Genomic DNA, 83,514 nt, shown 5'->3' with positions numbered 1-83,514 from the left:
GCGGTTCAGTTCCTCGGCGATGGTGGTCGCCAGCACGTCGTCACCGCTGACGATGATGTGGCGGCGCGGACTCATCCGGGGTGAGTCGTCACGCATAACCCCACCTCTTGATGACATTGGCGCTCACGGTGTTGCTACGACTATCGGGCACCATGCCGATTGACGCCAGTGCGACGCGGTAAGGCGGTGCTAGAGGACCTGGACGTCGGTCGGGGACCAGAACGCGCGCATCGCCGTGATCTTGGCGTCCTCGTCGAACGACATCGTCGAGATGGGCGAGATGCGGGTGCGGGTGTCGCCGGCGTCGAGCGTGAGGTGCCACAGGAAGGCGGCTTCGCTGCCGGAGACCCGCAATTCGGCGAGTTCGGTGTCCTTCTTGGCGTCCTGGAATCCCGCATAGAAGGCCCGGATCGCGTCATGCCCGCGGCGAATGTCGGCTCCGATCGGATCCTCGATGGTGGCGTCGGCCGCGTACAGGGTCACGATGTCGTCGGCGGTACCGGTGGCGACGAGCGCCAGGTAGCGATTCACGGTGTCGGTGATGGCTTCTGCGGACGGCATGAATCGGGACGCTACTCCTGGCCGTGTCGGGTGTGGTGTTCGTCGCGATACTGGGCGGCGTGACTTTCATCGAACGCCTCGCCAGCCGGGAGATCTACCGCAACCCGTGGATGGTGTTGCGCGAGGACGACATCCGCCGCCCGGACGGCAGCGCGGGCATCTACAGCGTGGTCGACAAGCCTTCGTACGCGCTGGTGATGCCCTACGACGGGCGGCGTTTCGGGTTGGTGGAGCAGTTTCGCTACCCGATCGGGGAGCGGCGCTGGGAGTTCCCCCAGGGCACCGCTCCGGAGTTGGCCGACGCCGATCCCGTCGAGCTGGCCCGGCGTGAGCTGCGCGAGGAAACCGGATTGCGCGCAACGACGTTCGAGCCGCTGGGCCGGCTCGACGTGGCCCCGGGGATGAGCAGTCAGCGCGGCTGGGTGTTCCTGGCCACCGGGATCGTCGAGGGTGAAGCCGACCGCGAGCACGAGGAGCAGGACATGCGCAGCGCCTGGTTCTCCCGCGACGACGTCGAGCAGATGATCCGGACGGACGTCATCGCCGACGCGCAGTCGATCGCCGCGTACGGCCTGTTCCTGTTGCGCCCGGAATCAACCGGCGCGCCCGTGACGGATCAGGGGCAGTAGTTGGATTCCGCGGCGCTGACGATGGCCGTGGCGTCGGCGTAGTTGAAGGAACTGTTCAGGCCGGAATGCACATCGGCGGCCAGCTCGTCCGGGGTATTGCCCGCGGCGCGGTCCGAGCAGATCGCGTGGCCCAGCTGAATCAGCGTGGTGTCGCCGCCCGGCTGCCAGGCGACGCCGATCTTCTTCAGTTGGGCGAGGTACCCGTCGTCGTCGGCGACGGCGATCCCGCTACCTACGGTCAACGCCGCAGCAACGACGGCCGGAATGCATAACATGCGTAGCCCGCAAACAGACATGATGCGTGGCTCTTCTTTCGGTGGGGTGCAACCGGCTCAGTATGCGGGCTATGACGCCGGGTTGCGCGCGGAACGGCGCAAACCGCGCAAACGCATTCATGCCCGTCGAGCGGCGCCGTCAGCAAGGCGGGCGTTCGGTGGTGGCAATCCCGTTGCCGCGCAACGGCTCGGACGTTCAGTCCGGCGGCGTCGGGGTCATCGACGCGATGTAATAGGTCTCGTGCCCGCTCGGGTAACCGCCGCCGTCGGTGGCGATGTGGACATGGTCGTAGTGGTCGGCGGTTTCGGAGCCCAGGTCCGCCATCCAGTTGCCCCCGCCGACGCCCGGATAGATCTTCTGCCGCCAGATCACGTGATTGATTCCCCAGCGTTTGGCGTTCGCCAGGGCGTAGCCGGCAATCTGGTTGCCGAGCTCGATGCCTTCGGGGGTGTGGTAGTTCGGGATCATCACGTCGATCGCCAGCCCGTTGGGGTGCCACGGCAACGGGTCTTCCCGATACCCGTAGATGGTCGTGATCTGGGGGAACAGCACGCTGATGGCGCGGGCCGCCCAGATGGTCTTGACCTGCAGCCGGTCCTCGGAGCCCACGCTGTGCGGCAGTGCGAGCTGGAATTGCTGCCCCGCGGACGGGGCGGGTGGTGCCAGGGCCGTCAGCGATTCCACCTCGGCGGGACTGGCGGTGCGCGGAGCGCCGGCCGGCGGTGGGTTCGCGGCGGCGCTGGAGGCGGTGGCGCTGGGGTGGGCGCCGCCGCCGGTGGCGCGGGGCAGCAGCGCGGCTTGGTGCCCTGGGCGTGGATCATGGCGGCGGAGATGACGAGGGAGGCCGCGACCGCCAGCCATCGGCCGGCGCCCTTGGTGACCACCCGTGACCGCGCTCGCTGAAATTCCCCACTGATGCTCATCGAAATTCCCCATCCGTGTGGCTCCGCCGAGAAGGGCGGGCCTCCTTCGATGCTGCTGGTGTCTGATGCCAGTTGCTTCGTTGAAGGAGGCCCGCTTTCTCATGCTCACATGGGAGGACGATGTGGAAGTACATGCTCTACGCAAACGTGGTTGGACGATCTCGGCGATCGCCCGCCATACCGGGTTCGACCGCAAGACGGTCCGCAGATACCTCACCGGTGAGGGCAAGCCTGGGGAACGGGCCCGGCCGGGCCCGGATCCGTTTGACCGGTTCGTCGACTACGTCACCGCGCGTCTGCTGGAGGACCCGCATCTGTGGGCCCGCACCCTGTTCGATGAACTCGAAGACCTCGGGTTCGGCCTGTCGTATCAGAGCCTGACCCGCAACATCCGCACCCGGAATCTGCGGCCGGTCTGCCAAGCCTGCCGCACTGCCACCGAACGTCCCAACGCGGTCATCACGCATCCGCCCGGGGATGAAACCCAATGGGACTGGCTGGAATTGCCGAATCCACCCGCGTCCTGGGGATGGGGCAAGACCGCCAATCTGTTGGTCGGTTCCCTGGCGCACTCGGGCAAGTGGCGCGCCGCCTTGTCTGCCTCGACCGACCAACCGCATCTGGTTGCGGCTCTGGACCGCGTCGTGCGCGGCCTGGGCGGGGTGAGCCGAGTGTGGCGGTTCGACCGGATGGCCACCGTCTGCGATCCCGGCAGTGGGCGGGTGACGGCGTCGTTTTCCGGAGTGGCCAAACACTACGGCGTGGCGGTGGCTATCTGCCCCGCCCGGCGCGGCAACCGCAAGGGCGTGGTGGAAAAGATCAACCACACCGCCGCCCAACGCTGGTGGCGCACCTTGGCCGACGAGGCCACCGTTGAACAAGCCCAGGCCAGCGTGGACCGCTTCGCCCGGGTGCGTGGTGACACCCGTATCCGGGCTACCGCCGATGGTCGCTCGTCGGTGGCCACCGTCGCCAAAACCGAACCACTGCAACCGGTGCCGACCGTGCCGTATCCGGTGATCGTCACCGAACAACGGACCGCATCGCGGCAAGCGTTGGTGTCCTACCGCGGCAACCGCTACTCGGTGCCCCGGAGCTGGCCGCCGCCGCGGTGGTGGTCAGCCATCCGATCGGCGGTGAGTTCTGCGATATCGCCACCACAGGCGGGATCGTGATCGCGCGGCACCGCATGGCCACCGACGGGCTCGGGGTGATGGTCCGCGACAGCGGGCATGTCATCGCCCTGGACGCCGCCGCGCTGGCCACCGCGGCCACCGGGCGACCGCACCGCCGCAAGGAACGCATCCCACCCGGGCCGGTAGCCAAAGCCGCGGCCGCACAACTCATTCAACTCCAAGACGGTGGTTCCGTTGCTGCCGAACCCTGCACGCCGCCAACCGATTCCACTGTCATCGACCTCTCCGCTTATGAGCGGGCCGCCCAGAAAAGGACCCTGCAATGACCCCCACAGCACGCAGCCCCAAAACCACCCAGGCTGTCGTTGAGTCACCGTCGGCGGCGGCCAGCCGTTATCAGCAGCTGCGCTCGCATCTGGCCGAACTCAAACTGCACGCCGCCGCCGAAGCCCTCCCAGCAGTCCTCGACCAGGCCAGCGCCGACGGCCTCTCGCTCACGGTGGCCTTGGAACGACTGCTCGCTGTTGAGGTCGACGCCACCGCGGCCCGCAAACTGGCGGGGCGATTGCGGTTCGCCTGCCTACCGACCCCGGCCACCCTGGCCGACTTCGATATCGATGCCGCCGCCGGGATCGACCGGGCGTTGATCGATGAGCTGGGCACCTGCCGCTACCTGCAATCGGCGACCAACATTTTGTTGATCGGCCCGCCGGGCACCGGCAAAACACACCTGTCGGTCGGGTTGGCGCGGGCGGCCGCCCATGCCGGCTACCGCACCTACTTCACCACCGCCGCGGATCTGGCCGCTCGCTGCCACCGCGCCGCCATCGAAGGACGTTGGGCCACCACCATGCGGTTCTTTAACGGACCCACACTCTTGGTGATCGATGAACTGGGCTACTTACCGCTGCCGGCCGAAGCGGCCTCGGCGTTGTTTCAGGTTGTCTCCCAACGATATTTGAAGACCTCCATCGTGATCACCACCAACCGCGGCGTCGGCGCCTGGGGTGAAATCCTCGGCGACACTACCGTCGCGGCAGCCATGCTCGACCGCCTCCTGCACCGCTCGGTGGTCATCAACCTCGACGGCGAGTCCTACCGACTACGCGACCACCACGCCGCCGCCGAAACCCTGCGCCGCGCCACCACGGCAACCCGCCAACCGATACACTGACCCCCGCTCACAGGTGAGGAATTTCAGCGAGCACACCTGGGGACTTTCGACGAGCGCGATCAGCCGAGGGGATCAGCGGCGACATGCTGGAAATCGGCACCTACCAAGGCAAGTCGGCCATCCTGATGGGCTACGGTCTCCGCGACGACGAAGAACTGGTGATCTGCGATTTGTTCGAAGCGGTGGTGGACCACACCCACGGGTCGCCGAGCTCACGCGACCAATACTCGGGCTTGGACCAACAGCAGTTCCTGGCCAACTGGGACCGCTTCCACACTCGCCGGCCGGTCATCGAGGTCTGCGAATCATCGCAGCTCGACCTGGGAGAGCGCGCCGTGCGCCTGGCCCACATCGACGGCTGCCACGCCTACCCGTGCGTCGCCCATGACATCGAGCTGGCGGTGAGACACACGGCTAGCCGGGGCGTGGTCGTGCTGGACGATTACCGGGGCGTCGAAACCCCCGGCGTCGCCGCGGCCGTCTGGCAGGCTGTCGGCAACGGTGTCTTGTTCCCGTTCGCGGCGACGTACATGAAGCTCTACGCCTGCGCGTCGCCCGCCGACCAGCATTACTGGTTGGAACAGGTCCGTGGTCGCGGTGACATCTGCGCCTTCCCCGACTTCGAGTTCCCCTCCTATCGGAGCGTCTCCGAGGCGCAGCTTCGCCCCCTCGATCGCTGAGCGGTCAGCCGCAAGAACCTTGGCGCGCTGCGTCTTCCAAGACATCGGCCGCTGCCGACGCGCTTTCGGCGGGTGTTCTCATCCGCGCGGCCACCGCACGGGTACGGGCGACGTAACCGGGATCGAGGACCGACCGCAGATCCGCCACCAGCGAATCCGGGGTCGTCTCCGAGAAATGCCGTCCGATGCCGACTTCCAGCTGGTTGATCACCGCGGCCCACAGCGGTTGGTCGACCGAGACGGCGAGCACCAGGCTGGGCACTCCCGCCCGGATCCCCGCGAACGTGGTGCCGGGACCGCCGTGGTGGACGACCGCGCGGCACGCGGGAAACACGGTCGAGTGGTTCACCGCGCTCACCGCCTTGACGTGGTCGCCGGTCGGGATCTGGGTGAGATCGCTGACGCCGCTGCAAATCAGCGCCCGCTGGCCCAGCTCGGCGCACGCCGCGCTGATCATTGCGATCACATCACCCGGCGATGCGACCCGCGCGCTGCTGCCGAAGCCGAAGTAGATCGGCGGCGTCCCCGCAGCGATCCAGGACAGCACCTCGTCGTCGGCCTCGGTCGGCAACGCCAGCGTCAGCGCACCGACGAAAGGGCGTCGGACCTCGCATTGGGCCCATTCGGCCGCCAGCCCGGGAAAGAGGAATTCGTCGTAGGCCTGCAGCTCCATCGGCCGTCGCGCCGCCGGTGCGGTCGGCGCCGACAGGCCCAGCGCCCGGCGCTGGGCGGATTCGGCTTCCTGGGTCAACTGCGCGGCCCCACCGCTGGGGTAATAGTGCAGTGTGGCCGCCGGAATGTCGTAGTACTCAGCGACATTGGCGGCCAGGCCGTGCTCGCTCGTGTCAGTCAACAGCAAGTCGGCCCCGTCGGCCAGCGACGTCAGCGCGGTGCCCAACGAGGGCCAGAGCCGCTTGAGATCCTCCGAAATCACCCACGCCAGAAACATCGGGTTCGGCGCAGTGCCGTATTTGCGGACGATGTCCTCGTTCTGCTTGACCTGGTCCGGGCCGTGGGGAACCGCGGAAAGCCCCGCCGACTCGACGAAGCGAATGTAGTTGGGCGGCACCGCCATCCGTACCTCGTGACCCCGACGCTGCAGCTCCCGGCCGATCGTGGCGAACGGCTCGACATCCCCGCGGGTTCCCATGGTCGCGAGCGCAAATCTCATTGCCGGGGCGTCACGCGTTCTCGTCGATCCAGGTGGTGGTGAAGCGCAGCATCTCGGGAATGCCCTTGGCCAGATCGGCGCCGATGGTCTTCTCGAGTTTGCGGCCCACCAAAGGGATTTTGACCTCGACGCGCACGGCGGAACGCAATCGCGAGCCCCCGTCTTCGGCCGGCTCCAGCCAGCTTTCCGCGCGACCCGACCCCAATCCGCCCGACGCCGAGACGTCGACCTGGCCGCGCACCTGGCCGTCACCGTCCCGTCGCCACGTCTCGGTCTGCACGATCTTGACGTCACCGCGAACGAATTTGGCCACCGCGCCCGGCAACAACTGACGACCGAGGTGCTGGGTGACGCGGACCGTCACCGTGCCGTCGCCGTCGACCACCAGCGAGTCCAACGTGGTGGTGGCGGCGGCGGGAGCGATCCGTGCCAGCCAATAGTCCTCGCGACCGAACGCCGCGTGGATCTGCTCGACGCTGGCGGGCGACTCGGTCGAGACGTCAATGGAGCGCGACATATCGAACCCAGGCTACCGAGGCTGCTTCAGGGCCGCTCGAAATGCTGGTAGTCGACGGGCGCCGTCCACTGTCCACCCCAGCGCCACCCGCTGTCGGCGAAGGCGCGCACGGCCGGGTCGCCGTCGTGCAGCAGGCCCGGGTCGGTGCGGTCGCGGTCCAGAAAGTCCCCCGCGTTCTGCGGTTGGAAGGCGCCGGTGCGGTACAGGCACGGGTTGAGACGCGGGTTGAGGTCGATCGCCCGGCCGTAAGCATGCTCCGACCAGCGGTCGCTGCCGGGAATACCCCGGCAGTTGAACGCCGAGGTGTTGTCGTCCTCCATGGACAGCTCGTCGTCGGCGTCGCGGTAGTGATCGACCGTGCGGATCTTCTCGATGGGAAAGCCCAGCCGGTACAGCCGAGCGAAGATCGTGACCACCTGCGGCGCCAGGTCTTGGTTCACGATCAGCTCGCCCCGGTGGGTTTGGCCGTCGAAACCGATGTGGTCGACGTCGACCCGTCGCAGTTGCCCGGGTTCCACCGGGCAGCCCGGGTGCCAGCTCGCGCCCAGTTCGGCGGCGGTCACCGGCCGGACCGTCTGGTCCGCGGCGGCCGACGAAGCGGTGCACTGCGCCAGCATGACCGCGCCCGCCAGCACCGCCGCCCAGCGTCCGCCGGGCAGCAGCGACGGTGCACCCGCGCGCTTGTTTCCGCCCTGTGCTGCCGCGCCCACCGCGACCTACGCTTGCCTCATGCCCGGTCACCCATCGGTGCGAAATGTCCTGGTCCTGGCAACCATCTTGCTCACCCTGGTGGCGGCTTCCTCGACCGGCCGTGTGGTGCATACCTCGCCGAGCGAGGCCCCGCCGGCGTCGATGACGCCACATGCGTCGCTGGTTCCCGAATCGACTTCTCCCGCAGAAGATTTCACAACCATCTCCAAGCTGGTGAACGACGCGATCGCCGCGCGGGGGCTGCCGGGCGCCGTGGTGATGGTCGGCCACGGTGGCAAGGTGGTCTTCCACCAGGCGTACGGTTCGCGCAAGCTCGCCGGCGAACCCGGGCTGGACGGGGCGCCCGCACCCGCGGAGCCGATGACCGAGGACACGATCTTCGACCTGGCGTCGCTGACCAAGTGCCTGGCCACCGCGGTGGCGGTGATGCAGCTTTACGAACAGGGCAAGGTCGCGTTCGACGATCCCGTGCAGAAGTATCTGCCCGACTTCAACACCACGAACGATCCCCAGCGCACGAAGGTGACGATTCGCATGCTGCTGACGAACACGTCGGGAGAGGGCATCGACGTCAGCCTGCGGGATCCGTGGGGGCTGGCCGGACCCGACAAGGCAGAGGGCATCCATCGCGCGCTCACCACGCCGCTGCAGTCGGCACCCGCCGGGGAGTTCCGCTACTCCGACATCAATTACCTGCTGCTCGGCGCGCTGCTCGAGAAGATCACCGGCGAGGACGAGGACGACTACGTGCAGCACCACGTGTTCGGGCCGCTCGGCATGCACGACACCCGGTATCTTCCGCCGGCCAAGGCGTGCGGCCCGCATATCATCCGGGGAGCCGCGATCGCCTGGGCGCCGAACGGCGAGCCGACGACGGAGTGCCCCGAATGGACTTGGCGCACAACACTTTTGCCGCGCATCGCGCCGACTGCACGTGACGAGGAAAGCAGGGACGACCCGAGCAAGAACCCGGATTACTATGCCCTGCTGCGGGGTACGGTGCACGACCCGACGGCCCGCCGGATGGGCGGCGTGGCCGGCAACGCCGGCGTGTTCTCCACGGCGCACGACGTCGGCGTCTATGCGCAGGCCCTGCTGGATCGGCTGGCCGGGCGCCCGAGTGACTTTCCACTGCAGCAGGGCACTGTCGAGCTGATGACGACACCGCAGCAACCGGACCATGACCCCCGACAACTGGAAGCGGCCAACCGTGCCGCCCGGTCAGGCACGCCGAACTATCCGGCGATCAAGGGGCAGAACCTGTTCGGGTTCGGCTGGGACATCGACACCGGCTACTCAAGGCCGCGGGGACGCGTCTTTCCCATCGGCAGCTTCGGCAACACCGGATTCACCGGAACCACGCTGTGGATGGACCCGGGCTCGGACACCTACGTGATCCTGCTGTCCAACTCGATCCACCTGCGGGGCAGCCCGCCGATCTCGAATCTGCGCGGTGACGTGGCCACCGCCGCCGCCCGGGCCCTACACCTTTACGGCGCCGCCCGCCGTAGCGCTGAAGACCCAAAAGCTATGCGTTCGGCTCGATTTCAAGCAGCCGCAACGGATGGAGGCCGTCGACCGCGCCGACGAACGGCGGGTGGATGCTGTAGCCCAGCATGCGGCGAATGTCGTCGGAGACCGTCCGCGCGATGTCGCGCGGCACCGACAGGGTGAAGGCCTCCATCGGCCGCAGCCACGGCTGGCAGTACTGGGCGGTGACGGCGAGGCGATCGCGGTCGGTGGTGTTGGCGCCGCCGCCGTGCCACAACGTGCCGACGAACAAGACGCACGAACCCGCGGGCATCACGACGGGTATCGCCTCGTCGTCGGGGGCCGGCCGGCGCTTGCCCCAGCGCTGGCTGCCCGGGTAGAGCACGGTGGCGCCGTTGTCGGCGGTGAAGTCGTCGATCGCCCAGATGGTGGCCGCCGCCAGCGGGGCCCGCGGCCGCGGAACCGGGTAGAAGCCGTCGTCGTGGTGCGCCAGCTGCGCGGCCTCGCCGGGCTGAATGTTGATGGCCTGCAACGCCGAAAGCAGATAGTTGGGCATCAGCAACCGGTCGAGCACCGCGAGCACCCGGGGATGGTCGACCAGCCGATCACACACTCGGGTGCGGCTCAGCACGCTGTAGATGCGCTGGGTGCGCCGGCCCTCGAACGAGTTGCGCCCGGTGTGCCCGAGCCAGGGCCGCACGGTCTCGCGAATCTGCGCGCACTGCTCGGTGCTGAGCAGGTTCTCCCAGATGACGTAGCCGTCGCGGTCGAGTGCGGCCATGTCGGCCTCGACGATCGCGCTGTCCACCGAACTCCCGCCGGTCGGCGTCCGCTTGTACCGTTGCGCCAGATCGCCCCTGAGGTCCTCCAGCGTGGTCACGGATTCGTCGTCGATGCTCATGTTGCTCGTCCTTAGTCCGCCGGCGCTGCTGTCCACAGTAGGCCGGGTTCGGCCCGACCCCCACCCGAATCGCCGCGGGTCAGCCCCGCCGGCCGGTGATGAGCCGCTGCACGCTGCGCGTCAGCGACCGGGGAACGTGGTCGGGGTCCATCAGCTCGTTTTCGGCCAGCGGGCCGGCCTCGTTGGCCACGGTGCGCTCGGTGAACGGCCGCAACGTCTTGCCGTCGCCGCGAAGTTCCTCGACCGCGGCCAGCAGCGACCCGCGATCGGCGATCGCCTCTTGCAGGGTGGCGACCGGTACACCGAGATGCTCGGCCACCAATTCGTCTCGCACCGAGGTGATTTCGCGCCGCACGTCGTCGTGCTGCGAGCCGCGCGCCTCGATGGCCACGTCGCATTCGCTGTCGAACCCCATCGACCGGTTGTTGAAATTCGACGAGCCGATGCGCAACAGCCGATCGTCGACCGCCAGCACCTTCGAGTGGATGTAGATCGGCGCACCGCCGTCGGTCACCGGCCAGTAGACACCGAGGCGATGGTGCTCGTCGGCGTCCCACAGCAGTCGGATCAGGCGGTGGCGCGCGGTGTCCATGGTTCCGCGTTCCAGCGGGTTGTTGCCTTTGCGCGCGAGCACGATGACGATCTGCGGGCCGTGTTCCTCGCGCAGCCGCTGCGCCAGTGCCTGGGCAATGGTTCGCGACGCCAGGTATTGGTTTTCCACATAGATGGTGTCGCGGGCTGCCGCGATGGCGGCCAGGTTGAGCGCCTCGACCTGGCGCACCTCGGGCCGATCGTCGAGATCCGGCAGCGTGAGCGCGATTCCGACGTCGACGTTGCGCAGGGTCGGCCGCAGCTTGCTGGGCCACGCGCTGTGTTTGGCGGTGACCGGTGACAGCGATTGCTTGGTGGCGGTCTGCCACCGGGTGCGGGCTTGCTCGCCGAGGGCCCGTGCCGCCGCGCCGTCGACCGCCACCCCGACGTCGTGCCGCGGCCCGTAGCCGCGCCCGGCTGTGCGGCGGCGCCGGCTGGTGTGCTCGTGCGCGCGGGTGTCCCACCGGTCGAGGGTCAGATCGATACCGCCGCAGAACGCCACCGCATCGTCGACGACGACGATCTTCTGATGATGCACCGAGCCGACCGGGTGGGCGCCGTCGATGGCGAAGTGCATTCGCCTGCTGCTGATCTGGTTCAGCAGCGACACCGGGGTGAGCCCGAACCACAGGCCGTCAAGCGCCGGAAGCAGGCGCAGGTTGGACTTCAGCAGGTGGATCTGCAGGGCCGGGCGTTTGCGCACCATCCAAAAAAGGAAGGCGCCCAACTGGTTTGGGCCGGGCAGTGTCTTGTCGCCGCGTTCGAAGGTCACGCGGGAGTCGAAGTCCCAGCCGACCAGCATGATTCGATGGCGGGCGCGCAGCATCGCCGCCTTGACGTGCCGGAAGTAGTCAGCCGCGTCGATGATGGCGGCGAACCGATCGGCGCGCGCCGTGCGCCAGCACGTCTGGCCGGGGGTCAGCAGCGCGGGCATACGACTGTGTACCACACCCCAGCCGGGGGCCGGGATGCGTCGGCGGCCCGTCTGTACGAGGATGAAGCGATGCGAATGCTTGCGCTGCTCGCCGGCTTCGCCGCGCTGGCCGGGATGGCCGCGCCGGCGCACGCCGATCCGGCCGGCACCACGGGATCCGACGCCAGCTTCCTGGCCGCGCTCAACCAGGCCGGCATCACCTACCAGAACCCGGCGACCGCCATTGAAGTGGGCAAACGGGCTTGCGAGCTGATGGACCAGGGCAGCCCTCAGGTCGAGGTCATCAAGAACGTGTCGTCGAGCAATCCGGGGTTCACGGTGGACGGCGCCGCTCAGTTCACCATGATCGCGGCCAGTGCCTACTGTCCCCAGCATCTGGGGCAGCGGGTCGGGCCGGGCTAGCTACCGGCGCTACACCGATTGGAAGCTGCGCTCGACCTCGGCGCGGCTGCGCACCTGGTCGGTGCCCAGCACGTAGCTCGGCACCGTGTGCGGGACGGTGGTGCCACCCCTGACCCGGGCCTGAGCCTGCCGGAACTCCGGGGCCGGGCCCGACGCGGCATGGATGCCGTTGATGATCGCCCACACCGCACTGCGACGGGCGGTGCGCTCGATGATGTTGCAGTCGCGGTGCTGCAACATCTGCTTGGCCCATTTCGGCATGGTGTCGCGGATGGCCCAGTCGACGGCGGCCTGCGGCATGGCCACGTTGGGCCCCGTGCCCATCGCTTTGCCATGCGTGACAGCCAGTTTCGGCAAGTAGGATTCCAGGCACTCGAGTGTCTCGGCCTTGGTGGCGGGCAGATCGGTGCCTCCCAGCGCGTGCCCGACGCGGACGAACTCGCCGTAATAGCGGTCGAGTGCCTTGCCGCGCAACGGCATTGGGTGATACAGCTCGTGCGCGGTGGCGATGCCCCAGACGACCGTCGCGTAGTTCCAGCGCAGCCATTCGGGATCGTCGGCGTCGTAGCGGGCCCCGTCCGGGCGAGTGCCCTTGATGGTGTGGTGCATCGCCCGCACGGATTTCGCCAGCCGTTCGGCGGTTTCGGTCGACCCGTAGGCGGTGCCGATGAAGAACGCCACCGAGTGGCCCAGCCGGGTCGCCGCACCCTCGGGATCGATGACCGGCACGTGGGACACCGGGTTGCCGTTGCTGTCCCGCTTGATCAGTCGCGAGTGATGCATGCCCATCCAGTAGATCGACGGGTCGAGGGTTTCCATGAAGGCCGCACACTGCAGGCCGAAGATCAAGGCCGGCAGGTGCGAATGCACCCGCCACACGGCGCTGTCCGGACCGAACCAGCCCGGATCGCCGACGGGCGCCGCGAACTCCATGCCGCGGAAGAAATACCGCCGCATGTTGTCGTCCAACTGCTTGTTGATCAGCTGCCCGATGATCTGGTGTGGCAGGAACACAGCGCACTCCTCAAACTTTGGTCACGGCCGTGACCAGAATATGTTTCTGGTTACAGGTGTGACAAGACCGGGGCGATGTCGACTTAGGCTGTAGGGATGTCCAGCCCCAGCCGGTGGGCCGGTGTACCGCTCAAGGACCGCCGCGCCGAGCGACGTGCGCTGCTGGTCGAGGCCGCGTATCGGCTGTTCGGCAGCGGGGGAGAGGCGGCCGTCTCGGTGCGCTCGGTGTGCCGGGAGTGCGGGTTGAACACCCGGTACTTCTACGAGAGCTTCCGCGATACCGACGACCTGCTCGGCGCGGTCTACGACCGGGTCAGCGAGCAACTCGAAGAAGTGATCGCGGCCGCCATCGAGCAGGCCGGCGATTCGCTGCGCGCCCGGACCCGGGCCGGCATCGCAGCGGTGCTGGGCTTCTCCTCGGCCGATCCGCGCCGCGGCCGGGTGCTGTTCACCGATGCCCGCACCAACCCGGTGCTGGCAGCCCGGCGCCGCGCCACCCAGGACATGTTGCGCCAGGGGGTGCTGAGCGAGGGCTGGCGTCTGAATCCGCGCTCCGATCCGGTGGCCGCGGAGGTGGCCGCGGCCATGTACACCGGCGCCATGGCCGAGCTTGCCCAGCAGTGGCTGGCCGGTCATTTGGGCGGTGATCTCGACGCCGTCGTCGATCACGCTTCGAAGCTGGTGCTGCGGTAGCGGGGAGTGCGGTCATGGCGCGGATCGACAATGCGATGGACCCGGTGCGGCGCGTGCTGCGACACCAGATCAGCGTCGGCGCGCTGATCGAGTTGGCGGTGTGGCTGGCGATCCCCTACCTGTGTATCGGCTTCGCGTGGACCGTTTTTCACGCCGATCAGACCCACCGAATCCAGGCGCGGATCGAGGCGGTGTGGCCCGCCGGCGCCGATGTCGCGGCCTTCGGGGTGGCCACGGCGTTGTGGCCGGCGTCGCTGCAAATCGCCGACGCGTGCCCTACGCCGTAGCCGACTTTCGCTCCGAACACGTGCGCGACGGCACCGTTTGCTCCTAGGCTGACACACCATGTCCATCGACCGATTCGGCCTCCTTGCGGGCACCATCCGGCTGGCCTCCGGCGTCTCCTTCCTCGTCGATCCGCTGCGCGCCAACAAGTTGTGGGGCGATCCCGAGGAGCCGACGCCCACCGCGCGACTGTTGTTGCGGTCCATGGGTTATCGCGACGCGTTGATCGGTGCGCTGCTCGCCGGGTCGGCGCTGCGCGGCAAGAACACCCGCGGCTGGTTCCTGGCCTCCGCCGGCGCGGACGTGTCCGACCTGGTCGGCGGGCTGAGCGTGCACGACCAGCTGCAGGCGTCGCAGAAGATCATCGGCCTGGGCGGGGCCGCCGTCGGGATCGCGACCGGGTTGTGGGGCGCGGTACGCCCGGCCAAGCGCCGGCCAGCCCGGGTCGTGGCCGAAGAAACCGGCTAACGTAACCTCAAGTGCCGCAGAAGGTTTGGTACTTCCCGAAGTCCTCGGGGGCGGGGCTGGCGTAGCGCTCGAAGCCCGGGCGTTCGGTGTAGGGCGCCGTCACCGCGGCGAGCAGCTGGTCGAGCGGGTCGAGGTCGCCGTCGGTCGCCGCGGCGAGCGCCTCCTCGACCAGATGGTTGCGCGGAATGTAGATCGGGTTGACGCGATCCATCGCGTCGGCGTCGGGACCCAGCGCCCGCCAGCGCGCCAACCACGCGTCGAAGCCGGGCAGGTCCATGAACATTTCGCGGGCCGGTTCGGCGGCCGACCTGTCGTCGCCGCGCGTCGCCCGGCCGAGCTGGCGGAAGAAGGACGTGTAGTCGACGTGGTTGGCCTTGAGCAGGGCCAGCAGTTCGTCGATCAACGCCGCCGCGAATTCCGCGTCGACCTGCGCGGGCAGGCCGAGTTTGGCCCGCATCCCGGCGGCCCACACCGCGTCATAACGGGTCTGGAAGACGCCGAACGACCGCTCGGCGAGTGCGATCGCCTCGTCGGTGTTCTCCGAGAACAGCGGCAGCAGGGTCTCGGCGAAGCGGGCGAGGTTCCATCCGGCGATGACCGGCTGGTTGCCGTAGGCGTAGCGGCCCCAGAAATCGATGGAGCTGAACACCGTGTCGGGGTCGTAGGCCTCCATGAACGCGCACGGCCCGTAGTCGATCGTTTCCCCGGAGATGGTCATGTTGTCGGTGTTCATCACGCCGTGCACGAACCCGATCAGCATCCACTGGGCGATCAGCGACGCCTGGGCCGCGACGACGGCCTCGAACAGGGCCAGGTAGGGCTGCTCGGCGTCCGCGGCGCCGGGATGGTGGCGGGCGATCGCGTGGTCGGCCAGCCGGCGCAGCAGGTCCCTGTTGCCGGTCGCGGCGGCGTATTGGAAGCTGCCCACCCGCAGGTGACTGCCGGCCACCCGGGCCAGAACCGCGCCCGGCAGCGTGGCCTCCCGGTACACCGGGCGCCCGGTGCCGACCACGGCCAGCGATCGGGTGGTCGGCACGCCCAGCGCGTGCATCGCCTCGCTGACGACGTATTCGCGCAGCATCGGGCCCACCGCGGCCAGCCCGTCGCCACCCCGGGCGAACGGCGTCGCACCGGATCCCTTGAGGTGGATGTCACGCAGCCGACCCTCGTCGTCGACCAGCTCACCGAGCAGCAGGGCGCGCCCGTCGCCGAGCCGGGGGACGAAGCCGCCGAACTGATGCCCGGCGTAGGCCTGGGCGACCGGGGCGGCGCCGGTGGGCACCAGGTTTCCGGTCAGGAACCGCAGCCCGTCGGCACCGCGCAACCAGCCGGTGTCGAGGCCAAGCTGGGTGGCCAGGGGTTCGTTGAGCACCAGCAGCCGCAGCTCGGGGAAGGTCTCGGCCTGCCAGCGGACCGCCAGTTCCGGTAATTCGCGGAAAAACCGGTCCTGCAGGGCGACGGTGGTCTCCGGTGCGACGCTCATCTCACCGAGGGTACGGAAACTCGGGCCGGCCCCGGCTAACCGATGGCCCGGCCGATCAGGTCGCGGGCGCGATCGAGCATCGAGGCGAACGGGCCGACCGCGAAATTCAGCGTCGCCGATTCCACACCGGGATGCGGGTGGGTCGGGGCGATGGCCTCGGCGGCGCGCACCGCGGTGCCCATCCGCTTGAGGTCGTCGCTGTCGAGGCGCTGCAGGGCCGGGAATTCCTCGTTTTCCTCCCGGGTGGCGTGCTCGAGCACGGCTTCTCGCAACTTCGTCACCTCGTCGAGGAACTGGTCCGTGGTGCTGTCCAGCTTTTCGATCGCCGACAGCAGTTCCTTGGCGCTGTGCTCTTCGTGCAAGCGGGCGTCGACGACCGCGTCGCCGGCATCGGCCTCCTTGCGTGCCCGCGGATGCACGAGCATTTCCTCGGCGGTTTCGTGCACCGCCAGCAATTGGCGCAGCGTCGCGAACGGCTCTTCGCGCGCTTTGGGATCGGTCGCGTGCAGCACCTGGTCGAACATGTCCTCGATGAGGTTGTGCTGTGCTTTCAGGAACGCGACGACTTCGTCGGGCGATTTGACAATCATGTCGGCCATCGCCGATACCTCCTGTGTCCGGCAGAGTGGGATACGCACGTTCGGGCTGCATGCGGCTGGCCCAGGCATACCCGCCGGCCGAATCGCTAAACGGTGGCGCGTATCGCGTTGGCGCACAGCCGGTTTCATCCTTGGCGGCGGTCTTGGCGGCTCGTGGTGCGCTGCCATAAGTGACCTCGAGTGGCGACTGGGCGGGGTAACTGAAACCACGGGTCCGGGATACTCGCTACGGTTAGGGACAACACGCCCGTCCGGAACACACAGAGACGACAGATCAGCCGAAATGTACGAACAGGTCAACAGCAGCGCCGCCGAGCCCGACGACATCGGCTCCCGCATCGACCCGGTCCTGGCCCGGAGTTGGCTCCTGGTCAACGGCACGCATCCCGACCGGTTCCAGTCCGCGGTGGACTCCCGCGCTGACATCGTGGTCTTCGACATCGAGGACGCCGTCGCGCCCAAGGACAAGAACGCCGCCCGCGACAACGTGGTGAGCTGGCTGCGCGCCGGCAACGTCGACTGGGTGCGCATCAACGGTTTCGGCACCCCCTGGTGGGCGGACGACCTGACCGCCCTGGCCGGCACACCGGTCGGCGGGGTCATGCTGGCGATGGTCGAATCGGTCGACCACGTCACCGAGACGGCGAAGCGGCTGCCCGACGTGCCGATCGTCGCCCTGGTCGAAACGGCCCGGGGCCTGGAGCGCATCACCGAGATCGCCGCCACCAAGGGCACCTTCCGGCTCGCCTTCGGCATCGGTGACTTCCGCCGCGACACCGGTTTCGGGGAGGACCCGGCCACGCTCGCCTACACTCGTTCCCGCTTCACCATCGCCTCCAAGGCCGCCGACCTGCCCAGTGCGATCGACGGGCCGACCATCGGCTCCAATCCGCTGAAGCTGATCGAGGCCACCGCGGTGTCCACCCAATTCGGGATGACCGGCAAGATCTGCCTGACCCCGGACCAATGTTCCGTCGTCAACGAGGGCCTGTCGCCGTCGCAGGACGAAATAGCTTGGGCGAAAGAGTTTTTCGCCGAGTTCGAGCGTGACGGGGGAGAGATCCGCAACGGCTCCGACCTGCCCCGCATCGCCCGGGCCACCAAGATCCTCGAGCTGGCTCGCGCGTACGGCATCGAGGCGCTGGACATCGACGAGGAAGAACGCGACCACTCACCCGCGCCGTCGGACACCTACCACTACTGAGGCGTCAGGCGGCATGTCGTGCGAACGCGACGGCGACGCGGACTTCGACCGTGCTCATCGTGATCGCGGGAGCCCGCGGCGGGGCCGTCGACCGGTAGGTCTGGCCGGTGGGCGTCGTGAAAAGCGCTGTGTGGGTGTGGGTTTCGTCAACGCCGGCGCTCACCGTCCAGCCGGAGGTTTCCTTGACGTAGTTGCAGTGCTCGCACAGCCCCAGGCCGTTGCCGGCGCTGGTCGCGCCACCGTCGGCCCACGGCTGTGCGTGGTCGCGGTGCCGGATCGGCGCGTCGCAGTACGGGGTGCGGCAGCGCTGATCGCGTAGCCCGATGAACCGCGCCAGCCCCTGCGGGAACAGGCGCGCCCGCGACTCCATGGCCACCAGCGCCCCGGCCCGCGGGTGCGCGTAGAGCCGGCGCAGGGTGGCCCGCGACCTCGGGTCGGCGGCCGCGTTGGCGACCATGCGGCGGGCGACCGCCGCGGGAATCGGGCCGTAGCCACTGATCTCGCCCGGCGCATCCGCACCGCCGAGCAGCGTTTCGTCGGACAGCACCAGGTTGACCGCGACCGGGGTGGGCACCGTCGAGCGGCGGCCGGTGACCCTTTCCACCAGGGTGTCGGCCATGACCTGTCCGCGCGGGCGCCCGTCGCCGCGGGTGTCGGCCTCGCGGCGCAGCGCGGCATACACCGAAACCCCTTGGGCCACGGGCAATAACGCGGTCAGGTACGTCATCGTGTCGGGCGCGGGCCGGATGGTGACCGTGCGGTCGTTCTCCGCCTTGGCCGCCCGCTCCACGACGGCATGCGGATCGAGCCGGTAGGCGATCGCCTTGGCGGCCGCGGCCACCCGCGCGTCGCCCATGCCGCTCAGGCCCGCCGGGTCGGCGCACAGCTCCGCATCCAGGGCGCGACGGTCCTCGGCGTCCAGGCAGGCGCTCTCGCGCACGATCAGTGTGGCCCGCCATTCGGAGAGCGCCCCGCACTCCAGCGCCGCCAGCGTGTGCGGCATTTCGTGCACCAGGGCCTTGGCGAAGCCCAGATGCCGACCGCCGCGCGCCGGCGAATCCCGCCGCGCCAGCGCGACCTCGCTGGCCACCCGCGTCCGCGGCGCGCGGCGGGCACCCCGGCGGCCGCTTCGGCCGCTCGGCGCGCCGCGTCCAGTGCGGCCGCCGCCCGGGCCTGGGCCGCGGCGGCGGCGCACTTGAGCGTCTCCAGCTCGGAGATGCGCTCTATCAGCGCCGATTCGCCGGCCGCCGGGTCGACCGCCATCCGTGATTCGAACACGTGTTCGACCTTAGCAGGTTCCGCTGACGCCCGCCCGTCGCTAGCCTGGATGGATGAGCGCCGGCAGGCGGATCCAGGTGGCGCGGGTCTATGACAAGGTCGGTCCCGACGAGGGACAGCGTGTGCTGGTCGATCGGATCTGGCCGCGTGGCGTGCGCAAGGACGATCCGCGGGTGGGCATCTGGTGCAAGGACGTCGCACCGTCCAAGCAGCTGCGCGAGTGGTACCACCACGAACCGGAGCGGTTCGACGAATTCACGTCGCGATACAAGAGCGAACTGCGGGGCAACCCGGCGCTCGACGAGCTGCGCGCGCTCGCCAAGCGCGGCTCGGTCACCCTGGTCACCGCGACCCGCGACCTGGACATCAGCCAGGCGGCCGTGCTGGCCGAGCTGCTGAAAAGCGGCTGAGCGCGGGCAACGGTCGGGCGGATGAGCGGCGTCGAGCCCATTCTGCCGCGGGAGTTGACCGATCTTCCCGAGGCGATTCGCGGTGTCCCGGCGCCGCCCGTTCCGGCATTGCCGCAGCCCTACGGGTTGCGGGTCGTCGACCCCGATGCCGACGCGGAGACGGTGTGCGAGTGGATGAGCCGCCCGCATCTGGTGCAGGCCTGGGAGTCCAACTGGCCGCTGGCCCGGTGGCGGCGTTATCTGCGGGCCCAGCTGGACGGGGAGTTCTCTCGCCCGCTGATCGCCACGCTGGACGGGGTGGACCGCGCGTATCTCGAATTGTACCGGGCGGCAAAGGATTCCATCGCCACTCGATATGAGCACCACCCGCATGATCTGGGGTTGCACGTCGCGGTGGCGGATCTGGACCACATCGAGCGCGGCCATGTCAGCTATCTGCTGCCGCATCTGGTGGTCAGCCTGTTTTCGCTCGATCCGCGCTGCCGGCGGATCATGTTCGATCCCGACCACCGTAATGTGTTGGCGCGCAAGTTCTGTGAACGCAGCGGGTGCACGTTTCTCGGCGAGCATGACATGGCCAACCGGCGCATGGCGCTCTACGTGCTGCCACGGACCCCCGACGACGTGCCCCGGCGCCGCGACGCCTGACGGCGCGCGCTCACACCAACTGGGCCAGCTGCTGTCCGATGAACGCCGCCGCCCCACCGAGCACGACGCTGACCACGACGTTGGCCAGCGCCGCGCGCAGCTGACGCTCCTCGCCCAGGCGCTGCGTCTCCAGCATCCAGGTCGAAAAGGTGGTGTAGGCGCCGACGAACGCGGTGCCGGCCAACAGCGCCGCCTCCCTGCTCAGCGCCAGGCCGCCCAGGAAGCCGAGAAGCGCTGCGCCGCTGAGGTTCACGACGAGGGTGCCGAGCGGAAACGGCCGCGACACCCGGCGCGCCACCGCACCGTCGACGACGAATCGCAGCACCGATCCGACGCCGCCGATGAGCGCGACGCCGACCCAGACCGCGGCCGTCGTCATCGGCGCACCCGGACCCGGCGCACCAGTTTGGTCGCCAGGTGCACGGCCAACAACCCGGCCGCGATGCTGGTCAGGGTGTAGCCGGCCGCCAGGCCCCAGTAATGGTGTTCGAGCATGGTCAGCGTCTCGACCTGCATCGTGGAGAACGTGGTGAGTCCGCCACAGAATCCGGTGCCCAGCAGCGGGCGCCGGTAGCTCGACGTCGGCAATCGCTCCAGCAACCGGGTGGTGAAGTAACCCACCAGGAAGGCGCCGACGATGTTGACCGTGAACGTCGGCCACGGCCAGCTCGCCGGGTCGCCCGCCGCCAGCGCGCTCAGCGCGGCGCGAGCCAGCGAACCCAGCGCCCCGCCGGCGAACACCGCGGCCAACTCGCGGTAGTCGTGTTGCGCCACTGGCGTGAATTCCCTTCGTTCGCCGCTGCGCTATGCAGCGTATGGGGGCTCGCAACACCGGCGCCGCCGGGGCGACACGGAGACGGGCAGAATTGGAAATCATGGTGGCCAACTCTCGCGCCGGTCAGCCGGCCCAACCCGAAGACCTTGTCGACCTGCCCCACCTGGTGACGGCCTATTACTCGATTCAGCCCGATCCCGGCGACGTCGCCCAGCAGGTGGCGTTCGGCACGTCGGGTCATCGAGGTTCGGCGCTGGCCGGGGCGTTCAACGAGGCGCACATCCTGGCGATCACCCAGGCCATCGTCGAGTACCGCGCCGCGCACGGCATTTCCGGCCCGTTGTTCATCGGCCGGGACACGCACGGCCTGTCGGAGCCGGCCTGGGTATCGGCGCTGGAGGTGCTGGCCGCGAACGACGTCGTCGTCATGATCGACTCCCGCGACCGCTATACGCCCACCCCGGCGGTCAGCCACGCCATCCTGAGCTACAACCGCGGCCGCACCGAGGCGCTGGCCGACGGCATCGTCGTCACGCCCTCGCACAATCCGCCCTCGGATGGCGGCTTCAAATACAACCCGCCCAACGGCGGGCCCGCCGACTCGGACGTCACCAACGCAATTGCCAAGCGCGCCAACGAGATTCTGCGCGACGGCGCCGGCGTCAAGCGGGTGCCGCTGGCCCGGGCCCGGCGGGCCGCGCAACGCCACGACTACCTCGGCAACTACGTGGACGACCTGCCCAACGTGGTCGACATCGACGCCATCCGGTCGGCCGGCGTGCGGATCGGCGCCGACCCGCTGGGCGGGGCGAGCGTGGACTACTGGGGCGAGATCGCCGAGCGGCACAACCTGGACCTGACCGTGGTCAATCCGCTGGTCGACGCGACGTGGCGGTTCATGACGCTCGACCACGACGGCAAGATCCGGATGGACTGCAGCTCGCCGGATGCGATGGCGGGCCTGATCCGGACGGTGACCGCCGACCCCGGCCGCTTCCAGATCGCCACCGGCAACGACGCCGACTCCGACCGGCACGGCATCGTCACCCCCGACGGGGGCCTGCTGAACCCGAACCACTACCTGGCCGTGGCCATCGAATACCTCTACACCCAGCGGCCGTCCTGGCCGGGCGGCATCGCCGTCGGCAAGACCGCGGTGAGCTCGTCGATGATCGACCGGGTGGTGGCCGGCCTCGGCCGCAAGCTGATCGAAGTGCCCGTCGGCTTCAAGTGGTTCGTCGACGGACTGATCGGCGGCACCCTCGGATTCGGCGGCGAGGAGTCGGCCGGGGCGTCGTTCCTGCGGCGCGACGGCTCGGTGTGGACCACCGACAAGGACGGCATCATCCTGGCGTTGCTGGCCTCGGAGATCCTGGCGGTCACCGGATCGACTCCGTCCCAGCGTTATCAGCGGCTCACCGCGCAGTACGGGACGCCGTGCTACGCGCGGGTCGACGCGCCCGCCGACCGCGACCAGAAGGCCCGGTTGTCGAAGCTCTCCGCCGAGCAGGTGACCGCGACCGAGTTGGCCGGGGAGCCGATCACCGCGAAGCTGACCGCGGCGCCGGGCAATGGCGCCCCGCTGGGTGGATTGAAGGTGACGACGGCCAATGCCTGGTTTGCCGCGCGGCCGTCCGGCACCGAGGACGTCTACAAGATTTATGCCGAATCCTTCAACGGGCCGCAGCATTTGGCCGAGGTGCAGGAAACCGCGCGCGAGGTGGTTAATAAAGTCATCGGGTGACTTTTTCCCTCCGTCCTGCGCGCTTGGGGGAGCGTGCGCCGCGTCCCGGTCCGCTGCCGCGCGAAGTCTGGATCCTGAGCTGGGCGAACGTCATGGTCGCCTTGGGCTACGGGGTCATCTCGCCGGCGCTGCCGACCTTTGCGCGCAGCTTCGGGGTGAGCATCAAGGCGGTGACTTTCCTGGTCACCGTCTTTTCGTTGAGCCGGTTGTGTTTTGCGCCGATCAGCGGGCTGCTCACCGAACGATTGGGGGAGCGGCGAATCTATATCGGGGGTTTGCTGATCGTGGCGGTGTCCACCGCCGCGTGCGCCTTTTCCCAGGCGTATTGGCAGTTGATGCTGTGCCGGGTGTTCAGCGGCGTCGGGTCGACGATGTTCTACGTCTCGGCGCTGGGGCTGATGATCCACATCAGCCCTGCCGACGCGCGTGGCCGGATCGCGGGACTGTTCACCACCTCGTTCATGGTGGGCGCGGTCGGCGGTCCGGCGGTCGGCGGCCTGGCGGCGGGGTGGGGGTTGACCGCCCCGTTCGTCGTGTACGGCGTCGCGATGTTGGGTGTGGCGCTGGTGCTGTTCCTCGGCCTGCGCAATTCCGCGCTGGCCGCACCGCCACCCCCGACGCGATCGACGGTCACGATGCGCGAAGCGCTGCGGGTGCGCGCGTACCAGTCAGCGCTGCTGTCCAATTTCGCGACCGGCTGGTCGGCCTTCGGGCTGCGCATGGCACTCGTCCCGCTGTTCGTCTCCGACGTCATGGGTCGGGGTATCGGCACCATCGGCGTGGTGCTCGCCGCGTTCGCCGGCGGCAACGCGCTGGCGGTGGTGCCCAGTGGCTACCTGTCGGATCGGATGGGGCGGCGGATGTTGTTGATCGTCGGGCTGGTGACGTCCGGGGCGGCGACGGTCTGGCTGGGTTTTGTCGCGTCGCTGCCGGTGTTCCTGGTGGCGGCCGGCGTGGTCGGCGTGGTCACCGGGATCTACATGTCGCCGCTGCAGGCCGCCGTCGCCGACATCCTCGGCAACGAGGCGCGCGCCGGCCTGCCGGTGGCCACCGTGCAGATGATGTCGGACCTGGGCGCCATCGTCGGGTCCATGGCGGTGGGCTGGGCGGCCGAGCAGATCGGCTACGGCGGGGGCTTTTTCATCAGCGGGGTGGTCCTGCTGATCGCCGCCGTCGGCTGGGTGATGGCGCCGGAAACGCGGACGGCGACGGAGCTGGAGGCCGATCTGATGGCGGCGGAGTCGGACGTCGAGCCGGTGTGAACAGCAACTTTGAAGGACGGTTACCGGTGGTGTAGCTTCGATGGGCACGACTTCTCGGGGCTATGGCGCAGCTGGTAGCGCACCACACTGGCAGTGTGGGGGTCAGGGGTTCGAGTCCCCTTAGCTCCACCCACTTTGATTCCGGCATTAGCTTTTTCGCATTCGTCTGTGCCGATTTTTGCGCGCTCCACGGTGGTATCACTCTGGTATCATCGCTCCTCATGGGAATGACCTTGCGCCCCAGCGAGCAGCAGGCAGAAGCGCTGCGCCGGCAGGCTACGGCCGAAGGGCGCTCGATGCAGGCTGTTGCGTTATCGGCCATCGACGAATACATCGCCCGACGAGCGCACAAGACTAAGGTTGCCGCGGCGCTGCAACGGGTCGTCCGCGAGGAGGCCGGGGTTTTGGAGCGTCTTAAGGACGCGTGACCGAGTTCCTGAACCTCGAAGACTTGCTAGACATTGCCCGCGCGGCCGTCGGGACCGATGTCGTGGTCGCCGACTACGGCTTGCTTGAATCGGCTCTGGCACGGCCTCGCGCCTCGGCGTTCGGCCGGGATGCCTACCCGGATCTGCATGTGAAGGCCGCCGCACTGCTGCACTCCCTGGCCCGGAATCACGCGCTGGTGGACGGCAACAAGCGACTCGCTTGGACGGCCTGCCGGACCTTCCTGGCCATCAATGCGCACTGGATTGAAGCGCCGGAGGATGAGCGCTTCGACTTCGTGATCGGAGTCGCTACCGGTGCATTGACCAGTCTGGACGAGATCGCGGAGCGACTGCGCAGCTGGAGCTACCAAGAGGACTGAGTCCGACGGCAATCTCGACGACGGCCGCGACGGAGTCAGACGACGGCTAGCAGAGCACTGCGGCCGAGAACCACCCGCCGGCCACCAGCGCGATGAGCAGCGCGGCGGTGGGTTGCCCCATGGCCGCGGCCGCGATGGCGCCCACGATTGCACTGATCAGGACCGTGACGGTCAGGAAGGCGACGAGCACGCGATGTGAATTGACAGCCGCACCGGCACGGGGGGCGATGACGGCCTTACGAGAGCGATCCACGCCAACCATGAAATCTCCTCCGGTGTGACGCCCGCAACAGAGCGCGCCGATGTGTGACTTACATCACTATACCGCGAGACCGCCGATTAGGTTTTCACCGCGAAGAGCATTACTCTTTCCGGCGGTTCGTCCGCGACTCAGGAAAGCAGCCATGCCTGTTCAGCCCACATTGCTGCGCCGACAAGCACTGCGCAGCGCCCGCCGACAGCGGGTCGCTCCCCGCCTGAAGTGCCCGATGGTCGGCCAGTGCTTCGACATCGAAGTCACTCGTGAGGGAGCGTCCCGGGGAGTGGTGTAAGTGATGGCGGCGTGTCGGTCCCTGACGTAAGAGGGCCATCGCGTGAGTCTCTGTGGTGAAACGACCAAGAATCACTACCGAGAGGAACATCGCGATGGCCCTGGACCAGTCTGCCTTGCTGGAGGTGCTCGACGCACTGCGCACCGCCGATGCCGGTGAGCGGATCACTCAAGCCGCCGAAACGATCTACCAAGCCTTGATCGACGCGGAGTTGACCGCGTTCATCGGGGCTTCTCCCCATGAGCGCACCGAGACCCGCTCCAATCAGCGCAACGGCTCGCGTCCGCGCACGCTGTCCACGGTCGCAGGGGACCTGGAACTGCGGATTCCCAAGCTGCGCACCGGGTCATTTTTCCCGGCGTTGTTGGAGCGGCGTCGCCGGGTCGATCAGTGCTTGTTCGCGGTGGTGATGGAGGCCTACCTGCACGGCACCTCCACCCGCAAGGTCGACGATCTGGTCAAGGCACTGGGTACCGATACCGGGATCTCCAAAAGCGAGGTCAGCCGGATCTGCAAAGACCTCGACACCGAGGTCGCGGCCTTCCGGGACCGGCCGTTGGGTGATCAGCGCTTTCCGTATGTCTTCCTCGACGCCACCTACTGCAAGGCCCGGGTGAATCATCGGGTGGTGTCGCAGGCGGTGGTCATCGCCACCGGGGTGGCCGCTGACGGGCGCCGCGAGGTACTGGGCTTTGAGGTCGGAGACTCCGAGGACGGGGCGTTCTGGACCGCGTTTTTGCGGTCGTTGAAATCCCGCGGTCTGGCCGGAGTCCAACTGGTCATCTCCGATGCCCATGCCGGACTGCGCAGTGCCATTGACGCCGTGCTGATCGGGGCCGCCTGGCAGCGGTGTCGAGTGCACTTCCTGCGCAACGTGCTCGCCCAAGTGCCCAAGGGCTCCGCAGAGATGGTCGCCGCCGCGATCCGCACCGTCTTCGCCCAGCCAGACGCCGAGCACGTGCGCGAACAACTCGACACCATCGCCGGCATGCTCGGCCGCCAGTTCCCCAAGGTCGAAACCATGTTGCGCGAGGCCGCCGCCGACATCACCGCCTTCGCCGACTTCCCGGTGGCCCACTGGAAAAAGATCTGGTCAACCAACCCACTGGAGCGATTGAACAAGGAAATCAAACGCCGCACCGACGTCGTCGGCGTGTTCCCCAACCCCGCCGCGCTGTTACGGCTGGCCGGCTCGGTACTCGTTGAGGCCCACGACGAATGGCAGGTCGCCGACAAGCGCTACCTCTCCGAGACCAGCCTCGCTCTGCTCGACGTCAGTGACCAAAGTGCCGAAACCATTGCCCCCACAGCCGCTCTCACGGCATAGTGGCTACCACAGAGCCACACGCGGACACGCGACCGCTCTTACACCACTCCACGGGACGTGACCCACTCGTGACGCCGACGGATGGATGATCCGGATCCCCGAGTTGGGCAGGGTCACCCGCGCCGCCAGCCGGGCCACGGTCGAGGTGGCCGCCCGCGAGTGCATCGCCACCTGGACCGGCATCCCGATCGGTTACGTCGCCGTCCACGTGGTGAGCGAGGTTCGCTAGCCGCTCGGCGCGACCGCGATCGATTTCGTGTCGAGGTAGCCGTCGAGCCCCTCGGGCCCCAGCTCGCGGCCGTAGCCGCTGGCCTTGACACCGCCGAACGGCGCGAACGGGTCCATGGTGTAGCCCTGGTTGACGCCGACGGTGCCGGTGCGAATCCGGGTGGCCAGCGCCAGCGCGCGGTCGGTGTCGTCGCTCCACACCGACCCGGCCAGGCCGTAATCGGAGTCGTTGGCGATCGCCACCGCCTCGTCGTCGTCGCGGTATGGGATGACGGTGATGACCGGACCGAAGATCTCCTCGCGTGCGATGCGCATGGCGTTGCCGGCGGCGGCGAACAGGGTGGGCCGGACATACCAGCCGCGGTCGAGCCCGTCTGGCATATCCGCACCGCCGACCACCAACCGCGCCCCCTCCTGCTGGCCGATCCGGATGTAGTCGCGGACCCGCTGCTGCTGGCGGCGCGACACCAGCGGACCGAGGTCGGTGTCCGGCTCGGCGGGGTCGCCGACCCGCAGGCCGCTCATGTGGGCGGCGAGCGCGTCGACGTAATCGTCATGGCGCGCTTGGGGAACCAGCACCCGGGTCAGCGCATTGCAGATCTGGCCGCTGTTGGACAGGCTGGCCGCGCGCACCCCGGCGGCCACCTTGTCCGGCGGCGCATCGTCGAGCACCAGGGCGGCGGACTTGCCGCCCAGTTCCAGACTGACCTTGGTGAGGTTGGCCGCGCAGGCCGCGGCGACGGCGCGCCCGGCGGCCGTCGAGCCGGTGAAGGACACCTTGTCCACCCCGCGGTGCCCGGCGAGGTAGGCACCCAGCGCGGCGTCGCCGGGCAGCACGCTGACCGCGCCGGGCGGCAGGTCGGCCTCGGAGATCATCTCGGCTAAAAGCAGTGCGTCCAAAGGACTTTCGGGTGCCGGCTTGAGCACGACGGTGCAGCCGGCCAGCAGGGCCGGGATGAGTTTGGTGACGATGAGGAACTGCGGCATGTTCCACGGCACGATCGCCGCGACGACCCCGACGGGTTCCCTGCGCACGTAGACGTCGCTCCCGAAGAAGCCCGGCCTGGTCTCCTGCCAGGGATGGCGCTCGGCCAGGTCGCAGAACGCGCGGATCATGAAGGCGGGCAGGCCCACCTGGGCACGCCGGGCGAAGCTGATCGGGGCGCCGATCTCGGCGGTGATGGTGTCGGCCATCTCGGCGCGGCGCCGGTCGTAGATGTCGGCCAGCCGGCGGATCGCGGCGATGCGGTGTGACGGCGCGCCGCGGCTCCACGGTCCGGCGTCGAAGGCCGCTCGCGCCGCGGCCACCGCCGCGTCGACGTCGGACGGTGTCGCCGCATCGACCTCGGCGACGGGCCGCTCGGTGTGCGGCGAGATGACGCGGATGACGTCGGCGCGCCGGCCGTGTCCGTCGGTTCGCACTGCGGCGTCGTGGTCCATCCGCGCCTCCCGGGCCAATATCAACTACTTGCTAATGATGGGTCGAGGATATACCGTCGCCCGTGACGGAGCTCCGCGGGACCGGTGAAACCGGTGCGCAGCTGGTTGTTTCGCGCGGGCGGCGCCCCGGGGTTCCGGTGAGGTCGGACTGCTGAAGGAGCGAGCATGGCGCGATTTCCCAAACCGCCGGAGGGCAGCTGGACACAGCATTACCCCGAGCTGGGCACCGCGCCGGTGTCCTACGAGGACTCGATCAGCCCCGAGGTGTACGAGCTGGAGCGTGAGGCCATCTTCAAACGGGCCTGGCTCAATGTGGCTCGGGTGGAACAACTTCCACGCAAGGGCAGCTACCTCACCCGGGAACTGAAGGTCGTCAACACCTCAATCATCTTGGTCCGCAACGGATCCGGAGAGATCAAGGCGTTCCACAACGTGTGCCGGCACCGGGGCAACAAGCTGGTGTGGAACGACATGCCGCTGGAGGAAACGCGGGGCGTGTGCCGGCAGTTCACCTGCAAATACCATGCCTGGCGCTACGACCTGGACGGCAACCTCACCTTCGTGCAGCAGGAGGAGGAGTTCTTCGACCTGGACAAGAGCCGCTACGGGCTGGTGCCGGTGCACTGCGACGTGTGGGAGGGTTTCGTCTTCGTCAACTTCGCCAAGACACCGGAACAGTCGCTGCGGGAGTTCCTGGGGCCGATGATCACCGCCCTCGAGGGCTACCCGTTCGACAAGATGACGTCGCGCTGGTGTTACCGGTCGGAGGTCAAGGCGAACTGGAAGCTCTACATGGACGCGTTCCAGGAGTTCTATCACGCGCCCGTGCTGCACGCGAACCAGTCGCCGACCGCCTACTCGAAAGCCGCCGCCGAGGCCGGTTTCGAGGCGCCGCACTACCGGCTGGACGGTCCGCACCGGCTGGTCAGCACCTCGGGGGTGCGGGCCTGGGAGATGTCGCCGGAGATGCGCAAGCCGATCGAGGACATCTGCCGCAGCGGACTGTTCGGGCCGTGGGACAAGCCCGATCTGGGGCCGATGCCCGACGGGCTCAACCCCGCGAAATGCGATCCGTGGGGCCTGGATTCGTTCCAGCTGTTCCCCAACTTCGTCATCCTGTTCTGGGGCCAGGGTTGGTACCTGACCTACCACTACTGGCCGACGTCGTATCACAGCCACGTCTTCGAGGGCACGCTGTACTTCCCGGCGCCGCGCACCCCGCGCGAGCGGGTGGCCCAGGAACTGGCGGCGGTGTCGTTCAAGGAATACGGGCTGCAGGACGCCAACACCCTGGAGGCCACCCAGACCATGCTCGAATCGCGGGTGGTCGACAAGTTCGTGCTCAACGACCAGGAGATCCTGCTGCGTCACCTGCACAAGGAGACCGCGGCGTGGATCGACGACTATCGCCGGATGTCCACCGCGGGAGTGTGAACACGATGTCGATGCTGCCCGCCGAGTTCGCCGACCTCGAACCGTTCGCCGACTGGTGCCTGCCCAGCGAGCCCGAACGCTACGCGAAGAGGCTGGCCAGCTCCATGACCGAGATGAAGGCCTTCTACGACGCGATCACCCCGCGGGCCGAGGAGGCGCTGGCCTTCTGCGACAAGTTCTCCCTCGACGACCTGCCCGACGACGTGCTGAACCTGATGCACCTGCTCTATTCGATGATCATGGTGTCCTTCCCGGTGGAGTGCTGGAAACAGCCCCGCGTCCCCGATTCGGGCGCCTCGACCCTGGACTGCGTATCCGAGCCCGTGCCATGACCACCGTGCTGCGGGCGGCCCGATGGGCGGACGTGGTGACCGGAAAGATCCACGCGCCGGCGGTGATCGTGGTCGACGACGAACGCATCTCGGCGATGAATCCCGAAGGGCCGCTGCCGGATTCGGCGACCACCGTCGACCTCGGGGACACCACGCTGCTGCCCGGCCTGATGGACATGGAACTCAACCTGCTCATCGGCGGGCCGGGTGGGCCGGAGGGCCTGCCGTCGCCGATGCACGGCGTGCAGGACGACCCCGCCTACCGCACCCTGCGCGGGGCGGTCAACGCGCGCACCACCTTGGAGGCCGGGTTCACCACCGTGCGCAACCTCGGGCTGATGGTCAAGACCGGGGGGTATCTGCTCGACGTCGCGCTGCAACGCGCCGTCGACGCGGGCTGGCACGCCGGGCCCCGGATCTATCCGGCCGGCCATGCCGTCACCCCGTACGGCGGGCATCTGGACCCGACGGTGTTTCAGCGGCTGGCCCCGGGGATCATGCCGCTGTCGGTGGCCGAGGGCATCGCCAACGGGGTGCCCGACGTAATCGCCTGCGTGCGTTACCAGATCCGGCACGGCGCCAAGCTGATCAAGGTGTCCGCCTCCGGCGGGGTGATGTCGCACAGCACCGCGCCCGGGGCGCAGCAGTACTCCGACGCCGAATTCGCCGCGATCGCCGACGAGGCCCACCGGGCCGGTGTCCGGGTGGCCGCACATGCGGTGGGGGACAGCGCAATCCAGGCCTGCATCCGTGCGGGCATCGACTGCATCGAACACGGCTTTTTGGCCAGCGACGAGACCATCCAGATGATGGTCGATCACGGCACGTTCCTGGTGTCGACCACCTACCTGACCGACGCCATGGCCATCGACCGCATCGCGCCGGAACTGCGCAAGAAGGCGCTCGAGGTTTTCCCGCGGGCAAAGGCCATGCTGCCCAAGGCGATCGAGGCCGGCGTCCGGATCGCCTGCGGCACCGATGCGCCGGCCATCCCGCACGGCCAGAACGCCAAGGAACTGGGCGCGCTGGTGCAGCGGGGCATGACCCCCGCCCAGGCGATCCGCGCGGCGACCGTGGTGGCCGCCGAGCTGATCGAGGCCGACGACGAGCTGGGCAGGCTGGCGCCCGGCTACCTCGCCGACATCATCGCGGTGCCCGGCAACCCGTTCGACGACATCGCCGCCACCCTCGACGTCCGCTTCGTCATGAAGAATGGACAGATCTACAAAACCCCTGCGGCCTAGCAGGAGGCAGGCATGGAACTCACCGACAACATCCTGTGGTTGCTCAAACAGGCTTTCTACTATTCGCTGACCACCATCAACGAGGCGATGCGGGAACACGGCGTGAGCACCGCCCAGATCGGTGTGCTGCGCCAGCTGGCCAACGAGCCCGGCCTGTCCGGCGCCGAGCTGGCGCGCCGCCTGCTGATCAGCCCGCAGGGTGTCCAGCTCGCGCTCACCGCACTGGAACGCCGCGGGCTGGTGGAAAGAAAACAGGACCCCCAGCACGCGCGCATCCTGCAGGCCTACCTGACCGGAGAGGGCCGCAAGGTCGCCGAAACCGTCGTCAACGACGCGATCGCCGCGCATCAGGAGGTGTTCGGCGTGCTGACCGAGCAGGAGCAGCAGACGCTGCGCGAACTGCTGGGCCGCGTGGTCGAAAAGGGCACCGGCCATGAGTTGTTCACCGATCACGTCGACGGCTGACCGGCCGCCACCAGGGCTGTATCTAGTACTTGAGATCAATCGCAAGTAGTTGATACCCTCACGGGGATGGCCGAGCAGCGCACCGCGACGCACGACGGTCCGGCGACGGTGACCGCCCCCGAACCGGGCAATACCGACACCGCCGGACCCGGCGGCCGGTTGTACGCCTTGCCGCCGCGGGGCCGGTTCGTGCTGACCGACACCGACCGGCAGCTGGTCGCGTTCGCCGGCGGAAGCGGCATCACACCGGTGTTCTCGCTGCTGCGCACAGCACTGACGGCCGGCACCCGCCGCGCGCGGTTGTTCTACGCCAACCGAAGCCGCGACGCGGTGATCTTCGACGAGGACCTGGCGGACCTGCAACGACGACATGCCGAGCGCTTCACGCCGCACCACCATTTCGACAACGAACCCGGGTTCGCCACGCAGGAGGACATTTCGGCGTTCATCGCGACCGCGGGCGACGCCGACTTCTATGTGTGCGGGCCGAATGAGTTCACGGACACGGTGTGCACCGCGCTGCGCGACGCGGGCATCGCGGCCGAGCGGGTGCACGTCGAGCACTTCGACGTCACCGACGTCGGCGCCGCGGCGCCGGCCGAGGGCCAGGTGCAGCCCGGCGAGGTCACCATCGTGTTGGACGGGGCCACCACGACAGCCCCGTACCACGCGGGCAACACGTTGCTGCAGACCGCCCGCATGGCGGGGCTGCGGGCGCCATCGTCGTGCGAAATCGGTTCGTGCGGAACGTGTATGGCACGCCTGACGCAGGGGAGTGCCCGGATGATCAACAACGACGCGCTCGATCCGGAGGAGGTCGACGACGGCTGGGTGCTGACCTGTCAGGCGCTGCCCACCAGCCCGACGGTGCGGGTGGTCTACGAATGAGGGTGGCGGTGGTGACCGGCGGCGCGTCGGGCATGGGCGAGGCGACCTGCCACGAGCTGGGTCGGCGCGGCATGAAAATCGCCGTGCTCGACGTCAACGAGCATGCGGCGCAACGCGTCACCGACGACCTGCGCACCGACGGCGCGACCGCGCTGGGGGTGGGCGCCGACGTCACCGACCGGGCCGCCGTCGAGCAGGCCTTCGCGAAGGTGCGCAGCGAGCTGGGGCCGGTGACCGTCCTGGTGACCAGCGCCGGGATGTTCGGGTTCTCGCCGTTCCTGGACATCACCGCCGAATCCTGGTCGCGGATCATCGATGTCAATCTCACCGGGACGTTTCACTGCTGTCAGGTCGCGCTGCCGGACATGGTGGCGGCGAACTGGGGGCGGATCGTGATGATCTCCTCGTCGAGTGCTCAGCGCGGGTCGCCGTTCGCCGCCCACTATGCGGCGTCCAAGGGGGCGGTGATCACGTTGACGAAATCGCTGGCCCGCGAATACGCGCCGCACGGCATCACGGTCAACAACATTCCGCCGTCGGGCATCGAGACGCCGATGCAGCATCAGGGCCAGGCGGCCGGTTACCTGCCCTCCAACGAGCAGATCGCGGCGAACATCCCGCTGGGCTACCTGGGCACCGGGGCGGATATCGCCGCGGCGGTGGGGTTTTTGACGTCTGACGAGGCGCGGTACATCACCGGCCAGGTCTTGGGTGTCAACGGCGGAGCAGTGATGTGACAGTGAGGATTCGATGACCAGATCAGGTAGGCCACCGGAAGGCTCGTGGACCGAGCACTACCCCGAATTGGGAACGGGGCCGGTCTCTTTCAAGGATTCGACGTCGCCGGAGTTTTACGAACTCGAGCGGGAGGCCATCTTCAAACGGGCCTGGCTCAACGTCGCCCGGGTGGAGGAGCTGCCCCGGGTGGGCAGCTACCTCACCAAGGAGATCGAGGCGGCCCGCACCTCGGTGATCGTGGTGAAGGGCAGGGACGAGCGCATCCGCGCCTTCTACAACGTGTGCCGCCACCGCGGAAACAAATTGGTGTGGAACGACTTTCCCGGTGAAGAGACCCGCGGCACCTGCCGCCAATTCACCTGCAAGTACCACGGTTGGCGGTACGACCTGACGGGTGCGCTGAAATTCGTCCAGCAGGAATCGGAATTCTTCGACCTCGATCCGGCCGAGTACGGGTTGCGGCCGGTGCACTGCGACGTGTGGAACGGCTTCGTCTTCATCAACTTCGACCCCCAACCTCGCCAGAGCCTGCGCGAGTTCCTCGGCCCGATGATCACCGGGCTGGACGGCTATCCGTTCGACAAGCTGACCGAGCGGTACGACTGGGTGGCACACAACAACAGCAACTGGAAGATCTTCGCCGACGCCTTCCAGGAGTACTACCACGTGCCCGCCCTGCACTCCCAACAGGTGCCTCCCGAGGTGCGCGACAGCAACGCCGTATTCACCTGCGGGCACTTCCAACTCGACGGGCCGCACCGGCTGGTTTCCACGGCCGGGCGGCGCCGCTGGCTGATGCCACCGGAATACATGTATCCGATCGAGCGGGCCACCCGCAGCGGCCTGGTGGGGCCGTGGCGGACGCCCGACATCGGCGAGCTGCCGGCCGGGCTCAACCCGGGCGGGATCGAGCAGTGGGGCATCAGCAATTTCCAGATCTTCCCCAACCTGGAGATCCTGATCTACGGCGGCTGGTATCTGCTGTACCGGTACTGGCCCACCTCGCACAACACCCACCGGTTCGAGGCATATACCTACTTCCACCCGGCGCGCAGCGTGCGGGAGCGCATCGAGCACGAGGTCGCCGCGGTGGTGCTCAAGGAGTTCGCGCTGCAGGACGCCGGGATGCTCGGCGGGACCCAGGCGGCGCTGGAATACGGTGTGGTCGAGGACTTTCCACTCAACGACCAGGAGATCCTGGTGCGCCATCTGCACAAGGTGGTCGTGGACTGGGTCGACGCGTATCGCCGCGAACGCGAAACGGTGGGGGTGTGACCATGGCGCCCATCTTGCCCAGCGCCTTCGCCGAGCTGGAGGGCTATGCCCAAACGTGGTGCCTGCCAACCGAAACCGAGCGGTGGAATGCCAGGGTCAACGCGTCGATGCCGCAGCTGCGCGACTTCTACGACGCGTTCTTCCCCCGCCTCGAGGAGGCGATCGACTACTGCGACAAGTTTCCCCTCGATAGCCTGCCCGGCGACGTCGTCAACCTGTTGCACATGATCTACTCGCTGATCATGGTGGCCATGGCGGTGGAGATCATGCATCAACCCGCCCCGGTCGACGCCGCCGACGCGGTCATGATCCGGACCGGCGGCCCGGTGCCCTGACCCGGCGGCCGAGACCGTCCAACCCTGCTGCGGAAAGGAGCGGCCATGAGTCTGCTCACCATCACCAAACTCACCGACTCGGTCGGCGCCGAAGTCACCGGCCTGGATACGGCCGCCCTGGCACACGACGACTCGGTGGGTGAGGCGGTGCTGGATGCCTTGGAAGACAACGGGGTTCTGGTCTTCCGCGGATTGTATCTCGACCCGGCGGCGCAGGTCGCCTTCTGCGGCCGCCTCGGCGAGGTCGACCACTCCTCCGACGGCCACCACCCGGTGCCCGGCATCTACCCGATCACGCTGGACAAGTCCAAGAACGCCTCCGCGGCCTACCTGAAGGCGACCTTCGACTGGCACATCGACGGCTGCACACCGCTGGGCGACGAGTGTCCGCAGAAGGCCACCGTGCTGTCGGCGGTCCGGGTCGCCGAGCGGGGCGGCGAAACCGAATTCGCCAATTCCTACGCTGCGTACGACGCACTGACCGACGACGAGAAACAGCGGTTCGGCGCATTGCGGGTGGTGCACTCGCTGGAGGCATCCCAGCGTCGGGTCTATCCCGATCCGTCACCGGAACTCGTGGCGCGCTGGCGATCTCGGCGCACGCATGAACACCCGCTGGTGTGGACGCATCGCAGCGGGCGCAAATCGCTGGTGCTGGGTGCCTCCGCGGATTACGTCGTGGGCATGGACGTCGACGAAGGACGCGCCCTGCTCGAGGAACTGCTGCAGCGCGCCACGGTGCCCGAACGGGTCTACCGCCACGGCTGGTCGATCGGCGACACCGTCATCTGGGACAACCGTGGGGTGCTGCACCGGGCGGCGCCCTACGACCCGGACTCGTCGCGAGAGATGCTGCGCACCACCGTGCTCGGTGACGAGCCGATCCAATAGCATGGCCGCGTCCGACCGGCATCCGCAGCGCCTGACACCGCTGCCCGCCGACGAGTGGGACGAGGACACCCGCGCGGCGCTGGCCTCGCTGATCCCCGCCGAGCGCGCCAATCCCGTTGGGGCGGGCAATGTTTTGTCGACCCTGGTCCGCCACCCCGACCTCACCGCGGCCTACCTGCCGTTCAACGCGTACTTGCTCACCCGGTCGACGCTGTCGCCCCGGATACGCGAAGTCGCGCTGCTTCGGGTGGTACACCGCAGCAAGTGCGGCTACCTGTGGTCACATCACCTCCCCATCGCGCGGCGCGCCGGCCTGAGCGAATCCGACATCGACGACATCCGGCGAGGCCGCTGCGCCGACCTGACCGATGCGGCCGTGGTCCGGGCCGTCGACGAGCTCACCGGTGCCAGCACCCTGAGCCGGCAGACCTGGGACCGGCTGTGCGAGCTGTTCACGCAGCGGCAGTGCATGGACCTGATCTTCACCATCGGCGGCTACCTGCTGCTGGCGCTGGCGGTCAACACCTTCGGTGTCCAGGAGGAGGAGACCCCCTAGGCGGGGAGTTCTCAGCGAGCTCTCAGCGGATTCGTCTTAGGCTGGCGCTCTCGATAGGCCTCGACAGGGTCCGGGAGGTCGATGGTGCGGATCGCTTCCGTCGTCGCCCGCCAACTGCTGGACTGCAAGGCCCGGCCGCTGGTCGAGGTCGAAATCACCACCGACACCGGCCATGTCGGCCGCGGCGCGGCGCCGACCGGCACCTCGGTCGGGGCACACGAGGCGTTCGTCCTGCGGGACGGGGAGCCCACCCGATACCGCGGGCGCAGCGTGCACCGCGCCGTCGCCGCAGTCAGAGACGAGATCGCCCCCGTGCTGACCGGCGCCGAACTCGACGACCCGCGGTCGCTGGACCGGGTCATGATCGAACTCGACGGCACGCCCGACAAACACCGGCTGGGCGGCAACGCGATCTACTCCACGTCGATCGCGCTGCTGCGGGCGGCCGCCGCGGCAGCGGGCACACCCACCTACACCTACGTCGGCGCCCTGCTCGGGCTGACACCACCGACCACCGTGCCGATGCCCAGCTTCAACATGATCAACGGCGGCCGCTACGGGGACGTCGAGCAGAGTTTCAGCGAGTTCCTCGTCGTGCCGTATCGGGCGGAGTCGATCCAGGCGGCGGTCGAGAAGGGGGTGAGCCTGTTCGAGGTGCTCGGCGAGGTGCTCGCCGAACATCTGGGCCGCACACCGCTGTTGGCGTCGTCCTACGGCTATATCGCGCCGTCCGGTGACCCGCACGCCGTCCTGGAACTGCTGGCCGAGGCGGTCGAACGCGCCGGCTGCGCCGACGTCATGGCGTTCGCACTCGACTGCGCGTCCAGCGAGGTGTACGACAACGATTCCGCCACTTACGCTTTCAACGGCGGTCGGGTGACCGCGGAGGCGTTGATCGACTACGCCCGCGCCCTGTCGCAGGAGTTCCCGATGCTGTTCATCGAGGATCTGCTGGACGGCGACGACTGGGCCGGGTTCACCAAAGCGGTGCAGACGGTCAACCGTTCGATCATCGTCGGGGACGATTTGATCGTGACCAACCGCGACCGGTTGCGGCGCGCCGTCGAGACATCGGCCGTCGACGGGTTCATCCTCAAGCCCAACCAGGTCGGCACCATCGCCGAGGCGCTGGACTGCTTCGAATATGCCTCGCAGAACGGCCTTCTGGCGATTCCGTCCGGCCGGTCGGGCGGCGTCATCGACGACGTGGTGATGGATCTGGCGGTGGGGCTGGGTGCGCCGTTGCAGAAGAACGGCGCACCGCGCTCGGGCGAACGCATCGAAAAGCTCAACTTCCTGCTGCGCGCGGCCGAAGGCATCCCGGACTGCGCGCTGGCGGATGTGCCGGCGCTGGCCCGGTTCTAAAAGCGGCGCTCTAGTGGCCGGCCAGCAACGCCAGCTCGGCCGCCACCGCGGCCGCGCACACCGCCGACGCGATCGAAAGCGCTATCCAGTCATTGCGTTTCGGACGCGACGGGGCCGCCGAGATCTGCCCGGTGCCGCCCCGCGCGGTGATCGCGTCGCCCATCTCGTCGGCGCGCCGCAGCGTCACAGTGATGACGGCGACGACCACGTCGATCAGGTCGGTCGCCGGCCGGCGCAGGCGGGCCCAGCGGGTCTGCGCCGGCCGGCGGGGCCGTAACCGCCGAGCGGCGTAGAGCACCCGGAACTCGTCGATGAGCATCGGGAAAGTGCGCAGCGCGAGCGCCAAGGCGACCGACCAGTCGTCGACCGGGATCCGCAGGACTCGCAGCGGCCTGCCCAAAGCCGCTACGGCCGGGGCGATCTGGGCGACGTTGGTGGTCCATGACACCAGTGCGCCCAGGCCGAGCAGCACCACGGTCAGCGCGGTCGCGCGCAGGAAGTCCAGCAGCCCGCCCAGCCCGAGCGACGCCGTGCCCAGGTGAATCGTCGGGGCCCCGCCGGCCAGCGCCGCGGTGACGCCGACGACGCCCAGGAAGATCCACAGCCAGCGCGGCACCGAGGGCAGCACACCGCGCGGGATGTGGGCCAGCCGCAGTCCCGCCGCCGCCAGCGCGGTCGCCAGCCCGATGGCCACCCATCCGGGAAACACCGTGAGCAGCAACGACATGGCGAACACCACCAGCAGTTTGGTTCCGGCCCACAGCTCGTGGATGGGCGAGCTGCCCGGGACGGGGCGCAGCAGCACCACGGGCCGGCGGCGCGCCGCCGGACGTTTAGTCGGAGGGGCAACGGGCACCGGAACAGGCTGGGCTGCAACAGGATTCGCATCCAAAGAGCCGTCGCGCAGGTGCAGGATGCGCGGGCACAGCTGCTCGAGCCCGGCGAAGTCATGCGAGATGACCACCACGGTCAGCCCGGTCTCGCGGCGCCGCTCGGCCAGCAGCTCGACCAGGCCGCGTTGACTGGCGGCGTCCAGCCCCGCCAGCGGTTCGTCGAGAATCAACACCCGGGGTGACCGCGCCAGCAGACCGGCCAGCACCACGCGCCGCATCTGGCCGCCGCTGAGCTGGTCGATGCGCCGCTCGGCCAGCCCGGCATCCAGGCCGACCGTGGCCAGCGCTGCGCTGACCCGGTCGTGGTCGTCGGGCGAAAAGCCCGCTGCCGAGGCCACTTCCAGGTCGACGCGGCTGCGCATCAACTGCAGCCGGGCGGCCTGGAACTGCAGCGCCACCGCTCCGACCTGTTCGGCGGCGGGACGGCCGTCGAGCAGACAGGTCCCGGTGGTCGGCACCGTCAGTCCGGCCATGATCCACGCCAGGGTGGACTTGCCCGAGCCGTTGCCGCCGTGGATCAGCAGCCCGTCGCCCTCGTGCACGGTGAAGCTGACGTCGTGCAGCGCGGTTCGGGACCACGGCGTGCCGCTGGCATATTCGTGCCCGACGCCGGCGAGTTCGAGCACCGGCGCCCGGCCCCCCCGGCCCGCCGGGAACGTCGGCGCGGGCGCGGTCGCCGTTCGGATCAGGGCGGTATCGCCTTGCGTATCACCGAGATTGATGGTGCGGTCGGCGTATTCGGCCTCGTCGTTGTAGTGGGTGATGTGCACCAGGGCGGTGCGGTGCCGCTCGGTCAGTCCGGACAACACGGTCAGCAGCTGCTCCCGGCCCTGCCGGTCCACCATGCTGGTGACCTCGTCGGCGATCAGCAGCGCCGGCTCCCGGGCCAGCGCCGCGGCCACCGCCAGGCGCTGCAGTTCGCCGCCGGACAGGCTGCCGGTGTCGCGGTCGGCCAGGCCCGCCAGCCCGACTTCGCCGAGCAGCCGGCCCACGTCGGTGGTGGTGCCGGGCGGCAGACCCCAGACCACGTCGTCGGCGACCCGGGTGCCCAGCACCTGGCTCTCCGGATGCTGCATGACGACGGCGGTCCCGCCGAGCTCACCCAGGCCCACCGACCCGGGGCGTTCGATCGTGCCCGACGTCGGTTCGCGGCCGGCCAGGACCAGCATCAGGGTGGTTTTCCCCGCGCCGTTGGCGCCGGTCACCGCGACGTGTTCACCCGCTTGCACGTCCAGGCTGACGGCGCGCAGCGCGTCGCGGTCGGCGTGCGGGTAACGCAGCCGCACCCGGTCCAGTCGCACCGGGACGGGCCGGGTCGGGCCGTTGCGTGCCGGCGCGTCCAGCTTGTGCACATCGGGAATCCCGCGCAGCCGCTCCAGCACCCGCGACAACGCCCACCAACCGACCAGCGAGGCGCCCACGATCGCGACGAGCGCGTACCCGAGCACCAGCCACTGCCAGTGCTGCAACGCCGCGGCGAAGAACTCGGCCAACCGCACGGCGGCCGCGTGCAGCGGCGGCACCCGCGCCACCACCGACGCGGCGCCGTCCACCGCCGCGCCGATGGCATGAAAGACCAACTGGCGCAACCGGGTCAACACGGTGAGCGCGATGACCATGCCCGCGCCGACGACGCCGGCCGCCACCAATGACACCGCCAGCACGGTGGGTGTGCCGCGGCGGTGCCGTTTGACGATTCCGGCCAGCCCGCCGGTGTAGGCGCACAACGCGATCGCCGCCAAGCCGCTCAACCCGACGACCAAAAAGCCGATCACGCCGGCGGCGACCGTCGCGGTGATCAGCACCCGGATCCGGTAGCGGTAGGCGAGCAGGCCGGTGGGCACGCTGCCGAGCAGCCCCAGCCCGCCGCCGTGCGGAAGAACGACCGCGATGATGGCGATCGCCGCGCACAGCGCGCCCATCACCGAGGCCTGCGCCAGTTCGCCGGGTCGTAGCGATCCGGCCGCTTCTGCGGCCTCGCCGCGCCCGGCGCCGTCACGCCACGATTATGCCCGCGGCCGCTGTGGGCCCGGCCGTCTCTCTCATCGGATCTTCAGGTAGCTATCGCTGGGGCAGCGGCCGGGAACGCACCAGGGTGGGCCACCAGAACCACGGCCCGAGGATCCGCAGGATGGACGGCACCACGAACGAGCGCACGATCAGCGTGTCGAGCAGCAGGCCGATACACACGGTGGAGCCGACCTGACCGATCGTTCTGAGCTCGCTGGTGAGCATGGCCAGCATGGTGAAGGCGAACACCAAGCCCGCCGACGTCACCACGCCGCCGGTGCTGCCCAGCGCGCGGATCAGGCCGGTGTGGATGCCGCCGTGCAGCTCCTCCTTGACCCTGTTGATCAGCAGCAGGTTGTAGTCCGAACCGACGGCCACCAGGATGATGAACGTCAACGGTAGCACCAGCCAGTGCAGATGCAGGCCGATGAGGTGCTGCCAGAACAGGATGGACAGGCCGAACGCCCCGGCGTAGGAGAAGGCCACGGTGCCGGGAATCACCAACGCGGCCACCAGACTTCGGGTGATGAACAACATGATCAAGAAGATCAGCACGAACGCCGCGATCGCCGCGATCAGCAGATCCGACATCGCGTACTGCTTGATGTCCTTGTCGTTGGAGCCCGAACCGCCGATGTAGATCCGGGCGCCCGCCAGCGACGTCTCTTTCAGGATCGTCTTGATCGCTTCGGGGAACTGTTCGACGTGTTCCACCCCTTCGGGACCCATCGCGTCGCCCTCGTGGGTGACGATGAAGCGGGCCGCCTTGCCGTCCGGCGACATCATCAGCTTCATGCCGGTCTTCACGTCGTCGTTGTCGAAACCCTCGTGCGGGATGTAGAAGTAGTCGTCGCTGCGGGACCGGTCGAAGTCGTTACCGACGTTGATCAGGTCGTCGTAGGTCTGATCGGTCTGGATGGACTGCAGATCCGCCGACCCGTAGCTGTTGACCAACTTCAACTGCAACGCCTCGGTGTCGTCGGCGGTGGCCTTGAGCTGGGCGATGATCTGCGGGAACGCCTTGTCCACCTCGGTGAGCGAGATCCTGGCCTGGTTGATGTCTTCGGCCAGGTGGTCGATGTGATCGATGGTGTCCCACAGCGATCGGAACGCCCAGCACAGGGGAATGTCGAAACAGTGCTTCTCCCAATAGAAGTAGCTCTTGATGGGACGGAAGAAGTCGTCGAGATTCGAAACTTCCTCGTTCATCTCGTCGCTGACCTGTTGCAGGTCCTCCACGGTGAGCACGGTCTGGTGCAGCTCGTCGGACACCTTCTGGAAAAAGCCGATCTCCTTGCGCAGCACCGCAACAGAGTGCGCCTGGATCTCGGCCTGCGCGTCGGTGTTGGAGTTCTGTTCCCGGTTGAACGGAAGCTGCTGTCCGTTGCCGCTGCCCTGCGTGGTGAACAGGTAGGGGATGCTGGCGTGCTCGAGCGCGCGGCCCAGCGGCCGGGTCATGCCCTGCACCATCGCCACCCCGTGCAGCCGAATGAGGGCCTTGGCGACCCGGTCCAGCGAGATGAAGTCGGCCGAGTTGCGCATGTCGTGATCGGTCTCGATCATCAGCATCTCGGAGAACAGCTTGCTTTTCGGGAAGTGCCGATCGGCGGCCTGAAAACCCAGATTCGCCGGGGCATTTCGCGGCTGGTACTGCCGGTCGTCGTAGTTCTGCCGGTAGGTGGGCACGAAGATCGCCCCGACCATGACGATCGCGGAACTGGCCACCAAGATCGGCACCGGCCAGCGCACCACGCTGGCCCCGATGCGCCGGTACAGACGCCCTTTGCTGTCGGTCCGCGGGTCGAACATCCCGAACAGGCTGCCGACGGTCAGCAGCGCCGGACCCAGCGTCATCGCCGCGGCGATGGTGAACAGCATGGTGATCGCCACCGCGGGCCCCATGGTGTGGAAATAGTTCAGCCGCGCGAACGTCAGGCAGTAACACGCCCCGGCGATCGTCAGCCCCGACCCGATGATGATGGGCGCCACACCCCGGTAGGCGATATAGAAGCTGTCTTCCCTGCTTTCACCGACTTGCCGCGCCTCGTGGTAACGGCCCATCAGGAAGATGCCGTAGTCGGTGCCGGCCCCCAGGGTCAACGCGATGACGATGTTCACCGCGAACGACGACAACTCGATGTAGCCCAGATGCCCGAGGGTGGAGGTAATCCCTTTGGCGACAAGCATTTCGATGAGGACACCGAGCAGGGGCACCAGCAGGGTGGACGGCGTGCGGTACACCAGCAGCAGCATCACCACGATGAGGATGATCGTGACGATGGTGACGTTGTTCAGGCTGGCGTTGGCGATGGACAGCGTGTCGGAGGCCAGCGGCGCCGCGCCGCTGACGTAAACCTTGAGACCCGGTGGGGGAGTGTCGTTTTTGATGATGTCGCGGACCGCGTCCACCGACTGGTTGGCCTGGATCTGGCCGATGTCGCCGGCCAGCCGCAGCAGCACGTAGGTGCACCTGCCGTCGACGCTTTGCGCCCCGGCCGCGGTGAACGGTTTGCCCCACAGGTCCATCACGTACTGCACGTGTTTGGTGTCGCGCTGCAGGCGGCGCATCAGGTCGTCGTAGTAGAGGTGGTCGGAGTCTCCCAGCGGCCGGTTGGCCTCGAACACCACCATGGTCAGGTTGGTCGAGTTGGATTCGTGGAACTTCTCGCCGATGTGCAGCAGCGAGCGCTGCGAGGGCGCATAGTGCGGGACCATCGGCCCGGCGAGCTCTTCGGCGACCCGTTCCACTTGCGGCATAAAGGTATTCGTGGTGACGGCGAGCAGTCCCCAGAAGAAGATGATCGGTATCGCGAAGGCGCGAACCATCCTGGGGATGAGGGGACGTTTGACCCGGGAGGCGCCGAGGCGATGCTCGGTCATGCCGACTTCACCCGGCACTGGACGTCGGCGTCCTGGTGGTTGCCCGACTGCTCGTCGCGGACAACGTCATTGACCAGCATCCGGCACCCCACCTGACCGCCGTGGACGTGCACCGAGATGCTGCCGGAGGCCACCGACAGCGTGGTGCTCTCGGTGTGGGTCCACGGCAGCGTGGTGATGTCGACCTGGTGCGGATGGCCGTCGATGTCGACGTAGACGAGTTTCCCGCCCTGCCCGACGGAGCCGAACACCTCGTAGGTGATCCGTTTGAGGTTGAACTGCTCGGGTGCCTGCGGACCGTTGACGGTGATGACCGGCTCCGGTTCGGAGAACTGGTGCACCTTGTACATGCAGAGCAGGCCCACGCCCACCGCGACGACGGCCACCAGCGGCATCCAGATCCGCGCCAGCACAGCACGCCCGGTGGAGCGAGGGCTCATGCGATCACCTGCGACCCGGTCCGGCCATCGTGCTGCTGCCCCCCGCTCTCGCCGTCGCGCCCGTCGAATAGTAGACGCTCATGTGCCCAATTGACACATCATCGTGCAAAGGGTCCGAACACCGCAACCCGAACCCGTCCTCGGTCAGGACAGGTGCCGCAGCCGCCGCCTCAGCCGTGCGCTGCGGCGAATCTGGATGGCCAGGTTCGTCGAGGTCAACATGGGGATCACGCCGAGGAAGGTGCGCTCCGAGGGAGTCGCCCCGTGCAGGTGGTAGAGGCTGCCGAAGACGAAGAAGCACCCCAGCATGAACAGGGCGCCGGGGATGCACAGGGTCATCAGCGAGCCCCGGTCGGCGACGACCTGCTTGGCGTAGTCCACCTCCGCCGGCGACATGGGTTCGCCCTTGCGGACCTTGTGCAAAACCGCCTTGGCGCTGCCGATTTCCTCGCTGATCGGTGCGGTCGCCCGGCCCTCCAGTCGGTGCACGTGCACCGCGGCGACGAGCGCCAACGTCGACGCCAGCGCCAGGGCGATGACGGTCGCCAGACCGTGGACGGCCTCACTCATCGTTCCCCGCCCGGTCCTTGATGACGTCGCGGACGACCAGCCCGAGCAGGACGATCAGCGCAACCGGCACCAGCAGCTTGAAGAGTGCCGACGCGTGGCCGTACAGCAAGCCGTAGGCGCCCGCCCCGATCGCCACCATGGCGAGCAGGATGCCGCGGTTGATCTTGTCCGTGCTCATCGAAGGAACCTAACGCCTGGGCCGGGAGAGCTCAAAAGCCGATATCGCCGCCGGAGTCGGAGCCACCCGAATCCCACCCGGCTCCCGAGTCCCAGCCGCCGTCGAAGCCGATGTCGCCGCCCGCGTCATAGCCGCCGTCATAGTTAGCGGCTTCGTAGTTGGCAGCAGCATTGTGACTGCCGGCGTCCGCGAAGGCCGCGTCGCGGCCGGCCTCGAAACCGCGCTCGAATCCGCCGCCCCAATGGTCGTCCAGCAGCGCGTCCATCAGCAGCACGTCGCCCAACGCCCAACCCCAGCCCGGGCCCCAGAACGGGTACGGGTAAAAGCCGGGCTGGAAGAAGATCCCGTTGTGGTAGCCGCCGCCGAAGTAGTGCGGGTAGCCGGGCTGCGCGGTGGTGCGGTAGTCGGCGTTGCTGATCGTCACCGTCTGACCGGTCTCGGGGTCGGTGGTGCGCACGCTGGCCTGCTTGCGCTCCGGCGCGGGCACAGACGAATCCGCCGCGGCCCCTTCGGGTTCGCGCTGCCCCGGGTGCAGTTTGCGGTTGGCCTTGGCCACCGTGGACTCCACCACCCGCAGGTGGGCGCGGGCCGCGCCGTAATCGCCCTTCTCGTAGGCTTTTCGGGCGTCGTGCAGGCTGGCATTGGCCTTCAGCGACTCGGCGCTCACATCGGTGTTGCCGTCGGTGAGCACTTCGTTGTCGAGGTCGCCGACGTTCGACGCGGCGGTGATCAGCTCCTGCTTGATCTGCTCGCGGTTCTCGATGTCCTTGCGGTGCTTGCGATTTCGACTCACCGCGAACCAGATCAGGCCGGCCGTCGCCAACGTGATCCCGGCAATGACGAACGCCGCCTTCAGCCAGGCCCAGTCGTCGCGCTGGTGTTGCACCAGCGGGGAGGTGGACACCGGTGCGCGGGTGGGCACGCTGACGCCCGACAGCTTGCCGACGAATTCACTGGCCGCGCCGTACGGATCGTTGCGATGATCTTGCGCCGACTGGTTCATGAATTCGTCGACGTTGTCCGCGACGACCTTGGGCACGTGGTAGGCCCGCACGTGGTAGCCGCGGGAGTCGATGACCAGGATGACCCCGCTGAACTGGGCGTCTCGTCGCAGCATGGCCTCGTGGATGGAATCGGCCGTGGTCACCCCGCTCTGGGCGGGCGCCACCGCCGCCACCCAGATCGGCGGGCCGGAACTCCACCGCCACGGGCCCGCCAGGATCTGCCGGTTCAGCCCGTCCGGGTTCTGCAGCGGTGGCCGTGCCCCCGGGTCGGCCACCACATGCGTCTGGCTGTCGAACCTCGCCACCAGCTGATCGGTGTAGTCGTCGGCCCCGGCGAACGGGGCGAACAGCATGGCCAGCGCGATGGCCACCGGCGCCAGCGCCAGGCCGGCGAATCGTGATGTCACTTCCCTCCCTGCCACGAGTTGTGCTGTCGATCCTTGCGGCGCACCGGCGAATCGTCCACTCGAGACATCACCTTCGGCCCGGCGCCGGACCCGGTCAGTGCGCCCCGGTCAGGTTCAGCGTCACCACGCCGGCGATGATCAGCCCGACACCGACGACCTTGGTCACCGATATCGGCGAGCCAAGGAACAGCACGGCGATCAGCACGATCAGCGCCGTGCCGATGGCCGACCACAACGCGTAGGCGACGTCGGTCTGCATGCCGCGCGAAATCGACACAGCCAGCAGCGCGAAGGACACGGCGTAGCCGAGCAGACAGATCACGGTGGGCCACAGCCGGGTGAAACCCTGGGTGCTCTTGAGCAGGCTGGTCGCGACCACCTCGGCCAAAATCGCGCAAATCAAGAACAGATAGGTCAAGACGCCTCCTCGCGCACGCATGTACAGGTATGTGTGTACAGGACAGGAAAGGAAGCGCAGGTTATGGCCGCTACCGGGCACCCGGTCCGCTTCGACGTCAGCAGCGCGGTCGGGGAGCGGGCGTCGCTGGCGGCGACCTACTATCCGGCGCGCGGCGGCACGGCGGCCGCGGTGCTGGTCTGCCTGCCGGGCGGCACCTACAGCCGCGAGTACTGGGACCTCGACATCGCCGGCCATGACGGCTACAGCTTCGCCGACTTTGCCACCGGCAACGGCTACGCCGTGCTGACGGTCGATCCGTTGGGCACCGGCGAAAGTTCGCAGCCGGCATCCGATTTCGGTTTCGCCGAGATCGGCGCCGCGCTGGACTGTGCGCTGCGCGCGCTGCCCGGAACCACCGGCGTGCAGGCGCCGGCGGTGGCGGTGGCGCATTCGCTGGGCGGCTACCTCGCCCTCACCCAGCAGGCGCTGTTCGGCGGTTACGCCGCCATGGCGATGCTCGGGTGCACCAACCAGCACGTCGCGCCGCTGAACCTGGACCCGGCATTCCGCGCCCGCGCGGCCACCCCGCAAGGCCGCGCCGAGCTGGCCGCCGAGATCCTCGCCGCGCTGGCGCAGCCGTATTTCGCGGGGCCGCGCGAGCACCTGCAAGGCTGGTTCCACCTTGCCGACGTGCCCGCCGACATCGTCGCGGCCGACGCCGTCACCGCGGTGTCGGTGGTGCCGCGGGTGTTCGGCACGGCGATGATCCCCGGCATCGTGGCCGAGCACGCCGCCCGCATCGACGTCCCGGTGCTGCTCGGGTACGGCGTCGTCGACGTCTCCCCGGATCCGCGCGCCGAGGCCGCCCTGTACCGCAGCAGCCCCGACATCACCACCGTGGTGCTGGCCGGCAGCGCGCACTGCCACAACATGGCCTCGAGCCGGCATCGACTGTGGCGGCGGCTGCTGGCCTGGGCGGCGACGGCGATCGACGACTAGCCGCTTTTCCCGCACCGGCGATAATGGCATTCTCTGATGCGGAGAAGCCATTTCCGACGGTCACCGAGGAGGACGACGATGAGCGGGCAGCGGTGCGACGGGATGGTGGCGCTGGTCACCGGGAGCAGCCGGGGGCTGGGCAGGGCGATCGCCGCGCGGCTGGCCGAACGCGGCGCCACCGTGGCGCTGACCGCCCGCACCCTGGACCCCGACCCGAAATATCAGGGGGCGCTGCGCCAGACCCGCGACGAGATCCTGGCCGCCGGCGGGAAAGCCGTTGCGGTGCAGGCGGACCTGTCGCAACCCGACGAACGCGAGCGGTTGTTCGCCGAGGTGGTCGGCACCGTCGGCGCGCCGGACATCCTGGTCAACAACGCCGCGGTCACCTTCCTGCGGCCGCTGGACGGGTTCCCGCAACGGCGCGCCCGGCTGATGATGGAGATGCACGTGCTCGGGCCGCTGCACCTGTGCCAGCTGGCGATCCCCGCGATGCGCGAGCGCGGCCGCGGCTGGATCGTGAACCTGACCTCGGTGGGCGGCGACCTGCCGCCCGGCCCGCCGTTCTCCGAATTCGACCGGACCGCCGGCTTCGGCATCTACGGCACGGCCAAGGCCGCCCTGAACCGGTTGACGAAAAGCCTTGCGGCCGAACTGTACGACGACGGGATCGCCGTCAACGCCGCCGCCCCGTCCAACCCCGTCGCCACGCCCGGCGCCGGCACCCTCGATCTGGCCAAGACCGACACCGAGGACATCGCGCTGATCACCGAGACGGTGTTCCGGTTGTGCACCGGTGATCCGAAGACGTTGACCGGTCGCATCGCGCACACCCAACCCTTCCTCGCCGAGGTCGGCTGGCCCGGCACCGGCCCGCCGGCCACATGAGCAGCGCCGAGCCGGACCTGGATGTCCTGCGCGGCCGGCTGGCCGGCGCGGGCATCACCGCCCTGACCCCGCTGTCCGGCGGCGCGTCCGGCCTCACCTTCGCCGGCATTCGCGACGGCCGGCCGGTGGTGATCAAGGTCGCTCCGCCGGGTGTCGCACCGGTTGGGCACCGCGATGTGCTGCGTCAGGCCCGCATCATCAAAGCGCTTGCGCCGACCGATGTTCCGGTTCCTCGGGTGTGCTGGGAGGACGCCGGGCGGCCACCGTACACGCCGCCGCTGTACGTGATGTCGCGCGTCGAAGGCGACTGTGGGGAACCGTTATTCGACGGCTGGCCGGCCGTGCCCGGCCTGGCCGACCGGTACCGCAACGCGTGCCGGACCATGGCCGCGCTGCACCGCATCCCGCCGACCGAACTGGGGTTGGGCGGCGAACCGGTCATCGATCCGGTGGCCGAAGTCCACCGCTGGTCCGACACGCTGGGGACCGTCGACCCGGCGCTGGCCCCGGGCTGGCCGAAAGTGCGTGACGCGCTGCTGGATTGCGCGCCGCGCGCGATGCCACCCGCCGTGGTACACGGCGACTTCCGGCTGGGCAACCTGCTCGCCGACGGCCCGCGGATCAACGCGGTCATCGACTGGGAAATCTGGTCGATCGGCGACCCGCGCATCGACGTGGGCTGGTTCCTGATCAACTGCGACCCGGACACCTACCGGCGGGTGACGCCGTCGGACGGTGCGGTTCCCTCGACCGCCGAACTCGCCGACCTCTACCTTCACGAATTGGGTTGCGATGCCGGCGATCTGGATTGGTTCAGCGCGCTGGCGTGTTTCAAGTCGGCGGCCACCTGGTCGCTGATCGTCAAGCACAATCGGCGCCGATCCTCGCCGCGAGCCGAATTAGAGTCTATGACAACGACTTTGCCGAGGCTGTTGGATCGCGCCGGGGCCCTACTGGCTCGGCGCCGATGAGTGTTACTGGCAGCGGACCAGCAGATTTTCGCAGATCATCCCGACGTCGCCCGAGTCGTTCACCGGCTGGCCCTCGTTGGACGGGTTGGTCCAGGTGGTCGGGAACGGGCTCCACACGTCGTCGATCCCCGGCGGCTGCGGGCGCGGATCGACGTTGGGGTCGGCATGCGCCGCCCCGGCGGCGCACCCCAGGGCAATCGCCGTCGCCGCCGCGGCGAGCAGTCCGCGACCGCAGCTGCGAAACGTCATCGCCGCCTCCTCGGTTTCCGCCCGGATCGTTGGCCTGGGAAGCTTATCGAAAATCCCAGTCTACATTTGCGTGCACGTCGCATAACAGTCACGGACCCACAACGACTTCGACCGGGCGCCCAGCAAATTTCGCTACCGGAATTGCCCGGTGCGTACGGTGTCGCCCGTGAGGCCGATTGCCGTGGTCGTTCGTCGCGCCCTGGTGGCCGCCGTCTGCCTGGCGCTGTCGCTGCCCACGGCGCCCACGACGGGCGCCGACCCCGACGCCGCGCCGCCGCCTCCGGAAGCCGCGCCGGCCGCCGAGGGGGCGCTGCCCTCCAATCCGCCCGCAATCCTCAAGACTCCCGACGGCTGGACGCTCGGACTCGGCGCCCGCGACGAGCAGCAGGTCCCGGTGGCGCCGCTGACCACCGCGCTGTCCTCCCGCGAATACCTGGCCAGCGGGATCTTCGTCGGCTCCCTGTCGGGACCGACCCAGCCGCAGGGCGTGCTCGAGGTGGGCTACGAGATCGGCTGCGGCATCGACATGAGCACGTCGGACGGCGTCACGATCGGCGGTACCGCCGGCATCACCCCGGGCGTGACCGGACCGGTGACCGGGGTGCCCGGGGACGTGCTGCCGCTGGTCGTGGCGCCGATCGCGGGCGTGCTCAACGTGGGCCTCAAACCCGGTCTGGTGATCGTGGTGCCGGTGGTCAAAAAGCAATTCCGCGGCCCCAACCCGTGGGTCATGGTCAGCAATTTCCACGTCAAGATCGACGGCTGCGTGGGCCAGTCCTTCATCCGGTCCTATGCGGTGCTCAACCGGGTGACCGACGAATCCGATGTGGTGCTGTCCTACGTCGGCGTCACCAAAGCCGTCTAGCCACGGGGAATTCCCGCCAGCTTGTCGGCGAATTTCGCCTCCGCCGCCGCGCGCAGCCGCAGCAAATGCTCGGAGGGAAACAGATCCGGCGCGGGCGCACGGTCTTTGAGCAGCAGCCGGGCCAGCGTCACCTTGTGCACCTCGGTCGGGCCGTCGGCCAGGCCGAGCACGAAGGACTCCACCAGGTACTGCACGAACGGCATCTCGTGCGTGGTCCCCAGCGAGCCGTGCAGCTGCAGCGCCCGCGCCGACACGTCGTGCAGCACCCTCTGCATCATGGCCTTCACCGCCGAGATGTCGGCCCGCACCGCCCGGTAGTCGTTGAATTGGTCGATCTTCCAAGCGGTTTGCAGTGTCAGCAGCCGAAACGCCTCGATCTCCATCCAGGAGTCGGCGACCATCTCCTGCACCAGCTGCTTGTTGGCCAGCACCTCGCCCTGGGTGTAGCGCGACACCGCCCGCTCGCAGATCATGTCGAAGATCCGGCGCACCAGGCCGACGGTGCGCATGGCGTGGTGAATCCGCCCGCCGCCCAGCCGGGTTTGCGCGACGACGAACGCGCCGCCGCGCGGGCCCAGCATGTGATCGGCCGGCACCCGGACGTTTTCGTAGCGGACGTATCCCTCCCGTCCGCCGCCGAGGGGCTGGTAGCCCAGCCCGACGTCGCGCAGCACGGTGATGCCGGGAGTGTCGCCGGGAACGACGAACATCGAATAGCGTTGATACGGCGGCGCTTCCGGGTCGGTCATCGCCATCACGATGATGAACGAGGCCATCGAGGCGAACGACGAGAACCACTTCTCGCCGTTGATCACCCAGTGGTCGCCGTCGGGCACCGCGGTGGTGCGAAACACCTTCGGGTCGGCCCCGCCCTGCGGTTCGGTCATCGAGAAGCACGACACGATGCGGTTGTCCAGCAGCGGCTCGAGGTAGCGGGCCTTGAGTTCCGGTGTGCCGTAGTGGGCCAGGATCTCGCTGTTGCCGGAATCGGGTGCCTGGGAGCCGAAGACGATCGGCGCGCATTCCGAGCGGCCCAGGATCTCGTTGAGCAGCGCGAGTTTCACCTGCCCGTAGCCCGGGCCGCCCAGGTGGGGACCCAGGTGGGTGGCCCACAATCCGCGCTCCTTGACGATCTTCTGCAGCGGCGGGATCAGCGCTTGGCGCACCGGGTCATCGAGGTCGTGAGATTCCTTGACGATCAGGTCGATCGGCTCGCACTCCTCGCGCACGAAGTCCTCGACCCATTCGAGTTGCCGCGCCCACTGGGGTTCGGTGGAAAAGTCCCACGACATCTGCCGTCCTCTCCGGGTTGCGGTTCACCGCGACCACTTCTGCCGGCGCGCCGCCGCCTCGTCGGTTGCGTGCGCGATCACCTGGTTGCGGTTCTCCAGCTCCATCGCCGACGCCAGGCTCGCGGCGTCGGTGTTGACCTGCAGGGCGCGCTTGGTCAGCTGCGCGCCGAGCGGCGCGTGCCCGGCGATGAGCCGCGCCAACTCCACCGCCCGCTCGACCAGCCGGTCCGGCTCGACAACCTCGCTCACCAGCCCGCGCCGGTCGGCTTCGGCGGCCGACACGGTACGGCCGGTGAGCATCCAGTCGGCGGCGACGCCGGTCCCGACGATGCGGGGCAGGTGATAGCTCATGCCCATCTCGGCGCCGGACAGCCCGAGCAGGATGGCCGCGTTGGCGAAAGTCGCTGCCGCCGAGCAGATTCGGATGTCGGCGGCCAGACACAGGGCCAGTCCCGCGCCGACGCAGGGCCCGTTGACCGCCGCTATGACGGGTTGCGGCAGTGCCCACACCGCCTCCGCGAGGGCGGCCATCCGCTCCTGAAACCGCATCCGCTCCAGCGCCGGCGCGTCGGCCCCGACCATCGACGGCCCGAAGTCACGCATGTCGATGCCCGCGCAGAAGCCCCGCCCGGCGCCGGTCAGCACCACGGCGCGTACCGCGTGGTCGGCGGCCAAATCGTCGAGCACCAACCGCAATTCGGTCTGCATCGCCTCGTCGATGGCATTGAGCCGGTGCGGGCGATTCAGCCGCAGTACCCGCACCCCGTCGCCCGGCGCGGCCAGCTCCAGCGTGCTCGGCATCGTCACAGCCGCTCGATGATGGCGGTGCCCATGCCGCCGCCGGCGATCACGTCGTCGACGGCGTCGAGAATCCAGGCGTCGATGGGGAACTCCGATCGTCAGGGACCGCTCAGGTCACCAGCGATCGTAAATCGTCTCTCGGTTATCGAGAACTGTCTTCTCCCGAATTGGCCGGCCTGTTCTCGCGGGTGCTGCCTAATGCTTAAGCGCCCGCCGAGCGGGTAGCCGGGGCGCCATGACCCAGATCGGATACTTTCTTTCCTGCGAGCAGTTCGGGCCGAAGGAACTCGTCGACCAGGCCAAGCGGGCGCAGGACGCCGGGTTCGAGGCGCTGTGGATCTCCGACCACTTCCATCCCTGGAACGACGAGCAGGGCCAGAGCCCGTTCGTGTGGTCGGTGATCGGCGCGCTCTCCGAGGCGACGTCGCTGCCGGTCAGCACCGCCGTCACCTGCCCGACCATCCGGATACACCCGGCGATCATCGCGCAGGCGGCGGCCACCGCGGCCGTGCAGCTGCAGGGCCGGTTCGTGCTGGGGGTGGGCAGCGGCGAGGCCCTCAACGAGCACATCCTGGGCGATCCCTGGCCGTCCGCCGGGGTCCGGCTTCAGATGCTCGAGAGGCCGTCGAGGTCATCCGCAAGCTGCACCAGGGCGGCGAGGTGAGCCACCACGGCAAGCACTACGAGGTGCAGGAAGCCCGGATCTACACCCGCCCCGAGCAGCCGGTGCCCATCTACGTCTCGGCGTTCGGGCCGCAGGCGGTGCGGCTGGCCGCCCGGATCGGCGACGGATACAGCATCTCCATGCCCGACGGCGAGCTGGTCAAACAGTTCCGGGAGGCCGGCGGCGGCGACAAGCCGGTGCAGGGCGGCACCAAGGTGTGCTGGGACGCCGACGCCGACGCCGCGCTGAAAACCGCGCACCGGCTGTGGGGCAACGAGGGGCTGCCCGGCCAGACGTCCCAAATCCTGCCCCGCCCCAAGGATTTCGCCGCGCTGATGCCGCTGGTGCCGCCGGACACCGTCGCCCAGAGCGTCGCCTGCGGGCCCGACCCCGATCGGCACATCGCCCAGTTGCGCCGCTACATCGACGCCGACATCGACGAGGTCTACGTGCAGCAGATCGGCCCGGACATGGACGGGTTCTTCGCGGCCTGGGAGCAGGCCGTGCTGCCCGCGGTCCGCAACTAGCGGCCGCGGCTCAGCTCGCCGATGCGCACCGCTCCAGCCGGAAGGTGCGTTCGAAGCCGGCCGGCTGCGTCGTCAACGTCACCTCCACCGCACCGCTGGGGGCGATCACGTAGCGCTCCTCGACGTCGGGTCCGTCCCGCCACCGGCCGACCGGCTGGCGGCCCAGGTCGTCGCGGTCGCGCAGCGCCGGGTCGAACGGAAACAGCACCGGGTCATACGGGGTGATGTCGCCGTCGGGTCGCCCGTCGACCAGCCGGCTGCACTCCACGAACCGGAAGTGCCCGATGTTGTGCGCGGCGCGGTATCGCCGCTTGACCACCAGCGGGGTCTGCCCGTCGGCCGGCAGCGACACGTCCTTGCACACGATCGGGTCGAACACCACCCCGGCGCCGGCCTCCGCCTCCCGGAACACCCCGAAATTCCGCGAAAAGCGTTCGGACAGCGCAAAACCCGATTCCTTGTCCAAGAACACCGCCAGCCCGATGGCGGTCGCGGCGAACGGGTGCGGTGAGCGCTTGACCCGCTTGTCCCCGAACCGGGCGCGCAGCATCCGGGACACCAGCGGGAAGCCGCCGGCCCCGCCGACCACGTAGATGCCGGCCACCTCCGACCAGTCCACGTCCGCGCGGCCGCGGCTCGGGTCGCGCAGCACCCGCTCCAGCAGCCGCATCGTCGGATCGACCAGCGGGGCGCACGCCGCGTACACGTCGTCGACCGGACAGGAGAACGGGGGCCGGTCGAACGGCGACAGGTCCACCAGGAAGCGGCGGGTCTGCGGCCCGACGGCCTCCTTGCGGGCGGCGCATTCCTCGGCCAGCAGCGCGCGGCCGGCGGCGTCGAGGCCGGGCAGGTCCGCACCGGCGCGCACCAGCTCGACGATCGCCCCGTCGAAGTCGTCGCCGCCGAGCCGCTGGATGCCCTCGCTGACCACCACCTCGTTGGAGTGCCCGGTCATCTTCAGCAGCGACGCGTCGAAGGTTCCGCCGCCGAGGTCGTAGACGAGCACGTATTCCCGTTTGGCGGTGATGGTGGAGCGGTACCGGTGCGCGTATTCCAGGCTCGCCGCGGACGGCTCGTTGAGCAGGGCGACGACGTGGAAACCGGCGGCCACGTAGGCGTCCAGGGTCAGCAGCCGCTGGGCGCTGGAGGCGTTGGCCGGCACGCTGATCGCGGCCTCGATGGGCTCCCCGGGGGCCACGGTGGCGTTGGAGTGCTGCTGCAGATCGGTTTTCAGCCGCGCCAGAAAGCCGGTCAGCAGTTCGGCCAGCCGGTAGTCACGGCCGGCCAGCTTGACCCGGGTCTGCGGCCCGGCGTCGTTGAGCAGACGTTTGAACGAGCGCAGCACCGACCACGACGGGTCGTGGCGCACGGCGGCCGCGTCCGCGCCGTAGCGCAGCTCCCCGGCGGCGTTGGCGGCGATGATCGACGGCCACGCGTCTGTGCCGTCGAAGGAGACGACCGGATAGTTGCCGCGGTCGACGGCGGCGACGACGGTGTGGGTTGTGCCGAAGTCGATTCCGACTCTCATCGCGCAAGTTTAGGACCGCGGCGCCGGCTTGGGCACGACCTTTCCGCCGGGCGCGTCCCATCGCCGTTGCACCTCCCGCTCGGCGGCGGTGGCGATCAGACCCGACGGCGCGAACAACGCCGACGGCACCGGCTCGTCCTCGGTCAGCGGCCGGCTCAGCCGGCTGGCCGGCCCGCGAATCGCGCCGAGCGCGGCCAGCACCCCGGCGATCACCACGACGACCACGGCCGCCGCGAACGCGATGGACAGGCTGCCCTGGATGAAGGTGTTGCGGATGACCTGGTCGAGTTGATGCGCGTTACGGGCCGACCCGAACGACGTCCGGCCGGCGCTCTTCGCGGCCAGGTATTGGAAGTGTTGGGTCCAGTAGCCGACGGCGGGGTCGGCGGAGAAGATCTTCTGCCACGACGCGCTCAGCGTCACCACCAGATCCCAGAGCAGCGGCGCCCCGGGAATCCACGCCCACTTCAGCAGCCCCTTCTTGACGACGATCACGGTGATGACGGTCAGCGCGATCGCCGCCAGCAGCTGGTTGGCGATGCCGAACAGCGGGAACAGCGTGTTGATGCCGCCCAGCGGGTCGGTCACCCCCATCAGCAGGATGCCGCCCCAGCCCGCCGCCACCGCGAGGCTGCACAGCCAGACACCGGGCCGCCAACTCGGGTTGCGCAGCCGGGCCAGCGGGCCGCCGATGTTGCCCAGGGTGTCGGAGAGCATGAACCGCGCGACCCGGGTGCCGGCGTCCACGGCGGTGAGGATGAACAGCGCCTCGAACATGATCGCGAAGTGGTACCAGAACGCCTTGAGCCCGGCGCCGCCGAACACCCGGTACAGCACCTCGGCCATGCCGACCGCCAGCGTGGGCGCCCCGCCGGTGCGCGACACGATGGACTTCTCGCCGACCGCGGCGGCGGCCCGGTTCAGCTGGTCGACAGTCGTTGGGGCGCCGGGCAATCCGAGCCCGTTGACGTAGTGCGCGGCGGTGGCCGCGGTGCCGCCGGTCTGCGCGGCCGGGGCGTTGAGGGTGAAGTAGAGATGCTGGTCGAGGACGGCCGCGCTGATCAGCGCCATGACGGCCACGAACGACTCGGTCAGCATGCCGCCGTAGCCGATCAGCCGCATCTGGCTTTCCTTCTCCAGCAGCTTGGGCGTCGTCCCCGACGAGATCAGCGCGTGGAATCCGGACAGCGCCCCGCAGGCGATGGTGATGAACAGGAACGGGAACAGCGCGCCGGAGAACACCGGCCCGTCGCCGCGGGAGGCGAAGTGCGACACCGCGGGCGCCTGCATGACCGGTCGCGCGATGCAGATGCCGACCGCCAGCAAGGCGATGGCGCCGACCTTCATGAAGGTCGACAGGTAATCGCGCGGCGCCAGCAGCAGCCACACCGGCAGCACCGACGCCACGAAGCCGTAGCCGATGATCAACCACGACACCGTCACCGGCGATAGGCTCAACCACGATGCGCCCCAAGGTGTTTCGGCGACCCAGCTGCCGGTGGCCACGGCGATCAGCAGCAGCGCGAAGCCGAGGACCGACACCTCGGCCACCCGGCCCGGCCGCAGGAAGCGCAGGTAGCAGCCCATGAACACCGCGATGGGGATGGTCATGGCGATGGAGAACACGCCCCACGGGCTTTGGGCCAGTCCCCGCACCACCACCAGCGCCAGCACCGCGATGATGATCACCATGATGACGAACGCCCCGAGCAGCGCGGCCAGCCCGCCGGTGGCGCCCAGCTCGTCGCGGGCCATCTGGCCCAGCGAACGCCCGCGCCGCCGGGTGGAGATCCACAAGACCAGGTAGTCCTGCACCGCCCCGGCGAACACCGCCCCGGCGACGATCCAGATGGTGCACGGCAGGTAGCCCATCTGCGCGGCCAGCACCGGGCCGACCAGCGGCCCGGCCCCGGCGATGGCGGCGAAGTGGTGGCCGAACAGCACCCGGCGGTCGGTCGGCACGTAATCGGCGCCGTCGTCCAGGATTTCGGCCGGCGTGGCGTGGTCGTCGCGCGGGTGCACGATCTTGCGTTCGATCAGCCGGGCATAGAACCGGAATCCGATCAGGTAGCTGCAGATCGCCGCGACGACGAACCACACCGCGTTGACCGGCTCACCCCGGGCGAACGCGATGACCGCCCAGGCGATCGCCCCGAGCACGGCGATGACCGCGAACACGATCCGGTGCCGGGCCGTGATCGGGGAGCGGTCGACGATGGCGACGGGTGGCAGGTTGTGGTCGGTGTGCACGTAGCTGACACCGTCGTCGCGCTCGGTGATTGCCACGGCGGAAACCCTACGCGCGCAAGAGCACCGGCGCGCGTCGAGCGGTGATTAGTACAGCGCGCGGACGGCGTCGATGGTGTCGGCCTCAGCGGGGCCCTTGTCGTTGCGGTAGCGCAGCACCCGGGCGAACCGCAGCGCCAGCCCGCCGGGGTAGCGCGAGGATTTCTGCACACCGTCCACCGCCACCTCGACCACCTGCTCGGGTCGCACCCGCACCACGTAGCCGTCCGTGCCGCCGACGGCCAGCTCGGTGAACCGGGCCGTCTGCCAGTCCAGCATTGCGTCGGTCATGCCCTTGAAAGTCTTTCCCACCATGACGAATTCGCCGGTGGCCGGGTCGCGGGCGCCCAGGTGGATGTTGGACAGCTTGCCGCGGCGCCGCCCCGAGCCCCACTCCACGGCGAGCACCACCAGATCCAGCGTGTGCACCGGCTTGACCTTGAGCCAGCCCGCCCCGCGCCGGCCCGCCTGATAGGGCGCGCCCGGCGCCTTGGCCATCACGCCCTCGTGCCCGGCGGCCAGCGTCGCCTCCAGGAACCGGCCCGCCGCGTCGGGGTCGGCGGTGAGCAGCCGGTCGACCCGCTGCGCGGGCGGCACCAGGGCGTCCAGCGCGGCCAGCCGGTCGGTGGTCGGCGCGTCCAGCAGGTCGACGCCGTCGCAGTGCAGGATGTCGAAGAAGAACACCGAAAGTGGTTGCGCCGCAACGGCCGCCGCGACATCTACCGAGCGGCCGAAGCGTGAGGCGGTGACCTGGAAGCGCTGCGGTGAGTTGTCCGGCCGCAGCGCGATCGCCTCACCGTCGGCGATCAGGGCCTCGACCGGCAGCGCCAGCGTCGCGGTCACCACCTCGGGCAGTCGGGCGGTGACGTCGTCGAGGCTTCGGGTGTAGACGGTGACCTGGTCGCCGGCGCGGTGGATCTGCACCCGCGCCCCGTCCAGCTTGGCCTCGAAAATCGCCTGCCCGCCGTGGCGTTCGATCGCATCGGCCACACCCGCCGCGGTCTGGGCCAGCATCGGCGCGACCGGCCGGCCCACCCGCAGCGTGAAGGCGTCCAGCGCGGACGCCTCCCCGGACAGCGCGGCCGCCGCCACCGCCGGCAGGTCACCGCCCAGCATCGCGGCGCGCTGCACCGCCGCGGCCGGTATCCCGGCGGCCCTGGCGACGGCGTCGGCCATGATCCCGGCCAGCGCGCCCTGGCGCAGTTCGCCGCCCAGCAGCCGCAGCAGAAACGTCTGCTCGGTCTCGGTGGCCACGGCGAACAACGTGTTCAGCAGGGCCGCGCGGCGCGCCTGGGCGCCCTTGCCCGCCACGGCGCCGATCTCGGCGAAGGCGGCATCCACCGCCACGACGGTCAGCGTGGGATGTGCGGCCGCGGGCGGGCGCGAGCGCAACGCCGCCCAGCCGACCCCGATCTGGCGCTGCCGCAACTCACCGGACAGCCACGACACGACGATCGCGACCAGGGCGGCGTCGGGTGCGGCCCGGCGCAGCAGGTCGGCGATGCGGGCGACTTTGGTCAGCCGCGACGGCGTGCCCCCGACGTCGGCCGACGCCGTCGCCACGTCGAAAAGCAGCACGGTCGCCAGCTTGGCATGGCTCGGTGACAAGCGCCTGGAGCGGACACGCTAGCGTGCCTACGTAACGTTACAAATCGCATGGATTCTGACAAGCCTGACAATGGGAGGTCCGGATGGAGATCAACGGGAAGAAAGCCGTCGTCGTCGGCGGTGCATCGGGAATGGGACGCGCCAGCGCCGAGCTGTTCGCGGCGCGCGGCGCCGACGTCGCCATCCTCGACCGCGAGAGTTCCGACGGCAAGGCGGTGGCCGAGGGCATCGGCGCCGGGTTCTACCCCGTCGACGTCACCGACTTCGCCGGCACCGAGGAGACCCTGCAGAGCGCGGTCGACAAGCTGGGCGGCCTGCACGTCATCGTCACCACCGCCGGGGGCGGCATCGCCAAACGCACCCTGACCAAGAACGGCCCGCACGACCTCGAATCCTTCCAGTCGGTGATCGACCTCAACCTCATCGCCACCTTCAACATCAGCCGGCTCGCCGCCGCGCACATGGCCAAGAACGAGCCCGAGGACGAGGAGCGCGGCGTCATCATCAACACCGCCTCCATCGCCGCCTTCGAGGGCCAGATCGGGCAGGTCGCCTACACCGCCGCCAAGGCCGCCATCGCCGGGATGTGCCTGACCATGGCGCGTGACCTCGGCTCGGTGGGGGTGCGGGTGCTGGCGATCGCCCCCAGCCTGTTCGCCACCGGGTTGACCCAGGGCATTCCCGACGAGTTCGCGACGCAGCTGACCAAGGACGCGGCCTTCCCCAAGCGCCTCGGCCGTCCCGAGGAGTACGCGAAGCTGGCCCTGGCCATCGTGGACAACCCGATGCTCAACGGCCAGTGCCTGCGGCTGGACGCCGGTCAGCGGTTCGCGCCCAAGTAGGCGCCCCCCGCCGGAACCCTCCTCGCATTAAGTACACTCTTTAGGCAGCCGCCCCGCTTCCCCTCGAAGCGGGGCAGGCACCCATCCCGGTACGGCGAGGAGGGCTCCCGCATGGGTATCGCACTGACCGACGACCATCGTGAACTCGCCGAGGTGGCCCGCGGGTTTCTGACGTCGCAGAAGGCGCGCTGGGCGGCGCGGTCGCTGCTGGATGCCACCGACGAGCCGCGGCCCGGGTTCTGGCCGAACCTGGTCGAGCTGGGCTGGCTCGGCCTGCACATCGACGAAGAGTACGGCGGCTCCGGCTTCGGGCTGCCCGAACTGGTCGTGGTCGTCGAGGAGCTCGGCCGCGCGGTGGCGCCCGGCCCGTTCGTGCCGACCGTCATCGCGTCGGCGGTGATCGCCAAAAACGGTACGGCAGAACAGAAGTCGCGGCTGTTGCCCGGCTTGATCGACGGAACCGTCACCGCGGGCATCGGCCTGGACAGCCGGGTGCGGCTGGGCGACGGGTGGCCGACGGCGAGGCCGGGATCGTGCTGGGCGCCGGGCTGGCCGGGCTGTTGCTGATCGCCGCGGGCGACGACGTGCTGGTGCTCGAGCGGGACCGCGACGGCGTCTCGGTCGACGTGCCGGACAACTTCGACCCGACCCGCCGGTCCGGGCGGGTGCGGCTGGACAACGTGCGGGTGTCCGACGCCGACCTGCTCGCCGGCGCGCGGCCCTCGGCGCTGGCCCGGGCCCGCACCCTGCTGGCCGCCGAGGCGGTGGGCGGGGCCTCGGATTGTGTCGACGCGGCCGTCGCCTACGCCAAGGTGCGCCAGCAGTTCGGCCGCACCATCGCCACCTTCCAGGCGGTCAAGCATCACTGCGCAAACATGTTGGTGGGCGCCGAGTCCGGGATCGCCGCGGTGTGGGACGCCGCCCGCGCGGCGGGCGAGGACGAAGACCAGTTCCGCCTGATCGCCGCGGTCGCCGCGGCGCTGGCCTTCCCGGCGTATGTGCGCAACGCCGAACTCAACATCCAGGTGCACGGCGGCATCGGCTTCACCTGGGAACACGACGCGCACCTGCACCTGCGCCGGGCGGTGGTGACCGCGGCCCTGTTCGGCGGGGATGCACCGGCCGCCGACGTCTTCGAACGCACCGCCGCCGGCACCGTCCGGGACAACAGCCTCGACCTGCCGCCGGAGGCCGAGGAGTTGCGCACCAAGATCCGCGCCGACGCCGCCGCGATCGCCGCCCTGGACAAAGACGCCCAGCTCGACAAGCTCATCGAGACCGGTTACGTGATGCCGCACTGGCCCAAACCGTGGGGCCGGGCGGCCGACGCCGTCGAGCAACTGGTCATCGAGGAGGAATTCCGCGCGGCCGGCATCAAGCGGCCCGACTACGGCATCACCGGCTGGGTGATCCTGACCCTCATCCAGCACGGAACCCCTTGGCAAATCGAAAGATTCGTGGAGAAGGCGCTGCGCAAAGACGAAATCTGGTGCCAGCTGTTCTCCGAGCCGGACGCCGGCTCGGACGCGGCGTCGATCAAGACGCGCGCCACCCGGGTGGAGGGCGGCTGGAAGATCAACGGGCAGAAGGTGTGGACCAGCGGGGCGCACTACTGCGCGCGCGGGCTGGCCACCGTGCGCACCGACCCCGACGCACCCAAGCACGCCGGCATCACCACGGTGATCGTCGACATGAAGGCGCCCGAGGTCGAGGTGCGGCCGCTGCGGCAGATCACCGGCGGATCGGACTTCAACGAGGTCTTCTTCAACGACCTGTTCGTGCCCGACGAGGACGTGGTGGGAACGCCCAACTCCGGGTGGACCGTGGCCCGTGCGACGCTGGGCAACGAGCGGGTCAGCATCGGCGGCAGCGGGTCGTTCTACGAAGGCCTGGCCGACCAACTGGTGCAGCTGGCCCAGCAGCGGCCGGATCGGTTGGCGGGCGGGAAGATTCGCGTCGGCTCCTACCTCGCCGAGGAGACCGCGCTGCGGCTGCTGAACCTGCGGCGCGCCGCGCGCAGCGTCGAGGGCACGGGGCCCGGCCCGGAGGGCAACGTCACCAAGCTGAAGCTGGCCGAACACATGGTGGAGGGCGCAGCGATCATGGCGGCGCTGCTGGGCCCCGAGGTCGCGCTGACCGACGGTCCCGGCGCCCTGTCCGGCCGGCTGATGATGGGGGCCCGCGGCATGGCGATCGCCGGCGGCACCTCGGAGGTGACGCGCAATCAGATCGCCGAGCGGATCCTGGGAATGCCGCGCGACCCGCTGATCAACTAGCGACCGGGCCGCGTCGGCTCGCGGCTCAGGCCGGGGCGAACCGCGGGGCGCCACCGCTGCCGCGCTCCGGCAGCAGCGTCACCGGCATCCCGCAGGTCACCGAATCCGGTTCGCAGTCAACGATATTGGCGGCCACCCGCAGATCACTCTGCTCGGCGAGCTCGACGATGGCGATCACATACGGGGTAGGGATCTCCGGGTTGTAGGGGTGATGGTTGACGGTGTAGGTGAACACCGTGCCGCGCCCGCAGACCTCGCGGGCCACCAGCGCGCCGCCGCAGTCGCGGCATCGGCCGCTGGCCGGATGCACCCAGCGCGCGCAGCCGTCGCAGTACTCGATGCGCAGCGGCCCGTCCGACACGACGAATACAGTACACTCAATTGGTTCGACGCGGCGACGGTGTGGTCTGACGGGCGGTGTGCATGGCGCATTTCGAGAAGGACGCGATCCTGTCCGGTATCGGGATTTCCCGGATCGGACGCCGCACCGGCATACCGGGCCTGGAGCTGACCATGGAGGCGGTCCGGGCCGCCGTCGCCGACGCCGGCCTGGCCCCGACCGACATCGACGGCATCGCCACCCTGGGCGACACGCCCGCCGCCGACGTCAACGCCCAGCTGGGCATCGACGCCGCCGACTGCGGCTCCGGGTTCGGCACCGGCGGGTTGCTCTCCCCGGTGATGTCGGCCTGCCGCGCCGTGGCCGAACGCCGCGCCCGCCACGTGGTCGTCTACCGGACCATCCAGATGCTCGGCGGCACCGTCCCGGTCAAGCAGGAACCCAACGCGGCGGCCCCGCCGCTGGCCCGGATGTTCGAGACCCCCGAGGGCGAGCCCAAGCCCGCCGTCGGCGCGATGGACGACGTCAACGATCTGGTCGCCGCGCACGCCTACTCCGCCGCCAACTGGCTGGCGCTGAACTGCCGCCGCCACATGCAGCTGTACGGCACCCGCAAGGAACAGCTGGGCTGGGTGGCCCTCAACGGCAGGCGCAACGCCGCACTGAATCCCCTTGCGGTGTACCGCGATCCGATGACCATGGCCGACTACCTGGGTGCTCGGCCGGTGTCCACACCGCTGGGGCTGCTGGACTGCGACGTCCCGATCGACGGCTCGATCGCCGTGGTGGTCTCGCATCTCGAGTACGCGCCCGACTGCCCGCACCGCGCGGTGCAGGTCGAGGCGATCGGCGGGTCCGACGGCGCCGGCGGCTGGTTCCACCGCGCCGACTACCCGAAGATGGCGATGTCGGACGCGGCGGCGCAGATGTGGTCGCGCACCGACCTGACGGCCGCCGACCTCGACGTCGCCCAGTTGTACGACGGGTTCACCTTTCTCACCCTGGCCTGGCTGGAAGCCCTCGGGGTCTGCGGCGACGGCGAAGCCGGACCGTTCGTGGAGGGCGGGGCGCGCATCGCCCGCGACGGCGAGCTGCCGTTGAACACCTACGGCGGTCAACTCTCCGCGGGGCGCATGCACGGCTATTGGGCACTGCACGAGGGGTGCCTGCAGTTGCGCGGCGACGCGGGGGAGCGGCAGGTGGCGCGCCGCCCGCAGGTGGGCGTGGTGTCCGTCGGCGGCGGGCCCGTCGCGGGATGCATGCTGCTCACCTGCCGGTAGGGCGATCGATGAACGCGGAGCCCAGAACCGGTCCGGCGAAAACGCTCGCGTCGGCCCTCGCCCGGGACATCGAAGCCGAGATCGTCCGGCGCGGGTGGGCAGTCGGCGAATCGCTGGGCTCCGAACCGGCGCTGCAACAGCGCTTCGGGGTGAGCCGCTCGGTGCTGCGGGAGGCCGTTCGCCTGATCGAACATCACCAGGTCGCCCGGATGCGCCGCGGCCCCAACGGGGGGCTGTACATCTGCGAGCCCGACGCCGGGCCGGCCACCCGCGCCGTCGTCATCTACCTCGAATACCTGGGCACCACACTGGCCGATCTGCTCAACGCGCGGCTGGTGCTCGAGCCGCTGGCGGCCTCGCTGGCCGCCGAGCGGATCGACGAGGCCGGCATCGCCCGGCTGCGCGCGGTGTTGCACGCCGAGCAGCAGTGGAGGCCCGGCCTGCCGATGCCGCGCGACGAGTTCCACATCGCGCTGGCCGAGCAATCCAAAAACCCGGTGCTGCAACTGTTCATCAAGGTCCTGATGCGGCTCACCACCCGCTACGCCCTGCAATCGCGAACGGACTCCGAGACCGAGGCCCTCGAGGCGGTCGACCACCTGCACACCCACCACTCCCGGGTCGTCGCTGCGGTCACGGCCGGCGACCCGGCGCGGGCCAAGACGCTGTCCGAGCGCCACGTCGAGGCGGTGACGGCCTGGCTGCAACGGCATCACGCCGGTGACCGCAACCGCGGGCGGACGCCGCGCCGACCGCTCAATTCCGAAGTGCCGCAAGGCAAATTGGCCGAAATGCTGGCCGCCACCATCGGCGACGACATCGCCGCCGACGGCTGGCGGGTGGGCTCGGTCTTTGGCACCGAGACGGCCCTGCTGCAGCGCTACCGGGTCAGCCGCGCGGTGTTCCGCGAAGCCGTGCGCCTCCTCGAGTACCACTCGATCGCCCACATGCGGCGCGGCCCGGGCGGCGGGCTGGTGATCGCCGAGCCGGCGGCGCAGGCCAGCATCGACACCATCGCCCTGTACCTGCAATACCGCGACCCGAGCCGGGAAGACCTGCGCTGCGTCCGGGACGCCATCGAGATCGACAACGTCGCCAAGGTCGTCAAACGGCTGGCCGAGCCGCAGGTGGCGGCATTTGTGGCCAGCCGCCGCTCCGGGCTGCCCGACGACTCCCGACAAACCCCCGACGACGTGCGGCGGGCGATCGCCGAGGAGTTCGACTTCCACGTCGGGTTGGCACAACTCGCCGGCAACGCCCCGCTGGATTTGTTCCTGCGGATCATCGTCGAGCTGTTCCGCCGGCACTGGTCGAGCACCGGACAGGCGCTACCGACCTGGTCGGACGTGCGCGCGGTGCACCATGCGCACCTGCGGATCGCCGACGCGGTCGCGGCCGGCGACCTGAGCGTCGCCAGCTACCGGCTGCGCCGTCATCTGGACGCGGCCGCCTCCTGGTGGCTGTAGCGCGCAAATGTGATCTGTTGCGCCGCATAGCGCGGGCCGGTCTGGGGTACTGGAACAGGGGGCGGCGTGGGCCGGCCCAGCAGGGGGTTGGCCCAAGTGATCGAAAGCGAGAGCGCGGAAGTGACGGCAGATGACGAAACCAGACAGTACGGTTTCGTTCACGCCGCGCTGATCTACCGCTCTCAGCAGGAGTTTTTGGACGTAGTCGCCGGTTTCGTCGGCGACGGGCTGGCGGGGAACGAGGCCGTGCTGCTGGCCGTGCCGCCCGCCCTGATGGCGTTGCTGCGCGACGAACTGTACGCCGGCGGGGAGCCGCCCGCCGGCGTCCGCATGGCCGACATCACCGAGTCCGCCCGTAATCCCAGCCGGTTCATGGCGATGCAGGGCGCGTTCGTCGACGAACACCCGGACCGGCGGGTGCGCATCGTCAGCCAGCTGGCGTGGCCGGGCCGGAGCCGGGAGGAGTTCGTCGCCTGCATCGAGCACGAGGCGCTGGTCAACGAGGCGATGGACGGCTACCCGGCCACGGCCCTGTGTCTGTATGACGCGAGCACGCTCGACGACGATGTGCTGGCCGACGCGCGCGCGACGCACCCGCTGCTGTGCAAATCCGGTGCGCTGCAACGCAGTCCGGACTACGCCCCGGGCGAGGTGCTGGAGCGCTGCAACCAGCCGTTGCCCGCCAATCCCGGGGCCGTGACCTACCTGGTCCGCAGGTCGGCGGACCTGCGGCCGGCCCGCTCGTTCGCCGTCGACTACGCGGGCTGGGTCGGGCTGTCCCAGGAGAGCATCGAGGATCTGCAATTGGTGGCCACCGAGCTGGCCACCAACAGCCTGATGTACACCGGGGGCGCCTGCCGGCTGGCGTTCTGGCAGGACGACAGGTATCTGGTGTGCGAGGCGCGCGACACCGGGCGGTTCGACGACCCGCTGGTGGGGCGGCTGGACCCGGGGCCCTGCGGTCCGGCCAGCCGCGGCCTGTACCTGGTGAACGCCATCTCCGATCTGGTGCGCACGCACACCACCTCCACCGGCACGACGATTCAGGCGTATCTGCGTTTCGAGCCGGCGGTCCGGCCGACGGGCTGACGGCAAGCGGCCCGCCGGCAAGGGGATCCGGCGGGCCGCGGGTCTTGGTTGGTCAGAGTCCGCCGAGGGCCCCGGTGATGCCGCCCACGATTCCACCGATGGCGCCGCCGACGGTGCCGCCCACCGTGCCGCCCGTGGTGCCGCCGAGCGTGCCGCCGGTGGTGGTCCCCGCGGTGGTTCCGGTCACCAGGCATCCGGTCGGCGCGAACAACACCAGGACAAATCCCGCAGCGGCTGCGGCGCCTTTAAGGACCTTTTTCGTCCCCGTTGAATTCATTTTCACATCCTTTCGCTCCGGCGGCATCGCCCGGCATGTGCAAAACGGCTGACGAAAACGGATGCTATAACCCCTATTAGACACATGTAAAGACTTATTCTCGATGTTTGGTTAGCGCTATCCGCCACGGCGGCGCGCACGCAGAAACCGTGGACAGCAACAACTTTCAGCACACAAGCGACACCGTCGAATGCCGAATTCGGCCGCTGAATGCGCGCGGAATTACAACGCCAAGAGGTATCGAATACGGCAAGTTAATACGCCGTAATTGCGATGCCCGGCCCCGCGCGGAAACGCGCGGCGTGCGATCCGTTATTAGCGGATATTGCGACCCCGCTGCCCCCTGCGAGCGCCCCCGACGCGGCGGGCAGCGGGTCGCTGGTCGTCCCGGATTAAAGGCCGATGCTGCCCAGAATGCCGCCGAGGCCGCCGACACCCGAACCGCCGGCCCCGCCGATGAGACCCGAGCCGCCGGCGCCGCCGGTGATCGTCGTCGCGCACCCGGGTACTGCCAACACCGCGGCCACCCCGACGGCCGCGACGGCAGCTTTGAGGGTTTTCTTGGTGCTCTTCGCCTTCATGTTCGTGCCTTTCCGGTGAGGGGTAGTTGAACAGCCGTCTAATTGACTGTCGACGGCGTCATACCCCCTGTTAGACACGGGTAAACCAAACTTTCAGATTCGTTTTCGATATTTTTTTGTACGGTCCGTCTGTAACGCGGTTGCGGGTGCGGCGCGCGGGCGACTAACCTCGTGTCTCGTGCGTCTTCTTGAGCGTGCCGTAGTAGCCAGCACCCGCAGCGGGGTCTGATCCGGACCGACCCCCCGCTGTGGGTCGGAAGCTACTGCCGTCGGTCGTTCCTGCTGACCGGAGAAGACCGTCATGACCATTCCCGAACGAAACCCGCTGCCGCATCCCGAGTCCGCCACCGCGTGGTTCGGTGATCGCTTCGGCGTCCCGTTGCCCCGCGGCCTGCGCGAACGGGCCGAGGCGATGAGCTGGGACGCCTTCGTCGCGACCTACGGCCGCAGCGGCGGCCCGCTGCGGTTGGGCCCCTGGGAGCGCACCGACTCCGATTGCGCCGCAACGGGACTGGGGTCGCGGGCCGGCAACTACCGGGCCGTGATCGCCGTCGGCGACCAGATCGGCACCGCGACGGCGGCCGCCGCCGGGCCGATCGCCGCCCTGACCGCGATGCTGCACGAGCGCGGGATCAACCTCGAGATCCTGAACTTCCATCAGATGCGATCGGCAACGGCCACAGCCACTTTCATCCGGGGCGGCAACGGCGCGCGCGCCGAGTGGGCGATGGGCTGGTCGCCCGATCCGACACGCTCGGCGCTGCGCGCCGTGATCGCCTGCGCCAACCGGCTTTTCGCGCCCGAGTGGCCGGACGGCTCTCGGTGATCGGTGGTCCCTACCTCGACGGCGAGCCTTCGAGGACGATCACAGCGGACGCAGCACAATCGGCATGCCGTCCATCGGGATCGGCATGCCGCCGTAGTCCCACCGCGGCTGATACCCCGGCCGGGCCAGCTCCAGGCGGTACCGGCGCAACAGCCGGTGCACCACCGTCTTGACCTCCAGCTGACCGAACACCATGCCGATGCACTTGTGCGCACCACCGCCGAACGGGGCGAAAGCATACCGGTGCTTCTTGTGCTCGGCGCGCGGCTCGGCGAACCGTTCGGGGTCGAATTTGTCTGGGTCCGTCCACAATTCGGGCAGCCGGTGATTCATGCCGGGCCAGATGGTGATGTTGGTCCCGGCCGGGATGTAGTGGCCCAGCAGCTCGGTGTCGCGCACCGCCTGGCGCATGTTGAACGGCAACGGCGTCACCATGCGCAGCGACTCGTTCATGATCAGTTCGAGCGTTTCCAGCTTCTCCAGCGCCTCGATGTCCAGCGGCCCGTCGCCGAGCCGGGCCGACTCCTCGCGCGCCCGTTCCTGCCATTCCGGATGCGCGGCCATGTTGTAGACCATCGTGGTGGTGGTCGAGGTCGAGGTGTCGTGGGCGGCCATCATCAAGAAGATCATGTGGTTGACGATGTCGTCGTCGGTGAAGCTGTTGCCGTCGTCGTCCTCGGTGTGGCACAGCACCGTGAGCATGTCGTTGCCGGTGGCGTTGCGGCGCTCCTTGACCCGCTCGCTGAAGTAGTCCTCGAGCAGCTGGCGGGCCCGCAGGCCGCGCCACCACTTGAACGGCGGGATGGGCTGGCGGATGATTGCCCCGCCGGCGCGGGTGGTCGTCGTGAACGCCTGATTGACCTTGGTGACCAGGTCGTGGTCGGTGCCCGGCTCGTGTCCCATGAACACCAGCGACGCGATGTCGAGGGTCAGCTCCTTCATCGCCGGGTGGAACAGGAACCGCGCGTCATTGGTCGGCCAGTCGGCGACGATGTCGGTCGCCACCCGGTCGATGTGCTCGACGTAGCCGGTCAGCCGGCTGCGGGTGAACGCCTCCTGCATGATGCGCCGGTGGTACATGTGCTCGTCGAAGTCGAGCATCATCAGGCCGCGGTTGAAGAACGGCCCGATCACTGGGTGCCAGCCCTTCTGCGAGTAGTCCTTGTTCCGGTTGGAGAACACCGCCTGGGTGGCGTCGGGTCCCAGCGCGGTGACCGCCGGCATGATCGGCGAATCCAGGTAGATCAGCGGGCCGTGGTTGCGGTAGAGGAACAACGCGTAGTCCGGGCCGCCGCGGAACAGCTCGATGATGTGCCCGAGGATCGGCAGCCCGGCATCGCCCAGCACCGGCTTGAGTCCGCTGCCGGCCGGCGGCTCGGCCAGCACCTTGGTCTGCCACTCGTGGGCCAGCAGGCGCTTCTCGATCGCCCCCATCCCCGGGATGGTGTTCAGCGTCGGGGTGAACCGGCGCCGCGCCTGGTCTAGCAGATACTGCGGAGTGCTGATGGTGGCGGTCATTGACGCTCCTTCGCGTGCCCTTCCGGGGTGACAGCGGTCACTGATTCCTAACCTTCTCCGAAAAACTTGACGGCTGTCAAGTTTGCTTTTTGCGTGGCGTGGTGCAAGGTCGGGGAGTGACCAGCCACCCCGCCAATCCGGAGCCGGGCGCGCGACGGCGAGGCGACAAACAACGCCAGGCAATCCTGGCCGCGGTGCGTGAACTGCTGCAGGAAAAGCCGTTCGCCGAGCTGTCGGTCAGCACCATCAGCCTGCGCGCCGGTGTGGCCCGATCCGGCTTCTACTTCTATTTCGACTCCAAGTACGCGGTGCTGGCGCAGCTGATGGCCGAGGCCACCGAGGAGCTCGAGCAGCTCACCCAGTACTTCGCCCCGCGCCAGCCGGGCGAGTCGCCCGAGCAGTTCGCCAAGCGGATGGTCGGCAGCGCCGCGGCCGTCTACGCGCACAACGACCCGGTGATGACCGCCTGCAACGAGGCCCGCCACACCGACGTCGAGATCCGCAACCTGATGGACCAGCAGTTCGAGGTGGTGCTGGCCCAGATCGTCGGCATCGTCGAGGCCGAGATGAAGGCCGGGACGGCCAGCCCGATCAGCGACGACCTGCCGACGCTGATCCGCACCCTGGCCGGCACCACCGCGCTGATGCTGACCGGCGACCCGGTGCTGACCGGGCCGGACAGCGATCGCGACCGGCGGGTGGCGGTGCTCGAGCAGTTGTGGCTGCACGCGCTGTGGGCCGGCCGTCCCTAGCGCGGGTGGTACCGCCGGTATCGTCACCGCCATGGCGCAGAAGGCATCCGGGCAGTATTACGCGGGAAAGCGGTGTTTGGTCACCGGCGCGGCCAGCGGCATCGGCCGCGCCACGGCACTGCGGCTCGCCGCCCACGGCGCCGAGCTCTATCTGACCGACCGGGACGGCGACGGCCTGCGGCTCACGGTCGAAGACGCCCGCGCCCTGGGCGCGTCGGTCCCCGAGCATCGCGCGCTGGACGTCGCCGACTACGACCAGGTGGCCTCCTTCGCCACCGACATTCATGCCGCCCACCCGCCGATGGACGTGGTGCTCAACATCGCCGGCGTGTCGGCCTGGGGCACCGTCGACCGGCTCACCCACGAACAGTGGCGCAAGATGATCGACATCAACCTGATGGGTCCGATCCACGTCATCGAGACGTTCGTCCCGCCCATGGTGGCCGCCGGGCGGGGCGGGCATCTGGCCAACGTGTCCTCGGCGGCCGGGTTGGTCGCGCTGCCCTGGCACGCCGCCTACAGCGCCAGCAAGTACGGGCTGCGGGGGCTGTCGGAGGTGCTGCGCTTCGACCTGGCCCGGCACCGCATCGGGGTGTCGGTGGTGGTTCCCGGCGCGGTGAACACCCCGCTGGTGAACACGGTGGAGATCGCCGGCGTGGACCGCGACGACCCCGACGTCGCCCGCTGGGTGCGGCGGTTCGCCGGCCATGCGGTGTCGCCGGAAAAGGCCGCCGACAAGATCCTGGCCGGGGTCGCCCGGAACCGGTACCTGATCTACACCTCGCCCGACATCCGGGCGCTGTACGCGTTCAAGAGGCTGGCGTGGTGGCCCTACAGCGTGGTGATGCGTCAGGTGAACGTGATCTTCACCCGCGCGCTGCGGCCCGCCCCGGCGACGCTAGTCCGGCATGACCAGCTCGAGACGCACCCCGAGCAACCGGACCGGCCGGTCGAGCTCGAATAGATCCAGCACGCGCAGCGCCGCGGCCACGATGACGTCGCGATCGGTGCTGGGCGCGTCGAGCTTGCGAATCTTGGTGCGGGTGTAGAAGGTGGCCGTGCGCACGGTCACCGCGACCCGGGTCACCACCCGGCCCGCCGCCAGCACCTCCGCCGCCGCCTGATCGGCCAAACCCGTTACCGCCGTTTTGATTTCGGTGCGATCGGTGAGGTCCCGGGGAAACGTGACGACGTGGCTGCGCGAGCGCGGCACCCACGGTTGCGCGCTGACATGGTCGTCGCCGCCACCCTTGGCGAGCAGCAGCAGCCACAACCCGGTGCGCGGCCCGAAGGTGGCCGTCAACAGTTCCGCGTCACTGTGGGCCAGTTGCCACACCGTCGTAATCTGAAGATCCGCAAGCTTTTTCGCGGTCTTGGGCCCCACACCCCACAGCGCGTCGACCGGACGGTCGGCCATCAGCGCCATCCAGTTCGCGTCGGTGAACACGAAGACGCCGTCGGGTTTGGCAAAGCCGGTGGCGATCTTGGCGCGCTGCTTGTTGTCGCTGATGCCGACCGAACAGGTCAGCCCGGTTTCCGAGGAGATGACGCCGCGGATCTGTTCGGCGACCTCGATAGGGTCCGTCGCCGTCACCGCGAGGTAGGCCTCGTCCCAGCCCCACACCTCCACCGGATGCCCGAGGTCGCGCAGCAGCCCCATCACCTGGTCGGACGCGGCGTCGTAGGCGGCCGGGTCGGACGGCAGGAACGTCACCCCCGAGTCTGGCGGGCAGCGGCGGGCGGCGGCGCGCAGCGGCATGCCCGCGCGGACGCCGAATTCGCGTGCCTCGTAGGAGGCGCAGGTGACGACCTTGCGCGGTTCGTTCGGGTCGCCGTTGCCGCCGACGATGACGGGCAGGCCGGCCAGTTCGGGGCGGCGCCGCAACTCGACCGACGCCAGGAACTGGTCGAGGTCGACGTGCAGCACCCAGCGGGGGCTCATCACTTACCGCACAGCTTGCGCGCCAGGCTTTCCCACGCGTCGCCCAACGTCTGCAGGGTGTGGCCGTGGTCGCTGAGCTGGTGGTGCACATAGTCGGCGTCGAGCAGCGCCAGCAGCGCGTCGGCCTGGGCGTCGAGGTCGCCGGTGGTGTGCGCCGCGGCCAGCAGCACCCGCACGTGGCGGCGCAGCACGGCGGACGGCGGGCCGTAGCGGGTCCGCGGGTCGCGGTTGGCCGCCGACAACAGCGCGTGGTGGGTGTGGGCGAAGCGCAACCGCTCCCGGCCGAAGGCCACCAGCCGTTCCAGCGGCGGCGCGTCGGGCCCCAGCGGCGGCGGACCGAACAGGAACGCCTGCTGGATGGCGCGTTCGTCCTCGTCCAGCAGCACCATCATCAGACCCGCCCGGCTGCCGAACCGGCGGAACAAGGTGCCCTTGCCGACGCCGGCGGCCGCGGCGACGTCGTCCATCGTGACGGCGTCGGCCCCGCGCTCGGCGACGAGGCGGCGAGCCGCGTCCAGCAGGAGTGCGCGATTGCGGGCGGCGTCGCCGCGTTCCGGCGCGGGAACCCGCGGATCGCAGAACCGCAGTTGACCCCGCTGCTCGACACCGCTCACTCCTGCACTTTAACGCTGCCGGAATAAAACGGACCATAGTCCGGTTGGCCCGTGCGAGGATGGACACCAACAACCGAAGGGAACTGGCGAATCGTGGCAATCAAAATCTTGGCATTAGTGGGAAGCCTGCGCTCGGCGTCGATCAACCGCCAGATCGCGGAGCTGGCGAGCGCTGTCGCCGGCGAGGACGTCGTCGTCACCGTCTTCGAGGGGCTCGGCGAGCTGCCGTTCTACAACGAGGAGATCGACGACGCGATGACCAGCGACGCGCCGCCGCTGGCCCCGGTGGCCGCGCTGCGCGCCGCGGCGGCCGACGCCGACGCCGCGCTGGTGGTCACCCCCGAGTACAACGGCAGCATCCCGGCGGTCATCAAGAACGCGATCGACTGGTTGTCCCGCCCGTTCGGCGACGGCGCGCTGAAGGGCAAGCCGCTGGCCGTCATCGGGGGGTCTTTCGGCCAGTACGGGGGAGTGTGGGCGCACGACGAGACCCGCAAGTCCTTCGGGATCGCCGGGGCGCGGGTGGTCGAGTCGATCAAGCTGTCCGTGCCGTTCAAGACGCTGGCCGGCAAGGCGCCCGCCGAGCACGCCGAACTGTCGGCGAATGTGCGCGACGTGGTCGGCAAGCTGGCCGCCGAGGTCGGCTGATTGGCGGAAATCGACAACCCGGTCACCGGGCGACCAGCGCGGTTGTGAGACCGGCATGGCAGAAGCCGCCAGCTTCGGCTGGCGGCTTTGCTGGCTGTGGGTGGGCCCGGCGCGGTTCGCGGCGTGATCCGCGCCTTGTCGGTGCCCGCTGATATACCGATGGGCAGAGACGGCGTCCCCCCGGCGTGTGATCTGCGACACGCCGGGGCGGGTGTCCGAATTTGTCCGACACAGGCCTTACGACCAGGGAATTTCAAAATTGTTATTCAGAACATCTTGTATCTCGACATCTAGTGAGCCACTAGGTGTAGTGTTTCGAGCACCGGCAGATCCCAGGACCACCGAGCCCCGCGGGCGCGGCGGAACCCCCGAAATCGGCGCCGAGTTGTCGAAGACAGGTCTTCGGCACCCGACCGCCGCAGGACGGGAATCCGGGGGCCTGCCGGATCGCTGAAGGTAGCAAACAAGCAGTCCAAAAGTAGTTGCCAGTCCGTTGGGTTCCCCCTCTTCCGCGAAGGAGCGGCATGCGATGACCATCACCGTGTACACCAAGCCGGCATGCGTGCAGTGCAGCGCCACCTACAAGGCGCTGGACAAGCACGGCATCGCCTACGAGAAGGTCGACATCACGCTCGACCCCGAGGCGCGTGACTACGTGATGGCGCTGGGATACCTGCAGGCTCCCGTCGTGGTGGCCGGAAGCGACCACTGGTCGGGTTTCCGGCCCGATCGGATCAAGGCGCTGGCCGGGGCGGAACTGAGCGCCTAGGCAACAGAGCGGCAAGACGTCAGGTAAGGAGGTTGCGCTGCCATGGACAGCACGGGACGCAACCTGGTCTATTTCTCCTCGGTCTCGGAGAACACCCACCGCTTCGTGCAGAAGCTGGGCATCCCGGCCATCCGGATACCGTTGCACGGGCGGATCGAGGTGGACCACCCGTACGTCCTGCTGCTGCCCACCTACGGCGGCGGGCGGGCCACTCCCGACCTCAACGCTGGGGGCTATGTCCCCAAACAGGTCATCGCCTTTTTGAACAATGAGCACAACCGTTCGTTGATCCGCGGCGTCATCGCCGCGGGCAACAACAACTTCGGCGCCGAATTCGCCTACGCGGGAAACGTGGTCTCGCGCAAGTGCGGCGTTCCGTACCTCTACCGCTTCGAACTGATGGGAACCCAGGACGACGTGGACGCCGTCCGAGCGGGCTTAGCTGAATTTTGGAAGGAACAGACGTGTCACCAACCGTCGCTGCAGAGCCTGTAACCGCCGGCGCTCATGGCTTGCCCGACGAAACGGACTACCATGCGCTGAACGCGATGCTGAACCTGTACGACGCGGACGGCAAGATCCAGTTCGACAAGGACGTGCTCGCCGCGCGCCAGTACTTTCTGCAGCACGTCAACCAGAACACGGTCTTCTTCCACAATCAGGACGAGAAGCTCGACTACCTGATCCGCGAAAACTATTACGAGCGTGAGGTTCTCGACCAGTACTCGCGCAACTTCGTCAAGGCGCTGCTGGACCGCGCCTACGCCAAGAAGTTCCGCTTCCCGACCTTTCTGGGCGCCTTCAAGTACTACACCTCCTACACGCTGAAGACGTTCGACGGGAAGCGCTATCTGGAGCGCTTCGAGGACCGCGTGGTCATGGTGGCGCTCACGCTGGCGGCCGGCGACACCGGGTTGGCCGAGAAGCTGGTCGACGAGATCATCGAGGGCCGTTTCCAGCCGGCCACGCCGACGTTTTTGAACTCCGGCAAGAAGCAGCGCGGCGAGCCGGTGAGCTGCTTTCTGCTGCGCATCGAGGACAACATGGAGTCCATCGGGCGTTCGATCAACTCCGCGCTGCAGCTGTCCAAGCGCGGCGGCGGAGTTGCGTTGCTGCTGACCAACATTCGCGAGCACGGCGCGCCGATCAAGAACATCGAGAACCAGTCCTCGGGCGTCATCCCCATCATGAAGCTGCTGGAGGACTCGTTCTCCTACGCCAATCAGCTCGGGGCGCGCCAGGGGGCCGGCGCGGTGTACCTGCACGCCCATCACCCCGACATCTACCGCTTCCTGGACACCAAGCGGGAGAACGCCGACGAGAAGATCCGGATCAAGACGCTGAGCCTGGGCGTGGTGATCCCCGACATCACCTTTGAGCTGGCGAAGAAGAACGAGGACATGTACCTGTTCTCGCCGTACGACGTGGAACGCGTGTACGGGCTGCCGTTCGCCGACATCTCGGTGACCGAGAAGTACTACGAGATGGTCGACGACGCCCGCATCCGCAAGACCAAGATCAAGGCGCGGGAGTTCTTCCAGACGCTGGCCGAGCTGCAGTTCGAGTCGGGCTACCCGTACATCATGTTCGAGGACACGGTGAACCGGGCCAATCCCATCGACGGCAAGATCACCCACTCCAACCTGTGCTCGGAGATCCTGCAGGTCTCCACGCCGTCGTTGTTCAACGACGACCTGTCGTATGCCAAAGTGGGCAAGGACATTTCGTGCAACCTGGGTTCGCTGAACATCGCCAAGACGATGGACTCGCCCGACTTCGCCCAGACCATCGAGGTGGCCATCCGGGCGCTGACCGCCGTCAGCGACCAGACGCACATCACCTCGGTGCCCTCAATCGAGCAGGGCAACAACGATTCTCACGCGATCGGGCTCGGGCAGATGAACCTGCACGGGTACCTGGCCCGCGAGGGCATCTTCTACGGCTCCGAAGAGGGCATCGACTTCACCAACATCTACTTCTACACGGTGCTCTATCACGCGCTGCGCGCGTCGAATCGGATCGCGATCGAACGCGGCACGCACTTCAAGGGTTTCGAGCGCTCCAAGTACGCGTCGGGGGAGTTCTTCGACAAGTACACCGAGCAGGTGTGGGAGCCGGCGACCGAGAAGGTGCGCCAACTGTTCGCCGACGCCGGCATCCGCATCCCGACGCAGGACGACTGGAAGCGGCTCAAGGAGTCGGTGCAGGCGCACGGCATCTACAACCAGAACCTGCAGGCGGTGCCGCCGACCGGGTCGATCTCCTACATCAACCACTCGACGAGCTCGATCCACCCGATCGTGTCGAAGGTCGAGATCCGCAAGGAGGGCAAGATCGGGCGGGTCTACTACCCGGCGCCCTACATGACCAACGACAACCTGGAGTACTACCAGGACGCCTACGAGATCGGTTACGAGAAGATCATCGACACCTACGCCGCGGCCACCCAGCACGTCGACCAGGGGCTGAGCCTGACGCTGTTCTTCAAGGACACCGCCACCACCCGCGACGTCAACAAGGCGCAGATCTACGCCTGGCGCAAGGGCATCAAGACGCTCTACTACATCCGGTTGCGCCAGATGGCGCTGGAGGGAACCGAGGTCGAGGGCTGCGTGTCCTGCATGCTGTGATCCCTCCCGCCGAACGTGTAGCTGTTGCGACTTTTCGGCTCGAATTTCGCAACCAGCGCACGTTCGGCGAGGTGCGGACGCGCCGATCTGCCCAGGTCAGAAGCCGCCACCGGGTACAGTGCTTGACGTGGTGAGAATGCCCCGACCTGCCAGGCCCCACTCGGCTACCAAACCGGGGGCCAAGGTCGACGCGCGCAGCGAACGCTGGCGCGAGCACCGCAAGAAGGTCCGCAACGAGATCGTCGACGCGGCGTTTCGCGCCATCGACCGGCTCGGACCCGAGCTGTCCGTGCGCGAGATCGCCGAAGAGGCCGGCACCGCCAAGCCCAAGATCTACCGGCATTTCCACGACAAGTCCGACCTGTTCCAGGCCATCGGCGAGCGGCTGCGCGACATGCTGTGGACTGCGATCTTCCCGTCCATCGACCTGAAGACCGACTCGGCGCGCGAGGTGATCCGGCGCAGCGTCGAGGAGTACGTCACCCTGGTCGACAAGCATCCCAATGTGCTGCGGGTGTTCATCCAGGGGCGCTCGACGGGCACCCCCCAGTCGACGGTCACCATCCTCAACGAGGGCCGCGAGATCACCCTGGCCATGGCCGACCTGTTCGACAACGAGCTGCGCGAGATGGAGCTGGACCACGCGGCCGTCGAGCTGGCCGCCCATGCCGCCTTCGGGTCGGCGGCCTCGGCCACCGAGTGGTGGCTGGGCCCCGAACCGGACAGCCCGCGGCTGATGTCGCGGGCCCAGTTCGTCGCGCACCTGAGCACCATCATGATGGCGGTGATCATCGGCACCGCGGAGACGCTGGGCATCACCATGAACCCTGACCAGCCGATTCACGACGCCGTGGTGAGAAAGCCCGCGGTGAGCTGAGCCGCGCCCCGGCGTTGACAGCGCCGGGGCATATCGATAAAACTCGTCCAAACCGATACCCTGGGTACCGGGTATCTGCGCCAGCGGGGTGGCTACGGCCGACGATGCCAGCGAGCGCCGACCTGAGACAGGCCTGGATAGAAGGACCGAACGACCGTGACCGACGTCGTGACACACACCGAAACCGCGCCCACCCCGGCGGCCAAGGCCGCCAAGCCGGTGCATACCCGCGCCGTCATCATCGGCACCGGGTTCTCCGGCCTGGGGATGGCGATCGCGCTGCAGAAGCAGGGCGTGGGCTTCGTCATCCTGGAAAAGGCCGACGACATCGGCGGCACCTGGCGAGACAACAGCTATCCCGGCTGCGCCTGCGACATCCCGTCGCACCTCTACTCGTTCTCGTTCGAGCCCAAGCCCGACTGGAAGAACCCGTTCTCCTACCAGCCGGAGATATGGGACTACCTCAAGGGCGTCACCGAGAAGTACGGCCTGCGCCGCTACATCGAGTTCAACTCGCTGGTGGATCGCGCCCACTGGGACGACGACGAGCACCGCTGGCACGTGTTCACCACCGACGGGCGCGAATACGTCGCGCAGTTTTTGATCTCGGGCGCCGGCGCGCTGCACATCCCGTCGCTGCCCGACATCGAGGGGCGCGACGAATTCGCCGGTCCCGCTTTCCATTCCGCCGAGTGGGACCACACCGTCGACCTGACCGGCAAGCGGGTCGCGGTGATCGGCACCGGCGCCAGCGCCATCCAGATCGTGCCGGAGATCGTCGGCCAGGTTGCCGAACTTCAGCTCTACCAACGCACTCCGCCGTGGGTGGTGCCGCGGTCCAACCCGGAGATCCCGCCGGCCGTGCGCGCCGCCATGGAGAACGTGCCCGGGCTGCGCGCGCTGGTGCGTCTGGCCATCTACTGGGGGCAGGAGGCCCTGGCGTTCGGCATGACCAAGCGGCCGAACCTGCTCAAGGTCATCGAGGCCTACGCGAAATACAACATCCGCCGCTCGGTCAAGGACAAGGAGTTGCGGCGCAAGCTGACTCCGCACTACCGGATCGGCTGCAAGCGAATCCTGAACTCCTCCACCTATTACGGCGCGGTCGCCGACCCCAAGACCGAACTGGTCACCGATCACATCGCGCGGATCACGCCCGACGGCATCGTCACCGCCGACGGAACGCACCGCCCGGTCGATGTCATCGTGTACGCCACCGGTTTTCACGTCACCGACTCCTACACCTACGTCCAGATCAAGGGACTGCACGGCGAGGATCTGGTGGACCGCTGGAACCGCGAGGGCATCGGCGCGCACCGCGGCATCACCGTGGCCGACGTGCCCAACCTGTTCTTTCTGCTGGGTCCCAACACCGGGCTGGGGCACAACTCCGTGGTGTTCATGATCGAATCCCAAATCCGTTACGTCGCAGACGCGATCGCCACCTGCGACAAGCTGGGCGCCCAGGCGCTGGCCCCGACCCGGGCCGCGCAGGACAGGTTCAACGACGAGCTGCAGCGCCGGCTGGGCCCGTCGGTGTGGAACAGCGGCGGCTGCAGCAGTTGGTATCTGGACGAGCACGGCAAGAACACCGTGCTCTGGGGCGGCTACACCTGGGAGTACTGGCGGGCGACCCGGGCGGTCAAACCGCAGGAGTACCAGTTCTACGGGATCGGCTCACGCCCCGGCGTTTAACAGGTTGACGAACGCCCGGGCGGCCGCGTCCACGCCGGCCTCGTCGCCGGTGGCCACCAGATCCAGCAGCAGGCCGCGGATGACGGCCAGGCCGAGTCGCGCCATCGCCGGGTCGAACCGCGCCCCGGCGTGGGTTTCGGCTTGCCGCAGCCAGTCGTCGACGGCGCCGGGAAGCATTCGGGCGAAAGGCTTTTCGCCCTGGGCGGCGCGCGAGTAGCACTCGAAGAAGAGGCGCTCGAATTCGCGCAGCTCGGGTCGGCGCAGATCGGCCCACATCGCGGCGAAGCCCTCGGCCGGCTCGCGGGGCAGTTCGGTCAGCACCCGCATCTGCCGGCGCTCCACCTCCTCGACGATCGCCAGCAGCAGGCCTTCCCGGGATCCGAAGTGGTGCAACAGCATTCGATGACTGGTGCCGACGACCTCGGCCACCCGGCGCAGCGACCGGTCGCCGATGCCGCCGGCGGCGAACTCGGCGATCAGGCCATCGAGCAGTTCCCGGCGCCGCTGCCGGTCAGGGGTGCGCGCCATCGGCGCGGCTGAGTTGCTCGGCCCGGGCCTTGAGGCCCCGGGCTTCGAGCGCCAGAAAGCGCTTGGTCTTCTTGGCCATCAGCCGGCCCACCAGGGCGCCGAGCGCGCCGCGCTGATCCAGCTGCTGGCGCACCAGGGTGCCGCCTCCAGGTCGCGCGCTGACGTGATGGGTGGCGGCGACCCGCGCGCCGGGGGAGCGCTGCACCCAGGTCCACGACGCGCCGGGTATGAGCTCGGTGACCTGCCAGACCAGCTTGGCCATGCCGGGTTGCTTGATGGCGAACCGTCGGCCAACAGCCAGGGCGGGCCCGTCCAGGCCGGTCAGCGACGTCACCGACGCCGTCCACTCCGGCCAGCGCTCGACGTCGGTGAAGACGTCCCAAACCAACCGCGGCGGCGCGTCGATCTCGACGCTGTCCTCGGTAAACATGTACCAGATGGTACATCACGCGCGCCGCATACTGGAGGGGAAACGATCGAACGGCGTCGGCGACACGCAAACACAACTTCTTGTGTTGCACCGCGTTGTCGTACCCCAGGGGTAGTGTTTGGAGCCTGACGTCCTCCGGCACTACGGCGCGTGAAGTGGGGTTCTGGTGAGCGAAAACATGAAGCTGATTGACCGCGTTTCGGCGATCAACTGGAACCGGCTGCAAGACGACAAGGACGCCGAGGTGTGGGACCGCCTGACCGGCAACTTCTGGCTGCCCGAGAAGGTGCCGGTGTCCAACGACTTGCAGTCGTGGGCCACCCTGACCGCCCACGAGAAGCAGATGACCATGCGGGTGTTCACCGGCCTGACGCTGCTGGACACCATCCAGGGCACGGTCGGCGCGGTCAGCCTCATCCCGGATGCGCTGACCCCGCACGAGGAGGCCGTCTACACCAACATCGCCTTCATGGAGTCGGTGCACGCGCGCAGCTACAGCAACATCTTCTCCACGCTGTGTTCGACCGCCGAGATCGACGACGCGTTCCGCTGGTCGGAGGAGAACCCCAACCTGCAGCGCAAGGCCGAGATCGTGATGCAGTACTACAAGGGCGACGAGCCGCTCAAGCGCAAGGTCGCCTCCACGCTGCTGGAAAGCTTCCTGTTCTACTCCGGCTTCTACCTGCCGATGTACTGGTCGAGCCGGGCCAAGCTGACCAACACCGCCGACATGATCCGGCTGATCATCCGCGACGAGGCCGTGCACGGCTACTACATCGGCTACAAGTACCAGCGCGGCCTGGCGCTGGTCGACGACGCCAAACGTCAAGAGCTCAAGGACTATACGTACGAATTGCTGTTCGAGCTCTACGACAACGAGGTGGAGTACACGCAGGATCTCTACGACGAGGTGGGGCTGACCGAGGACGTCAAGAAGTTCCTGCGCTACAACGCCAACAAGGCGCTGATGAACCTCGGCTACGAGGCGCTGTTCCCGCGCGACGAGACCGACGTGAACCCGGCGATCCTGTCGGCGCTGTCGCCCAACGCCGACGAGAACCACGACTTCTTCTCCGGGTCGGGGTCGTCGTACGTGATCGGCAAGGCCGTCGTCACCGAGGACGAGGACTGGGACTTCTAGCAGCTGAACGGCGCATGAATTGTGGGTATGGCGGCACGGCCCGCTGGCGTCGGTGACACCGCTGCCCTGACACTGGTGGGGTGACGAATACCGCCGCCTCCCAGACCGTCAACTTCTGCCGCTCAGTGCTGCGCTGGCTGCGGGCCGGCTACCCCGAGGGTGTCCCCGGGCCGGACCGGGTGCCGCTGCTGGCGCTGCTGCGCAGCACGCCGCTGACCGAGGAGCAGATCGCCGAGGTGGTGCGCGAAATCACCAAGGACGGATCCCCGGCGATCGCCGACGGTGTGATCAACCGCGACGAGATCGCCGAATTCATCTCCGGCATGACGCATTACGACGCCGGGCCGGAGAACATCATCCGGGTCGCCGCCAGGCTGGCCGCCGCGGGCTGGCCGCTGGCCGGCATCGACGTCAGCGAGGTGATCCCCGGTGATGACTTCGCCGAGTCCGCCGAGATCGCGGCGCGAGGTCAGGCACCGGGGGTCGCCTCATAGGCTCATAGCCTCATAGCTTCGAGATGTCGATGACGAAGCGGTAGCGCACGTCGCTGGCCAGCACGCGCTCGTAGGCCTCGTTGATGTAGTCGGGCTCGATCAGCTCGATCTCCGGCGTCACGTTGTGCTCGGCGCAGAAGTCCAGCATCTCCTGGGTCTCGGCGATGCCGCCGATGTTCGACCCGGACAGGCTGCGCCGCGCCAGCGCCAGCGGGAACGCGCCCACCTCCATCGGGTGCTCGGGGATGCCCAGCTCGACCAGCGTGCCGTCGACGTCGAGCAGGCTCAGATAGTCGTTGAGCTTGAGGTTCGCCGACACAGTGTTGAGCATCAGGTCGAAGCTGCCGCGCAGCTTCGTGAAGGTTTCGGGGTCGGCGGTGGCGTGGTAGTGCTTGGCGCCCAGCCGCAGCCCGTCCTCCATCTTCTTCAGCGACTGCGACAGCACCGTCACCTCGGCGCCCATCGCCGCACCCAGCTTGACGCCCATGTGCCCGAGGCCACCCAGGCCGACGATCGCCAACCGGGTGCCGGGCCCGGCCTTCCAGTGCCGCAGCGGCGAGAACAGCGTGATGCCCGCGCACAGCAGCGGGGCCGCCTTGTCCAGCGGCAGCGAGTCGGGGATGCGCACGACGAAGTCCTCGTCGACCACGATCGCCTGGCTGTAGCCGCCCTGGGTGACCGAGCCGTCCCTGTCGATCGAGTTGTAGGTGAAGGTCGCGCCGCGCTTGCAGTACTGCTCCAGCCCGGCCGTACAGCTGCTGCACTGCCGGCAGGAGTTCACCATGCAGCCCACACCGACGTGGTCGCCCACCTTGTACTTGGTGACCTCCGCGCCCACCTCGGTGACGACGCCGGCGATCTCGTGGCCCACCACCACCGGGTAATTCGTGTGGCCCCATTCACCTTTCGCGGTGTGGATGTCGGAGTGGCAGATGCCGGCGAACTTGATGTCGATGGCCACGTCGCGCGGGCCGGGGTCGCGCCGCTCGATGGTGGTCTTGGTCAATGGTTCGGTCGCCGACGTGGCGGCGTACGCCGAAACGGTGCTCATGAATGTCCCTCTTCCAGCCGTGCTTTCCCAAAAAGTTTAGCTAAGGTAATGGTTCTGGCGCCAACCGGCGCGGCGAAGATCACGTTGTCGCGTGGGGGATACCCGCCGGCGGCTCAGTTGATCGGAGCGTTCACCAGCCGCAGGTCGTCGACGA

At 68.5% G+C, this 83,514-nt stretch carries 81 protein-coding genes, 1 tRNA gene and 9 pseudogenes (1 of these 91 only partly in view); 51 read left to right on the top strand and 40 right to left on the bottom strand.

The features are described from left to right. Positions 1 to 189: 189 nt before the first annotated feature. Positions 190 to 561, bottom strand: a complete 372-nt coding sequence (locus tag NF20_RS12680; protein WP_009975685.1) for a nuclear transport factor 2 family protein — start codon at positions 559 to 561, stop codon at positions 190 to 192. Positions 562 to 584: 23 nt separating this feature from the next. On the opposite strand from NF20_RS12680, the gene NF20_RS12675 reads away from it, so the two are divergent. Further along, positions 585 to 1,190: an NUDIX domain-containing protein gene (locus NF20_RS12675; RefSeq protein ID WP_033710721.1), complete on the top strand. Its 606-nt coding sequence runs from the start codon at positions 585 to 587 to the stop codon at positions 1,188 to 1,190. Here NF20_RS12675 and NF20_RS12670 read toward each other — a convergent pair. Together NF20_RS12670 and NF20_RS12665 are read right to left on the bottom strand one after the other, a co-directional pair. Then, the gene (locus tag NF20_RS12670) at positions 1,178 to 1,465 is read right to left on the bottom strand and encodes a DUF732 domain-containing protein (protein WP_033710722.1); all 288 of its coding nucleotides are present in this window, start codon (positions 1,463 to 1,465) and stop codon (positions 1,178 to 1,180) included. The two genes, NF20_RS12675 and NF20_RS12670, sit on opposite strands and share 13 nt — an antisense overlap. A 196-nt stretch (positions 1,466 to 1,661) precedes the next feature. Further along, positions 1,662 to 2,389 (bottom strand): annotated as a pseudogene (locus NF20_RS12665) (glycoside hydrolase). A 101-nt stretch (positions 2,390 to 2,490) separates the two neighbouring features. Here NF20_RS12665 and NF20_RS12660 point away from each other — a divergent pair. The 3 genes and pseudogenes from NF20_RS12660 to NF20_RS12650 all read left to right on the top strand — a co-directional run. Then, a pseudogene (locus NF20_RS12660) lies at positions 2,491 to 3,851 on the top strand (IS21/IS408/IS1162 family transposase). Then, entirely contained in the window at positions 3,848 to 4,699 is an 852-nt protein-coding gene (istB, locus tag NF20_RS12655) for an IS21-like element helper ATPase IstB (protein ID WP_033717233.1), read from the top strand. Before NF20_RS12660 ends, istB begins: the two are co-directional and overlap by 4 nt. A gap of 56 nt (positions 4,700 to 4,755) precedes the next feature. Next, a pseudogene (locus NF20_RS12650) lies at positions 4,756 to 5,379 on the top strand (class I SAM-dependent methyltransferase); the annotation flags it as partial. 4 nt (positions 5,380 to 5,383) lie between these two features. Here the strand turns inward: NF20_RS12650 and NF20_RS12645 are convergent. The 3 genes from NF20_RS12645 to NF20_RS12635 are packed head-to-tail and all read right to left on the bottom strand — an operon-like array spanning position 5,384 to position 7,777. Further along, positions 5,384 to 6,550, bottom strand: coding sequence for a glycosyltransferase (locus tag NF20_RS12645; RefSeq protein WP_033710382.1), 1,167 nt, complete (start codon positions 6,548 to 6,550; stop codon positions 5,384 to 5,386). A 10-nt stretch (positions 6,551 to 6,560) separates the two neighbouring features. Continuing rightward, a complete protein-coding gene (locus NF20_RS12640) occupies positions 6,561 to 7,067 on the bottom strand; it encodes a DUF2505 domain-containing protein (RefSeq protein WP_011725800.1) in 507 nt (168 codons plus the stop codon). Positions 7,068 to 7,093: 26 nt separating this feature from the next. Beyond that, positions 7,094 to 7,777, bottom strand: coding sequence for a M15 family metallopeptidase (locus NF20_RS12635; RefSeq protein WP_033710384.1), 684 nt, complete (start codon positions 7,775 to 7,777; stop codon positions 7,094 to 7,096). Positions 7,778 to 7,796: 19 nt separating this feature from the next. Here NF20_RS12635 and NF20_RS26315 point away from each other — a divergent pair. Continuing rightward, positions 7,797 to 9,278 (top strand): annotated as a pseudogene (locus NF20_RS26315) (serine hydrolase domain-containing protein); the annotation flags it as partial. Between the two features lie 28 nt (positions 9,279 to 9,306). On the opposite strand, the gene NF20_RS12625 reads toward NF20_RS26315, so the two are convergent. Together NF20_RS12625 and NF20_RS12620 are read right to left on the bottom strand one after the other, a co-directional pair. Further along, positions 9,307 to 10,170, bottom strand: coding sequence for a phytanoyl-CoA dioxygenase family protein (locus NF20_RS12625; RefSeq protein ID WP_033717300.1), 864 nt, complete (start codon positions 10,168 to 10,170; stop codon positions 9,307 to 9,309). A gap of 79 nt (positions 10,171 to 10,249) precedes the next feature. After that, positions 10,250 to 11,695: a phospholipase D-like domain-containing protein gene (locus tag NF20_RS12620; protein ID WP_033710388.1), complete on the bottom strand. Its 1,446-nt coding sequence runs from the start codon at positions 11,693 to 11,695 to the stop codon at positions 10,250 to 10,252. Positions 11,696 to 11,764: 69 nt separating this feature from the next. Between NF20_RS12620 and NF20_RS12615 the strand changes: the two genes are divergently transcribed. After that, entirely contained in the window at positions 11,765 to 12,097 is a 333-nt protein-coding gene (locus tag NF20_RS12615; RefSeq protein ID WP_003874865.1) for a DUF732 domain-containing protein, read from the top strand. A gap of 9 nt (positions 12,098 to 12,106) precedes the next feature. Here the strand turns inward: NF20_RS12615 and NF20_RS12610 are convergent, their stop codons facing one another. Then, positions 12,107 to 13,111 (bottom strand): oxygenase MpaB family protein, encoded by a 1,005-nt coding sequence (locus NF20_RS12610; RefSeq protein WP_019684413.1) that lies wholly within the window; start codon positions 13,109 to 13,111, stop codon positions 12,107 to 12,109. Between the two features lie 96 nt (positions 13,112 to 13,207). On the opposite strand from NF20_RS12610, the gene NF20_RS12605 reads away from it, so the two are divergent. Genes NF20_RS12605 through NF20_RS12595 form a run of 3 tightly spaced genes read left to right on the top strand, consistent with a single transcriptional unit; the run spans position 13,208 to position 14,557 of the window. After that, positions 13,208 to 13,804 (top strand): TetR/AcrR family transcriptional regulator, encoded by a 597-nt coding sequence (locus tag NF20_RS12605; protein ID WP_033710389.1) that lies wholly within the window; start codon positions 13,208 to 13,210, stop codon positions 13,802 to 13,804. 14 nt (positions 13,805 to 13,818) lie between these two features. Further along, positions 13,819 to 14,091, top strand: a complete 273-nt coding sequence (locus tag NF20_RS12600) for a hypothetical protein (RefSeq protein ID WP_003874869.1) — start codon at positions 13,819 to 13,821, stop codon at positions 14,089 to 14,091. 58 nt (positions 14,092 to 14,149) lie between these two features. After that, complete coding sequence (locus NF20_RS12595; RefSeq protein ID WP_011725794.1) at positions 14,150 to 14,557, top strand: DUF4267 domain-containing protein; 408 nt, start codon at positions 14,150 to 14,152, stop codon at positions 14,555 to 14,557. Between the two features lie 7 nt (positions 14,558 to 14,564). On the opposite strand, the gene NF20_RS12590 is transcribed toward NF20_RS12595, so the two are convergent. Both NF20_RS12590 and NF20_RS12585 read right to left on the bottom strand, forming a co-directional pair. Continuing rightward, entirely contained in the window at positions 14,565 to 16,040 is a 1,476-nt protein-coding gene (locus tag NF20_RS12590) for a protein adenylyltransferase SelO (protein ID WP_033710390.1), read from the bottom strand. A 35-nt stretch (positions 16,041 to 16,075) separates the two neighbouring features. Then, positions 16,076 to 16,639 (bottom strand): hemerythrin domain-containing protein, encoded by a 564-nt coding sequence (locus NF20_RS12585; protein ID WP_009978394.1) that lies wholly within the window; start codon positions 16,637 to 16,639, stop codon positions 16,076 to 16,078. 283 nt (positions 16,640 to 16,922) lie between these two features. Here NF20_RS12585 and NF20_RS12580 point away from each other — a divergent pair, with 283 nt between their 5' ends. After that, complete coding sequence (locus NF20_RS12580; RefSeq protein WP_009978392.1) at positions 16,923 to 17,843, top strand: HpcH/HpaI aldolase/citrate lyase family protein; 921 nt, start codon at positions 16,923 to 16,925, stop codon at positions 17,841 to 17,843. A gap of 4 nt (positions 17,844 to 17,847) precedes the next feature. On the opposite strand, the pseudogene NF20_RS12575 reads toward NF20_RS12580, so the two are convergent. Beyond that, positions 17,848 to 19,121 (bottom strand): annotated as a pseudogene (locus NF20_RS12575) (DUF222 domain-containing protein). 53 nt (positions 19,122 to 19,174) lie between these two features. Between NF20_RS12575 and NF20_RS12570 the strand changes: the two are divergent. Together NF20_RS12570 and NF20_RS12565 are read left to right on the top strand one after the other, a co-directional pair. Further along, complete coding sequence (locus NF20_RS12570) at positions 19,175 to 19,531, top strand: DUF488 domain-containing protein (protein ID WP_009978389.1); 357 nt, start codon at positions 19,175 to 19,177, stop codon at positions 19,529 to 19,531. Between the two features lie 21 nt (positions 19,532 to 19,552). After that, positions 19,553 to 20,179, top strand: a complete 627-nt coding sequence (locus NF20_RS12565) for a GNAT family N-acetyltransferase (protein ID WP_011725790.1) — start codon at positions 19,553 to 19,555, stop codon at positions 20,177 to 20,179. A 10-nt stretch (positions 20,180 to 20,189) separates the two neighbouring features. Here NF20_RS12565 and crcB (NF20_RS12560) read toward each other — a convergent pair whose 3' ends face one another. After that, complete coding sequence (crcB, locus tag NF20_RS12560; RefSeq protein WP_011725789.1) at positions 20,190 to 20,558, bottom strand: fluoride efflux transporter CrcB; 369 nt, start codon at positions 20,556 to 20,558, stop codon at positions 20,190 to 20,192. Further along, on the bottom strand, positions 20,555 to 20,953 hold the full coding sequence (crcB, locus tag NF20_RS12555) for a fluoride efflux transporter CrcB (protein WP_011725788.1): 399 nt from the start codon (positions 20,951 to 20,953) through the stop codon (positions 20,555 to 20,557). The genes crcB (NF20_RS12560) and crcB (NF20_RS12555) overlap by 4 nt, the downstream gene beginning before the upstream one ends. Before the next feature lie 101 nt (positions 20,954 to 21,054). Between crcB (NF20_RS12555) and pgm the strand changes: the two genes are divergently transcribed. The 5 genes from pgm (at position 21,055) to NF20_RS12530 (ending at position 24,768) form a co-directional block, all read left to right on the top strand. Continuing rightward, a complete protein-coding gene (gene pgm, locus NF20_RS12550) occupies positions 21,055 to 22,698 on the top strand; it encodes a phosphoglucomutase (alpha-D-glucose-1,6-bisphosphate-dependent) (RefSeq protein WP_019732970.1) in 1,644 nt (547 codons plus the stop codon). 92 nt (positions 22,699 to 22,790) lie between these two features. Next, positions 22,791 to 23,960, top strand: a complete 1,170-nt coding sequence (locus NF20_RS12545) for an MFS transporter (RefSeq protein WP_033710394.1) — start codon at positions 22,791 to 22,793, stop codon at positions 23,958 to 23,960. A 56-nt stretch (positions 23,961 to 24,016) separates the two neighbouring features. Further along, positions 24,017 to 24,089: transfer RNA gene (locus NF20_RS12540), tRNA-Ala, on the top strand. Positions 24,090 to 24,181: 92 nt separating this feature from the next. Next, the gene (locus NF20_RS12535; RefSeq protein WP_009978381.1) at positions 24,182 to 24,388 is read left to right on the top strand and encodes a hypothetical protein; all 207 of its coding nucleotides are present in this window, start codon (positions 24,182 to 24,184) and stop codon (positions 24,386 to 24,388) included. Continuing rightward, on the top strand, positions 24,385 to 24,768 hold the full coding sequence (locus tag NF20_RS12530) for a type II toxin-antitoxin system death-on-curing family toxin (RefSeq protein ID WP_019732971.1): 384 nt from the start codon (positions 24,385 to 24,387) through the stop codon (positions 24,766 to 24,768). Before NF20_RS12535 ends, NF20_RS12530 begins: the two co-directional genes overlap by 4 nt. A gap of 46 nt (positions 24,769 to 24,814) precedes the next feature. On the opposite strand, the gene NF20_RS12525 is transcribed toward NF20_RS12530, so the two are convergent. Next, positions 24,815 to 25,030, bottom strand: coding sequence for a hypothetical protein (locus NF20_RS12525; protein ID WP_003874885.1), 216 nt, complete (start codon positions 25,028 to 25,030; stop codon positions 24,815 to 24,817). A gap of 383 nt (positions 25,031 to 25,413) precedes the next feature. On the opposite strand from NF20_RS12525, the gene NF20_RS12520 reads away from it, so the two are divergent. Continuing rightward, entirely contained in the window at positions 25,414 to 26,646 is a 1,233-nt protein-coding gene (locus NF20_RS12520) for an IS256-like element IS1245 family transposase (RefSeq protein WP_011725525.1), read from the top strand. An 85-nt stretch (positions 26,647 to 26,731) separates the two neighbouring features. Next, positions 26,732 to 26,875 carry a hypothetical protein gene (locus NF20_RS12515; protein WP_050593730.1) on the top strand — a complete coding sequence of 48 codons (144 nt, stop codon included), beginning with the start codon at positions 26,732 to 26,734 and terminating at the stop codon, positions 26,873 to 26,875. Here NF20_RS12515 and NF20_RS12510 read toward each other — a convergent pair. Beyond that, complete coding sequence (locus NF20_RS12510; protein ID WP_033712594.1) at positions 26,872 to 28,314, bottom strand: aldehyde dehydrogenase; 1,443 nt, start codon at positions 28,312 to 28,314, stop codon at positions 26,872 to 26,874. The two genes, NF20_RS12515 and NF20_RS12510, sit on opposite strands and share 4 nt — an antisense overlap. Positions 28,315 to 28,479: 165 nt before the next feature. Between NF20_RS12510 and NF20_RS12505 the strand changes: the two genes are divergently transcribed. From NF20_RS12505 to eno, 11 genes are all read left to right on the top strand, one after another. Beyond that, complete coding sequence (locus NF20_RS12505) at positions 28,480 to 29,748, top strand: aromatic ring-hydroxylating oxygenase subunit alpha (RefSeq protein WP_011725783.1); 1,269 nt, start codon at positions 28,480 to 28,482, stop codon at positions 29,746 to 29,748. Next, a complete protein-coding gene (locus tag NF20_RS12500; protein ID WP_003878804.1) occupies positions 29,745 to 30,080 on the top strand; it encodes a hypothetical protein in 336 nt (111 codons plus the stop codon). The genes NF20_RS12505 and NF20_RS12500 overlap by 4 nt, the downstream gene beginning before the upstream one ends. Next, on the top strand, positions 30,077 to 31,324 hold the full coding sequence (locus tag NF20_RS12495; RefSeq protein WP_019732974.1) for a metal-dependent hydrolase family protein: 1,248 nt from the start codon (positions 30,077 to 30,079) through the stop codon (positions 31,322 to 31,324). The genes NF20_RS12500 and NF20_RS12495 overlap by 4 nt, the downstream gene beginning before the upstream one ends. A 12-nt stretch (positions 31,325 to 31,336) precedes the next feature. After that, positions 31,337 to 31,789 (top strand): MarR family winged helix-turn-helix transcriptional regulator, encoded by a 453-nt coding sequence (locus tag NF20_RS12490; protein WP_003874892.1) that lies wholly within the window; start codon positions 31,337 to 31,339, stop codon positions 31,787 to 31,789. A 66-nt stretch (positions 31,790 to 31,855) separates the two neighbouring features. Then, complete coding sequence (locus NF20_RS12485; protein WP_033712595.1) at positions 31,856 to 32,677, top strand: 2Fe-2S iron-sulfur cluster-binding protein; 822 nt, start codon at positions 31,856 to 31,858, stop codon at positions 32,675 to 32,677. Beyond that, a complete protein-coding gene (locus tag NF20_RS12480; RefSeq protein WP_019732977.1) occupies positions 32,674 to 33,414 on the top strand; it encodes an SDR family NAD(P)-dependent oxidoreductase in 741 nt (246 codons plus the stop codon). Before NF20_RS12485 ends, NF20_RS12480 begins: the two co-directional genes overlap by 4 nt. Positions 33,415 to 33,427: 13 nt before the next feature. Beyond that, positions 33,428 to 34,690 carry an aromatic ring-hydroxylating oxygenase subunit alpha gene (locus NF20_RS12475; protein WP_033712596.1) on the top strand — a complete coding sequence of 421 codons (1,263 nt, stop codon included), beginning with the start codon at positions 33,428 to 33,430 and terminating at the stop codon, positions 34,688 to 34,690. Continuing rightward, complete coding sequence (locus NF20_RS12470; RefSeq protein ID WP_019732979.1) at positions 34,687 to 35,025, top strand: hypothetical protein; 339 nt, start codon at positions 34,687 to 34,689, stop codon at positions 35,023 to 35,025. Before NF20_RS12475 ends, NF20_RS12470 begins: the two co-directional genes overlap by 4 nt. A gap of 45 nt (positions 35,026 to 35,070) precedes the next feature. After that, positions 35,071 to 35,916, top strand: coding sequence for a TauD/TfdA dioxygenase family protein (locus NF20_RS12465; protein WP_033712598.1), 846 nt, complete (start codon positions 35,071 to 35,073; stop codon positions 35,914 to 35,916). A 1-nt stretch (position 35,917) separates the two neighbouring features. Then, positions 35,918 to 36,472, top strand: coding sequence for a carboxymuconolactone decarboxylase family protein (locus NF20_RS12460; protein ID WP_033712599.1), 555 nt, complete (start codon positions 35,918 to 35,920; stop codon positions 36,470 to 36,472). Positions 36,473 to 36,553: 81 nt separating this feature from the next. After that, entirely contained in the window at positions 36,554 to 37,837 is a 1,284-nt protein-coding gene (gene eno / locus NF20_RS12455; RefSeq protein ID WP_033712600.1) for a phosphopyruvate hydratase, read from the top strand. 10 nt (positions 37,838 to 37,847) lie between these two features. Here eno and NF20_RS28180 read toward each other — a convergent pair. From NF20_RS28180 to NF20_RS12420, 8 genes and pseudogenes are all read right to left on the bottom strand, one after another. Beyond that, positions 37,848 to 38,558, bottom strand: a pseudogene (locus NF20_RS28180) (CbiQ family ECF transporter T component); the annotation flags it as partial. 147 nt (positions 38,559 to 38,705) lie between these two features. Further along, a pseudogene (locus NF20_RS12450) lies at positions 38,706 to 40,652 on the bottom strand (ABC transporter ATP-binding protein); the annotation flags it as partial. 139 nt (positions 40,653 to 40,791) lie between these two features. Continuing rightward, on the bottom strand, positions 40,792 to 43,620 hold the full coding sequence (locus tag NF20_RS12445) for an RND family transporter (protein WP_033712602.1): 2,829 nt from the start codon (positions 43,618 to 43,620) through the stop codon (positions 40,792 to 40,794). Beyond that, positions 43,617 to 44,060, bottom strand: coding sequence for an MmpS family transport accessory protein (locus NF20_RS12440; RefSeq protein ID WP_023861033.1), 444 nt, complete (start codon positions 44,058 to 44,060; stop codon positions 43,617 to 43,619). Before NF20_RS12440 ends, NF20_RS12445 begins: the two co-directional genes overlap by 4 nt. A gap of 144 nt (positions 44,061 to 44,204) precedes the next feature. After that, positions 44,205 to 44,630: a hypothetical protein gene (locus tag NF20_RS12435; RefSeq protein ID WP_011725774.1), complete on the bottom strand. Its 426-nt coding sequence runs from the start codon at positions 44,628 to 44,630 to the stop codon at positions 44,205 to 44,207. Continuing rightward, positions 44,623 to 44,808, bottom strand: a complete 186-nt coding sequence (locus NF20_RS12430; protein WP_003874905.1) for a hypothetical protein — start codon at positions 44,806 to 44,808, stop codon at positions 44,623 to 44,625. The genes NF20_RS12435 and NF20_RS12430 overlap by 8 nt, the downstream gene beginning before the upstream one ends. Before the next feature lie 31 nt (positions 44,809 to 44,839). Further along, on the bottom strand, positions 44,840 to 46,219 hold the full coding sequence (locus NF20_RS12425; protein ID WP_011725773.1) for a hypothetical protein: 1,380 nt from the start codon (positions 46,217 to 46,219) through the stop codon (positions 44,840 to 44,842). Positions 46,220 to 46,313: 94 nt separating this feature from the next. Beyond that, positions 46,314 to 46,637, bottom strand: a complete 324-nt coding sequence (locus tag NF20_RS12420; protein ID WP_003874907.1) for a DMT family transporter — start codon at positions 46,635 to 46,637, stop codon at positions 46,314 to 46,316. 63 nt (positions 46,638 to 46,700) lie between these two features. Between NF20_RS12420 and NF20_RS12415 the strand changes: the two genes are divergently transcribed. The 3 genes from NF20_RS12415 to NF20_RS12405 all read left to right on the top strand — a co-directional run bounded on the left by NF20_RS12415 (position 46,701) and on the right by NF20_RS12405 (position 49,474). Beyond that, complete coding sequence (locus tag NF20_RS12415; RefSeq protein WP_011725771.1) at positions 46,701 to 47,618, top strand: alpha/beta hydrolase; 918 nt, start codon at positions 46,701 to 46,703, stop codon at positions 47,616 to 47,618. A gap of 78 nt (positions 47,619 to 47,696) precedes the next feature. Then, positions 47,697 to 48,503 carry an SDR family NAD(P)-dependent oxidoreductase gene (locus tag NF20_RS12410; RefSeq protein ID WP_011725770.1) on the top strand — a complete coding sequence of 269 codons (807 nt, stop codon included), beginning with the start codon at positions 47,697 to 47,699 and terminating at the stop codon, positions 48,501 to 48,503. Then, positions 48,500 to 49,474 carry a phosphotransferase family protein gene (locus tag NF20_RS12405; RefSeq protein ID WP_011725769.1) on the top strand — a complete coding sequence of 325 codons (975 nt, stop codon included), beginning with the start codon at positions 48,500 to 48,502 and terminating at the stop codon, positions 49,472 to 49,474. The genes NF20_RS12410 and NF20_RS12405 overlap by 4 nt, the downstream gene beginning before the upstream one ends. Positions 49,475 to 49,477: 3 nt before the next feature. Here NF20_RS12405 and NF20_RS12400 read toward each other — a convergent pair whose 3' ends face one another. Then, positions 49,478 to 49,723: a hypothetical protein gene (locus NF20_RS12400; protein ID WP_003874911.1), complete on the bottom strand. Its 246-nt coding sequence runs from the start codon at positions 49,721 to 49,723 to the stop codon at positions 49,478 to 49,480. 181 nt (positions 49,724 to 49,904) lie between these two features. Here NF20_RS12400 and NF20_RS12395 point away from each other — a divergent pair, with 181 nt between their 5' ends. Continuing rightward, positions 49,905 to 50,588 (top strand): MspA family porin, encoded by a 684-nt coding sequence (locus NF20_RS12395; RefSeq protein WP_003874912.1) that lies wholly within the window; start codon positions 49,905 to 49,907, stop codon positions 50,586 to 50,588. On the opposite strand, the gene NF20_RS12390 is transcribed toward NF20_RS12395, so the two are convergent. After that, the gene (locus NF20_RS12390) at positions 50,585 to 51,880 is read right to left on the bottom strand and encodes an acyl-CoA dehydrogenase family protein (protein ID WP_003878795.1); all 1,296 of its coding nucleotides are present in this window, start codon (positions 51,878 to 51,880) and stop codon (positions 50,585 to 50,587) included. The two genes, NF20_RS12395 and NF20_RS12390, sit on opposite strands and share 4 nt — an antisense overlap. 24 nt (positions 51,881 to 51,904) lie before the next feature. Beyond that, a complete protein-coding gene (locus NF20_RS12385; RefSeq protein ID WP_009978349.1) occupies positions 51,905 to 52,687 on the bottom strand; it encodes an enoyl-CoA hydratase/isomerase family protein in 783 nt (260 codons plus the stop codon). Positions 52,688 to 52,916: 229 nt separating this feature from the next. Between NF20_RS12385 and NF20_RS12380 the strand changes: the two are divergent. After that, positions 52,917 to 53,872 (top strand): annotated as a pseudogene (locus NF20_RS12380) (LLM class F420-dependent oxidoreductase). Positions 53,873 to 53,882: 10 nt separating this feature from the next. Here NF20_RS12380 and NF20_RS12375 read toward each other — a convergent pair. Genes NF20_RS12375 through NF20_RS12365 form a run of 3 tightly spaced genes read right to left on the bottom strand, consistent with a single transcriptional unit; the run spans position 53,883 to position 59,264 of the window. Next, on the bottom strand, positions 53,883 to 55,400 hold the full coding sequence (locus tag NF20_RS12375) for an Hsp70 family protein (protein ID WP_033712603.1): 1,518 nt from the start codon (positions 55,398 to 55,400) through the stop codon (positions 53,883 to 53,885). Positions 55,401 to 55,409: 9 nt separating this feature from the next. Then, on the bottom strand, positions 55,410 to 57,686 hold the full coding sequence (locus NF20_RS12370; RefSeq protein WP_033712604.1) for a carbon starvation CstA family protein: 2,277 nt from the start codon (positions 57,684 to 57,686) through the stop codon (positions 55,410 to 55,412). A gap of 48 nt (positions 57,687 to 57,734) precedes the next feature. Further along, on the bottom strand, positions 57,735 to 59,264 hold the full coding sequence (locus NF20_RS12365; protein ID WP_033712646.1) for an ATP-dependent DNA ligase: 1,530 nt from the start codon (positions 59,262 to 59,264) through the stop codon (positions 57,735 to 57,737). A 113-nt stretch (positions 59,265 to 59,377) separates the two neighbouring features. Between NF20_RS12365 and NF20_RS12360 the strand changes: the two genes are divergently transcribed. Together NF20_RS12360 and NF20_RS12355 are read left to right on the top strand one after the other, a co-directional pair. Next, positions 59,378 to 60,136 carry an SDR family NAD(P)-dependent oxidoreductase gene (locus tag NF20_RS12360; RefSeq protein ID WP_033712605.1) on the top strand — a complete coding sequence of 253 codons (759 nt, stop codon included), beginning with the start codon at positions 59,378 to 59,380 and terminating at the stop codon, positions 60,134 to 60,136. A gap of 111 nt (positions 60,137 to 60,247) precedes the next feature. After that, positions 60,248 to 62,412, top strand: a pseudogene (locus tag NF20_RS12355) (acyl-CoA dehydrogenase). Between the two features lie 25 nt (positions 62,413 to 62,437). Here NF20_RS12355 and NF20_RS12350 read toward each other — a convergent pair. After that, positions 62,438 to 62,773 (bottom strand): Zn-ribbon domain-containing OB-fold protein, encoded by a 336-nt coding sequence (locus NF20_RS12350; protein ID WP_011725763.1) that lies wholly within the window; start codon positions 62,771 to 62,773, stop codon positions 62,438 to 62,440. 62 nt (positions 62,774 to 62,835) lie between these two features. Here NF20_RS12350 and NF20_RS12345 point away from each other — a divergent pair, with 62 nt between their 5' ends. From NF20_RS12345 to NF20_RS12335, 3 genes are all read left to right on the top strand, one after another. Further along, entirely contained in the window at positions 62,836 to 64,032 is a 1,197-nt protein-coding gene (locus NF20_RS12345; RefSeq protein ID WP_009978336.1) for a thiolase family protein, read from the top strand. An 8-nt stretch (positions 64,033 to 64,040) separates the two neighbouring features. Further along, positions 64,041 to 65,498, top strand: a complete 1,458-nt coding sequence (locus NF20_RS12340) for a FadR/GntR family transcriptional regulator (protein ID WP_033712607.1) — start codon at positions 64,041 to 64,043, stop codon at positions 65,496 to 65,498. A 96-nt stretch (positions 65,499 to 65,594) separates the two neighbouring features. Beyond that, a complete protein-coding gene (locus NF20_RS12335) occupies positions 65,595 to 66,587 on the top strand; it encodes a sensor histidine kinase (protein WP_033717297.1) in 993 nt (330 codons plus the stop codon). Between the two features lie 52 nt (positions 66,588 to 66,639). Here NF20_RS12335 and NF20_RS27215 read toward each other — a convergent pair whose 3' ends face one another. Further along, positions 66,640 to 66,864 (bottom strand): hypothetical protein, encoded by a 225-nt coding sequence (locus tag NF20_RS27215; RefSeq protein ID WP_075362398.1) that lies wholly within the window; start codon positions 66,862 to 66,864, stop codon positions 66,640 to 66,642. Between the two features lie 392 nt (positions 66,865 to 67,256). After that, the gene (locus tag NF20_RS12330) at positions 67,257 to 67,445 is read right to left on the bottom strand and encodes a hypothetical protein (protein WP_023865087.1); all 189 of its coding nucleotides are present in this window, start codon (positions 67,443 to 67,445) and stop codon (positions 67,257 to 67,259) included. A gap of 301 nt (positions 67,446 to 67,746) precedes the next feature. Between NF20_RS12330 and NF20_RS12325 the strand changes: the two genes are divergently transcribed. Beyond that, positions 67,747 to 68,271 (top strand): hypothetical protein, encoded by a 525-nt coding sequence (locus NF20_RS12325; RefSeq protein WP_023895994.1) that lies wholly within the window; start codon positions 67,747 to 67,749, stop codon positions 68,269 to 68,271. Positions 68,272 to 68,310: 39 nt separating this feature from the next. Here the strand turns inward: NF20_RS12325 and NF20_RS12320 are convergent, their stop codons facing one another. After that, a complete protein-coding gene (locus NF20_RS12320; protein WP_023895995.1) occupies positions 68,311 to 69,789 on the bottom strand; it encodes a cytochrome P450 in 1,479 nt (492 codons plus the stop codon). Between the two features lie 116 nt (positions 69,790 to 69,905). Here NF20_RS12320 and NF20_RS12315 point away from each other — a divergent pair, with 116 nt between their 5' ends. Continuing rightward, positions 69,906 to 70,541, top strand: coding sequence for a TetR/AcrR family transcriptional regulator (locus NF20_RS12315; protein ID WP_033717296.1), 636 nt, complete (start codon positions 69,906 to 69,908; stop codon positions 70,539 to 70,541). 31 nt (positions 70,542 to 70,572) lie between these two features. After that, positions 70,573 to 71,505 (top strand): SDR family oxidoreductase, encoded by a 933-nt coding sequence (locus tag NF20_RS12310; protein WP_023895997.1) that lies wholly within the window; start codon positions 70,573 to 70,575, stop codon positions 71,503 to 71,505. Here the strand turns inward: NF20_RS12310 and NF20_RS12305 are convergent. Together NF20_RS12305 and NF20_RS12300 are read right to left on the bottom strand one after the other, a co-directional pair. Continuing rightward, entirely contained in the window at positions 71,440 to 72,483 is a 1,044-nt protein-coding gene (locus tag NF20_RS12305; protein WP_023895998.1) for a DNA polymerase IV, read from the bottom strand. The genes NF20_RS12310 and NF20_RS12305 overlap by 66 nt on opposite strands. Beyond that, a complete protein-coding gene (locus NF20_RS12300) occupies positions 72,483 to 73,097 on the bottom strand; it encodes a TetR/AcrR family transcriptional regulator (RefSeq protein ID WP_033712612.1) in 615 nt (204 codons plus the stop codon). Before NF20_RS12300 ends, NF20_RS12305 begins: the two co-directional genes overlap by 1 nt. Positions 73,098 to 73,190: 93 nt before the next feature. On the opposite strand from NF20_RS12300, the gene NF20_RS12295 reads away from it, so the two are divergent. The 6 genes from NF20_RS12295 (at position 73,191) to NF20_RS12270 (ending at position 79,716) form a co-directional block, all read left to right on the top strand. Then, complete coding sequence (locus NF20_RS12295; protein WP_003874932.1) at positions 73,191 to 73,745, top strand: NAD(P)H-dependent oxidoreductase; 555 nt, start codon at positions 73,191 to 73,193, stop codon at positions 73,743 to 73,745. A gap of 529 nt (positions 73,746 to 74,274) precedes the next feature. Beyond that, entirely contained in the window at positions 74,275 to 74,514 is a 240-nt protein-coding gene (locus NF20_RS12290) for a redoxin NrdH (protein ID WP_003874933.1), read from the top strand. Positions 74,515 to 74,556: 42 nt separating this feature from the next. After that, positions 74,557 to 75,009 (top strand): class Ib ribonucleoside-diphosphate reductase assembly flavoprotein NrdI, encoded by a 453-nt coding sequence (gene nrdI, locus NF20_RS12285; protein WP_003874934.1) that lies wholly within the window; start codon positions 74,557 to 74,559, stop codon positions 75,007 to 75,009. Next, positions 74,979 to 77,144 carry a class 1b ribonucleoside-diphosphate reductase subunit alpha gene (gene nrdE, locus NF20_RS12280; RefSeq protein WP_024636978.1) on the top strand — a complete coding sequence of 722 codons (2,166 nt, stop codon included), beginning with the start codon at positions 74,979 to 74,981 and terminating at the stop codon, positions 77,142 to 77,144. Before nrdI ends, nrdE begins: the two co-directional genes overlap by 31 nt. Positions 77,145 to 77,280: 136 nt before the next feature. Continuing rightward, entirely contained in the window at positions 77,281 to 78,021 is a 741-nt protein-coding gene (locus NF20_RS12275; protein ID WP_003874936.1) for a TetR/AcrR family transcriptional regulator, read from the top strand. A 156-nt stretch (positions 78,022 to 78,177) separates the two neighbouring features. Next, the gene (locus tag NF20_RS12270) at positions 78,178 to 79,716 is read left to right on the top strand and encodes a flavin-containing monooxygenase (protein ID WP_003878780.1); all 1,539 of its coding nucleotides are present in this window, start codon (positions 78,178 to 78,180) and stop codon (positions 79,714 to 79,716) included. Here the strand turns inward: NF20_RS12270 and NF20_RS12265 are convergent. Both NF20_RS12265 and NF20_RS12260 read right to left on the bottom strand, forming a co-directional pair. Beyond that, positions 79,699 to 80,244 carry a TetR/AcrR family transcriptional regulator gene (locus tag NF20_RS12265; RefSeq protein ID WP_023896000.1) on the bottom strand — a complete coding sequence of 182 codons (546 nt, stop codon included), beginning with the start codon at positions 80,242 to 80,244 and terminating at the stop codon, positions 79,699 to 79,701. The two genes, NF20_RS12270 and NF20_RS12265, sit on opposite strands and share 18 nt — an antisense overlap. Next, entirely contained in the window at positions 80,228 to 80,674 is a 447-nt protein-coding gene (locus tag NF20_RS12260; protein WP_003874939.1) for an SRPBCC family protein, read from the bottom strand. The genes NF20_RS12265 and NF20_RS12260 overlap by 17 nt, the downstream gene beginning before the upstream one ends. Before the next feature lie 166 nt (positions 80,675 to 80,840). Here NF20_RS12260 and nrdF point away from each other — a divergent pair, with 166 nt between their 5' ends. Together nrdF and NF20_RS12250 are read left to right on the top strand one after the other, a co-directional pair. Further along, the gene (nrdF, locus tag NF20_RS12255) at positions 80,841 to 81,815 is read left to right on the top strand and encodes a class 1b ribonucleoside-diphosphate reductase subunit beta (protein ID WP_010949830.1); all 975 of its coding nucleotides are present in this window, start codon (positions 80,841 to 80,843) and stop codon (positions 81,813 to 81,815) included. Positions 81,816 to 81,895: 80 nt separating this feature from the next. Then, entirely contained in the window at positions 81,896 to 82,309 is a 414-nt protein-coding gene (locus NF20_RS12250) for a DUF3349 domain-containing protein (protein ID WP_011725751.1), read from the top strand. Between the two features lie 10 nt (positions 82,310 to 82,319). Here NF20_RS12250 and NF20_RS12245 read toward each other — a convergent pair whose 3' ends face one another. Further along, the gene (locus tag NF20_RS12245) at positions 82,320 to 83,360 is read right to left on the bottom strand and encodes an NAD(P)-dependent alcohol dehydrogenase (protein WP_023896001.1); all 1,041 of its coding nucleotides are present in this window, start codon (positions 83,358 to 83,360) and stop codon (positions 82,320 to 82,322) included. 113 nt (positions 83,361 to 83,473) lie between these two features. Further along, positions 83,474 to 83,514, bottom strand: the 3' end of a protein-coding gene (locus tag NF20_RS12240) for an iron-siderophore ABC transporter substrate-binding protein (RefSeq protein WP_033717295.1). It continues 1,024 nt past the right edge of the window; only the last 41 of its 1,065 coding nucleotides appear in the window; its start codon lies beyond the right edge, outside the window; the stop codon is at positions 83,474 to 83,476.

It is taken from the genome of Mycobacterium sp. MAC_080597_8934, assembly GCF_000523975.1.
GTDB lineage: Bacteria > Actinomycetota > Actinomycetes > Mycobacteriales > Mycobacteriaceae > Mycobacterium > Mycobacterium avium.
Note: the sequence above shows the minus strand (reverse complement) of the source record. Positions and strands in the feature narration are given on the sequence as shown.

Coding starts and splice junctions, on each gene's coding strand:
- NF20_RS12565 (WP_011725790.1), top strand. CDS start 19,553: ATGAGCGGCGTCGAGCCCATTCTGCCGCGGGAGTTGACCGATCTTCCC.
- istB (WP_033717233.1), top strand. CDS start 3,848: ATGACCCCCACAGCACGCAGCCCCAAAACCACCCAGGCTGTCGTTGAG.
- NF20_RS12305 (WP_023895998.1), bottom strand. CDS start 72,483: ATGAGCCCCCGCTGGGTGCTGCACGTCGACCTCGACCAGTTCCTGGCG.
- NF20_RS12490 (WP_003874892.1), top strand. CDS start 31,337: ATGGAACTCACCGACAACATCCTGTGGTTGCTCAAACAGGCTTTCTAC.
- NF20_RS12645 (WP_033710382.1), bottom strand. CDS start 6,550: ATGAGATTTGCGCTCGCGACCATGGGAACCCGCGGGGATGTCGAGCCG.
- NF20_RS12405 (WP_011725769.1), top strand. CDS start 48,500: ATGAGCAGCGCCGAGCCGGACCTGGATGTCCTGCGCGGCCGGCTGGCC.
- NF20_RS27215 (WP_075362398.1), bottom strand. CDS start 66,864: ATGAATTCAACGGGGACGAAAAAGGTCCTTAAAGGCGCCGCAGCCGCT.
- NF20_RS12340 (WP_033712607.1), top strand. CDS start 64,041: ATGAACGCGGAGCCCAGAACCGGTCCGGCGAAAACGCTCGCGTCGGCC.
- NF20_RS12325 (WP_023895994.1), top strand. CDS start 67,747: ATGACCATTCCCGAACGAAACCCGCTGCCGCATCCCGAGTCCGCCACC.
- NF20_RS12590 (WP_033710390.1), bottom strand. CDS start 16,040: ATGAGCGTCGCACCGGAGACCACCGTCGCCCTGCAGGACCGGTTTTTC.
- eno (WP_033712600.1), top strand. CDS start 36,554: ATGGTGCGGATCGCTTCCGTCGTCGCCCGCCAACTGCTGGACTGCAAG.
- NF20_RS12600 (WP_003874869.1), top strand. CDS start 13,819: ATGGCGCGGATCGACAATGCGATGGACCCGGTGCGGCGCGTGCTGCGA.
- NF20_RS12595 (WP_011725794.1), top strand. CDS start 14,150: ATGTCCATCGACCGATTCGGCCTCCTTGCGGGCACCATCCGGCTGGCC.
- NF20_RS12475 (WP_033712596.1), top strand. CDS start 33,428: ATGACCAGATCAGGTAGGCCACCGGAAGGCTCGTGGACCGAGCACTAC.
- NF20_RS12625 (WP_033717300.1), bottom strand. CDS start 10,170: ATGAGCATCGACGACGAATCCGTGACCACGCTGGAGGACCTCAGGGGC.
- NF20_RS12640 (WP_011725800.1), bottom strand. CDS start 7,067: ATGTCGCGCTCCATTGACGTCTCGACCGAGTCGCCCGCCAGCGTCGAG.
- NF20_RS12545 (WP_033710394.1), top strand. CDS start 22,791: ATGGTCGCCTTGGGCTACGGGGTCATCTCGCCGGCGCTGCCGACCTTT.
- NF20_RS12445 (WP_033712602.1), bottom strand. CDS start 43,620: ATGACCGAGCATCGCCTCGGCGCCTCCCGGGTCAAACGTCCCCTCATC.
- NF20_RS12505 (WP_011725783.1), top strand. CDS start 28,480: ATGGCGCGATTTCCCAAACCGCCGGAGGGCAGCTGGACACAGCATTAC.
- NF20_RS12525 (WP_003874885.1), bottom strand. CDS start 25,030: ATGGTTGGCGTGGATCGCTCTCGTAAGGCCGTCATCGCCCCCCGTGCC.
- NF20_RS12415 (WP_011725771.1), top strand. CDS start 46,701: ATGGCCGCTACCGGGCACCCGGTCCGCTTCGACGTCAGCAGCGCGGTC.
- NF20_RS12670 (WP_033710722.1), bottom strand. CDS start 1,465: ATGTTATGCATTCCGGCCGTCGTTGCTGCGGCGTTGACCGTAGGTAGC.
- NF20_RS12390 (WP_003878795.1), bottom strand. CDS start 51,880: ATGTCGTGGGACTTTTCCACCGAACCCCAGTGGGCGCGGCAACTCGAA.
- NF20_RS12580 (WP_009978392.1), top strand. CDS start 16,923: ATGTACGAACAGGTCAACAGCAGCGCCGCCGAGCCCGACGACATCGGC.
- NF20_RS12275 (WP_003874936.1), top strand. CDS start 77,281: ATGCCCCGACCTGCCAGGCCCCACTCGGCTACCAAACCGGGGGCCAAG.
- NF20_RS12570 (WP_009978389.1), top strand. CDS start 19,175: ATGAGCGCCGGCAGGCGGATCCAGGTGGCGCGGGTCTATGACAAGGTC.
- NF20_RS12400 (WP_003874911.1), bottom strand. CDS start 49,723: ATGACGTTTCGCAGCTGCGGTCGCGGACTGCTCGCCGCGGCGGCGACG.
- nrdI (WP_003874934.1), top strand. CDS start 74,557: ATGGACAGCACGGGACGCAACCTGGTCTATTTCTCCTCGGTCTCGGAG.
- NF20_RS12310 (WP_023895997.1), top strand. CDS start 70,573: ATGGCGCAGAAGGCATCCGGGCAGTATTACGCGGGAAAGCGGTGTTTG.
- NF20_RS12440 (WP_023861033.1), bottom strand. CDS start 44,060: ATGAGCCCTCGCTCCACCGGGCGTGCTGTGCTGGCGCGGATCTGGATG.
- NF20_RS12605 (WP_033710389.1), top strand. CDS start 13,208: ATGTCCAGCCCCAGCCGGTGGGCCGGTGTACCGCTCAAGGACCGCCGC.
- NF20_RS12345 (WP_009978336.1), top strand. CDS start 62,836: ATGGCGCATTTCGAGAAGGACGCGATCCTGTCCGGTATCGGGATTTCC.
- NF20_RS12585 (WP_009978394.1), bottom strand. CDS start 16,639: ATGGCCGACATGATTGTCAAATCGCCCGACGAAGTCGTCGCGTTCCTG.
- NF20_RS12465 (WP_033712598.1), top strand. CDS start 35,071: ATGAGTCTGCTCACCATCACCAAACTCACCGACTCGGTCGGCGCCGAA.
- NF20_RS12430 (WP_003874905.1), bottom strand. CDS start 44,808: ATGAGCACGGACAAGATCAACCGCGGCATCCTGCTCGCCATGGTGGCG.
- NF20_RS12680 (WP_009975685.1), bottom strand. CDS start 561: ATGCCGTCCGCAGAAGCCATCACCGACACCGTGAATCGCTACCTGGCG.
- NF20_RS12410 (WP_011725770.1), top strand. CDS start 47,697: ATGAGCGGGCAGCGGTGCGACGGGATGGTGGCGCTGGTCACCGGGAGC.
- NF20_RS12480 (WP_019732977.1), top strand. CDS start 32,674: ATGAGGGTGGCGGTGGTGACCGGCGGCGCGTCGGGCATGGGCGAGGCG.
- NF20_RS12265 (WP_023896000.1), bottom strand. CDS start 80,244: ATGGCGCGCACCCCTGACCGGCAGCGGCGCCGGGAACTGCTCGATGGC.
- NF20_RS12330 (WP_023865087.1), bottom strand. CDS start 67,445: ATGAAGGCGAAGAGCACCAAGAAAACCCTCAAAGCTGCCGTCGCGGCC.
- NF20_RS12495 (WP_019732974.1), top strand. CDS start 30,077: ATGACCACCGTGCTGCGGGCGGCCCGATGGGCGGACGTGGTGACCGGA.
- NF20_RS12485 (WP_033712595.1), top strand. CDS start 31,856: ATGGCCGAGCAGCGCACCGCGACGCACGACGGTCCGGCGACGGTGACC.
- NF20_RS12320 (WP_023895995.1), bottom strand. CDS start 69,789: ATGACCGCCACCATCAGCACTCCGCAGTATCTGCTAGACCAGGCGCGG.
- NF20_RS12615 (WP_003874865.1), top strand. CDS start 11,765: ATGCGAATGCTTGCGCTGCTCGCCGGCTTCGCCGCGCTGGCCGGGATG.
- NF20_RS12245 (WP_023896001.1), bottom strand. CDS start 83,360: ATGAGCACCGTTTCGGCGTACGCCGCCACGTCGGCGACCGAACCATTG.
- crcB (WP_011725789.1), bottom strand. CDS start 20,558: ATGACGACGGCCGCGGTCTGGGTCGGCGTCGCGCTCATCGGCGGCGTC.
- NF20_RS12260 (WP_003874939.1), bottom strand. CDS start 80,674: ATGTTTACCGAGGACAGCGTCGAGATCGACGCGCCGCCGCGGTTGGTT.
- NF20_RS12435 (WP_011725774.1), bottom strand. CDS start 44,630: ATGAGTGAGGCCGTCCACGGTCTGGCGACCGTCATCGCCCTGGCGCTG.
- NF20_RS12360 (WP_033712605.1), top strand. CDS start 59,378: ATGGAGATCAACGGGAAGAAAGCCGTCGTCGTCGGCGGTGCATCGGGA.
- NF20_RS12510 (WP_033712594.1), bottom strand. CDS start 28,314: ATGGACCACGACGCCGCAGTGCGAACCGACGGACACGGCCGGCGCGCC.
- NF20_RS12620 (WP_033710388.1), bottom strand. CDS start 11,695: ATGCCCGCGCTGCTGACCCCCGGCCAGACGTGCTGGCGCACGGCGCGC.
- NF20_RS12375 (WP_033712603.1), bottom strand. CDS start 55,400: ATGAGAGTCGGAATCGACTTCGGCACAACCCACACCGTCGTCGCCGCC.
- pgm (WP_019732970.1), top strand. CDS start 21,055: ATGGTGGCCAACTCTCGCGCCGGTCAGCCGGCCCAACCCGAAGACCTT.
- NF20_RS12460 (WP_033712599.1), top strand. CDS start 35,918: ATGGCCGCGTCCGACCGGCATCCGCAGCGCCTGACACCGCTGCCCGCC.
- NF20_RS12535 (WP_009978381.1), top strand. CDS start 24,182: ATGGGAATGACCTTGCGCCCCAGCGAGCAGCAGGCAGAAGCGCTGCGC.
- NF20_RS12520 (WP_011725525.1), top strand. CDS start 25,414: ATGGCCCTGGACCAGTCTGCCTTGCTGGAGGTGCTCGACGCACTGCGC.
- NF20_RS12290 (WP_003874933.1), top strand. CDS start 74,275: ATGACCATCACCGTGTACACCAAGCCGGCATGCGTGCAGTGCAGCGCC.
- NF20_RS12515 (WP_050593730.1), top strand. CDS start 26,732: ATGATCCGGATCCCCGAGTTGGGCAGGGTCACCCGCGCCGCCAGCCGG.